Source organism: Maribacter sp. 1_MG-2023, assembly GCF_030547005.1.
In the GTDB taxonomy this organism is placed as follows: domain Bacteria; phylum Bacteroidota; class Bacteroidia; order Flavobacteriales; family Flavobacteriaceae; genus Maribacter.
In genome coordinates this window covers 230686-340306 of the sequence record NZ_JAUOPN010000003.1, presented here as the reverse complement: position 1 = coordinate 340306, position 109621 = coordinate 230686, and the positions used below count along the sequence as shown (strand labels likewise).

Annotated in this window: 103 protein-coding genes and 1 pseudogene (1 of these 104 cut by a window edge); 46 read left to right on the top strand and 58 right to left on the bottom strand. The window is 34.5% G+C overall.

The features are described from left to right. Nucleotides 1-771: 771 nt before the first annotated feature. The 4 genes from Q4500_RS06105 to Q4500_RS06090 form a co-directional block, all read right to left on the bottom strand. Nucleotides 772-2670 carry an amidophosphoribosyltransferase gene (locus tag Q4500_RS06105; RefSeq protein ID WP_303598822.1) on the bottom strand — a complete coding sequence of 633 codons (1899 nt, stop codon included), beginning with the start codon at nucleotides 2668-2670 and terminating at the stop codon, nucleotides 772-774. Between the two features lie 45 nt (nucleotides 2671-2715). Continuing rightward, nucleotides 2716-3642, bottom strand: a complete 927-nt coding sequence (locus Q4500_RS06100; protein WP_303598821.1) for a PfkB family carbohydrate kinase — start codon at nucleotides 3640-3642, stop codon at nucleotides 2716-2718. Nucleotides 3643-3756: 114 nt separating this feature from the next. Further along, entirely contained in the window at nucleotides 3757-4392 is a 636-nt protein-coding gene (locus Q4500_RS06095; RefSeq protein ID WP_303598820.1) for a ribonuclease H family protein, read from the bottom strand. Next, nucleotides 4392-4967, bottom strand: a complete 576-nt coding sequence (locus Q4500_RS06090; RefSeq protein WP_303598819.1) for a phosphoribosylglycinamide formyltransferase — start codon at nucleotides 4965-4967, stop codon at nucleotides 4392-4394. Before Q4500_RS06090 ends, Q4500_RS06095 begins: the two co-directional genes overlap by 1 nt. Nucleotides 4968-5257: 290 nt before the next feature. Here Q4500_RS06090 and Q4500_RS06085 point away from each other — a divergent pair, with 290 nt between their 5' ends. From Q4500_RS06085 to pyk, 5 genes are all read left to right on the top strand, one after another. After that, the gene (locus Q4500_RS06085) at nucleotides 5258-5491 is read left to right on the top strand and encodes an acyl carrier protein (RefSeq protein ID WP_008269813.1); all 234 of its coding nucleotides are present in this window, start codon (nucleotides 5258-5260) and stop codon (nucleotides 5489-5491) included. 106 nt (nucleotides 5492-5597) lie between these two features. After that, entirely contained in the window at nucleotides 5598-6848 is a 1251-nt protein-coding gene (gene fabF, locus Q4500_RS06080; RefSeq protein WP_303598818.1) for a beta-ketoacyl-ACP synthase II, read from the top strand. Between the two features lie 8 nt (nucleotides 6849-6856). After that, a complete protein-coding gene (gene rnc, locus Q4500_RS06075; protein WP_299325901.1) occupies nucleotides 6857-7591 on the top strand; it encodes a ribonuclease III in 735 nt (244 codons plus the stop codon). A 115-nt stretch (nucleotides 7592-7706) separates the two neighbouring features. After that, nucleotides 7707-8171 (top strand): IPExxxVDY family protein, encoded by a 465-nt coding sequence (locus Q4500_RS06070; RefSeq protein ID WP_299799005.1) that lies wholly within the window; start codon nucleotides 7707-7709, stop codon nucleotides 8169-8171. Nucleotides 8172-8173: 2 nt separating this feature from the next. Next, nucleotides 8174-9616, top strand: a complete 1443-nt coding sequence (gene pyk, locus Q4500_RS06065) for a pyruvate kinase (RefSeq protein ID WP_303598817.1) — start codon at nucleotides 8174-8176, stop codon at nucleotides 9614-9616. Between the two features lie 75 nt (nucleotides 9617-9691). Here pyk and Q4500_RS06060 read toward each other — a convergent pair whose 3' ends face one another. The 3 genes from Q4500_RS06060 to dinB all read right to left on the bottom strand — a co-directional run bounded on the left by Q4500_RS06060 (nucleotide 9692) and on the right by dinB (nucleotide 11888). Next, a complete protein-coding gene (locus tag Q4500_RS06060; RefSeq protein ID WP_303598816.1) occupies nucleotides 9692-10216 on the bottom strand; it encodes a PAS domain-containing protein in 525 nt (174 codons plus the stop codon). Nucleotides 10217-10479: 263 nt separating this feature from the next. Continuing rightward, on the bottom strand, nucleotides 10480-10659 hold the full coding sequence (locus Q4500_RS06055) for a hypothetical protein (RefSeq protein WP_368389727.1): 180 nt from the start codon (nucleotides 10657-10659) through the stop codon (nucleotides 10480-10482). Between the two features lie 125 nt (nucleotides 10660-10784). Further along, entirely contained in the window at nucleotides 10785-11888 is a 1104-nt protein-coding gene (dinB, locus tag Q4500_RS06050) for a DNA polymerase IV (protein WP_303598815.1), read from the bottom strand. A gap of 52 nt (nucleotides 11889-11940) precedes the next feature. Here dinB and Q4500_RS06045 point away from each other — a divergent pair, with 52 nt between their 5' ends. Next, entirely contained in the window at nucleotides 11941-12414 is a 474-nt protein-coding gene (locus Q4500_RS06045; RefSeq protein WP_303598814.1) for a CYTH domain-containing protein, read from the top strand. A 189-nt stretch (nucleotides 12415-12603) separates the two neighbouring features. On the opposite strand, the pseudogene Q4500_RS06040 reads toward Q4500_RS06045, so the two are convergent. From Q4500_RS06040 to Q4500_RS05955, 18 genes and pseudogenes are all read right to left on the bottom strand, one after another. Beyond that, nucleotides 12604-12945 (bottom strand): annotated as a pseudogene (locus Q4500_RS06040) (TetR/AcrR family transcriptional regulator); the annotation flags it as partial. A 46-nt stretch (nucleotides 12946-12991) separates the two neighbouring features. Continuing rightward, the gene (locus tag Q4500_RS06035) at nucleotides 12992-14395 is read right to left on the bottom strand and encodes a TolC family protein (protein ID WP_303598813.1); all 1404 of its coding nucleotides are present in this window, start codon (nucleotides 14393-14395) and stop codon (nucleotides 12992-12994) included. A gap of 16 nt (nucleotides 14396-14411) precedes the next feature. Continuing rightward, on the bottom strand, nucleotides 14412-17549 hold the full coding sequence (locus Q4500_RS06030; RefSeq protein WP_303598812.1) for an efflux RND transporter permease subunit: 3138 nt from the start codon (nucleotides 17547-17549) through the stop codon (nucleotides 14412-14414). Between the two features lie 37 nt (nucleotides 17550-17586). Then, nucleotides 17587-18672: an efflux RND transporter periplasmic adaptor subunit gene (locus Q4500_RS06025; RefSeq protein ID WP_303598811.1), complete on the bottom strand. Its 1086-nt coding sequence runs from the start codon at nucleotides 18670-18672 to the stop codon at nucleotides 17587-17589. A gap of 102 nt (nucleotides 18673-18774) precedes the next feature. Further along, nucleotides 18775-19254 (bottom strand): GbsR/MarR family transcriptional regulator, encoded by a 480-nt coding sequence (locus Q4500_RS06020; RefSeq protein ID WP_303598810.1) that lies wholly within the window; start codon nucleotides 19252-19254, stop codon nucleotides 18775-18777. A gap of 244 nt (nucleotides 19255-19498) precedes the next feature. Then, the gene (locus Q4500_RS06015) at nucleotides 19499-19894 is read right to left on the bottom strand and encodes a hypothetical protein (protein ID WP_303598809.1); all 396 of its coding nucleotides are present in this window, start codon (nucleotides 19892-19894) and stop codon (nucleotides 19499-19501) included. A gap of 9 nt (nucleotides 19895-19903) precedes the next feature. Further along, the gene (pheS, locus tag Q4500_RS06010; RefSeq protein WP_303598808.1) at nucleotides 19904-20923 is read right to left on the bottom strand and encodes a phenylalanine--tRNA ligase subunit alpha; all 1020 of its coding nucleotides are present in this window, start codon (nucleotides 20921-20923) and stop codon (nucleotides 19904-19906) included. A 286-nt stretch (nucleotides 20924-21209) separates the two neighbouring features. Further along, complete coding sequence (locus tag Q4500_RS06005; RefSeq protein WP_303598807.1) at nucleotides 21210-21839, bottom strand: carbonic anhydrase family protein; 630 nt, start codon at nucleotides 21837-21839, stop codon at nucleotides 21210-21212. A 66-nt stretch (nucleotides 21840-21905) separates the two neighbouring features. Continuing rightward, complete coding sequence (locus Q4500_RS06000; protein ID WP_303598806.1) at nucleotides 21906-23498, bottom strand: SulP family inorganic anion transporter; 1593 nt, start codon at nucleotides 23496-23498, stop codon at nucleotides 21906-21908. A 68-nt stretch (nucleotides 23499-23566) separates the two neighbouring features. Continuing rightward, nucleotides 23567-23860, bottom strand: a complete 294-nt coding sequence (locus Q4500_RS05995; protein ID WP_303598805.1) for a hypothetical protein — start codon at nucleotides 23858-23860, stop codon at nucleotides 23567-23569. 58 nt (nucleotides 23861-23918) lie between these two features. Then, complete coding sequence (locus Q4500_RS05990) at nucleotides 23919-24680, bottom strand: tetratricopeptide repeat protein (protein WP_303598804.1); 762 nt, start codon at nucleotides 24678-24680, stop codon at nucleotides 23919-23921. A 2-nt stretch (nucleotides 24681-24682) separates the two neighbouring features. After that, a complete protein-coding gene (locus tag Q4500_RS05985) occupies nucleotides 24683-26407 on the bottom strand; it encodes a BatD family protein (RefSeq protein WP_303598825.1) in 1725 nt (574 codons plus the stop codon). A 59-nt stretch (nucleotides 26408-26466) separates the two neighbouring features. Next, nucleotides 26467-27324: a tetratricopeptide repeat protein gene (locus Q4500_RS05980; RefSeq protein WP_303598803.1), complete on the bottom strand. Its 858-nt coding sequence runs from the start codon at nucleotides 27322-27324 to the stop codon at nucleotides 26467-26469. Further along, complete coding sequence (locus Q4500_RS05975; RefSeq protein WP_303598802.1) at nucleotides 27317-28363, bottom strand: VWA domain-containing protein; 1047 nt, start codon at nucleotides 28361-28363, stop codon at nucleotides 27317-27319. Before Q4500_RS05975 ends, Q4500_RS05980 begins: the two co-directional genes overlap by 8 nt. Nucleotide 28364: 1 nt before the next feature. After that, nucleotides 28365-29363 carry a VWA domain-containing protein gene (locus Q4500_RS05970; RefSeq protein ID WP_303598801.1) on the bottom strand — a complete coding sequence of 333 codons (999 nt, stop codon included), beginning with the start codon at nucleotides 29361-29363 and terminating at the stop codon, nucleotides 28365-28367. Beyond that, a complete protein-coding gene (locus Q4500_RS05965) occupies nucleotides 29364-31025 on the bottom strand; it encodes a hypothetical protein (protein ID WP_303598800.1) in 1662 nt (553 codons plus the stop codon). A gap of 5 nt (nucleotides 31026-31030) precedes the next feature. Further along, nucleotides 31031-31897, bottom strand: a complete 867-nt coding sequence (locus tag Q4500_RS05960) for a DUF58 domain-containing protein (RefSeq protein ID WP_303598799.1) — start codon at nucleotides 31895-31897, stop codon at nucleotides 31031-31033. Nucleotides 31898-31983: 86 nt separating this feature from the next. Beyond that, nucleotides 31984-32985 (bottom strand): MoxR family ATPase, encoded by a 1002-nt coding sequence (locus Q4500_RS05955; RefSeq protein ID WP_303598798.1) that lies wholly within the window; start codon nucleotides 32983-32985, stop codon nucleotides 31984-31986. A 171-nt stretch (nucleotides 32986-33156) separates the two neighbouring features. Here Q4500_RS05955 and Q4500_RS05950 point away from each other — a divergent pair, with 171 nt between their 5' ends. The 3 genes from Q4500_RS05950 (at nucleotide 33157) to Q4500_RS05940 (ending at nucleotide 36007) form a co-directional block, all read left to right on the top strand. Further along, nucleotides 33157-34020 carry an aldo/keto reductase family oxidoreductase gene (locus tag Q4500_RS05950; protein WP_303598797.1) on the top strand — a complete coding sequence of 288 codons (864 nt, stop codon included), beginning with the start codon at nucleotides 33157-33159 and terminating at the stop codon, nucleotides 34018-34020. Between the two features lie 12 nt (nucleotides 34021-34032). After that, nucleotides 34033-34785 carry an SDR family NAD(P)-dependent oxidoreductase gene (locus Q4500_RS05945; RefSeq protein WP_303598796.1) on the top strand — a complete coding sequence of 251 codons (753 nt, stop codon included), beginning with the start codon at nucleotides 34033-34035 and terminating at the stop codon, nucleotides 34783-34785. Between the two features lie 85 nt (nucleotides 34786-34870). Beyond that, nucleotides 34871-36007 (top strand): ATP-binding protein, encoded by a 1137-nt coding sequence (locus Q4500_RS05940; RefSeq protein ID WP_303598795.1) that lies wholly within the window; start codon nucleotides 34871-34873, stop codon nucleotides 36005-36007. Between the two features lie 9 nt (nucleotides 36008-36016). Here the strand turns inward: Q4500_RS05940 and Q4500_RS05935 are convergent, their stop codons facing one another. From Q4500_RS05935 to Q4500_RS05925, 3 genes are read right to left on the bottom strand one after another with little or no spacing between them, the layout of a single operon-like run. Further along, nucleotides 36017-36364: a hypothetical protein gene (locus tag Q4500_RS05935; RefSeq protein WP_303598794.1), complete on the bottom strand. Its 348-nt coding sequence runs from the start codon at nucleotides 36362-36364 to the stop codon at nucleotides 36017-36019. A gap of 5 nt (nucleotides 36365-36369) precedes the next feature. After that, complete coding sequence (locus tag Q4500_RS05930; RefSeq protein WP_303598793.1) at nucleotides 36370-38310, bottom strand: amylosucrase; 1941 nt, start codon at nucleotides 38308-38310, stop codon at nucleotides 36370-36372. A gap of 1 nt (nucleotide 38311) precedes the next feature. Then, nucleotides 38312-39256 carry a carbohydrate kinase gene (locus Q4500_RS05925; protein ID WP_303598792.1) on the bottom strand — a complete coding sequence of 315 codons (945 nt, stop codon included), beginning with the start codon at nucleotides 39254-39256 and terminating at the stop codon, nucleotides 38312-38314. Nucleotides 39257-39439: 183 nt separating this feature from the next. Here Q4500_RS05925 and Q4500_RS05920 point away from each other — a divergent pair, with 183 nt between their 5' ends. The 4 genes from Q4500_RS05920 (at nucleotide 39440) to Q4500_RS05905 (ending at nucleotide 43505) form a co-directional block, all read left to right on the top strand. Continuing rightward, entirely contained in the window at nucleotides 39440-40576 is a 1137-nt protein-coding gene (locus Q4500_RS05920) for an SPFH domain-containing protein (RefSeq protein WP_303598791.1), read from the top strand. Nucleotides 40577-40628: 52 nt separating this feature from the next. Then, complete coding sequence (locus Q4500_RS05915; protein ID WP_303598790.1) at nucleotides 40629-41711, top strand: DNA helicase PriA; 1083 nt, start codon at nucleotides 40629-40631, stop codon at nucleotides 41709-41711. After that, the gene (locus Q4500_RS05910) at nucleotides 41708-42442 is read left to right on the top strand and encodes a metallophosphoesterase family protein (RefSeq protein WP_303598789.1); all 735 of its coding nucleotides are present in this window, start codon (nucleotides 41708-41710) and stop codon (nucleotides 42440-42442) included. Before Q4500_RS05915 ends, Q4500_RS05910 begins: the two co-directional genes overlap by 4 nt. 64 nt (nucleotides 42443-42506) lie before the next feature. After that, complete coding sequence (locus Q4500_RS05905) at nucleotides 42507-43505, top strand: acyl-ACP desaturase (RefSeq protein WP_299321340.1); 999 nt, start codon at nucleotides 42507-42509, stop codon at nucleotides 43503-43505. A 54-nt stretch (nucleotides 43506-43559) separates the two neighbouring features. Here Q4500_RS05905 and Q4500_RS05900 read toward each other — a convergent pair whose 3' ends face one another. The 8 genes from Q4500_RS05900 to Q4500_RS05865 all read right to left on the bottom strand — a co-directional run bounded on the left by Q4500_RS05900 (nucleotide 43560) and on the right by Q4500_RS05865 (nucleotide 50361). Beyond that, nucleotides 43560-44213: a hypothetical protein gene (locus Q4500_RS05900; protein WP_303598788.1), complete on the bottom strand. Its 654-nt coding sequence runs from the start codon at nucleotides 44211-44213 to the stop codon at nucleotides 43560-43562. 32 nt (nucleotides 44214-44245) lie between these two features. Then, entirely contained in the window at nucleotides 44246-45154 is a 909-nt protein-coding gene (locus Q4500_RS05895; RefSeq protein ID WP_303598787.1) for an OmpA family protein, read from the bottom strand. Between the two features lie 579 nt (nucleotides 45155-45733). Continuing rightward, a complete protein-coding gene (locus Q4500_RS05890) occupies nucleotides 45734-47287 on the bottom strand; it encodes an aldehyde dehydrogenase family protein (protein WP_303598786.1) in 1554 nt (517 codons plus the stop codon). 80 nt (nucleotides 47288-47367) lie between these two features. Then, a complete protein-coding gene (locus Q4500_RS05885; protein WP_303598785.1) occupies nucleotides 47368-47739 on the bottom strand; it encodes a DUF1304 domain-containing protein in 372 nt (123 codons plus the stop codon). After that, nucleotides 47739-48278 (bottom strand): 3-hydroxyanthranilate 3,4-dioxygenase, encoded by a 540-nt coding sequence (locus Q4500_RS05880; protein ID WP_299800344.1) that lies wholly within the window; start codon nucleotides 48276-48278, stop codon nucleotides 47739-47741. Before Q4500_RS05880 ends, Q4500_RS05885 begins: the two co-directional genes overlap by 1 nt. Before the next feature lie 113 nt (nucleotides 48279-48391). Continuing rightward, nucleotides 48392-48898 carry a CAP domain-containing protein gene (locus Q4500_RS05875; RefSeq protein WP_303598784.1) on the bottom strand — a complete coding sequence of 169 codons (507 nt, stop codon included), beginning with the start codon at nucleotides 48896-48898 and terminating at the stop codon, nucleotides 48392-48394. 270 nt (nucleotides 48899-49168) lie between these two features. After that, nucleotides 49169-49648: a CAP domain-containing protein gene (locus Q4500_RS05870; protein WP_299800347.1), complete on the bottom strand. Its 480-nt coding sequence runs from the start codon at nucleotides 49646-49648 to the stop codon at nucleotides 49169-49171. Between the two features lie 188 nt (nucleotides 49649-49836). Then, a complete protein-coding gene (locus Q4500_RS05865; RefSeq protein ID WP_303598783.1) occupies nucleotides 49837-50361 on the bottom strand; it encodes a CvpA family protein in 525 nt (174 codons plus the stop codon). Nucleotides 50362-50443: 82 nt separating this feature from the next. Between Q4500_RS05865 and Q4500_RS05860 the strand changes: the two genes are divergently transcribed. From Q4500_RS05860 to Q4500_RS05845, 4 genes are all read left to right on the top strand, one after another. Beyond that, nucleotides 50444-50800: a hypothetical protein gene (locus tag Q4500_RS05860; RefSeq protein ID WP_303598782.1), complete on the top strand. Its 357-nt coding sequence runs from the start codon at nucleotides 50444-50446 to the stop codon at nucleotides 50798-50800. A gap of 3 nt (nucleotides 50801-50803) precedes the next feature. Further along, nucleotides 50804-50941, top strand: coding sequence for a hypothetical protein (locus Q4500_RS18645; protein WP_368389726.1), 138 nt, complete (start codon nucleotides 50804-50806; stop codon nucleotides 50939-50941). A gap of 249 nt (nucleotides 50942-51190) precedes the next feature. Next, on the top strand, nucleotides 51191-52681 hold the full coding sequence (gene glpK, locus Q4500_RS05850; protein ID WP_303598781.1) for a glycerol kinase GlpK: 1491 nt from the start codon (nucleotides 51191-51193) through the stop codon (nucleotides 52679-52681). Nucleotides 52682-52820: 139 nt separating this feature from the next. Further along, the gene (locus tag Q4500_RS05845) at nucleotides 52821-54488 is read left to right on the top strand and encodes a glycerol-3-phosphate dehydrogenase/oxidase (protein ID WP_303598780.1); all 1668 of its coding nucleotides are present in this window, start codon (nucleotides 52821-52823) and stop codon (nucleotides 54486-54488) included. Here Q4500_RS05845 and Q4500_RS05840 read toward each other — a convergent pair. Then, nucleotides 54485-55486, bottom strand: coding sequence for an NAD(P)H-dependent glycerol-3-phosphate dehydrogenase (locus tag Q4500_RS05840; protein WP_303598779.1), 1002 nt, complete (start codon nucleotides 55484-55486; stop codon nucleotides 54485-54487). The two genes, Q4500_RS05845 and Q4500_RS05840, sit on opposite strands and share 4 nt — an antisense overlap. Nucleotides 55487-55596: 110 nt before the next feature. Here Q4500_RS05840 and Q4500_RS05835 point away from each other — a divergent pair, with 110 nt between their 5' ends. Then, a complete protein-coding gene (locus tag Q4500_RS05835) occupies nucleotides 55597-56511 on the top strand; it encodes a nicotinic acid mononucleotide adenyltransferase (protein WP_303598778.1) in 915 nt (304 codons plus the stop codon). A gap of 49 nt (nucleotides 56512-56560) precedes the next feature. On the opposite strand, the gene Q4500_RS05830 is transcribed toward Q4500_RS05835, so the two are convergent. The 3 genes from Q4500_RS05830 to Q4500_RS05820 form a co-directional block, all read right to left on the bottom strand. Further along, complete coding sequence (locus Q4500_RS05830; protein ID WP_303598777.1) at nucleotides 56561-56710, bottom strand: YetF domain-containing protein; 150 nt, start codon at nucleotides 56708-56710, stop codon at nucleotides 56561-56563. A gap of 29 nt (nucleotides 56711-56739) precedes the next feature. Further along, nucleotides 56740-57087: a DUF421 domain-containing protein gene (locus Q4500_RS05825; protein ID WP_303598776.1), complete on the bottom strand. Its 348-nt coding sequence runs from the start codon at nucleotides 57085-57087 to the stop codon at nucleotides 56740-56742. Nucleotides 57088-57210: 123 nt separating this feature from the next. Then, the gene (locus tag Q4500_RS05820) at nucleotides 57211-58059 is read right to left on the bottom strand and encodes an AraC family transcriptional regulator (protein WP_303598775.1); all 849 of its coding nucleotides are present in this window, start codon (nucleotides 58057-58059) and stop codon (nucleotides 57211-57213) included. A 145-nt stretch (nucleotides 58060-58204) separates the two neighbouring features. Between Q4500_RS05820 and Q4500_RS05815 the strand changes: the two genes are divergently transcribed. After that, a complete protein-coding gene (locus tag Q4500_RS05815) occupies nucleotides 58205-59179 on the top strand; it encodes a phytanoyl-CoA dioxygenase family protein (protein WP_303598774.1) in 975 nt (324 codons plus the stop codon). 82 nt (nucleotides 59180-59261) lie between these two features. Further along, the gene (locus Q4500_RS05810; protein ID WP_303598773.1) at nucleotides 59262-60893 is read left to right on the top strand and encodes a SulP family inorganic anion transporter; all 1632 of its coding nucleotides are present in this window, start codon (nucleotides 59262-59264) and stop codon (nucleotides 60891-60893) included. A gap of 20 nt (nucleotides 60894-60913) precedes the next feature. Here the strand turns inward: Q4500_RS05810 and Q4500_RS05805 are convergent, their stop codons facing one another. Next, the gene (locus Q4500_RS05805; RefSeq protein WP_303598772.1) at nucleotides 60914-61225 is read right to left on the bottom strand and encodes a hypothetical protein; all 312 of its coding nucleotides are present in this window, start codon (nucleotides 61223-61225) and stop codon (nucleotides 60914-60916) included. Between the two features lie 125 nt (nucleotides 61226-61350). Here Q4500_RS05805 and Q4500_RS05800 point away from each other — a divergent pair, with 125 nt between their 5' ends. After that, nucleotides 61351-62454: a lactonase family protein gene (locus Q4500_RS05800; RefSeq protein WP_303598771.1), complete on the top strand. Its 1104-nt coding sequence runs from the start codon at nucleotides 61351-61353 to the stop codon at nucleotides 62452-62454. Here the strand turns inward: Q4500_RS05800 and trxA are convergent. From trxA to Q4500_RS05775, 5 genes are all read right to left on the bottom strand, one after another. After that, nucleotides 62451-62747 carry a thioredoxin gene (gene trxA, locus Q4500_RS05795; RefSeq protein WP_036157315.1) on the bottom strand — a complete coding sequence of 99 codons (297 nt, stop codon included), beginning with the start codon at nucleotides 62745-62747 and terminating at the stop codon, nucleotides 62451-62453. The two genes, Q4500_RS05800 and trxA, sit on opposite strands and share 4 nt — an antisense overlap. Nucleotides 62748-62791: 44 nt before the next feature. After that, entirely contained in the window at nucleotides 62792-63481 is a 690-nt protein-coding gene (locus tag Q4500_RS05790; RefSeq protein ID WP_303598770.1) for a DsbA family oxidoreductase, read from the bottom strand. Nucleotides 63482-63619: 138 nt separating this feature from the next. After that, complete coding sequence (locus Q4500_RS05785; RefSeq protein ID WP_303598769.1) at nucleotides 63620-64099, bottom strand: cytochrome c family protein; 480 nt, start codon at nucleotides 64097-64099, stop codon at nucleotides 63620-63622. A gap of 158 nt (nucleotides 64100-64257) precedes the next feature. Further along, on the bottom strand, nucleotides 64258-65220 hold the full coding sequence (locus Q4500_RS05780) for a YheT family hydrolase (RefSeq protein WP_303598768.1): 963 nt from the start codon (nucleotides 65218-65220) through the stop codon (nucleotides 64258-64260). Nucleotides 65221-65244: 24 nt separating this feature from the next. Next, nucleotides 65245-66219: a nitronate monooxygenase family protein gene (locus tag Q4500_RS05775; RefSeq protein ID WP_299321406.1), complete on the bottom strand. Its 975-nt coding sequence runs from the start codon at nucleotides 66217-66219 to the stop codon at nucleotides 65245-65247. A gap of 122 nt (nucleotides 66220-66341) precedes the next feature. On the opposite strand from Q4500_RS05775, the gene Q4500_RS05770 reads away from it, so the two are divergent. Then, nucleotides 66342-66815, top strand: coding sequence for a thioesterase family protein (locus Q4500_RS05770; RefSeq protein ID WP_303598767.1), 474 nt, complete (start codon nucleotides 66342-66344; stop codon nucleotides 66813-66815). A 106-nt stretch (nucleotides 66816-66921) separates the two neighbouring features. Beyond that, nucleotides 66922-67539 carry a GntR family transcriptional regulator gene (locus Q4500_RS05765; RefSeq protein ID WP_303598766.1) on the top strand — a complete coding sequence of 206 codons (618 nt, stop codon included), beginning with the start codon at nucleotides 66922-66924 and terminating at the stop codon, nucleotides 67537-67539. Here the strand turns inward: Q4500_RS05765 and Q4500_RS05760 are convergent. Together Q4500_RS05760 and Q4500_RS05755 are read right to left on the bottom strand one after the other, a co-directional pair. Continuing rightward, nucleotides 67536-68438 (bottom strand): DMT family transporter, encoded by a 903-nt coding sequence (locus tag Q4500_RS05760; RefSeq protein ID WP_299800369.1) that lies wholly within the window; start codon nucleotides 68436-68438, stop codon nucleotides 67536-67538. The genes Q4500_RS05765 and Q4500_RS05760 overlap by 4 nt on opposite strands. Beyond that, complete coding sequence (locus Q4500_RS05755) at nucleotides 68435-68788, bottom strand: arsenate reductase family protein (protein ID WP_303598765.1); 354 nt, start codon at nucleotides 68786-68788, stop codon at nucleotides 68435-68437. The genes Q4500_RS05760 and Q4500_RS05755 overlap by 4 nt, the downstream gene beginning before the upstream one ends. 133 nt (nucleotides 68789-68921) lie before the next feature. Here Q4500_RS05755 and Q4500_RS05750 point away from each other — a divergent pair, with 133 nt between their 5' ends. Next, on the top strand, nucleotides 68922-69386 hold the full coding sequence (locus tag Q4500_RS05750; protein ID WP_303598764.1) for a DinB family protein: 465 nt from the start codon (nucleotides 68922-68924) through the stop codon (nucleotides 69384-69386). On the opposite strand, the gene Q4500_RS05745 is transcribed toward Q4500_RS05750, so the two are convergent. Further along, nucleotides 69383-70126, bottom strand: a complete 744-nt coding sequence (locus Q4500_RS05745) for a DUF3298 and DUF4163 domain-containing protein (protein WP_303598763.1) — start codon at nucleotides 70124-70126, stop codon at nucleotides 69383-69385. The two genes, Q4500_RS05750 and Q4500_RS05745, sit on opposite strands and share 4 nt — an antisense overlap. An 84-nt stretch (nucleotides 70127-70210) precedes the next feature. On the opposite strand from Q4500_RS05745, the gene Q4500_RS05740 reads away from it, so the two are divergent. The 4 genes from Q4500_RS05740 (at nucleotide 70211) to Q4500_RS05725 (ending at nucleotide 76123) form a co-directional block, all read left to right on the top strand. Beyond that, a complete protein-coding gene (locus tag Q4500_RS05740; protein WP_303598762.1) occupies nucleotides 70211-71365 on the top strand; it encodes a cystathionine gamma-synthase in 1155 nt (384 codons plus the stop codon). Nucleotides 71366-71525: 160 nt separating this feature from the next. Continuing rightward, the gene (gene gdhA / locus Q4500_RS05735) at nucleotides 71526-72869 is read left to right on the top strand and encodes an NADP-specific glutamate dehydrogenase (RefSeq protein WP_303598761.1); all 1344 of its coding nucleotides are present in this window, start codon (nucleotides 71526-71528) and stop codon (nucleotides 72867-72869) included. Nucleotides 72870-72990: 121 nt separating this feature from the next. After that, nucleotides 72991-73719 carry a DNA repair protein RecO gene (gene recO / locus Q4500_RS05730; RefSeq protein ID WP_303598760.1) on the top strand — a complete coding sequence of 243 codons (729 nt, stop codon included), beginning with the start codon at nucleotides 72991-72993 and terminating at the stop codon, nucleotides 73717-73719. Next, a complete protein-coding gene (locus tag Q4500_RS05725; RefSeq protein ID WP_303598759.1) occupies nucleotides 73712-76123 on the top strand; it encodes a TonB-dependent siderophore receptor in 2412 nt (803 codons plus the stop codon). The genes recO and Q4500_RS05725 overlap by 8 nt, the downstream gene beginning before the upstream one ends. 56 nt (nucleotides 76124-76179) lie before the next feature. Here Q4500_RS05725 and Q4500_RS05720 read toward each other — a convergent pair whose 3' ends face one another. Next, nucleotides 76180-76563: a hypothetical protein gene (locus tag Q4500_RS05720; protein WP_303598758.1), complete on the bottom strand. Its 384-nt coding sequence runs from the start codon at nucleotides 76561-76563 to the stop codon at nucleotides 76180-76182. Nucleotides 76564-76750: 187 nt separating this feature from the next. On the opposite strand from Q4500_RS05720, the gene ileS reads away from it, so the two are divergent. From ileS to Q4500_RS05700, 4 genes are all read left to right on the top strand, one after another. Beyond that, nucleotides 76751-80149 (top strand): isoleucine--tRNA ligase, encoded by a 3399-nt coding sequence (gene ileS / locus Q4500_RS05715; RefSeq protein ID WP_303598757.1) that lies wholly within the window; start codon nucleotides 76751-76753, stop codon nucleotides 80147-80149. A gap of 3 nt (nucleotides 80150-80152) precedes the next feature. Next, nucleotides 80153-80536 carry a TraR/DksA C4-type zinc finger protein gene (locus tag Q4500_RS05710; RefSeq protein ID WP_303598756.1) on the top strand — a complete coding sequence of 128 codons (384 nt, stop codon included), beginning with the start codon at nucleotides 80153-80155 and terminating at the stop codon, nucleotides 80534-80536. 102 nt (nucleotides 80537-80638) lie between these two features. Next, nucleotides 80639-81196 (top strand): DUF4097 family beta strand repeat-containing protein, encoded by a 558-nt coding sequence (locus Q4500_RS05705; protein WP_303598755.1) that lies wholly within the window; start codon nucleotides 80639-80641, stop codon nucleotides 81194-81196. A gap of 33 nt (nucleotides 81197-81229) precedes the next feature. Further along, nucleotides 81230-81883: a lipoprotein signal peptidase gene (locus Q4500_RS05700; protein WP_303598754.1), complete on the top strand. Its 654-nt coding sequence runs from the start codon at nucleotides 81230-81232 to the stop codon at nucleotides 81881-81883. Here Q4500_RS05700 and Q4500_RS05695 read toward each other — a convergent pair. Then, nucleotides 81880-82449: a 5-formyltetrahydrofolate cyclo-ligase gene (locus Q4500_RS05695; RefSeq protein WP_303598753.1), complete on the bottom strand. Its 570-nt coding sequence runs from the start codon at nucleotides 82447-82449 to the stop codon at nucleotides 81880-81882. The genes Q4500_RS05700 and Q4500_RS05695 overlap by 4 nt on opposite strands. Before the next feature lie 490 nt (nucleotides 82450-82939). Between Q4500_RS05695 and uvrC the strand changes: the two genes are divergently transcribed. From uvrC to Q4500_RS05655, 8 genes are all read left to right on the top strand, one after another. Next, complete coding sequence (gene uvrC, locus Q4500_RS05690; protein WP_303598752.1) at nucleotides 82940-84733, top strand: excinuclease ABC subunit UvrC; 1794 nt, start codon at nucleotides 82940-82942, stop codon at nucleotides 84731-84733. Further along, entirely contained in the window at nucleotides 84711-87002 is a 2292-nt protein-coding gene (locus Q4500_RS05685; protein WP_303598751.1) for a patatin-like phospholipase family protein, read from the top strand. Before uvrC ends, Q4500_RS05685 begins: the two co-directional genes overlap by 23 nt. A gap of 344 nt (nucleotides 87003-87346) precedes the next feature. Beyond that, nucleotides 87347-88126, top strand: coding sequence for a DUF3108 domain-containing protein (locus Q4500_RS05680; RefSeq protein WP_303598750.1), 780 nt, complete (start codon nucleotides 87347-87349; stop codon nucleotides 88124-88126). 7 nt (nucleotides 88127-88133) lie between these two features. Beyond that, the gene (locus Q4500_RS05675; protein ID WP_303598749.1) at nucleotides 88134-89105 is read left to right on the top strand and encodes a tryptophan 2,3-dioxygenase family protein; all 972 of its coding nucleotides are present in this window, start codon (nucleotides 88134-88136) and stop codon (nucleotides 89103-89105) included. After that, complete coding sequence (locus Q4500_RS05670; protein WP_303598748.1) at nucleotides 89105-90400, top strand: peptidoglycan DD-metalloendopeptidase family protein; 1296 nt, start codon at nucleotides 89105-89107, stop codon at nucleotides 90398-90400. Before Q4500_RS05675 ends, Q4500_RS05670 begins: the two co-directional genes overlap by 1 nt. Next, entirely contained in the window at nucleotides 90387-92024 is a 1638-nt protein-coding gene (pgi, locus tag Q4500_RS05665; protein WP_303598747.1) for a glucose-6-phosphate isomerase, read from the top strand. Before Q4500_RS05670 ends, pgi begins: the two co-directional genes overlap by 14 nt. Nucleotides 92025-92195: 171 nt before the next feature. Next, the gene (locus Q4500_RS05660) at nucleotides 92196-94898 is read left to right on the top strand and encodes a TonB-dependent receptor (RefSeq protein WP_303598746.1); all 2703 of its coding nucleotides are present in this window, start codon (nucleotides 92196-92198) and stop codon (nucleotides 94896-94898) included. 94 nt (nucleotides 94899-94992) lie between these two features. Continuing rightward, entirely contained in the window at nucleotides 94993-95433 is a 441-nt protein-coding gene (locus Q4500_RS05655) for a hypothetical protein (RefSeq protein WP_303598745.1), read from the top strand. 58 nt (nucleotides 95434-95491) lie between these two features. Here the strand turns inward: Q4500_RS05655 and Q4500_RS05650 are convergent, their stop codons facing one another. Continuing rightward, on the bottom strand, nucleotides 95492-96532 hold the full coding sequence (locus Q4500_RS05650) for an endonuclease/exonuclease/phosphatase family protein (protein WP_303598744.1): 1041 nt from the start codon (nucleotides 96530-96532) through the stop codon (nucleotides 95492-95494). 107 nt (nucleotides 96533-96639) lie between these two features. Between Q4500_RS05650 and Q4500_RS05645 the strand changes: the two genes are divergently transcribed. Together Q4500_RS05645 and Q4500_RS05640 are read left to right on the top strand one after the other, a co-directional pair. After that, nucleotides 96640-99381: a TonB-dependent receptor gene (locus Q4500_RS05645; RefSeq protein WP_303598743.1), complete on the top strand. Its 2742-nt coding sequence runs from the start codon at nucleotides 96640-96642 to the stop codon at nucleotides 99379-99381. Between the two features lie 11 nt (nucleotides 99382-99392). Continuing rightward, nucleotides 99393-100757 (top strand): DUF5689 domain-containing protein, encoded by a 1365-nt coding sequence (locus tag Q4500_RS05640; protein ID WP_303598742.1) that lies wholly within the window; start codon nucleotides 99393-99395, stop codon nucleotides 100755-100757. Between the two features lie 2 nt (nucleotides 100758-100759). Here the strand turns inward: Q4500_RS05640 and Q4500_RS05635 are convergent, their stop codons facing one another. The 3 genes from Q4500_RS05635 to Q4500_RS05625 form a co-directional block, all read right to left on the bottom strand. After that, nucleotides 100760-101167, bottom strand: a complete 408-nt coding sequence (locus Q4500_RS05635; RefSeq protein WP_303598741.1) for a response regulator — start codon at nucleotides 101165-101167, stop codon at nucleotides 100760-100762. 168 nt (nucleotides 101168-101335) lie between these two features. Next, on the bottom strand, nucleotides 101336-101743 hold the full coding sequence (locus Q4500_RS05630; RefSeq protein WP_303598740.1) for a response regulator: 408 nt from the start codon (nucleotides 101741-101743) through the stop codon (nucleotides 101336-101338). 12 nt (nucleotides 101744-101755) lie between these two features. Beyond that, nucleotides 101756-103951, bottom strand: coding sequence for a PAS domain S-box protein (locus Q4500_RS05625; RefSeq protein ID WP_303598739.1), 2196 nt, complete (start codon nucleotides 103949-103951; stop codon nucleotides 101756-101758). A 132-nt stretch (nucleotides 103952-104083) separates the two neighbouring features. On the opposite strand from Q4500_RS05625, the gene Q4500_RS05620 reads away from it, so the two are divergent. Both Q4500_RS05620 and Q4500_RS05615 read left to right on the top strand, forming a co-directional pair. After that, entirely contained in the window at nucleotides 104084-104548 is a 465-nt protein-coding gene (locus tag Q4500_RS05620; protein WP_303598738.1) for an ankyrin repeat domain-containing protein, read from the top strand. 4 nt (nucleotides 104549-104552) lie between these two features. After that, nucleotides 104553-105338, top strand: a complete 786-nt coding sequence (locus tag Q4500_RS05615; RefSeq protein ID WP_303598737.1) for an amidohydrolase — start codon at nucleotides 104553-104555, stop codon at nucleotides 105336-105338. A 4-nt stretch (nucleotides 105339-105342) separates the two neighbouring features. On the opposite strand, the gene Q4500_RS05610 is transcribed toward Q4500_RS05615, so the two are convergent. The 3 genes from Q4500_RS05610 to Q4500_RS05600 are packed head-to-tail and all read right to left on the bottom strand — an operon-like array spanning nucleotide 105343 to nucleotide 108394. After that, a complete protein-coding gene (locus Q4500_RS05610) occupies nucleotides 105343-106008 on the bottom strand; it encodes a hypothetical protein (protein WP_303598736.1) in 666 nt (221 codons plus the stop codon). Between the two features lie 16 nt (nucleotides 106009-106024). Then, on the bottom strand, nucleotides 106025-107641 hold the full coding sequence (locus tag Q4500_RS05605) for an Ig-like domain-containing protein (protein WP_303598735.1): 1617 nt from the start codon (nucleotides 107639-107641) through the stop codon (nucleotides 106025-106027). Between the two features lie 45 nt (nucleotides 107642-107686). Continuing rightward, nucleotides 107687-108394: a ComF family protein gene (locus Q4500_RS05600; RefSeq protein WP_303598734.1), complete on the bottom strand. Its 708-nt coding sequence runs from the start codon at nucleotides 108392-108394 to the stop codon at nucleotides 107687-107689. A gap of 40 nt (nucleotides 108395-108434) precedes the next feature. Between Q4500_RS05600 and Q4500_RS05595 the strand changes: the two genes are divergently transcribed. Both Q4500_RS05595 and Q4500_RS05590 read left to right on the top strand, forming a co-directional pair. Beyond that, on the top strand, nucleotides 108435-109334 hold the full coding sequence (locus Q4500_RS05595; RefSeq protein ID WP_303598733.1) for a hypothetical protein: 900 nt from the start codon (nucleotides 108435-108437) through the stop codon (nucleotides 109332-109334). 37 nt (nucleotides 109335-109371) lie between these two features. Beyond that, nucleotides 109372-109621: the 5' end (the start) of a glycine--tRNA ligase gene (locus Q4500_RS05590; RefSeq protein WP_303598732.1), read on the top strand. 1295 nt of this gene lie beyond the right edge of the window; 250 of the gene's 1545 nt are visible here — the first part of the coding sequence; its start codon is at nucleotides 109372-109374; its stop codon lies beyond the right edge, outside the window.

Genomic DNA, 109621 nt, shown 5'->3' with positions numbered 1-109621 from the left:
AAAAGACGGAGCATTGCTCCGTCTTTTCCCCAAATCTTACCATGAACTTAACCTACTTATGCTATGGTTCTGTAAATATATAGGCATACGGGCTTTTATAAAAAGCTATTCGTTGTACGTCACAAACTTAGGTTGTACTACTAGAATTAAAAATTTAGGAAGATTTTGTGGTTATGAAGTTAGAAATGGATGTAAAATAAAAAGACGGAGCATTGCTCCGTCTTTTCCCCAAATCTTACCATGAACTTAACCTACTTATGCTATGGTTCTGTAAATGTATATGCATATGGGCTTTTATAAAAAGCTATTCGTTGTACGTCACAAACTTAAGTTGTAATGCTAGAATTGAAAGTTTAAGAAGATTTTGTGTGGTTGTGAAGTTAGAAATGGCTGTAAAATAAAAAGACGGAGCATTGCTCCGTCTTTTTCCCCAAATCTTACCATGAACTTAACCTACTTATGCTATGGTTCTGTAAATGTAATAGGCTTGTTAATGATTGTAAAAGGTATTGGCTGAAAGTCTCGTAATTACGTTAAAAAGAGCGTTGTGAAGAAACGGATTACAAAGTTGTAGTGTCCGAAATATTAGTACATAAAAAAGGTGGAGAAACCTCCACCTTTTTTGCCCCAAATCTTACCATGAACTTAACCTACTTATGCTATGGTAGCTCTAAAAGTAAAGCTGGTTAAGTCAAATCGACCATTCAGTCGTTAAAATACTTTATTCATCGATGAAATACATAAATAGAGTGCATTTCATCGATATATTATTTAATATGCGCGTTCGTTGTTGCCTTCATAAAAGTTTATAAAAGCCTTATTTACTACTCTATTTCCACCTGGTGTTGGATAGTTACCTGTAAAATACCAATCGCCTAGGTTTTTAGGGCAAGCCTCATGTAGGTTTTCAATGGTTTGGTAAATTATAGAAACTTCAGCGTTTATTCCCTCAGGACTAAGCAGCTCTCCTGTTTTCTTTGAAATTTGTTTCGCTGTAAAAGGAGCATAGAATTCTTTAACGTAATTAATTACGTCGTTATCATGACTATCGACCTGTGTCAAGCACTTTTTGTAAATATCTTCTACGATATGCATAGAGTTATTGTCTTCGTGTAAAGCTAAAGCTGCTTTGAAGGCTATAAAATCTTCTAGTTTTGCCATGTCAATACCATAACAATCTGGGTATCTAATTTGCGGTGCAGAAGACACTACGATAATTTTCTCAGGAGATAATCTATCTAATATTCTAAGAATACTCTTTTTAAGCGTAGTACCTCGAACAATACTATCATCTATAATAACTAGATTATCACCTTTTTTAACTGATCCATAAGAAATGTCATAGACGTGTGCTACAAGATCATCTCTACTGCTATCTTGAGTAATGAATGTTCTAAGTTTCGCATCTTTAATGGCAACTTTCTCTATTCTAGGGCGTACATCTAATATCTCATGTAGTTGTTCACCTGTAATACCTGTGCCTAAAGCTAGTATTTGCTCTTCCTTTTTCTTGTTCAGGTAATTTTGAGCTTCCTTAACCATTCCGTAGAAAGAAGTTTCGGCTGTATTTGGTATGTATGAGAAAACGGTATTTTTAATATCCTCGTTGATAGATTCTAATATTTGAGGGAATACCAACTTACCCAAAGCTTTACGCTCTTGGTAAATTTCTTTATCGCTACCTCTAGAGAAATAGATACGTTCAAAAGAACATGCCTTTCGCTCTTTAGGTTCTAGTATTTGTTTAATATCGCTTGTGCCATTCTTTTTAATAATGATAGCAGCACCTGGATCCAATTCTTTCACCTCTTCGTAAGGTACATTGAATACCGTTTGTATTGCCGGCCTTTCTGATGCTACTACGACAACTTCGTCATCTCTATAGTAGTATGCGGGTCTAATACCGCTTGGGTCTCTTAGTACAAAAGCATCACCATGACCAAGTAAACCGGCCATCGCATAACCACCATCAAAATTTTTGGCAGCCCTTCTTAATATTTTGTACACCTTTAAACGTTCGGCTATAAGTGGGGAAGCTTCTTGTTTGGTGTAACCTTCTTTTTTAATTTGCTTGTATAATTTAGCAACTGCATCATCTAGAAAATGACCTATCTTTTCCATTACGGTTACCGTATCAGCCATTTCTTTTGGGTGTTGCCCTAGCTGAATTAAATTATCGAACAGTTCATGAACATTGGTCATATTGAAGTTACCTGCGACAATAAGGTTACGGTGCATCCAATTGTTTTGTCTTAAAAATGGGTGAACACTTTCAATGCTATTTTTACCAAAAGTACCGTAACGCACATGGCCTAAAAGTAATTCTCCTATATAAGGTATGTGTTTTTTTTGCAAAGCAACATCATCTTCATACTCCGGATGCTCTTTAAGCTCAGAATTAATACGATCGTTAATTTGGGCAAAAATATCTTGTATAGGTTGTTGTTGGCATGAACGAACACGGCTCATATAACGTTCCCCTGCTTCCACATCTAATTTTATACTGGCAAAACCTGCACCATCTTGACCACGATTGTGCTGTTTTTCCATCATTAGATACATCTTATTTACACCATAAAATGCTGTTCCATACTTTTCCTTGTAATACTCTAAGGGTTTTAATAACCGTATTACAGAAATACCACACTCATGCTTAATTGCGTCACTCATTGTTTTTGGTATTAAAAAAGCCCCAAAAAATTTGAGGCTAGGGGATTATTGTAATTCTATATCAAACTGAGTCAGTCTTTTAAACTGATGCAGTCTCTCTCTAATTTCTTTACGATCTAAATCAATCATTCTTTCTGTTCCAAATTTCTCAACACTGAAAGAAGCTAAGTTAGATCCATGAATGATAGCTTTTTTCATATTTTCAAAAGAGCTGTCATTGGTTGCTGCCAGATATCCTGAAAAGCCACCGGCAAATGTATCACCAGCGCCTGTAGGATCAAATACTTCTTCTAAAGGTAATGCCGGTGCAAAGAAGATTTGGTCGTCATTAAATAATAAAGCCCCATGTTCCCCTTTTTTGATAACCACATATTTAGGACCCATGGTAAAAATCTTTTGCGCAGCTTTCACCAAAGAGTATTCACCAGTCAATTGTCTGGCTTCCTCATCGTTAATAGTTAATACATCTATATGTTTAATTACTTCCATTAAATCATTAAGCGCATTGTCCATCCAAAAATTCATGGTGTCCAATATGATTAATTTCGGTCGTTTTTTCATTTGGTTGATGACGCCTAATTGTACAATTGGGTGAAGATTGCCTAGCATTACTACATCGGCATCATTGTAATTTTCAGGCACAACGGGGTTGAAGTGTTCTAAAGTGTTTAGTTCTGTAGCTAACGTATCTCTAGAATTTAAATCGTTATGGTATTTGCCTTTCCAGAAGAACGTCTTGCCGCCTTTTACAATTTCTAATGCAGAAATGTCAATACCTCTATCGGTTAAAAGGTCTAGATATTCTTGTGGTAAATCATCACCAACTATAGATATAATGGCTGAATCAACCTCGAATTGAGATGCTGCTAATCCAATATAGGTAGCTGCGCCGCCCAAAATTTTATCTGTTTTGCCAAAAGGAGTTTCAATGGCGTCAAAAGCGACAGTACCTACTATTAAAAGCTTGCCCATAAAATTGTAAAAATTTAAGCTGCAAATATACGATTTTGAGGGGCTAATTAAAATGGTTTTTCAAATACAAATTGTAATAGTTATCAAAGGCGAATTGTTGATATAAAATGCAAATTATTTCCTACCAAAATCAGCAGGAATTTCTCCCCAAGCCTTCGTTTCCCATTTTACGATAACTGTAGTGTATTTATTTTTCTTTAACCAGTCTTCTGCTCTCGCTATAAGTTCAAAAAGGTTTTTGTTTTTGGCAGATGCTGTTAGTTTAGTATTGCATTTCTTTTTTCGTACCCAACTCATGGCAGTTCTAGAATCTGTATAGATGATACGATCACTATTACGCTCTTTCAAAAATGCTAGTCCGTGAACCAGAGCTAAAAACTCCCCAATATTATTGGTCCCTTGCGGAAAAGGACCTTGTTTAAATAATTTTTTACCCGTTTTAGTATCTACACCTTGGTATTCCATAACTCCGGGATTTCCACTAGAAGCTGCATCAACAGAAATAGAATGATAATTTGGTAAACCTATTTTTACCAGTTCTTCTTTAGATAAGGTAGAAGCTGTTTTTTTCTTTCCTTTGAAATCGGCATAATTACCATTGTAGGCTTTTTTGGCGACATCAAAAGATTCAAAAGATTTGTATTCTGCACCGGCATAGTTTGCAATAGATTTTTTGCATTCCTTCCAAGAATCGAAAATACCTGGCTTTTTGCCTTTCCAAACCACATAGAATTTTCCTTTTTTAGCCATTACTGTTTCGATAAAATTTCGTCAATAACTTTAGGGAAATACTCATATTCTAATTGGTGTACTTTAGATGCAATATCTTCGGCAGTATCGGTAATAGCTATAGATGCTTTTGCTTGTTTAATGATTGCGCCTTCATCGTATTGTGCATTTACATAATGTATGGTAATGCCAGTTTCGGTCTCTTTTTGTTCCTTAACGGCATTATGAACGTTCATGCCATACATGCCTCTGCCACCATACTTTGGTAATAATGCAGGATGAATATTTATGATTTGCTTTGGAAATGCATTCGTAATAGCTTCTGGTATTTTCCATAAAAACCCAGCTAATACTATAAGGTCTGGCTCTAGCGACTGCATCATATTTAAAATAAAGTCACTTTTAGAAAACGCTTGGCGGTTAAAGAACAAAGCGTTTATTTCAAGTCTATTGCACCGTTCTATGACTTTGGCATCGCTTTTGTTAGTTAATACACAGCATATAGTAACATCTTTGCGGAGTTTAAAATAGTTGGCAATGTTTTCAACATTAGATCCAGAACCTGAGGCAAAAAGAATAATTTTTTTGGTTTTCAATACAAATGGTCTTTTAAGAGAGCGAACAATAAAATTAAAGTTCTGCAAATAAAACAAATTTAAAGCTTGTCAGAATTTAGAAAAAAACGATTATCATTTACAGTTCTAATTACCTCACTACTTTTCAATACCTTTTATCAACGTTACCGAAACAAAATATTAATGTGGTAAAATTACAGCACATGTATTTAATTTTATTAAATTACCATACATTTTAACGACAATTAGTGTAATTAAACCAAAGTTTTTTATTTTTGCCTTCAATTTAAATTTTTAAAACAAATATTATTATGTCAGACATTGCATCAAGAGTTAAAGCTATCATCGTTGATAAATTAGGAGTTGATGAAAACGAAGTGGTAACCGAAGCTAGCTTTACTAACGATTTAGGCGCAGATTCATTAGACACGGTAGAGTTGATAATGGAGTTCGAAAAAGAATTTGATATCCAAATTCCAGACGATCAAGCTGAGAATATCGCAACTGTTGGTCAAGCGATCAGCTATATAGAAGAAGCGAAGTAAAGCATGTTTTCTTAAATAGAATTCAAATTATCCATGTGGTAAACACTCCGCATGGATAATTTTTTTTAATTTACGCTTGGTTTAGATTTAAACAAACAAAAGTTAAATGCAGTTAAAGCGAGTTGTAGTTACAGGTTTGGGGGCACTTACCCCAATTGGTAACAATATTGAAGAGTATTGGAATGCCTTGATTAACGGTAAAAGTGGATCGGCACCAATTACTTATTACGATACAGAAAAATTCAAAGTAAAGTTCGCGTGTGAGTTGAAGAACTACAAAACCGAAGATCACTTTGAAAGAAAAGAAGGGCGTAAGCTAGATAGATTTGCACAATATGCACTTGTATCTTCTGACGAAGCTATTCTTGATTCTAAATTGGATTTAGAAAAACTTGATAAATTTCGTGTTGGTGTTATTTGGGGAGCAGGAATCGGAGGATTGGAAACTTTTCAGAACGAAGTCATGAATTTTGCTAATGGTGATGGTACACCAAGATTCAATCCATTCTTTATACCAAAGATGATTGCAGATATTGCACCAGGAAACATTTCTATAAAACATGGTTTTATGGGACCTAACTATACAACAGTTTCAGCATGTGCCTCTTCGGCAAATGCAATGATAGATGCCTTGAACTATATACGTTTAGGTCATTGCGATGTCATCGTAACAGGTGGTAGTGAGGCGGCCGTAACTATTGCAGGTATGGGTGGTTTCGGGGCAATGCACGCATTATCAACAAGAAATGATAGTCCAGAAACGGCTTCAAGACCTTTTGATGCAACTAGAGATGGTTTTGTTTTAGGTGAAGGAGCAGGGGCATTAGTTCTTGAAGAATATGAGCATGCAGTAGCCAGAGGAGCAAAAATTTATGCAGAAGTAGCAGGTGGTGGTATGACAAGTGATGCTTACCATATGACTGCACCACACCCAGATGGGGTAGGAGTAGTTAGAGTAATGCAAAACTGTTTAAAAGATGCAGGCCTATCAATTGAAGATGTAGATGCTATTAATACACATGGTACTTCTACACCTTTAGGTGATGTTGCAGAGCTTAAGGCAATTACCAAAGTATTTGGTGAACATGCAAAAGATATAAATATAAATTCTACCAAGTCTATGACCGGTCACCTATTAGGAGCAGCCGGAGCTATTGAAGCAATTGCATCGATTTTGGCAATGGAACATGGTATAGTGCCACCAACTATTAACCATACTACGGTAGATGAGAATATAGATCCTAGTTTAAACCTTACATTGAACAAAGCTCAAAAACGACATGTAAAAGTTGCTATGAGTAACACATTTGGTTTTGGTGGGCACAATGCATGTGTGGTTTTTAAAAAAATTGATTAATTAGTTTTATGTCATTTCCCACAAACTTATTTAATTCCCATCCAAAAGAGGATGGGGATTTTTTTTTGGGAATAACCAAGATTTTAGGTTTTAAGCCAAAAACATTATCTTTTTATAAAAAGGCCTTTCTACACAGGTCAATGAATATAAAAGATGAAAAGGGTAATGCTATGAATTACGAACGGCTAGAATTCTTAGGTGATTCTATGCTAGGCACTATAATATCTAAGCATCTTTACAGTGAAGTTCCAGAAGGTGACGAAGGTTACCTTACTAAAATGCGATCTAAAATTGTTAGTAGGGAGCATTTAAATGAACTGGGTAAAGATTTGGGTTTAATTAATTATGTAGAAAGTAGAATACCTAAATCGCACTTTGGTCAAAATATACATGGTAATGTATTTGAAGCTTTAGTAGGTGCAATTTACCTTGATCGTGGTTATAAATATTGCGAAAAATTTATTTACAAAAGAGTAGTAGAACCCTATGTTGATATTGAGCAACTAGAAGGTAGGGTCATTAGTTATAAGAGTTTAGTAATCGAATGGTGTCAGAAGAAAAAGAAATCTTTCGATTTTGACGTATATGAAGATACTGGCAATGATCCATTAAAACATTTTGCCGTTAAACTTTCAATTGGCGGTAATGTTGTTGCAAAAGCTAGAGCAACTTCAAAGAAGAAAGCAGAAGAGAGAGCCTCAAAAAGAGCTTTTTTTGCTTTGCAGGATAAGATGGAAAATTAATCATTTCCCAAAATGATAAAAAGCTAACATTTTATTAACTTTTAATGTGTTTTTATCAATTTATCTAACTAGGCTTTATAGCTTAGAAGTTCTATATTTACCGTTTTGTTGAAGTATGGCTACGACTTATAAAATAAATGATGATTTTTATGATGAATCTTTTAGCCTTATAGCTTTACACACTACCTTAGAAGATTTTGCTTTAGCCTACGGATTAAACGAAAGTGTTAAGTCAAAATTTGTAAGAGCAAAAAAGAATTTTATTCTTGCTGAAAATAAATCGTTTCCCATTTTTGAATGGGAAGATGAGTATAATGATATGTATTGGGTGTTAATCGCCAATCATAGTAGTGAAAAAGAGCTCATTGTACGAGACGATTTATTTAAGAACGAAACAACATATAAGACACCTCGGCTCATACCTGAGTATAAGGATGTTGACTATCTATTAAAAATAGAAACTGAAAAGGATTTTGATATAAATTCCTTAATAAAGAACATATTAATGTTGCCTAGGGTTATGGCAGCTTATGAAATAAGTACAGACAAACTAAAATCAAAGAACAATCTAATTTTTTAAATATGCCAACTGTAAAAAAGACGAAAATTGTTGCCACCTTAGGGCCTGCAACTAGTAAGAAAGAGGTACTCAGGAGCATGATTGATGCGGGAGTAGATGTATTCAGAATAAATTTTTCTCATGCCGATTACGATGATGTTAAAGAGCGTGTAAAAATGATACGTGAGTTAAATGATGAAATGGATACGTACACATCTATTTTAGCAGATTTACAAGGACCTAAATTGCGTGTAGGCGTAATGGCCGGTGACGTTGTAGTTAGCCCGGGTGATGAAATAACATTTGTAACTGGTGAGCCTTTTGAAGGTTCTGCAGAACGTGTTTACATGAATTACAAAGAATTTCCTAGAGATGTAAAAGCTGGGGAGCGTATTCTTTTAGATGATGGTAAACTTATGTTCGAAGTAGTAACAACTAATGGAGATGATGAGGTTTTAGCCAAGGTAATACAAGGTGGACCATTGAAATCTAAAAAGGGTGTTAACTTACCGAATACTAATATTTCTTTACCTGCACTTACAAAAAAGGATATTGCAGATGCCGAATTTGCTATTTCTTTAGAGGTAGATTGGATCGCGCTTTCTTTTGTTCGTTTTAGTCAAGATTTAATTGACTTACAGAACATCATCAATAAGCACTCAGATCATAAAATTCCGATTATTGCTAAAATTGAAAAGCCAGAGGCAGTTGAAAATATCGATAAGATTGTTGCTTATTGTGACGGTTTAATGGTTGCTCGTGGAGATTTAGGTGTTGAAGTTCCTGCTCATGAAGTGCCATTAATTCAAAAGCAATTGGTTTTAAAGGCTAAGAAAGCAAGAATACCGGTAATTATTGCTACCCAAATGATGGAGACAATGATTACTAGCCTTACACCAACAAGAGCAGAAGTAAATGATGTAGCAAACTCTGTTATGGATGGTGCTGATGCAGTAATGTTATCTGGTGAAACTTCTGTTGGTAATTACCCAGTACAGGTTATTGAAAAAATGGCAAGTATTTTAGAGAGCGTTGAAGGTTCAGATTTAATACATGTACCGCATGATCCACCACATATTCGTACGAAAAGATTTATTACTAAATCTATTTGCTATCATGCAGCTACAATGGCAAATGATATTAAAGCGAAGGCAATTTCTACATTAACGAATAGTGGGTATACCGCTTTTCAAATTTCTGCATGGAGACCTAGTGCACATATTTTGGTGTTTACATCGAACAAAAGAATACTTACGCAGTTAAATTTATTATGGGGCGTAAAAGCTTTTTACTATGATAAATTTGTGTCTACAGATGATACTATTGATGATGTAAACCGTATAGCTTTCAATAAAGGATATTTGGCAATAGGCGATATGATTATTAGCCTTGCTGCAATGCCTATTAAAGATAAAGGAATGGTAAATACATTAAGAGTTAGTGAAATAGAATCAGGTGATATATAGTCTTATTTAGAATATATAATACAATAAAAAGGGTCGCTAATTAGCGACCCTTTTTTTATGCTTTAACAAGAACAGTTAAGCAACTTCTTTTTCAAAGGCGATAAAATTAACGACATCACCTTTGTTGTCAAAAATAGGTTCTCCTTGTATCCAACACTTATAAGTAGATCCATCTTTTCTATAGTTGACTACAGTGACCTCAAATGGTTTCTTTTCTTTTACAGCATCAGATACGACCTTTAATGTAGACTTAGAGGTCAAATTACCCTGAAACATTTTAGGACTTTTACCTATTATTTCTTCAGGATGGTATTGACTCATATTCCACATGTTTTTGGTAGCAAAAACAATGTTTAATTTGGCGTCAGTTACGACTATAACATTCTTATCTACTTTTAATTTAGTATCGAGAATGTCGGTATCGATATTCCAAGAATTGGTAGTAACCAAACTTAATAAAGTAACAGCATCTTCTTCGGTTTGTTTTATTTCTTCATAATTAGAAGCATAAAAATCCCAAGAGAGAATAGGTAACATAGTAAAGTCTAGACTTTTTCTAAACTTGATTACGGCGTTATCGTAATCTTTTAAATCTATCATACTGTGTAGTTTAGAGTAATAATTAAAATTTCTTTTTCATAGCAATTTGTTATAAAGCTAAAATTTTACTTTTAACAGTTATAATTTTTAGAGAGGATTAGCATAAATGTTTAAGTGTTCGTTGGTTATACTTTAAAATGTGATTAAAAAAGTTGAACACAAAAGAGGTGATTTTTACTAAAAAAACAGCTAAAACAATAAAAAAACCCTAATAGAAATTACTCCTATTAGGGTTAAAAAAATCATTTTTACTTATAACAATACTAGTTCCACCCGCCACCTAAGGTTTGATATACATTTACTCTGGCCATTAATTGGTCTTTTTTTGTTTCAACCAAATCCATTTTAGATTCAAGAGCTTCACGTTGTGTTAGCAATACTTCGATGTATTCAATTCTTGCCGACTGAAATAATCGTGTAGACAAATCAATAGGTTCTGTCAATGCCTTTACTTGGTTTTCTTTAGTGTATAACTTTGCCTCAGGTTTTTCATTTTAGACAATAAAACTATCATAGCCAATAATATTTATGATTATTGGTTTAAAGAGAGAAAATGAACGATGATTAATTAGAAATCGAATTTTAATTGAACTAAAATTGATTTATCGTCAATTTTTTTAACCGTCTTGTCTTCTGTATTTAAATTAGATAAGGAGATTCCTAGAAGTCTAACAGAGTTTTGTAACTCTTCTTGATATAAAAGATCTTTTGCAGTTTCTAAAATTAGATCTTTATCTGATATAAAATAAGGCATAGTTTTACTTCTGGTATTCAAGGTAAAATCACTGTATTTTATTTTTAACGTAATTGTTTTACCGGCTACCTTAGATTTTGTTAATCTTCTTTCTAGTTCTTGGGCAATATGTTCTAGGCGTTCTAGCATAAAAACCTCGCTACTTAGGTTTTCGTTAAAGGTTCTTTCTGCACCAACAGATTTAGGTATGCGGTGAGGTTTAACTTCGTTATTATGTATACCACGTACCACATGATAATAATAAGGACCACTCTTGCCAAAGTTTTCTGCTAAAAATTCTATTGATTTGTTTTTTAAATCGTTTCCGGTAAAAATGCCAAGCTTGTACATTTTTTCGGCAGTAACTTTACCAACACCGTAGAACTTTCTAATATCTAATTCTTCTAAAAAAGGGATGACCTCTTCTGGGTTCACTGTTTTTTGTCCGTTTGGCTTATTGATATCACTTGCAATTTTGGCAATAAATTTATTGATAGAAATACCTGCGGATGCATTCAACCCCGTTTTTTCTAAAATACGTTGCCGAATTTCAGTGGCGAGCATAGTAGCCGATGGGTTTCCTTTTTTATTAATAGTAACATCGAGATAAGCTTCATCAAGAGATAAGGGTTCAACCAGATCAGTGTATTCAAAAAATATAGAACGTATAATTTTCGAAATCTCTTTATACCGTTCAAATCTGGGTTTTACGAAGGTTAACTGCGGACAGTTTTTTTTAGCCATAAATCCGCTCATGGCGCTACGAACACCAAATTTTCTGGCTTCATAATTTGCTGCGGACACTACACCTCTTTTTTCACTACCACCTACTGCCAAAGGTTTTCCCTTTAAGTCAGGATTATCCAGTTCTTCTACAGATGCATAAAACGCATCCATATCAACATGAATAATTTTTCGAAGAGGCATTTCATTGGGCATAAGCAAATTTAAGACTTATCTTAGTTTTTGGATAGTAGTTTTAACCATTCATATGATAGAAATAGAACGTAAATTTTTGGTGAAATCTGACGATTATAAATCTGAAGCAGCATCTAAAACACGTATTGTTCAAGGTTTTTTAAATACCGACCCTAATAGAACGGTGCGAGTTAGAATTAAGGGTGATTTAGGTTTCATAACCGTTAAGGGTAAATCAAATGAAACAGGAACTTCTCGTTTTGAATGGGAAAAAGAAATTTCTGTTGAAGAAGCCGAAAGTCTATTGAAATTATGTGAAAAAGGAATTCTGAACAAAACCAGGTATGAAATTACTATTGGAAATCACGTTTATGAAGTTGATGAATTCTATGATGATAATGAAGGCTTAACCGTTGCTGAAATTGAATTAAACGATGAGAATGAATCTTTTCAAAAACCTGCTTGGTTAGGCATTGAGGTAACCGGAGAGGTTAAATATTATAACTCTCAAATCAGTAAAAATCCTTTTAAGAATTGGAAAGATTAGGTGGTCTTTTAATCCCCTGTAAGGGCACAATAATTAAATGCTCTAATAATTCTTCGTTACTATAGCTGTCGAAAAAATCGCGATTCGGTAGCATTACTTCATTCGTTCGAAGTATAAATAGCTCACAAATTAGTTTAATATTTATTTTTTCTCTTAATAACCCATTGCTTTCAGTAGCTTTTAGTAGGTCTAAAACATAGGTGCAAACAATTGCTTGGGTGAAATCATCGTAAAGATTGAATGCTTTAGGGTAGTATTTTTTAAGTCCGTATAAAAAGTAGGACTTAAGTTTCTCAACTCCTTAAGTCCTGCGCTATAATTATGTGTAATTTCACTAAATGGGTCTGATGTTTGTTCAGACATTTTAAAAAAGCTACTCATGTTTTCATAAATACGCTTAAATAATAAGGTAACACTTTCTTGAACTAGATTATCTTTATTTTCAAACAGTTCGTACAGTGTTTTTTTAGAGATGCCAAGGGTCTCAGCAACATCATCCATTCCGACCCTTTCACATCTATATTTAGAGAAAAGCGCTAACGCTTACTCAGTATATTCGCTTCTTTTTAGCATTAACCTATTGCCATCCGCCACCAAGAGAACGATATAATTCAACCGTTGCTGATAGTTGCGAAAACTTGTTGTCAACTAGGTTTAGCTCTGCATTTAGAGAATTCTCTCTAGCTGTTAAAAGATCTAGATACGTTAAATAACCACTATTCAATAATTCTTCTGAATTATTTTCGGCACGTTTTAATGCTAATACTTGCTTAGAGATAAACTCTTCTTTTTCAACTGCAATATTGTAGTCATGTAAAGCTTCAGATACTTCTCTACCAGCAGTTAAAAGAGCCTTTTTAAAACTCAGTAAAGACTGCTCTTGTTGTACTTGGGCAACCTCGTAAGCCGTTCTGATTTTTCTACCATTGAAAATCGGTTGTGTAAGTCCGCCTACTAAATTTGCAAATATTGAACTGGAATCTAACCAATTGTCAAACTCTAAACTTTGAAATCCACCTTGTGCCGACAAAGTTATAGATGGGTAGAAATTACTTCTCGCAACGTTCGTTAGTTCAAAACTGTTCATTAAACTATATTCTGCTTGCATAATATCTGGTCTATTACGAAGTAAAAGCGCCGGTACCCCAAGCTGCATTTCACTAGCTAAAGATTGTTCATCGAGCGTATTACGAGAATAGGTCTGTGGTTGTTCGCTTAATAAAATACTTAATGTATTTTCTGCTTGGTACATTAAATTTTTAATATCCAATAGTTGGCTCTGAGCGCTATATAATTGAGCTGCAGTTTGGTCAACACCAACTTGGTTTGTTTGCCCTGCTTCTTTTAAGGCAGTAATAGTCTCTAAACTTTTAGAGCGGTTTTCAATCGTCTCTTCAGTAACTAAAATCTGCTTATCTAATGATAGAATTCTATAATAGGTCGTGGCAATTTGGGCTACTAGGCTCGTTTTTACCGCTTTATGCGCAGCTACAGTTTGTAAGTAACTAGCATCACTTGCCCGTTTAGTACTTCTAATTTTTCCCCATATATCTGCTTCCCAAGAAACAGTACCAGAAGTTTCGAATTGGTTATAAGGTTGCGTAAAAAAGCTTCCAAATTGTCCGTTCTCGCTTGTTCTTGCAACTCTTGTTGCACTTGCAGCACCATTAATGGTAGGCAAATAGCCTGCTTTACCCTGCTTAACATAAGACTCGGCAGCTGCAATGCTCTGTAGCGCAATGCGAATGTCAAGGTTATTTTGTAATCCTCTTTGAATATACGTCTTCAAATGAGCATCTGTAAAAAGGTCTTGGTATGAAACCGACGCAAATGATACACTGTCTTGCGGTAAATTATCGGTTCGATACAAATTTTCTGTTTCGACATCTGGTCGCTCGTATGTTTTTGCTATAAAGCAAGATTGCAACAACAATGGCAGTATAGCAACCAGTATAAGTTTATTTGATATTATTTTATTCATGATTTCTTTAGTTCTATTATTCTTCAATAGTTGGTTGTGGAGCACCTGTAAAACGCTCTTGAATAGTCTGGAAAATAACGTACAATGCCGGTATAACGAATACACCGAATATGGTGCCAATTAACATACCACCAACAGCACTCATACCAATAGATCTATTACCAACAGCACCAATACCCGATGATAATGCCAATGGCATTAAACCAAGAATGAATGCGAATGATGTCATTAAAATTGGTCTAAGTCTCGCTTTTGCACCGTCGATAGCAGAGTCGATAATCGACATACCGTGTTTTCTACGTTGCAATGCGAACTCTACAATAAGAATGGCATTTTTCGAAAGCAGACCAATAAGCATAATCAATGCAATCTGAAAATAGATATTGTTTTCAAGTCCGGCAATGCTAACAAAACCAATAGCGCCAGCAATACCTACGGGTAATGAAAGTAGAATTGATAAAGGTAGAATATATGATTCGTACTGCGCACTTAATAAGAAGTATACAAATACCAAACTCAAAATAAAAATAATGATGGTTTGGCTACCTGCGCTATTTTCTTCTTTAGTAAGTCCAGAATATTCATAGGTATAATTATTAGGTAATACCTCTGCAGCTACTTCTTCAATTGCTTTAATCGCATCACCAGTTGAATACCCAGGGTTCATAGCTCCGTTGATTTTTACAGAACTCAATAAGTTAAATCTACTTACCACCTCTGGACCATAAATTTTCTTCAACCCTACAAATTGCGAAACGGCAACCGATTCTCCATTAGCATTGGTTACGAAAATATGGTTCAATGAATTTTCATCGGCTCTATCTTCGGGTTTAGCTTGAATCATTACACGGTATTGCTTACCGAATTTATTGAAATCGGTAGTATAAAGACCACCATAATAACCTTGCATAGCACTAAAAACATCAGTAACAGCTAAGCCTGCCATTTTAGTTTTCTCAACATCTACATCTAATTCATATTGAGGGAAATTGGCGTTAAAGTTAGTAATCGCGTATTGTACCTCTGGTCGTGCATTAATGGCACCTAAGAACTCATTGGTAACTTTACTTACGGTTTGCCAATCATCAGCATCTTTACTCTGTAAGTTCATCTCAAAACCAGTAGAGTTACCAAAACCACGAACACTTGGCGGCGTAAAGAAGAATATTTTAGCATCTTTTAATCCCGCTGTTTTTGCGAACAGGCTTCCTACCACTTCTTGAACAGATTCTCCTTCACCTTCTCTTTCACCCCAATCTTTAAGACGAAGAACAGAGAAACCATATGATCCACCGTTAACACTGTTTAGAATACTGAACCCGGTAATGTTCATTCTAGCTTCTATGATATCCATAGATTCATAAATAGAATCGAGCTTCTTTACAGTTTTTTGTGTTTGTTCTAAAGTAGTACCAGGAGGCATTGTAACATCAGCAAATAATAACCCTTGATCCTCATTCGGTATAAACCCAGTAGGTGTAGATTGAAATAGTAAAACTGCAATAACTGCGAATATGACAAGCGAAACTCCAGTTAGCCATTTTCTTTTGGCTATATATTTTACTGATCCAACATATTTATTAGTTACCGCATCAAAACCAGTATTGAAAGCTGAGAAGAAACGTTTTACAACACCTTTCTTTTTTTCTTCGGATGTATGGTGGGGTTTCAATAAAAGAGCGGCCAAAGCCGGACTCAGTGTCAAAGCGTTTACAGCGGAAATAAGAATGGCAATTGCCAATGTGATACCAAATTGTTGGTAGAACACACCTGATGATCCACTAATAAATGATACAGGAATGAATACTGCCGACATTACCAAGGTAATAGAAATAATTGCACCTGATATTTCTGACATGGCAGATTTCGTAGCCGTTTTAGCATTTGTAGCGCCTTCTTCCATTTTAGCATGCACGGCTTCTACCACCACAATAGCATCATCCACTACAATACCAATAGCGAGTATCATTGCAAATAGCGTTAACATGTTAATAGAATACCCAAATAAAGAGAGGAAGAAGAACGTACCGATAATTGCAACTGGTACTGCAATAGCCGGTATTAATGTTGATCGAAAGTCTTGTAAAAATATGAATACCACTAAGAATACTAATAAAAAGGCCTCGATCAAGGTTTGTATAACATGATCTATAGATGCACTTAAGAAATCTTTAGTGTTATAAGGAATTACATAGTCTAATCCTTTAGGAAAATCGACTTTACTCTCCTCTAAAATTGTTTGAATTTCATCAATAATAGCATTTGCATTTGAACCAGAAGTTTGAAAAACACCAACGGCAGCACCAGGCTTGCCCATACCTTCATTTTTAGTTCCATAATTAAAAGCTCCCAATTCAATTTCGGCAACATCTCTAAGTCTTAAAAATTGTCCATTTTCTTGAGCTTTAATAATAATATTTTCATATTCAGCTTCATTTGAAAGACGACCTTTATATTTTAATACATATTCGTAAACACCATCGGCATTTTCACCAATTTTACCCGTTGCAGCTTCGAGATTTTGTTCTGTAAGCGCAGCTTGAATATCAGATGGCATTAGCTTGTATGCCGCCATTTTTTCTGGATTTATCCAAATACGCATAGAATAATCTTTAGCTCCAAAAACAGTAACGTTACCTACACCTTCAATACGTTGTAATTTTGGAACGATGTTAATTTTAGCATAGTTTTCTACAAACGTTGCATCATACTCATCATTATCAGAAAATAAAGAGAAGAATAATAATGCACTGGTCTGAGATTTTTGAGTAATAACTCCTGTTTGAACAACACTTTGTGGTAATACACTGTTTGCTCTTGCAACCCTGTTTTGCACGTTTACAGTAGCAATATCTGGATCAGTACCTAATTTAAAAAATACGTTTATGGTTGAGGCACCGTCATTACTTGCGTTAGAAGTCATGTACAACATGTCTTCAACACCATTAATTTGCTCTTCTAATGGAATTACAACACTATTTAGAACGGTTTCTGCATTTGCACCTGTATAGGTACTTGTAACTTGCACCGTTGGAGGTGCTATTTCTGGGTATTGTTCTATAGGCAAGGTCGTTAAACCTAAAACACCTAGAATAACTATAATGATCGAAATCACCGTAGAAAGTACGGGACGATCTATAAATCTTTGAAACATTGTTGTTTATTTATATGTTTTAATGAATAACGGATGCTTACTTGGCTGGGTTAATAGCCATTCCGTCTTTTAATTTAGAAACTCCTTCAATTACGATAGTAGTTCCGTCTTCAATTCCATTTTCAACTACAAAGCCTTTTTGAGTAGTGGTAATGATATCTAATGGCATTGTAGTAACCGTATTATCAGCTTTTAAAACGTAAATCAGTTTTTTACCTTGAAGATCAATAGTTGCAGTTTGAGGTATTTCATATGCACCACTGTAAATAGTCGGAATTTTAATTTTACCTGTACTACCACTACTTAGTAAATTATTTTTGTTGTCAAAATCAGCTCTTGCCGTTACACTACCGGTAGTACTATTAATAATAGTATTGATCATAGCAATTTTACCAGGTTCAGCGTAATCTTCACCGTTGATCATTATTAAGGTAACCTCTGGGGCTTTCTCTAAGTCTAAAACGTTATTATCATTTTTAGGCAAAGACTCCTTTAATTTTAAAAGCTCTTTCTCGTTCATTGAAAAATAAGCACGAACCTCGCTAATATCAGAAACAGTAGTTAATGGTTTAGCCATTGCAGAACTTACAAGCGCACCAATTTTGAAAGGAATCTCGCCAATATAACCGTCTACAGGGCTAGTAATTCGAGAATAACCAATATTAGAAATAACACTATGGTAATTTGCCTGTGCTTGTACAAGTTGTGCTTTTGCAGTTTCTAATTGTACAGGGCTAATGATATTTTTATCTACTAAAGGCTTCAATTTGTTAACCTCAACTTGTGCTACATTTACAGAAGCTTTTGCAGCGTTAGCATCTTGATTTAAAGTTTGGGTTTCTAATTTAAAAAGTAACTGACCTTTTTTAATTTTTTGACCCTCTTCAACATATACTTCTTGAACAAAACCAGATATTTTTGACCATATCTCTACATTTTGTTTACCTTCAAGAGTAGTTGAGAATTCATTATATATAGTTAAGTCTTGCTTTTCTAATTTAGCGACTTTCAAACTTAGTGGCTGAGGTGCAGCTGGACCTTGGGCTGGTTTTTCTGATGAACCAAAGCACGAGCTTAAAAGAAGCACTGCACTTAATATTCCTATAATTGATAACTTTTTCATTTTAATTGGATGTTTATTTGCATTTAAAAATATAACTGCACCTGTTAAGGTTTTGTTAATTCAGTTTGTTCGGTATAAAACGAACTTAATTTATAAATTTTTTTAAATCAGCTTTCTTAGGGCTTCTATCGTTTCTTTATTAGTAGCTTCGTTTTGGTCAAGACAATTTAAATACGCTTCCATTTTTGCTTTATTAGAAATGTATTTTTCATTGTTGTACTGCTGATCATACTCCGCAACTTTTTGAATCATTTTAGATTCATTAGCAGCTTTCTTAATAGCCTGCTCTAATTTTTTAATGAAGAAAGTGCTCTTGTCAGATATTTTAAAATACCTTCTTCTATCGCCAGATTTAGTAAAATAGGTTATTATACCTAATTGTAATAGTAAATTGAGCGATGTAGAAATAGAGCTTTTACTTGCCCCTCTTTTCATTTGACAATCGTCGAATGTAAGACCTACTTCTTCAGTTACTACAAGGTTTCCAAATATTCTTGCAGCCAATGGAGGTAGATTATATTCAGCTTCAAAATGTACACCTAGCTCTTCTATTAATCTTTGTTTATGTTCTTCTTTTTCCATGATTCGAAATTTGAAGGGACAAAGGTATAGTTAGTTCGGTCACAAACAAACTAAAAGAACTTAAATTTTGTTAAAGCTTGTTAAACTTTTGTTGCAGTCACAAAGATATATGATAACTATCTGAAAATTAATTAAATAAAAAATATTTTTAACTGTTTGGGTATTTAAAAAACGTTGTGTTCTCTGAGGTGGAAAAGAGTTTGTTAGGTAACTTAAAATAATTGTTATGGTAGAGAGAAGTGATTTATGAGGCAAAAATGCCCTCTTTTTCAATTAGTGAAATAGTAATGAGGCTTGCTTCAGTGACTGAATTTTTCTCGAATACAAATCGTTTCTCGAATAATTTGTTATCTGCGTAGAAGGTAACATAAAACTCGTTGTTCAATGTTAAGACATTTTCTTGTACAACTTCAATTTTTTTAAATGATTTGGCTTCTACCGCACCAATATTATGTCTCATTATTGAAGTTTTACGGTCACCTTCATAACCTTTTGAAACTACCATTGTCATTTCAATAGCAGTTTCACGATCATTTAAGATATAAGCATTCCAGTCTTTATTTAAGAATTCTTCGTTCCATTCACGAATAATGGCGACGTGTACATCTTTTACAACAGGTATTTCAATATCTTTTTTCACAAGGTGATATTATAGGGCGCTTCTAAATTGCTCTAAAAAGCGTAAATCGTTTTCACTCAATAAACGTATATCAGTTATTTGATGAAGAAGCATAGCTATACGATCAATACCAACTCCAAAAGCGAAACCTGAATAAACCTCAGGATCTAGTCCGCAATTTGTTAGCACATTTGGGTCTACCATACCGCAACCACCAATTTCTAACCAGCCAGTACCTTTGGTTATTTTATAGTCAGATTCAGTTTCTAGTCCCCAGTACACATCAACTTCTGCACTAGGCTCTGTGAATGGAAAGTAAGAAGGTCTTAGCCTAATTTTAGATTTTCCGAAGAGCTCGGCCGTAAAGTATTGAAGTGTTTGTTTTAAATCTGCAAAAGAAACATCTTTATCAATATACAAACCTTCTACTTGGTGAAAGAAGCAATGAGAACGTGCTGAAATAGCTTCGTTTCTATATACTCTACCCGGAGATATTGTACGAATAGGAGGTTGGTGGTTTTCCATATAACGCACTTGAACCGATGAGGTGTGTGTACGTAAAAGGATATCTGGATCGGTTTGAACAAAGAAAGTATCTTGCATATCTCTTGCAGGATGGTATTCTGGTAAGTTCAACGCCGTAAAATTGTGCCAATCATCTTCTATCTCTGGACCTTCAGAAACATTGAAACCAATTCTAGAGAAAATATCGATGATTTTATTCTTAACTATTGAAATAGGATGACGTGCACCTAATTCTATAGTATTGCCAGGTCTCGATAAATCACCATATACCTGTTCGTCTGTTTGGTTATTTTCAAAAACCTCTTTTAAAGTTTCTACTTTTTCTGTAGCAGCTTTTTTAAGCTCGTTTATAGTTTGCCCGAACTCTTTTTTCTGGTCGTTTGGTACATTTTTAAACTCCGCAAAGAAGTCATTAAGAAGCCCTTTTTTACCTAAGTATTTAATTCGAAAAGTTTCAACGGCTTCCATATTGTCAGCTGTGAACGATGTTACTGCAGAAATTTCTTCTTTTATCTTATCAATCATGAATGTTGATTAAAGCAGCAAATTTAAAACTTTTAAAACAGGAATGGTATGTTTTTGTTGCTTTTGATGGGTGAGTGTTCGAAAAATTTGCTATTTATATTTAAGCGAAAAAGAAAATTCTTTCAACTTTTAACTAGAGAATTATTTGTGTGGTATATATTAGAGAGATTCACTAGAAGACTGGGATTAATAGGTTTTGCAGTTTGCAAAGTCTAATATATTAAAAAGAAGAAAACTGATGTAGATACATCAGTTTTCTTTAACATTAAGGTTGTAATGAATCGGTTTAACTGTAAAATTCAACAGCACCCGATGTGATGTCATACATGGCTCCAACTATCATGAGTTCTGCGTTTTCTTCCATTTCGGCTAAAACCGGACTCTGTTTTCTGATATTATCTATAGTCATTTCCACATTTTTAGTAGAAACCTTATCCACAAAATCTAAATTTTTAGAATTTCTTAAACTCTCATCTGTAGGTTCTTTGACAGCATCAACAGCTGGTTCAATTTTGTTGATCAAGGCGGTTAAATTACCCAATCTGGCATGGTCACAGGCACCTTTAATGGCACCACAACTTGTATGGCCCAAAACTACTATTAATTTGGTGCCGGCTAGTTTACAGCCAAATTCCATACTACCTAATATATCTTCATTTACAAAATTACCAGCTATTCTAACGCTAAATATATCTCCTAATCCCTGATCAAAAACCAGTTCGGCAGAAACTCTAGAATCTATACAACTTAATATGGTAGCAAAAGGGAATTGGCCTTCGCTAGTATCGTTTACCTGTTCTAAAAGGTTACGGTTCGCTTTTAAGTTACTCTGAAATCTCTGATTTCCTTCTTTCAAGAAATCTAAAGATTTCTTAGGGGTCATCGTTGCTTGAGTTTCTTTAGTATGTGCTTTCATGTTATTTCTTATTAAGTTATGTTTTAATTAATACTCTAAGATCAGTATTAAGTTTTTAATATTTTTTTAGCTTAAGCTTAGATCCGATTTTGGTCTTTGCTCAAAGAACTGAATATAACTTGGCGGGTTTTCTACCACACCACGCTTAGAAATTAGCTTAATGTCAATATTTCTTTCTTTGGCCTTTAGGCTGAAATCTTCTAATATCTCTATAATATCATAATCTAGGAACCTTGTCTTTAATACATCTAGCTCTAAGTAAGTGTTATCAGGAAGACTGTCCAATTCTTTTAAAATAGCACCTTTGTTAAAGAAAGTAACCTCTTCTGCCAAGGTCATTTTAATTTTATGCTTACCATCACTATTATCCTCAATATGAAGAAAGTGAGAGTTTTGGTAACTTTTTAGTAAAATAACAACGATACCAACTGCAAGACCTAAACTAATACCTACCAATAAATCTGTGAAAACAATACCTATTACGGTTACAAAGAAAGGTATTGATTGTTTCCATCCCAATTTGTACATTTTAAGGAATAGAGATGGTTTTGCTAATTTAAATCCAACAATAAATAAAATTGCAGCTAAAACTGATAATGGGATCATATTTAACAATGTAGGAATCAAGACTACAGAAATTAATAGTAAGAAACCATGAATTATAGCAGATAATTTGGTTCTACCACCAGATTGTATGTTGGCTGAGCTACGAACGATTACTTGAGTTATTGGTAGACCACCAATAAGACCAGATACGATGTTACCGGCACCTTGTGCAAGTAATTCTCTGTTGGTCGGAGTCACATTTTTATGCGGATCTAATTTGTCGGTTGCTTCTACACAAAGCAAGGTCTCTAAACTGGCTACCAGTGCTATGGTAAAGGCAGTGATCCAAACTTGCGGATTAGTTATGGCGCTAAAATTAGGAAAGCGAAACTGACCTATAAAAGATGAAAAATCTTCTGGTACCGGAACACTTACCAAGTGATCTTTTGAGATACCTAAGACTTCATTGTCTTGGGTAAAAACATAAAACAAGATACCAATGGCAACAGCTACTAACGGACCTTGTATAATTTGAAATACTTTGCCTTTCTTAGAAAGTACTTTGTCCCAAAGTAAAAGGATTGCAAGACCAATAATGGCAATTAAGGTAGCACCTGGGCTAATATTATTAATAGTATTAAGAATCTCAGAAAACGTATTTTCTCCATCTACTTGAAAAAATGCCCAATCACCTTCTGGATCAGGATCATAACCAAAAAAGTGAGGAATCTGTTTTAGAATGATAATGATACCAATACCGGTAAGCATTCCTTTAATTACAGAAGAAGGAAAATAATAACCAATTACACCGGCCTTTAAAATCCCGAATACCATTTGGATAATACCACCTAGTACAACAGCCACTAAGAAATTTTCATAACCGCCTAGAGTACCAATTGCTGTTAGTACAATTGCAGCGAGACCTGCAGCAGGACCACTAACTCCGATTTTAGAGCCACTAAGGGCACCCACTAAAACACCACCGATAATACCGGCAATTACTCCTGAAAATAATGGTGCACCACTAGCTAAAGCAATACCTAGACATAATGGTAGTGCAACGAAAAATACAACGATACTCGCAGGAATATCATTTTTGATATGTTTGAACATGAAATAATATAATTGTGCCCTCGAATTAGTTCAGGACAGATTAGTTAATTGATAAAATACGAAAATGACTAACTAAATTGGTCGGGAGGTGGAGATAATACCTCTAATGATAGGTCTTGGTAACCTTCAATATTAAAATTGCTATTAATTGAATTTTCAAAAATGGCAACTATTGAAAAATCCAAAGAATTTTCTTTAACGAACTTTTCTTCACCCATAGATTTTTTACCAGACTCTTGTTCTTCTTCGTTAAGATTGGTAATTACAATTGGGTTTTCAACATCGCATAGCGTTATAATGCTCGGTGCAGTAACTGCAAAAAGCCATAATAACAATAAAGTAAAGCGTGCGAAAAAAGTCATATACTAAAAATCAATCGTAAAGATAGTGTTGAAATGGTTAAATACTGTTAACAATTTTCTAAAAATCCTTTAACAGTTTAAGTTCGTTGTTTTGAATCCACCCTGTTTTACCATCTGATAACTTAATTTTATTCCAATCATTTAATTGGTCTAAAACATTTACTTTGGTGCCTGCATGAATCAAAAATACTTCTGCACTGGTGTTATTAGGCTCAGATTTTACAATGCTTTCTTCGGCGAATATTATTGCAGGTTGATTTTCATCAAAATCATTTCGTTGAATAAATGCGAAAAGAACAGAAATTAAACATAAGAACAGCGCAAGTAAACTAGCAATAAATGTAAATCGTTTTCTAGTGCTGTAACTTGAGTTGTAAAAGTAGATATATAAAAGAACAAAAAGTAACATGAAGCCTATGGCTACATATGCCCATTGGTCAAATGTTAGTTTGCCTGTTATGTTGTTATACAATTTTGATAATCCTGTTTCGGGCATGGTATCAATAGCATCTATGGTCATATTCTGAGCATAGCTTAAATTTGTTTTTATCTCTGAATCGTTTGGTGATAGCAGTAAAGCTTTCTCATAAAAATAGATGCTCTCAGCAATTTTATTAAGCTTGTAATACGAATTACCTAGGTTATAGTATACCGCAGCAGAATGCTTGCCATTACTTAGAATATCGTCATAATAAGTTACCGCCTGGTCATACTCACCGGCATTATATGCTTCGGTAGCCTGCTCAAATAATTTGTTGTTCTGAGCGGTGCAAAATAGAACCGAGAAAAGGCTAATAAGAGTAGCTAGCTTTTTGAACATACTTATAATTGTTTATCCATTATAGAAATTACATCGCTTGCCTTATCATAATCGGCTTGCATTTGTACGTTTGAGAATGGGCTATATCTTGCCGCTTCGCAATTTTTAAGAAGCGCTATAAAACTATCTACAGCAGTGTTGTCTATTTGCTTCTCTGTAAGTAGCTCGGTAATTTTATCTTTACTGAATTCTGAAGTTTCAATTTTCAGTTTGGCCTTTAAGTAATTATGTAGCGCTCGTTCAAGGGCGACATAAAAAGATTCTTTATTACCTAGTTGTTTTCTTGCGTCAGATAAATACTTACGTGCAAGTTTATTTGCTTTTCTAATTTTATTACCTACAATATCACCAGCGACAGCATCTCTTTTCTTTCTAAAGAAAATGGCTAAAGGAATTAGTAATAGCGGACTCAATAACCACACGTAAAAAGAGGTGGAATCAAAAAAGTATGAAGCCGATTTGCTTGTTAGATTTGGTGTAAGTTTCAAGAAATTGAATTCATTTCCGCTGCTAATAACAGATTGTTTGTTGCTATTGGTATTTGCATCAGAATTAGACGAAGCGCTTAACGGACCTTCTAAAACGTTAATGACTATTTCATCAGATGTAAGTGTTTTATATTTTCCGGTGGAAGGATTAAAATAACTAAAGCTTAAAGGTGAAATAGGATATTTACCTCTAAAAGAAGGCACAATGGTGTATTGGTTGCTAACCTTACCCTGCATACCTGCCAAAGTTGTTCTAACACCCTCTGTAAACTCAGGCTCATAAACTTCTAGCGCACTTGGTAATTCAGGTTCTGGAAGTTTAAATAATTTTAAATTTCCCTTACCACTAACTTCTACCGTTGCTTGCAAAGATTCTGAAGCATTTAAACTCGTTTTGCTTGTTGTGACCGCAAAATCAAAATCACCTACAGCGCCATTAAAATCAGCAGGTTGATTATCAATTGGCAATGCTTTTACATTAATTGTTCTACTACCTGCAGATACGGTTTTGTTGGTTTGAGCATACATTCGTTGACCAAAGAAATCCCGTCTTGCAGTAGGTACATCTACGGTTACCTCAAGAGATAAAGGTTCGATGTTTAATTTTCCAGCTTTTTGCGGATAAAGAACAACACGTTTTAAGATTACATAACGATATGGTTTGCCTTTATAAGTGCCATTTTGCGCACTAAGCATATTTACCTTAATATCTTGACTCCAAAAATTATTATAAGTAGGGTTGTCTAAAGGTTGATAATTCGACACCCTAATATCTGGACTAACATACAACTTGTAAATAACAGTAATGGCTTCGTTTAAATACGGGTTGGTTTTTGAAATCTCGGCAACCAAATGTAAATTTTCATCTGCTATATCATCCGCCGTCATTTGATCACTAGGCTTATCTACAGCTGCAGTTACTTCTACATTTTGCGCCAATGATTTATAGGTTTCGCCACCAATTACAATGGATGCTTGTTTAATGGTGAATTTTCCTCTTGCAGTAGGGGATAGTGTATATGAATAGGATTTCGAGTAACTTCTAACCCCATTAATCCATGAAGAACTAATAGATTGAGAAGGTCCCATAACTACTTTGAATCCGTTGAAATCTGGAGGGCTAAAATTATCGCCATCACGGTTCATAATAAAATCTACGCGTAGTCTTTCGTTTAAACCAAGCTTTGGTTTGCTTAGTTTCATCTCAAAAGTAACGGCATTGTTATCTTGGCCCATCATCAAAATTGATGATAGAAAAACGGTTAATACTAACCCAAGTTTAGCTATGGACTTAAAGTCTACCAATCTTTTTCGGTTTTAATTTTAGCACCTTTTACTTTTTTAGCATCGATTTTATCTTGCACCTTTTTTTCTGCATTTTGCATGGCTCTCAATAAATTCTCAACCTGTTGCTTAGAAAGTTGATTAGGTCTAGGTTGTTGTTGTTCTTGTTCGTTCTCGCCTTCACCTTGTTCAGGTTTCTTCTTTTGATCAGATTTGTTGTCCCCTTCACCATCCTTATTATCGTCTTTCTTCTCTTCGTCTTTATCGCCTTCGTCGCCCTTGTCACCGTCCTCGCCTTCATCTTTCTTATCCTCGTTGTCGCCTTCGTCTTTTTTATCTTGGTCTTTGTTCTCGTCTTGATCTTTATCCTTGTCCTTGTCGTCTTGGTCTTGCTTATTTTCGTCTTGTTCTTTTTTCAAAAGCTCTTTTGCCAAGGCTAAATTATAACGGGTTTCTTCATCTGTAGGATCTTTGCGTAAGGCCTCTTTATAAGCTTCTACCGCTTTAGCATAATCTTTACGCTTCATAAAAACATTACCCATATTGTGGTAAGCTTTATGTTTGTCCGCTTTAGATGTAGATGCTTCGCCTGCTTCTTTAAATCTGCCAAAGGCTTCATTATAGGTTTGATTTTCGTAATAGGCGTTACCTAAATTATATGGGGCTGCGCTATTATCTGAACTTTTTGAAATTGCCTTTCTGTAATCTACTTCTGCAGCAATAAAGTCATCTTCTGATAATGCCTTGTTAGCATCCCAAGTAAGATTGGTAGATGATTGCAAAGACTTTTGTTTTTCTTTCTCATCAACCTCTTGCGCAAAAGATGAAAAGCAAACAAAAAGTAGTATTAAAACTGTATTTATTTTATTCATTTCTTTTCTCATTGAACAAATTGAGTTTCTTTAACCAGCTTGTCTTGCGGTCCAAGATAAATATATCTAAAAAGAGAAGCAACAATGCCCCGCCAATAAACCATTGAAACTGATCTTTATATTCTGCGAATTGTTTGGCTTCAAATTCCTTTTTATCCATTTTCAACAATTCTTCTTTAATAAATTCTACGGCTTCATCAGTGTTAGAACCATCTATATATTGCCCGTCACCTTCATTAGCAATATCTACTAAAACACTCTCGTTTAAACGAGTGATTACGGTTTCTCCTTGACTATCCTTTTTTAAGCTTTCTAATATTCCGTTTCTTTTAATCGGTATCGGAGCACCCTTTTCTTTACCAACACCAATGGTGTAAATAATAATACCTTCATCAACGGCATCTTCTACAGCATCTAATGTAGAACCTTCAGAATGATCTTCACCGTCAGAGATAATGAATAATACACGGTTGGTCTGTTCTGCATCATCGTAATAGGTAGTAGCTAATTCAATTGCTTGGTCAATAGCCGTACCTTGAGATGTTAGCATATCTGTATTCATGCCCTGTAAGAACATTTTTGCAGCGCCATAATCTGTTGTAATCGGTAGCTGTGGGTATGCTTTTCCTGCGTAGGCTATAATGCCAATACGGTCACTTGCAAGTTGATTTATTATTTCAGAAACCAATCTTTTTGCCTTCTCCAATCTGTTTGGGGCAATGTCTTCTGCAAGCATACTTTTACTTACATCAACAGCAAAAACAATATCTACACCTTCTCTTTTAACGGTCTCTAGTTTTGTGCCTATTTTAGGATTTACCAGCCCTGTGATCATTAATGCCAATGCTAGAATAAAAACGACCAATTTTAGACCTCCTTTATTATAAGAACGATTTGGTGTTAGCCTTTTTAAAAGTTCGGTGTCCGCAAATTTCTTTTGCGTTCTCTTTTTCCATACCAATAATAATAGGAACAACACCACTATCACCGGAATGATGATGAGTAAATAAAAATATATTTTTTCGTCGTACTGTACCATATTATACAAAGCTTCTAAAAAGCGTGTTTCTTAAAATCCATTCTAATAAAAGCAAACCTCCAGCCAATAAAACCCAAAGTCTAAATTTCTCTTCGTAACGGTAATATTTAAATTCCTCTACCTCCGTTTTTTCTAGTTTGTTAATTTCATCATAGATTTCTTCTAGAGATTCGTTGTCAGTGGCTCTAAAATATCTTCCGCCTGTAGTATTTGCGATATCTTTCAGCAATTCTTCGTCTATTTCTACTTGTCGCATGCCAAATCTAAAAGAGCCATCGGCATTATAAGAAATAGGTGTAAGGGCATTGCCGTTAGTACCTAAGCCTATAGTGTATGTTTTAATACCAAATTCGAGTGCAAGTTCAGATGCGGTTTGTGGCTCTATAAAACCAGTGTTGTTAACGCCATCGGTCAACAAGATGATTATTTTACTTTTCGCCTTACTATCTTTTAAACGGTTAACAGAAGTTGCTAGTCCCATACCAATTGCCGTACCATCATCTAATTGACCATATGAAATTTCTGAAAGAGCATTTAGTACAATGGCTTTATCTGTAGTAATAGGTGTTTTAGTATACCCTTCACCAGCGTAAGCAACAAGACCAATACGGTCATTGGGTCTTTGCTTGATGAAATCTGCGGCAACTTCTTTCAGTGCCGATAGTCTGTTGGGTTTTAAATCTCTTGCCAGCATACTAGAAGAAACATCAATGGCCATTACAATATCAATCCCCTTTGTGGTTTTGGTTCGTGTAGATATATCTTCTGTCTGAGGTCTTGCCAATGCTACAATTATGGCGCCTAATGCCAATACACGTAGAATGAACAAGCCTGGCTTTAGTTTTGGTAAAATACTACTGTAGGTAAAACCTTTTGCGCTAGAAATTCGCAAAGATGCGGTTTGCTCTTTTTGTTTAAATATATACCACACAATTGCTAATGGCAGTAATAAAAACAGCCAAAAGAAATCAGGATTTGCAAATGATATATTCTCGAACATTTATAATTCTGTTTTTACTTCAACCGATGCTAAAATTCGGTCTACTATTTCTTGTGCGTATGTATCATCTTTTAACCAAGTAAGAATTACATACTGTTGAAAACCTTTTCCTCCAAAAAGGAGCACGGTATATTCGCCTTCCATTAATTCTTCGGATCCTGGCGCTAAAAATTTACCGCTTCCAAAAACTTTTACCCCTTTAACACCACTTATGGTGCTAAACTCTTCTTGTTTGGTAATGATGTTCTTTGCGCCCTGACTTTCAAAATTCGATAAAATCTGTTCAATGGTTTTATCAAACTCTGGCTCCACATCTTTCTGTGCTAGCGTTACAGATGTTGTTGCAACATTAAAAAGACCGATCGGACTAGAATATTGAAATGCTTGTATATCTTCAATGACAGCTTTAGCTTCTGCTGGCAATTTTATTTTTTGACGTACCAGAACTTGCGGAGTCTCTATTTGAATAGGAGGAAAGCCATAACTACTACGTACCCATTCGCCTTCTAAAAGTTCTTTTGTAGGGTGCCCTAAGACGGTATCTTTTAAATAACCAAATCCGAATTTTACGCCGGCAATGGTAATACCTATTAGAATTAAGGCTACGGCAGATATTATTGCAATTTTTATTTTCTTCTTTTTCGCTTTGCGCTCTAATTCTTCTTGGTATTCGGCTTGTTCCAGCAACTCTTCTTCTGTTGGTTCTGGTAAAGCTTCGTGTGTTTTTTCTACAATCTGCTCAACTAGCTTTCTATCTTGTTCTGCAACCGATGTAGAAGGCTTGTTCTTGGCAAATTTTACTAAATCTGCAGTTTGTAATATTTGTGAAAACTGTTTGATGGTTTCATCATCTAATTCTAATTCTCCTGCAGCTTTTAAAAGTTCTAATTTCTCAATCAATTGACCTGTGGTACTTTCTAGAGCTGTAACATTTGCGTCTTCTTCTAAATAAGAACGTACAATGGTGGTCAATTCAGAATAGTATTCTTTATACTCGTCTTGTATTAAATACTTAGAATTTTCTAAACGTTTAAGTTCTAATAAAGCTCTGTCGTATGGTGGTAAAAGTGCTACTTTTTCTTCTTCGGTAAGTGGCTTTTTACGAAATACGAACCAGTAAAGAAGTGCACCTAAAATTAATAATATCAGTAAGCCAATCAGCAAATACTTCCAAAAAGCTAGATTGCTTTTTTCTACATTGATAAGTGGTTTGATGTCGTACATTTTCTGATTTAATGTATCTACTGGTATAGTAGCTACATTGATCAGTGTAGAATCGGTCATATAACCAGTTCCATTAATATCTATACGTTGCGATGGTAATTTGTAGGCGCCAGAATCGAATTGGGTAAGGGCATATATTTTTTGAAGTGTAAGTCTGTCTTTTTTTCTTGTGGTATCTGTCGCAAATGCCTCTACGGTTTCTAAAGGAGAAAATGTTTGCCCTTCAGGGAAAATAACAAAATCGGTAGAATCTATATCGACGGTAACCGTCCATTGAACCTGTTCTCCAATTTTAATAAAAGTGGTATCGACCTTTGTTGTAATATTTGGTCGTTCTTGAGCAGATAGTTCAACGAAGAATAGTAGAAATACCAATAAAGGTGAAATTCGTTTTATGAACGAAACACCGCTTTCAATTGTTCTATTAGTAGTAATCATTCGTATCAACCTCTTCGTTTAAAATAGCCCAATAATTTTTTTACATAACTTTCATCGACCCTGCAATCTAAAACTCCGCAACCAGCTTTGGTAAACGATTCTTTAAAATAAGCAACACGTTCTCTGTTATATGTAGCATAAGCGTTACGTACTTTTTTAGATTTGGTATTCACCAATTGTAATTTACCGGTCTCGGTATCTTCAATTTGGACCATACCTATATTCGGGATGGTTTCTTCGCGTTCATCGTAAACGCGAATACCTGTTACATCGTGCTTGTTACCTGTAATCTTTAAAGTCTTTTCATATCCTTCATCAATAAAATCTGAAAGAACAAAAACGATAGCTTTCTTTTTCATGATACTGCTCAAGAATTTTAATGCCTGTGCAATATCTGTTTTGTTACTTTTAGGCTTAAACTCTATCAATTCTCTAATAATGCGTAAAACGTGTGTTTTTCCCTTTTTTGGAGGAATAAAAAGTTCTATTTGATCAGAGAACAATATGACACCGACCTTGTCATTATTTTGTAGTGCACTAAAAGCTAATGTTGCTGATATTTCGGTAACGATTTCATTTTTAAATTGATTGGTAGTACCGAATAATTCAGATCCGCTAATATCTACCATAAGCATCATGGTCAATTCTCGTTCCTCTTCAAAAACCTTTATGTAAGGTTCGTTGTAACGGGCGGTAACGTTCCAATCAATATTTCTTACATCATCACCAAATTGATACTGTCGTACTTCACTAAAAGTCATACCACGACCTTTAAAGGTAGAGTGGTATTCCCCACCAAACATATGGTCAGAAAGACGTCTCGTCTTTATTTCAATTTTTCGTACTTTTTTGAGTAGCTCTTTGGTATCCATTTTTTAAGTAAACAGTTTACAGTCTCCGTTAGCAGTGTGTCATATTCGGTATCAAATAATTTCATTTACCGAATATCACAAGCAGATCAAGGTACTTCTATCTCGTTTACAATCTTGTTGATGATATCAACAGAGGTAATATTTTCAGCTTCTGCCTCGTAAGTGATTCCTATTCTATGTCTTAAAACATCATGTACAATAGCTCGTACATCTTCAGGAACAACATAACCTCTTCTTTTAATGAAAGCATAACATTTAGCAGCAGTACCTAAGTTGATACTTCCCCTTGGTGATGCACCAAAACTGATTAAAGGTTTTAAGCTTTCTAAATTATATTTTTCAGGATATCTAGTGGCGAAAACAATATCAAGAATGTATTTCTCGATCTTTTCATCCATATATACTTCACGTACTGCTTTCTGTGCACTAAGTATTTGTTCTATGGATACAACAGCATTTACGGTCTCATAATTACCCAATAAATTCTGACGCATAATTAACTGCTCTTCATTAATTTTCGGATAATCAATAACAGTTTTCAACATAAAACGGTCAATTTGCGCTTCAGGTAACGGGTACGTACCTTCTTGCTCAACCGGGTTTTGAGTTGCCATTACTAAGAAGGGCTTGTCAAGAATAAAAGTCTCGTCACCAATGGTCACTTGCTTCTCTTGCATAGCTTCTAATAAAGCAGATTGAACTTTAGCAGGTGCACGGTTAATCTCATCTGCAAGAACGAAATTTGCGAAAATCGGACCTTTCTTAATAGAAAAGTCGTTCAGTTTCATATTGTAGATCATCGTACCTACAACATCTGCCGGAAGCAAATCTGGTGTAAACTGTATTCTACTAAAACTACCTTTAACAGCTTTTGAAAGTGTGTTAATTGCCAAGGTTTTTGCTAAACCGGGTACACCTTCTAGCAATATATGACCTTGCCCTAAAAGTCCGATTAATAATCGCTCGACCATATATTTTTGGCCAACGATTACCTTATTCATTTCAAGCATCAGTAAATCGATAAAAGCGCTTTCTTTTGCTATTTTCTCATTAACAGCACTAATGTCAATTGAAGTATTTTCTTCCATTTAAAACTATATATTATTGATTGTTAAGGCTTCTAATTTTAACAGTTCTGCAAATTGAAAATTTATTCACTCAGTCCCTGTTAATGATAGGTTAAAAAAATGGAAAACACCATATTTTTATGAAGGTTTTAAGGGATTTCTTTTTAATTTCATTAATCAAATAATAATACGTTGAAATATTCTAGAATAATTGCAGGTACGATGACTTGGGGCAAATGGGGCAAACAGCATTCTACCACCGAGATGATTTCACTAATGAATCATTGTTTAGAAAATAACATTACCACTTTTGATCATGCCGATATTTATGGTGATTATACCAATGAAGAGGATTTTGGTAAAGCATTTAAAAAAAGTGCTATCAAAAGAGAAGATGTTCAACTCATAAGTAAATGTGGTATTCAGTTCGATGTAAAACAACGTTCGAATAGGGTCAAGCACTACGATTATGATAAAGACTATATTGTCTCATCGGTAGAGCGGTCTCTGAAAATGCTACAGACAGATTATTTAGATATGCTGTTATTGCATAGACCTAGCCCTTTAATGAATCCTTCAGAAATTGCAGAAGCTATAGATAAATTGAAGAATGATGGAAAAATCAGGCAATTTGGAGTGTCAAATTTTACGCCATCTCAAATTCAACTTATAGAAAAGGAAATTCAAGTTGAGGCGAATCAAGTTGAGTTTTCATTATCATCTAACACGGTAATGAACGATGGTACTTTAGATGATTGTATTACGTTTGATAGACTTGCAATGAGCTGGAGTCCACTTGGTAATTATTTTAGAGAAGAGTCAAAGGCGAATGCAAGAATTAAAAAAGTATTGGCAGATTTCACTAAAAAATATGATGCAACAGAAGATCAGCTTTTATTGGCTTGGATTTTAAAACATCCTTCTAATGTTCACCCGGTGGTAGGTACTGCGACACCAAGACGTTTAAAAGTTGCAATGGATGCAGTTTCAATTGATATGGATGTACAAGATTGGTTTATCTTGCTAGAAGCTAACGAAGGGCATGAAGTTGCATAATTAAAAAATATAATGACGAAAACAGCATTTATTACAGGAGCTACAAGTGGTATTGGAAAATCAACAGCGATTCAATTTGCCTTAAACGGAATTAATTTGGTCTTATGCGGTCGACGTCAAGATCGGCTAGATGCGCTAAAAGAAGAATTGGGTAAAGAAGTTCAGGTACATACTTTAAATTTTGATATTCGTAATAAGGAAGCTGTTCAAGAAGCGGTTGATTCGGTACCAAAAGAATTTTCTCAAATAGATATTTTAATCAATAATGCAGGTAACGCCCATGGAATGGATACCATACAAGATGGTAATATTGATGATTGGGATGCTATGTTAGATATTAATGTGAAGGGATTATTATATGTTTCTAAAGCGATAATTCCGCAAATGGTGGTTCGAAAATCTGGTCATATTATAAATATTGGTTCTACGGCCGGTAAAGAAGTTTACCCAAAAGGCAATGTGTATTGCGCAAGTAAACATGCTGTCGATGCTATCAACCAAGGAATGCGAATAGATCTTAACGGCACGGGAGTGCGTGTTGGTGCAGTAAACCCAGGGCTGGTAGAAACCGAGTTCAGTAATGTTCGTTTTAAGGGCGATGACGATAGAGCTGAGAATGTGTATAAAGGATTTCAACCCTTAAAACCGGAAGATATAGCGGACATCATTCATTTTGTAGTTACAAGACCGTATCATGTAAATATTGCGGATTTGGTAGTAATGCCAACAGCACAAGCTTCTTCAACCATTGTGGATAAAAATTGATATTATGAAAAGATTTTAGAATAAAATCTTTAAAGCCAAAAGCCAAAAGCCAAAAGCCAAAAGCCAAAAGCCAAAATTATAACTTATGATTAATAAACGCCTTTTGGTAAAAAACTTGCTCGCTCATAACGACGAGAATAGTTTTTACGATAAAAAGCGGTTTATTTCAATTGGAGAAAAAGAAGGTAAGGGGAAATTTTTAAAGCATGTTTGTGCATTGGCAAATAGCAATCCTGCGAATAATTCTTTCATTGTTGTTGGAGTTGAAGATGAGGATAATAAGATTGTTGGAGTTGACTTCTTTGATGATAGTAAGATCCAGAATTTGGTGAATGCTTATTTAGATAATCCCCCGTTAATATCTTACGAGAATATTCCATTTCCGCATTTGCCAGAAGGTAAAGTGGTGGGTTTAGTGACTATAAAATCTATTGGTAAAATTTGTTCACTTAGAAAAAACATCTGGAAGTATTATGGTGGTTCTGTATTTTTTAGAGAGGGTAGTATAAGCCTTCCCAAAGTATTTGATATTGAATTAAAAGATAGCAACTCTGAGGCTGTCGCCACAATTGAACAGCATGCGAAAAATAATATAGAGCTTACTTTAGATGGTGTCATAGATTTTTTAAATCATCGACATAAAGATTTAGAAAGTGACTATAAGGTTTTTAAAGAGCAATTTGTTGTATGCTGGGCAGGCAATAAAAAAGTAGTGAATGGAGAAACATATTTCTATCGGGTCGATATTGAATTAATAAACGAACAGGTAAAATTATTCTACTCTAATTTAGATGAGGTTACTATTACATATAACAATGATTCTTTTACTACCATTGAATACGTGCAGCTTGGGTTAGCAGCTAAGCAAAAATACTATCCTTTAGAAAAGGTGGTCATAAATTTCAGTGAAAACGGCACTTACCAAATTACGAGCGACTTACTTTTTGATCCCCCAATACATGATAAAGAAGAACTAGTAAGAATTTATAAAAGCAATAATGCTTTGGTAGCAAAGGCAAAGAAAAATACCGAATTGAGTATTGCCGAAGTGAAGCAGTTGAAATACTTAGCAGATTCTTACTTGATATGTTTTCTTAACGGGTTCGAAGAAGCTAAAGAGCGAATGGAAAATGCTAGGAAAATTTTAAAGCCAAAATACCCAAGAATAAATGCTTCGCTTAAAGAAGCACTTCGTGTTCTTAGAAAAGTGAAGTATAGTTAGATTTAAGTTTTATGCATTTAAAATAGCTTCGTTTAGCAATTGTTTTGCTTTGTGGGCTTTATCAATATCATCATTAGAAAGCCATATTTTTATACTAGAATCTTCAAGGTCTATTTTTAAGTGTGCTTTGTTTTTGTAATTACTTCCTGATGCACTACCAATAAAAATATCTACTATAAAACTTAAAACGGTAATGTACCAATCCGTTTTTCTTTCAATGACATCGACATTTAGAAGTTTGTCGAACAAATAAAATCCATTATTGCTACTATCTTTCGAATCAATTATCTCAAACTTTTCTTCATTGAAAATAATTGAAGCCTTGGGTTTATTTCTTATTTCAATTGTTGAATTCATTTTATTCAAATATTCTTAATCCAAAGTTGTTCGTAAGGCTTTAGGGGAAGTTCGTTATGAATAAGTTCAAAGGTCTTACCGGTAAGCAGATTAATAGAATTTTTACCAGTATGAATTCCTATTGAAAGTAACCAAGCTACGTTCAAGGTTTCGGTAACCTCGTTAAAGTTCGACAATACCCAAACACTATTGCCTTCGTGAATACGCTCATAAACGAATACATGTTCGTTAGGACAACCGTAGATTTTTAAATCGTTAGCATCTGCGAAAACATTATGTTCTTTACGTAAACGAATCATGTTTTTTAAGCCGTTGAAAATGATAGTTGCAGGACTATCTTTTTCTGTTTTCAATTTAGCAACAACATCCCAATTTTGCATAGGTCTATTTACCCATCTATTGTCATTGACATGGTCTTCATTTTGCTCGTAAGAATAGTCGTTTAACGTGCCAATTTCATCCCCGGCATAAATCATAGGTATACCGCCAAAGGTCAAAATAATACCGTGCATCATTAAGATTTTAGTGATGGCATAGTCGATAATATTTTTGTTGTTCTGCACCAAGGCAGTTTCTAAACCTAGTAATGATGCAGCGCTTCCGGTAATTCTGCCATCACCATTTTTAGGATTGTACATGAACATTAGCCCTTTTGCAGGTGACCATTCTAGTTTGCCACAGTAATAATTTAATATAAACTGTTTGTGAGCTGTTGGGTCAAAGCCCACGGCACGAACAAAATCATCGTCATAACCAAGTCCGATATCATCGTGGCAACGAATGTAGTTGATCCAAGTGGCGTCATTGGGTTTATTCGGAATCTCGGTAACACTCTTCACCATTAAATTGGCTTTTTTAGTGGCAATCGAATTCCATAATAAAGCCATTAAAGAGGCGTTGTATGCCACTTCGCACTCGTTACCTTCGGTGGTGTCTTCACCAAAATACTTTATAATATTTCTAGGAGCCACAATAGCTTCCGCCAACAGAATAACACCTGGTGCAATTACTTGCAGGCACATTCTAAAAAGTGAAATAAGTGTATGCGCCTCAGGAAGATTTTGTGATGATGTTCCTAATTTTTTCCATAGAAAAGCAAGAGCATCAAAACGTATAACATCTACGCCCAAGTTTGCCAAAGACATTAAATTGCCGAGCATTTCAATAAATACTTTTGGGTTTCTATAATTTAAATCCCATTGGTAATTGTTAAAGCAGGTCATTACCCACTTCTCCATTTCTTTATTATAGGTAAAATTTCCTGGTGCAGATTGCGGAAATATTTCTGGCAGCGTCTTTTCAAACTCATCTGGTATGTGACGGTCAGAATAGGTGTAATAGTAATTTTGATGGTGCTGGCTACCTTCTTTCGCTTTCTTCGCCCATATAAACTCATCTGAGGTATGGTTGACAACGAAATCTAGCATTAAGAACATGTTGTTCTCTCGTGCTTTTTTGGTGAACGTAGTAAAATCTTTTTTTGTTCCGTATTTAGGATCAATTTCATGATAGCTGTTTACAGCATAGCCACCATCGTTTTCGCCATCAGGCCTTGTAGTTATCGGCATTAGGTGAAGAAAATTGATGCCTAGATCTTCAAAATAAGGTAGCTTTTCTTTGAGTCCGTTAATATCTTGATTGAAACGATCAACATACAATTGCATACCTACCATTTGTTCACTTTGGTACCAGTTTCCTGAATTTAAACGTACAATATCTTGTTTTTGAAGTTCTGTTGGGCGGTCGTTAAAAAGTGTTTCTAAAGTATCTAAAACAGTATAGAAATATACTTTATGTTCTGATTCTTGGTATAATGAAAAAAACTGATTTTTAATTAGCGAAAGATTGGTCGCTAATCGTTGGTCGAATAAGGAAGCTAAAGATAGTGCACCTTTTTTCTTTTGACCTTTTACGGTCATTAACCTATGTAATTCAGCTTGGTTCATTTTAAGAATCTAATTGTTGTATTGTAGGTAGTGATTCAATAGCGCCAAAATTTTCAGTGGTGATGGCGCCAGCTTTATTAGCTCTAGACACCATATTACTAAGAAGATATTCGTCGGCTAATAAATTTTCAAACTTCGTATGTTCTGCAATTTGCTGTAAAAGACAACCTATAAATGCATCACCAGCACCAGTGGTGTCTTTTGGTGTTACTTTTATACTAGGTATTGTTTTGCTGAAATTTGATGTGCTTAACAAGGTGCCTTCGCTGCCAAGGGTAACAACTATTATTTGCGTTCCCATTTCATGAAACACTTTACAGGCATCCTCAAGATTATCTTTGCCAGATAGTAATTGAGCCTCTTCTAGGCTAAACTTACACAGATGAGATTTTTCAATAAAAGCATGGCACTTGCGTATAAAAACATCTTCTTTATTTTTCCAAAGATCAATTCTAAAATTTGGATCAAAACTGATAAATGCATTTTTTGTTAGTCCGTCAAATAAATACCTACTGTAGGTCTCTTCTAATGAACCACCTAAAAATGCTGTAGCAGCACCAAAGTGTAAAATATTATTTTCAAAACTAGATTTTAGCGATGAGTTATAGGTAAGTTCTTTATCTGCGCCACGATTAAAAACGAAATCTCGTTCCCCGTCTTTGTCAATAGATACAAAGGCTAGGGTGGTAAACGTATTACTTTTTTGTGCTAAAGAGATATCAACTTTCTCATTTTTAAGAATGTTTAATAGAAAAGATCCGAAAGGATCATCACCAACACAGCCAACAAAAAAACTATCGCCACCAAGCTTGCTAATTGCACAAGCAACATTTGCAGGTGCACCACCTGCTTTTTTTGAGAACTCTTTAGCTTTTGTTATATCTTTACCTTGATTTTCGGCAACGAAATCAATCAACAATTCTCCAATACAGAATACCTTTTTCATAAATTTAAAAAGAAAATTAGGAAGTCTAAGTTAATTAGAAAAAGCAGCTACTTCCTAAATAATCTTAAGTAAATGTCAAATTATAGCAGTTTATAGAAGTTTTTTTGAATTAATATGTTTCTGGTTTTGGGTCTGTTAATGAAATGCATATCTTGAATATCATATTTAAAACACATTTTGACCATGAGCATATTTGATGAAATAAAGAAAAAACTGAGCCACGAGTTTATAGATATAATTGAATGGCTAGATAATACGAACGATACTATAGTTCATCGTTTTGAGCGTTACCAAAATGAAATAAAAAACAATGCACAGTTAATTGTACGCGAAGGACAAACTGCAGTTTTTATAAATGAAGGTCAATTAGCAGATGTTTTCAAACCAGGTACGTATACGTTAAATACGCAAAACTTACCCATATTAACCACGTTAAAAGGGTGGAAATATGGATTTGATAGTCCGTTTAAAGCGGAGGTTTATTTTGTAAACACACGCCTTTTTACAGATGAAAAGTGGGGAACCAAAAATCCGTTCATGTTAAGCGATGACCGTTTCGGTTTGGTAGAAATACGTGCTTTTGGTACGTATAGTTTTAGGATCAATGATCCAGGTAAATTTATAGTAGATGTGGTGGGTACAGATGGTAATTTCACTAACTATGAGATTAACGAACATTTAAAAAGCTTAATAGTAACCCGTTTTACAGATACCGTAGGTGAAGCTAATTTGCCTATAGAATTATATGCAGCAAATACTAGCGAACTTTCTGAAACATGCCAAGATGTAATGCAGCCGGAGTTTAATAGAGTAGGTATTGAGTTAGAGAAATTCTACATCGAAAATGTATCGATGCCAGAAGAGCTTAAAAAAGAAATTTTTGAATACAGCCGCTTAGATAAATTGGATATGGGCAAATTGGCACAATTCAAAGCAGCGAAAGCAATGGAACTAGCAGCTAAAAATGAAGGTGGTACCGCTGGTGCCGGTATGGGCATGGGTATGGGCTTTGTATTAGCACAACAAATGGGTGGTTTAATGGGTCAGCCGGCAACACAACCTTTTGGTGGGCAAGCTGCACAGCAGCCACAGGCACCACCGCCAATGCCAACACAGGTAACATATTTCTATGCCGTAAACGGACACCAGTTAGGACCGGTAGCTATTGATAAATTAAAAGAGTTGTTCGCTAGCAGAACCATTAATAGAGATTCATTGATTTGGAAACAAGGAATGGCAAGCTGGACTGCATTGAAAGAGATAGAAGAACTAAAATCTTTCTTGGGCGGTAATACGCCGCCACCATTACCAACGGCATAATCTTAAGCAATACATATACTAACATACCTTTCTAAGACAAGGGATACTTTCTATGGACGATATTCAACAATCGGAGTATAAAAAAGCATGTGCAAATTGTGGTGCCGAGCTAAAATTTAAGCCAGGTTCACATCAATTAACATGTGAGTACTGTGGCTATGAAGAATTTATTGAGCAATCTAAAACGAGCTTTGAAGAATTAGAATTAGAGCATTACTTAAAGATTGTAGGTGAAAATGCCTATACCGAAACTATAGAGCTTTTACATTGTAAAAATTGTGGTGCCAACCAACATGTAGAAGAAAACTACAAATCGCTTAATTGTGTGTATTGTAGCGAACCTTTAATAAGAGAAGATATTGAAAAGGAAGGATGGATCTTACCAGGTGCTTTAGTTCCTTTTCAATTAGATAGCAATAAAGCCCAAGCCATATTTAAGGCGTGGGTAGATAAAATTTGGTTTGCGCCAGACAATTTAAAGAAGGCAGCACTAGATCCAGAAGGTTTGCATGGGTTGTATATTCCGTATTGGACGTTTGATGCTAACCTATTTGCTTCTTATCAAGGGCAAAGAGGAGATTATTATTATGAAACTCAAAGTTACAATAGTAATAAAGCAAGAAAAACAAGGCGGGTTAGAAAAACAAAATGGACGTATGCTTCAGGTAAAATAGATGGTTTTGTAGATGATATTCTAATAAGTGCTTCTGAAAAGAAACGCAAAGAGATTCCGGCAAAAGTCGCCTTTTGGAATTTAAAAGATTTAGTGGCTTTTAATTCGAAATATCTATCTGGTTTTGTAACCGAAAAATATACGGTTTCATTAAAAGAAGGGCATCACAAATCATTTCAAGAAGCTAAGAATATTGCCTATAATTGGATAAAACGCGATATTGGTGGTGATACTCAAAGAGTGGCAAATGCCGATATTAAATTATCTGATGAAAAGTTCAAACATATTTTACTTCCCATTTACTTAAGTTCATATAGGTATGATGGTAAAGAGTTTAATTTTTATATAAATGGGCAAACAGGGGTATTAAGTGGAAATAGACCATATTCATTTTGGAAAATTTTCTTTTTAGTGATATTTATCCTTGTCATAATAGCCATAATTGCGATTTTTGCTAAATGAGTACAAAAAGAGCACTGGTTGTAGGTGACATTCATTCAGGATTACAAGCTTTAAAGCAAGTACTTGAAAAAGCAGCTATAACGGAAGATGATACTATAATTTTTTTAGGAGATTACATTGATGGATGGAGCGAGGCTGTTGAAACTATAAATTTTCTTTTAGAATTAAAAGAAACCTATAATTGTATATACCTACGCGGTAATCATGATGAGCTTTGTTATGAGTGGTTAACCGATAAGGCAGACAATCCAACATGGTTTCTACATGGTGGTGAGGCAACATCTAATTCGTATGGTAAGGCTTCTAAAGAAACGAAAGATAGGCACATCAAGTTTTATGAAAGCTTAGAAAATTATTATCTAGATTCAGAAAACAGATTGTTTTTACATGCGGGTTTTACGAACCTAAAAGGTATAGAGCATGAATATTTTAAAAAAACGTTCTATTGGGATCGCACCCTTTGGGAATTGGCACTTTCGTTAAATACAGATTTAGATAAAGATCATATTCATTATCCGAAGCGATTAAAAAACTATTCTGAAATTTATATAGGGCACACACCCGTTACTCGTATTGGTAAAACGACACCACAGAAAGCAGCTAATGTTTGGAATATTGATACAGGTGCAGCCTTTAAAGGACCGTTAACTGTATTTAATGCAGATACAAAAGAATATTGGCAAAGTGATCCAGTGTACACCTTTTATCCCAATGAAATGGGCAGAAACTAAGAAAACCGTTAACTTTACTGAAAAATAGATTGTTTTATTAACGATCTTTGAAAAAAAATAAACTATGTCTACTAAAAATATAAGATTAGAAGTGATGCAGGCCTTAGAGCCTAAGGTAGAAAGTTTCATGGATTCTTTCCTTATAAAACCAGAGGATATATGGCAACCAACAGATTTTTTACCAGATTCTCAAAAGGATACATTCTTGCAAGAGGTGAAAGAAATTCGTGAAGAGTCTAAAGATTTAGGATATGATTTTTGGGTAACCATGGTGGCAGATACCATTACCGAAGAGGCATTACCAACTTATGAATCGTGGTTAATGGATGTTGTTGGTGTTGACCAACACGGTGACCATAAAACAAACGGTTGGGCAAAATGGGTTCGCGCTTGGACGGCTGAAGAAAATAGACACGGTGATGTGTTGAATAAATATCTTTATTTATCTGGAAGGGTAAATATGAAAGAAATTGAGATTACTACTCAACATTTAATTTCTGATGGGTTTGATATTGGTACTGATCGTGATCCATATAAAAACTTTGTATATACCTCTTTTCAAGAATTAGCTACCAATATTTCGCATAAGCGTGTTGGGCAAATGGCGAAGAAAAAAGGAAATGCCTTATTGGGTAAAATGTGTACTATTATTGCTGGTGATGAAATGAGACACCATTTAGCATATAGAGAATTTGTAAAGACTATAATGGGTGAAGATCCATCGGGTATGATGATTGCCTTTGCAGATATGATGAAGAAGAAAATTGTAATGCCAGCACACTTTTTACGTGAGTCTGGTGGTACAATAGGATCGGCATTTGAGAACTTCTCTAACTGTGCGCAACGTTTAGGTGTGTATACTGCACAAGATTATGTTGATATTCTAAGTAAGCTTAATGCGTATTGGGAATTAGAAACTGTTCGTTCTTTAAATGAAGAAGCAGAAAAGGCACGTGACTATTTAATTAAGTTGCCTTCAAGGTTAGAAAGAATTGCAGAGCGCATGAAATTTCCGCAAGATCAATATCACTTTAAGTGGGTTGAGGCAAACGGAGCATTATAAAATAAAAAATCCCGATCAGTAATGATCGGGATTTTTTTTGCTTTAAACGGTATGTTATAGTTTACCGTGTTTGTGTTCATCTTGCCACTTTACAAGTTCTGTCCACTTACCTTCGTAACACATTTTAGCTTGTAATGGCCAAGAAGCAGGATCGTGAATTTTATATCTTGTTCCACCAGTATCCAATATTTTCTGACATGCTTCTAAGCTAGCCTCAGAAAGTTCTTTCCATGTTTTAATACCATGGTCTTTGAACATGCCTTCAATTTTTGGACCAATACCTTCTACAAGTTTTAAGTCATCTTGCTTAATGGTTTTTCCAAAAGCAGCTTTTGCAGCTGAGCCATCAAAGGCTAGAGCACTACTTGTAGCGGCGCCAGCAGCAAAAGAGGCGGCAGATGCACCTAAATTAGTACTTGGTGCGCTAGGGGCAACCGGAGCAGGTGTTACTACTTTGCTTGCTGCAATTACTCTTTGGTTACACGCATCTAAATCAGCTTTTAGTTTGCTGTTGCTTGCTTTTAGATTGTTTAAATCTGACAATTCGCCTTTTAACTTTGTATTACTAGCGGTAAGACTATTGATTTCAGCAGAGTTGTCTATTACCTTGGCAGAACGGCTACCAAGTAGATAACCTAAAATACCGCAGATAAGACCTACTAATAATGGAATTATCCAGCACCAAATGTTCATATTTTCAAAATTCATGATTTTACTTATTTATAGGATTAGTGTATGTTTTATTTTAATGTAATAACTGTTCGTCTATTTTTTACTCTGCCTTCTTCAGTGGCATTAGTAGCAATTGGTTGCGTTTGTCCTTTAGACGTAGCAATTATTTTATCTGCAGCTATTCCGTTTTGCATTAAGTAATTTTTAGCGAATTCTGCTCTGTCTTGCCCTAGTCTCATATTTGTACTTGCTTGTCCAGTGGCATCTGTATGACCAACTACGCTTGTCTTAGCATCAGAAACTTTATCTAAATATCTAGAAATATCAGCAATTTTTTGTCTTTGTTCAGCATCTAGATTTATTGATGCCTCTGCAGTGTCGAAATATAGGATTAATGGGTTAGCATTAATTTTTTCATATAATGCTTTAAGGTCATCTTCTGCATCAACAGATTTTTCTTCAAGACCAAATGAAGCAGCTCCCCAGTAGGTACCATCTTTTGGAATCATTTCATCCATAAGTTTACCTTGGGTATTAATTTGAGCAGTTGAAAATCCTTTAGAAGCTAAGTCATTTTTAATTGAATTTGCTCTTGCAAGTCCTAAATTAGGAAACGCAGTATTGTTCTCTTCTTCGCTTGTGTAATATCCTGTTACTTTTATAACATTACTTCCATTTGATTCTAAATGACTTTGCAGACCAGAAACTCCTTGTGTCAATTCAGCACTTAAAGGCATTAAAATGTCGTGAGACGAAATGTTAAAGTTATAATTGTCATTTGTGTTATAGGCAAATCCGTTTCCATCTATAGCGAAGGGGTAAGATGTAGCCGAGGGCGCTTTAATGATTTCCTTTTGTGTAGTGGGCTCTGTACTTGTAACCGCCGCACCGCATTCGCTGCAATAGGTTATAAATAAGTAAGTACCGACTACAATGGTAATCAACATCAATAATAAATACTTGATTGTTCTTGTCATTGTACGTAATGTTTAGTGTTTAGCGCACAATTTATTAAAAAAATCTTAAAAATGTTAAAAGATTCGCACCTAATTACCTTACAATCAACATTATCTTAATATTAGATATGTTAAAATACATACCAACTATACAATAATAGGGTGAAACGATAAAAAAACTGTATGGTGCAACAACTATTATTTGCATTTTTACGTAAGTATTGAAACGGTATATATCTCCCCACAAAGTTTGGGCATTGAATATATAATTTCAAGTTTTGAGTTAGTTGGTTAAAAAATCCTGTCCTCTTGTAGTCGATAGGATTTTTTTATGTCTATAATTGAAGGAAGAAAAAAACCAACTATACAATATTTGTGTAAAGCTGTACAGAATTAGTTTACAAGAGTAAAATAATTTACTAGTTTAATAAAGAGGTATTTACACTATAAAATGAAGAAAAAAATAAAAGGTATTATAAATTTCCTTTGCATGTTTATTGTTCTAGGCGTACAAACTTTGCTTCATGGTAGCTGGTCAAATGAACCAACCAATTAAAAAGCAACCTAGTTATTAAATATACAAAGGAATTTATGTTTTTGTTATAGATCAAACTTTATGCCCTGAGCCAAAGGAAGCTCAGTTGTATAATTAATAGTATTGGTTTGTCTTCTCATGTACACTTTCCAAGCATCAGAACCGCTTTCGCGACCACCGCCAGTTTCTTTCTCACCACCGAAGGCTCCACCTATTTCAGCACCAGAAGTACCGATGTTTACATTGGCAATACCACAATCGCTACCCCAAGCAGAAAGAAAATGTTCCGCTTCACGAAGATTGTTGGTCATAATAGCAGATGAAAGTCCTTGTACTACACCATTTTGAATAGCAATGGCATTTTCAACATCACCAGAATATTTTAATAGATAAAGAACAGGCGCAAATGTTTCGTGTTGAACAATTTTGAAGTCGTTTTTAGCTTCTGCGATTGCAGGCTTAACGTAGCAACCACTTTCAAAGCCATCACCGTCTAACACACCACCTTCAACTATTAATTTTCCACCTTCTTTAACCACTTTTTCTAGAGCCGTTTTATATTGAGCAACCGCATCGGTATCAATTAATGGACCTACGTGATTGTTTTCATCTAGAGGGTTACCAATTCTTAATTGTTGATATGCAGCTACAACAGCTTCTTTTACTTTATCATACATTGATTCGTGAATGATCAATCTTCTAGTAGAAGTACAACGTTGACCCGCTGTACCTACAGCACCGAATACGGCACCGATAACAGTCATTTTTAAGTCGGCATCTGGTGTAACTATGATAGCATTGTTACCACCAAGTTCAAGCAAGGATTTTCCAAGTCTGGCTGCAACTGCTTGAGCTACTATTTTTCCCATTCTAATTGATCCCGTAGCAGACACTAACGGTACTCTATTATCTTGTGTCATTAATTCACCGATCTTATAATCACCGTTGATCAAACAAGAAATACCTTCAGGTAAGTTATTCGCTTTCATAACTGCAGCAGCTATATTTTGACAGGCTATACCACATAAAGGAGTTTTTTCTGATGGTTTCCAAACACAAACATCACCACAGATCCAAGCAAGAGCAGTATTCCATGCCCAAACGGCTACTGGGAAATTAAAAGCAGAAATAATACCAACCACACCTAATGAATGATATTGCTCGTACATTCTATGTCCAGGTCTTTCTGAATGCATAGTTAAACCGTGTAGCTGACGAGAAAGACCAACTGCGAAATCACAGATATCTATCATTTCTTGAACTTCACCTAATCCTTCTTGGTAGCTTTTTCCCATTTCATAAGAAACAAGTTTGCCTAAGGGTTCTTTAAGCTCTCTTAATTTTTCGCCGAATTGTCTAACAATTTCACCACGTAGCGGTGCAGGTTTTGTTCTCCACTCTTTAAAAGTTGTCGTAGCAGTAGACATTACTATTTCGTAATCTTCTTTTGTCGTTGTTTTGACCTTTGCAATTAGTGAACCATCTACTGGTGAGTATGATGAAATAATATCGCCTGAAGAAAAATTGTTAGATCCAGTTGAAGTACCCTCGTTAACATCTTTAATTCCTAATGCTTTTAGAGCATCGTGTATTCCGAAATCTGCTGCTATTTTTGACATTTTATAACTTTTTACGTAATTAATGTTAGATATATTACAAAAATACAAAGAATTTAATCTTTAAGTACATCTAATTTATTCTAAGAAAATTTTAATATCGACCAAAATATAATTCCGATGAAAGCAGGAATACTTTGAACAATAAATATTTTTTTACTTACGGTTAGTGCACCATAAACACCAGCAATAGCAACGCAACCTAAAAAGAAGAGTGCAACATTTGCAGACCATTGTATGTTGGTTATGAAGAAAGACCAAATTAGCCCAGCAGCTAAAAAGCCATTGTATAACCCTTGGTTTGCCGCCATAGACTTTGTGGGTTCAAATAAATCTTTCGGAAAATTTCTAAATACTTTTCTACCGGTCGTCGTCCATGCGAACATTTCAAACCAGAGAATATAAATATGAATGAGGGCTACGAGAGCCGTAATAATTTTTGCTGTTATTATCATTATTCTTTAGCTATAAAACGTTCATCAACTGGCATTACAGTACCGCAATTATTACAAGTCCTTAATTCTTCTGAGCTATAAAAATGCTTAAAATGAGCTAAGAAATCTTTTTCTATATCATGAAGGGTAAAATAGGTTTCATATAGTTTGTGATTGCAATTATCACAGAACCATAATAAGCCGTCATCAACGTTCATTTCTGCTCGTTTACGTTCTATAACTAAACCAATAGAACCTTCTTTACGTACTGGAGAATGTGGTACTTTGGCTGGGTGCAAATACATATCTCCAGGACCCAATTGCATGGTTCGTTTTTTACCGTCTTCTTGAATGTGAACTTCTATATGACCTTCAAGTTGATAAAATAACTCTTCAGTTTCATTATAGTGGTAGTCTTTTCTGGCGTTAGGTCCAGCAACGATCATAACAATATAATCGCCCGCATCTTTATACAGATTTTTATTTCCGACGGGGGGTTTAAGTGAAGCTCTGTTTTCTTCTATCCATTTGTTAAGATTAAATGGTGCTTGTATACTCATTTCTGTGATTTTTAGTGAAAGTTAAAGAAACGATCATTTCTCACCTAAAAGGTAAGCATAAAAAAAGCCTTTGAGTTACAAAGGCTTTCATAAAAAATAAGTTATCACTTAAGTTATTTCACAAATATTTGAGTAAAATAAAAATCTCCATTACTGCTTTGAATGATGCTGATTGCCGAGTAATTGTACTCACCTTCTATATTTTTCTTATGTCCTGGATTTTTCAACCAAGCTGCAAAAGCATCTTCTATGGTTTCATAGTTGCGAGCAACATTTTCAGAAACAAAATCAGCATCTAATCGTTCAGAAATATATTCAGCACGTTTACTGAAATTATCATGACTTGTACTTTTTTTAGAAATCATATAATTCGTATGAAGGCTCGCATAGTAATAGGTAGCGTTTTCAAATACCAATTCATTTAAACCTAAATCTGTTCTATAGTTATTTATTAGCTCAAAAAGTTCAGCTTCAATTGTATTGTGGTTTTTAGAAGAGGCTAAAGTGTATTTTGTTAGCGTATATTCAGAATTTTCTTCGAATTCTGTAGAGTTTTGGGTTTTTGAGCAAGAGGATAAAAGGACTAAAATTAAAGCGGAAAAGATGAAGGTGGATTTCATATAGGGAAACTATTTTTTTAGTGAGTGCCAAAAATAACCCCGTTGATTATAGTTAGAAGTAAAACATCTATAGAGGGGATGAAATATTCGTTAAGAGACGAATAATTAACATATTAAGTGTTATAATGAAAAATCATATTATTTTTCATCGTGATTAAATGCACTTTAAATGATTTTTCTCACTTTATCTAAATAGGTAATCTTGCAGACCGATACTTGCTAAGATAAACTAAGGTAGCCTCTTCTTTTACCTTATAATATAAGATACGTTTACTGCTTGTAAAAAAGTTGGGTAAAGTAATAGTTGCCTAGATCATCTTTCTTTACACTTATACCTGTGTGTGTAAAATCGCCTTCCATCGTTTTTTTATGGCTGCTGCTAATATACCATCCTTCAAAAGCCTCTAAAGCAGATTGATAATCTTTAGCAACATTTTCTGCAACCATTTCAACGCTTATCTCAGAATCGATCTTAGATGCTCTGGAGCTAAAATTATCGTGGCTAATGCTACCTTTAGATATCATGTAGTCAGTATGGAGGTTAGCATATTTATATGCTACATCGCTAAAAGCTAATGTGTTGGTATTTAAACTTAACCTGTGTGCATTAACAATATCTAGTAGGTCCTGCTCTATAGTTAAAACATTTTCAGCTTCAAGTACCGGCGTATCATCTATAGAGTCGCTAGTGCAGGAACCAAGAAAAAGTAATAGAAAGACAGGGACCGCGTAAAGCAATCTCATTTTCATATAAGTGTCTTTAAATTGTGTAGCCTCTCGGCGTAGCGCAGTAGGTAAAAAAGTTAAGAGTGTTCTAAGCTCTCGTAATCGATTTGGGTTATCGATGTAGTAATATTATTGAAAAATTAAACGCAGGGCAGTAACAAAAATGCATATTCGTTAAAGTGTACAAAAAGTTAGATTACCGGACTAACTGATTATATGATCACAGGTTCTTCAGAAGATTCATTTTGAAGCTCTTCATTTTGTAAGACTGTATCAAAAATTAGTGCACCTATATCTTTAATAGGTTGATAAAGAATTGATTCTTGCTTAGTCTCGTCATCTAATAAATTAAATGTACTGTCCATTCTATCAATAAATATAAAAGCGGCACCTAATAAAATAGCAACTTTTAAAGCACCAAAAATTCCCCCTGCAATTTTATTTAAAGCGCCAAGCATTGCGAAGTTGGCAACTTTAGTCAGTAGTTTTCCAATTAAATTTACAATGATGATGATAAGTATCAATGTTATAATAAAGGCAATGATACTCATGTTGCGTTCATCCCAATTCAAATGCTCAGATAAATAGTTGCCTGTGATATACGAAAAATGGATTGCTCCGAAAATACCTGCAACAAGTGCGACAATAGATGCTATTTCCATGAATAGTCCGTTTTTATATCCTTTCCATAGACCCCATATTAAGGGTAATCCAAGTAAAATATCTAAAAGTCCCATTCGTAAAGTGTTTTAACAAATATAGAACTTTGATTTGTACCTTTGCAAGGTCTATATCATAGATAAGGTTGAAGGAAATTATATGGCTAGGGATACACAATTAAAAGAACGATGGGATTATTTGGTAGAAAAGCTTTCAGGAAAGTTTTCTGATGGCGATCCTCTAGAATTAGATGCCATAATTTATTTGGTAGGAGTTCAAGAATTAGGGCAGTACCATAGAAAATATAAAAAGGATGATAAGTTAGACTTAATGCATATTGCTATTTGTCGTCTTTTAGAACCTTACGGATTTTATGAATTCAGTTTTTTCGATGAAGATGGCTGGCCTCATTATAATGTTATGGAAGAATTGCCATCTCTAAAAGCCGGAGAGCAAACGGTTCTTATGAAAGAAGCAATTGTTACCTATTTTGTAGAAAAAGAGTTTATTCAATAAACTATGAAGAAGCCATATTACGCTGTTATTTTTACTTCTACCAGAATTGCTGGTGATGATGGCTATGGCGAAATGGCAGATTTCATGGAGCAGTTGGCAAAAAAACAATCTGGCTATATTGGTATTGAAAGTGCCAAATAAGAAATAGGAATTACTGTAAGTTACTGGGAGAGCCTAAATGCAATTCACGATTGGAAACAACAGGCAAACCATTTACTGGCTCAAAAAAAAGGTATAGCAGATTGGTATGATTCTTATACGGTTCGCATTTGTTTGGTAGAACGAGAATATAATTTTAACAGAAACACATAATTCTTCACATCGCTTCGAAATTCGCTGCTTTGCATTAATTTTTATTTCCGCTATATTTAGAGAAATAACTTAAAGCACATGTCAAGGCAATTTATAATATCATTAGATCAGGGTACAACGAGCTCTAGGGCTTTATTAGTAGACCATGATGGTACTATTCAAGGAATGGTACAAAAAGAATTCAAACAGATTTTTCCTAAATCAGGTTGGGTAGAGCATGATCCGAAAGAAATATTAGCTTCTCAGATGGCTGTTTTCAAAGAGCTTCTTGAAAAGGAAAAAGTGAAACCTATAGAAATTGTAGGTATAGGCATTACCAACCAAAGAGAAACCACCGTAGTTTGGGATAAAAATACAGGGGAGCCTGTTTATAACGCTATTGTGTGGCAAGACAAACGTACGGCAGATATTTGTGAGCATTTGAAAAAAATCGGACTCACAGAGCATGTAAAGACAACTACAGGCTTGGTCATTGATTCTTATTTTTCGGGTACTAAAGTAAAATGGATTCTCGATAATGTTGAAGGAGCCAAGAAGAAAGCTCAAGCTGGTGATTTATTAATGGGCACCATTGATACTTGGTTAGTTTGGAACATGACGAAAGATCACAACCACGTAACCGATTATACCAATGCATCGCGTACCATGATTTACGATATTGTAAATCTAAAGTGGGACGATAAAATGTTGAAGGCTTTAGATATACCTAAAACAATGTTGCCAGAAGTAAAACCATCTGCAGCGAATTTTGGAGAATATGAGATTGACGGAGTAAAAATTCCTATAGCAGGAATTGCTGGTGATCAGCAAGCAGCACTTTTTGGTCAGGCTTGTTTTAAGAAAGGGTCTGCAAAAAATACCTATGGTACAGGTTGTTTTATGTTAATGAATACCGGTGAAAAACCACAGTTTTCTAAGAACGGACTATTAACCACTATCGCATACGGTATAGATGGTAAGGTCAATTACGCGCTTGAGGGCAGTATTTTTATTGCTGGTGCGGCAATACAATGGTTAAGAGATGGTTTAGAACTTATTAAAGATGCTAAAGAAACAGAAGACTTGGCAAATTCGATAGAAGGTGAGAATCCTGTTTATGTGGTGCCGGCTTTTGCAGGTCTTGGTGCACCGTATTGGGATATGTATGCAAGAGGAGCCGTTTTCGGTTTAACTAGAGATACAGGCAAAGCCCATTTGGCAAAGGCAACACTAGAAGCACTTGCATATCAAACAAAAGATATTTTAAAGGCTATGGAAGATGATTCGGGCATTCAGCTAAAGAATTTACGGGTTGATGGTGGTGCGTGTGCAAACAATCATTTAATGCAGTTTCAGGCAGATATTTTAGATTCTGAAGTACACCGACCAGAAATTATAGAATCTACTGCTATGGGTGCTGCTTTCTTAGCAGGTATTCAAGTAGGTTTTTGGCAGCAATCTGATATTGATCAAAGCCGACCAATAGACCGAATTTTTAAACCAACTTTTGACCGTGTTAAAAGAAAACGTCTGTACAAAAAATGGCAAAAGGCAGTTGAAAGATCAAAAGGTTGGGAAGAAGAGGAATAGCCTAGTAATCAATTTTACAATTTATTAATTTTATAGAGCATAGAATAGCATATAACTAGCTATATCTTTGTTTAGGGATGTTAGGTTTTACTTAAGTTACGACCAAGATATCCGCTTAAAAATTAAAATACATCTACTGATGAAAAATATAAAATTTACCAATTTAGAACGCCAAAAAACGATAGATAGCTTAGAATCGGAGGATTTTGATTTAGTGGTAATCGGCGGTGGAATTACCGGTGGAGGTATCGCCTTAGATGCTGCATCACGCGGATTAAAAGTAGCCTTGTTAGAAAAAGGAGATTTTGCTTCTGGTACAAGTAGTAAATCGACCAAATTGATACATGGCGGACTCCGATATTTAAAGCAGTTCGATTTTTGGTTGGTGAAAGAAGTAGGATCCGAGCGTGCAATCGTACATAAATTGGCTCCGCATTTAGTACTGCCAGAAAAGATGTTGTTACCGTTAATAGAAAATGGTTCTTACGGTAAATGGTTAACATCTATTGGGCTTAAAGTATATGATATTCTAGCTCAGGTTACAGGAGATGATAAGCGAAAAATGCTAGAAAAAAAGGAAGCCTTGAAATTGGAGCCTTTATTGCCGAAAAAGATTTTGAACGGTGCCGGTTATTATGCAGAATATAGAACCGATGATGCCCGTTTAACCATTGAAAATATAAAAAGTAGTCTTTTATTTGGTGCACAAGCATTGAATTATGCTAAGGTAAATGAGTTTGTATATGATGATGAGAAAATTGCAGGTGTTAAGGCGATAGATACAGTTACAGGCAAAGAATTTACAATCAAATCTAAATATGTAATTAGCGCCGCTGGCCCGTGGGTAGATGAATTAAGAAGTCTTAACAATTCTAAAAAAGGAAAGCAACTTCATTTGACCAAAGGGGTGCATTTGGTTTTTCCGTACGAAAAATTACCAGTGAAACAATCTTGCTATTTTGATATACCAGATGGCAGAATGATGTTTGCTATACCGAGGGGTAAAATAACCTATGTAGGTACAACAGATACCAACTTTAATGATAATAAAGATAATGTAAGAACAGATCTTGCCGATGCCATTTATTTGATTTCTGCAGTAAATAATATGTTTCCTGATATTAATCTAGAGTTAGAAGATATTGTTTCTTCTTGGGCGGGTTTAAGACCTTTAATACATGAAGAAGGTAAGTCTGCGTCAGAATTATCAAGAAAAGATGAGATTTTTGTGTCAGATACGGGCTTAATAAGTATTGCAGGTGGTAAGCTAACAGGTTACCGTAAAATGGCAGAAAGAGTGGTGGATCGTATCGCCAAGAAAATGGAAGAGGAATATGATACCGAACTTAAAGAATGTTACACAGAGAAAATATTTCTGTGCGGTAATGTAGAATTCAAGAAATTTAAACATGTTAAAAAATATATTGATCAGGTATATGACCAAATCAAAGAAGAAGGTTTTACAAAACACGATGCTTGGTTTTTAGTAACTAACTATGGTAAACAGACAGAAACTATTCTTGAAAATTATAAGGGTATTGTAGAAGATGATAAATACGTACGTTTAGCTAAAGCCGAATTAGCTTTTGGTATCGATTATGAAATGGTGCAAACTCCTATGGATTTCTTCATTAGAAGAACTGGTAGGTTATATTTCGACATAGAAAGTATTAGAACCTTAATGGGGCCGCTAATGGCGGATTTTCAAAGCAAGTTTAAGGTAGGTGATGCCAAAATTGAAGAATGGACAACAACCTTGAACGCAGAATTAAAAGATCATTCAGATTTTTCATTAGAAAGGCGTTAATCTAATTGATTAGTTAAATCAAGAAAAACCTTTTTAGGATTCTTATTTTCATAGAGAACTTTATAAACAGCGTCAATAATTGGAGTTTTGACCTTTTTTGTAAAGTTCTCTTTTATATTATAAGCACTTTTTGCAGCATAATATCCTTCTGCGATCATACTCATTTCCATCTGTGCACTTTTTACAGTGTATCCTTTACCAATCATATTTCCAAACATTCTGTTTCGGCTAAAAATTGAGTATCCTGTTACTAATAAATCACCTAAATAGGCAGATTTATTAATATTGCGGTCTAATTTATGAATACGCTTGGTGTACCGTTTCATTTCACGTATGGCATTACTCATTAATACACTCTGAAAATTATCACCATAACCCAATCCGTGGGCAATACCCGCTGCAATAGCATAGATGTTCTTGAGCATAGCGGCATATTCGGTACCTATGATGTCTTTACTAATGCTGGTTTTAATATAATTACTGGCAAGATTATCGGCAACCAATTCTGCCTTTTCAGTATCTGCGCAAGCAATGGTTAAGTATGAAAGACGCTCCATAGCTACTTCTTCAGCATGGCAAGGACCGGTAATAACACCAATATTTTCAAAAGGAATTTCATACGTATTATGAAAATGCTCGCCTACTATCAATCCAGATTCTGGAACAATACCCTTAATTGCAGAGAAAATAATTTTATCCTTCAACGATATCTTTAGTTTTTCTAACTCACCAACTAAAAAAGCAGAAGGTATTGCAAAAATTAAAACATCGGCATAGTTGACAGCTTCGTTAATATCGTTTGTCAATACTAATTGTTCAGTCTTAAACTCTACCGAAGTCAGGTAGTTTGGGTTGTGCTTTTGAGTTTTAATATGCTCAATAGCATCGGTATTACGCATATACCAACCAATTTTTTCTTGGTTATTGGTCAGCATTTTCACAATAGCCGTAGCCCAACTTCCACCACCTAAAACCGCAAATTTCGCATTCTCGTTCATGTTGCAAATTTACCAATTATTTGTATGATCATCATATGATTAGAATCAGTCCCTTAAAAATTTTGGCATGGAGATTGTTTCTACATAGACAACCTATTAAATGAGATCTTATGAAAACACTAAAACTACTTACGGGATATTTCCTATTAGCAACTTTAATGGTTTCGTGTTATACAGAAGTAATTATTGAAGATGATTTTATAGAAGAGTCGGCATTCAATACCGATCAAGTTTTACAAAGCTATGATTTATGGTATATAGATATTAATGCGACGCGTGGTAATGGTGAAGTGCCTTTTTTACAAAGGGCATTTACGGTTTCTTTTGATCGCGGAGTGCTTTATGCGAATAATAACATTGTTGGTATCGGTAAAACGGGTGGTGGTTATGGTATTGATGTAGGTGCCTACGGCACGCTTAGAGGTACGGTAGATATTGACCACGATATTGATGGATCTTGGTTTCTAGAAGTTTTTGCGGTAAACAATAATACAATAGAGTTGTATGATGCAAGTTCAGATACCTCGTATTATTTGAAAGGATATCAAATTATTAATTTTGATTATGACACTGTATTTTATGATAACATCAACTATTTCATACAAGAATATGATGCTTGGGAGAAAATTTATACCAGTGAAGCTGGAGCGTTAAATGACTTTGATAATGAGAATTACATACAGTTTTTACCAAACTTTTTTAGGTCTTCTTTAGATGCGCCGAATACAAATGTTTCTAATTTACAATGGGATTTTGAAGGTGATTACCAGGTGTATGACGTACAAGGTGATAATTCATTAAAAACATTGACTTTAGATTATGACTTTATGGGCGATGATTACTTTGAGTTATATGTCATTAACGACAGCACTATAGAGTTATATCACCCAGATAGCGGTACAACATATGAGTTTAGAGGTAGAGGATATCAAGAGTATTTGAAATCTGCCAAAGGTTCAGAAAGCAAGAAAAGAACAAAATCTTCTAACCCTACAATGAATGTAGAACGAAAGAAGGCAAAATAGTTTTTAAGTTGATTGTCTCAAAAATGCCCTATTTGTAGTAGGGCATTTTTTATATGGTAGATTTAACGTCTTCTACAATAACAGCATCAATATCGATAGGCTTATCTGAATGAAGAACCGATATATCTCCAGTAGTTTCAAAAATAACAGCTTTTACTTGCGACAATTGCAAAACATTTGCCTCTCTAAGTTTTGCCATTAGGTCTGCTTTGCTTACCAATACTTTGTTTAAATTTTCTTTAAAATGCCACGATTTTTCATTAGAAGAATTGGGCTATTGGTCATTACTTTTTGTGCTGCATCAGACGATGATAACAGCTTAGCGAATAAAGCTTGTAGACCCGCAAGTAATGCTATAGAAACTATAGCGGGCATTAAGCTTGAAACAGGTTTGTTGACCGCATCGGCTAAGATGGATCCCATGGCAATAGTAACTGCAAAATCAAAACTGGTCATTTTAGCGAATGTTCTTTTACCTGTTACACGTGTAATGAACATCATGTATAAATAGATAAAAGCCGCAGCTAGGCAAATTTGCAAAACGGTTTTTAGTGAAAGCGGGTCAAAAAATTCCATAGTTAAGTTTTAGAAGATATAACTGGTCCATATAAAAAATGGCTTTAGGTTAAAATGTACTCTTCTAAAAATAACAGTATCTCATTTTAAATGTTTCCTCTATTGCTTAGAGTTCTAGTTCATTTAATCACGCTGCAATCTCTTTTTAAATGCTGATGGATTTTCCCCTGTTACTTTCTTAAAGGTCCTGTTGAAGTAGGAGAGGCTTTCAAATCCGCATTCAAAACATGTTTCGCTTACATTCTTGCCAGTAAGCAATAAACGTTTAGATTGACTGATACGATATTGATTTAAAAACTCTATAAAAGTACTACCTGTAGCTTTTTTAAAGTAGCGACAAAAAGCAGGCTTGGTTAAATTACAGAATTTAGCGACCTCATCAACCGATATTTTACCTTGGTAGCGTTCATCAATTAAAGCATAAATATCACGAATTCTACTTTGCTCTTTTTTACTATATTTATTCTTATAAGGTTTCTTGTGTAGCAATTCAAACTCATTACTTTGAGAAAGCATTTTAAGAATATTCATGATTGCCATAAAATATTCAAAAGGTTTTAAAGTGTGGAGTTCCTTTAATAAGCTGCCCACCACTTTTTTAGTTTCCCCGTGAAAAGCAATTCCGTATCGAGAAAGATCTAATAGTCTATTTAAATTTTTCAATTCAGGTATAGGATCTACAAAATCACTCTTAAAAGAAGGCTTAATATGCAAGACTTCTTCACGGTACGTTGTTTTTACACCATAGTCAAAGTTTAAATGCGGTATGTTAGAACCTATCAGTACAAGGTCATTTTCTTCATACTCAGAAATATGGTCACCTACATGTCTGGTTCCATTTGCACCTTCAATATATACCAGCTCATATTCTGGATGAAAATGCCAGTAGAAAAGGTGACTCAGTTTGGGGTCATGTAAAAGTCTGAACGGACTTTTAGATTCAGGGTCTATGGTTTCTAATTCAATCTTCATGAGCTAAATGTAACAAAATTACATATAATTTGAGTTATACGCGCCTTAAAAATCAATATCGTTCAAATTATGGTCAATATTACGGTAGTTTAAGTTCCTTGCGCTCAGTAATTTTATATCACTCAACAACTTAAATTCATATACGATGCAGCAAATAAACAATAAGGTTGAACAAGGTAATAAAGCGCATAAGGAAATACCTGGAAATCCGTCTACGGCAACAAGCAGTAAGCAAAAATTGAATGATCGATCTTACGGTAAACCACTTCGTATACTCAGCGAGGAAGATTGGAAATTCTGGATGGAAAATGGATATATCGTAATAAAGAATGCAGTACCCTTGGAGCAAGCAAAAGCTACGGCAGATTTTCTTTGGATGTTTGATGAAAAGAGTCCTACAGATTCTTCAACATGGTATGCACCACCAAGAGCAGAGATGCAAATGAAAGAGTTGACTGGTACAGGTATGGTTGAGGTTTACAACCATCAACATTTATGGAACAATAGACAAACGCAAAGAGTATATGATGCTTTTGTAGATGTTTGGGGAACAGAAAAACTTTGGGTGACAATAGATAGGGCAAATTTAAATTTCCCGTTACCACAAGGAGTTGATAAGAAAGGATTCATTCATTGGGATTATGACCCGGAAACAAAACCACAAAATGTACAAGGAGTATTGGCATTAGCTGACCAAGATGACGAAAATATGGGAGGTTTTCAATGTATACCTTGGTTATACCGTAATTACGATTCTTGGAAACTGACACAGCCAGAAGATAGAGATCGCTTTCAGCCTTCGTTAGATGGTTTGGAAGATAAAATAGTAAAAGTGAAAATGAAGGCAGGTGATCTGTTAATTTTCAATAGTACGGAACCTCATGGTATAAGACCCAATAAATCAAAAAATAAAGTTCGTATAGCGCAGTATATTTCAATGATGCCAGCAGAGCCGGAAAATGAAGAAATTCGTCATTGGAGAGTCAATTCTTGGAAGAACAAAATAGCCCCAGAAGGGTATGCATTTCCGGGTGATCCACGTAAATGGGAGCAAACCAAATATGATACTGCTAAATTATCACCTTTAGGAGAGAAATTATTAGGCCTAAAAGCCTGGTAGAGAGATAATATAGTAATAATCTGCTTGTTAGTGGCTAGGCCAATAAATATGACTTATTTTTGCGCCCTTAAATTCATCGGGCATGCAGAAGTACCTTAATATTTTCGATTTCAATCAGAAAGTAGATTATAAAAATGAAATTTTAGCAGGATTAACCGTTGCAATGACAATGATTCCAGAATCATTGATGTTTGCTATTCTTGCAGGGTTTTCACCATTAGTAGGTTTGTATGGTGCTTTTATCATGGGGTTGGTTACAGCAATTTTTGGTGGAAGACCTGGGTTAATTTCTGGTGGAGCAGGGGCAACAGTAGTTGTATTAATGGCATTAATGAATTCTCATGGTTTAGAATATGTTTTTGCAGCAGTGGCTTTAGCAGGTGTTTTTCAATTGATTGTTGGTTTTTTAAAGCTTGGTAAATTTATTCGCTTAGTGCCTCAGCCTGTAATGTTTGGGTTTGTAAACGGTTTGGCTATAATTATTTTTATGGCACAAATGGATCAGTTTAAAATAGGTGTAGGCGATGCTGCAGTTTGGTTAACAGGTTCCACATTATATACAATGGTAGGTTTGGTACTGTTTACCATTGCAATAATTGTTTTTGTTCCCAAACTTACTAAAGCAGTTCCGGCTTCATTAATAGGAATCATTGTAGTATTTCTAGTAGTATATTTTCTAAAAATAGAAACGAAACAAGTAGTAGATATCATTAATCAAGATACGTTGCCAGGTGAAGAGTTGAAGTCGCTTAGTGGGTCGTTACCTTCTTTTCATATACCAACTATTCCCTTTACATTAGAAGCCTTTAAAATTATTTTGCCTTACGGTTTGATAATGGCTGCGGTTGGTCTTACTGAGGGCTTACTTACCTTGAATTTGGTAGATGAGATTACCAATACAAAAGGTAACAGTAACAGAGAGTGTTTGGCACAAGGTGGCGCAAATATATTGAACGGTTTCTTTGGTGGTATGGGTGGTTGCCCAATGATAGCACAGACTTTGGTAAACCTGTCAGCAGGTTCAAGGGCAAGATTATCTGGTATCATTGCTGCCTTAACCATATTGCTGATCATATTGTTTGGTGCACCGGTAATAGAACTGGTGCCTATTGCGGCATTGGTAGGTGTTATGGTAATGGTTTCCGTAGGTACATTTGAGTGGGCAAGTTTCAAGGCTTTAAGAAGAATGCCAAGGTCAGATATTTTTGTAATGATATTGGTTACTTTAATTACTGTAGTACTTCATAATTTGGCATTAGCGGTATTGATAGGGGTAATTATATCGGCATTGGTATTTGCGTGGGAAAGTGCCAAGAGAATTAGAGCAAGAAAATATGTAGATGAGAACGGGGTAAAGCATTATGAAATATATGGTCCTTTATTCTTTGGTTCAACTACGCTTTTTAATGAAAAATTTGATGTGCAAGGTGATCCAAGCGAAGTAATTATCGACTTCAAAGAGAGTCGTGTTTCAGATATGAGCGGTATAGAGGCTTTAAACAAGATTACAGAACGATATGCCCAAGTGGGTAAAAAAGTTCATTTACGTCACTTGAGTAATGACTGTATACGTTTATTGGCAGCTGCAGATGATATTATAGATGTAAATGTTATGGAGGATCCTACATACAAGGTCATGGTAAACAAGCCTCTTTCTAAGTCAAAAGATGATGATCCAGAAACTAAAAATCCTTTTAAGTTGTGGGGTTTATAAGAGCTTGTATTTAATAGTTATTATGACGCATACTTATAGATAGCATAAAAGGCTCCTAAGACCATAGCTATAGAAATAATATAGATCCCTATTTCTTTTAGGCTGTCTTTTTTGGCTTGTGCTCTTATTTTATCACGCACTACTTTACGCTCAAAATCGGTGAGTTCTTTAAAGTGTAATTTGGTTTCTTGAGAGTAGTCTAAATAATCTTTGCGCAAATCTCTAAAGCCTCTACTTTTTTTAAGTAATGCTCTATTTGCCTTTATTACTTTCATTGGTTGTCCGCCGTATCCCATCGTCATTTCTTTCTTATATGTAGCAAAAAAGACCATTTTGTTACATGAAATTCAATTATTCTTAGTTTTTGAATAATTCTTTTATACATTTAATGATCTTAATACAAGTTTTATTTTTCTCTTTTTAAAAAGAGATTTTTTTAGATTAGAGCATTAGAAATATGAAGAATAAAGTCAGTTTGCTTATCGCAATTATAGGATTGATTATTTTTAACAGTTGTAAGGTGGAAGAGTCTATAAACGAAGAAGTTCTTTTCGTAGGAACGTATACGGATAATGGTAGCGAGGGTATTTATAGATACAATTTAAACTTAGGTACTGGTGAATTGACAAACCAAACTTTAGTTGCTAAGATTAAAAACCCATCTTACATATCATTTTCTCCAGATAGAAATTCTTTATATGCCGTAAGCGAAGTAGATGATTATAAAAAGGACGATGGGTCAATTACCACATTCAGAGTAAAGGATACTTCTCTTGTATATGTAGAAGAACAATCTACACATGGTGCTAACCCATGTTTTGTAGGTGTTAGTAATGATGGCAATCTAGTGGCAGCAGCAAACTATTCTGGTGGTAATGTTGCAGTGTATAATGCGTTGGAAAATGGAAATCTAAAACCTTCTCCACAAATTATAGATCATAAAGTTTTGGATTCTACTAGGAAAGCTCATGCACATATGGCATCGTTTTTAAACGGAGAATTAATGGTGTCTGATTTAGGTCTTGACCGAATAAAAAAGTACACAGCGTCCAAGAATAACTTTGTTCCAAGCGATCAGAAAGAGTTAGTGGTTGCTGAAGGTGCAGGACCAAGACATTTTGCTGCTTCTAATGATGCAGAATTTCTTTATATAATCAATGAATTAAACTCTACCATAACAATGTTTCAGAAAGAGGAGGGCAAGTATTATGGTAAGCAAACGTATGATACTTTAGCATCAGATTTTGAAGGTGAGAGTTTTTGTGCTGATCTTCATTTATCACCAGACGGTAAATTTCTATATGGAACAAATAGAGGGGAGAATACAGTAGTAATATTTAAGGTAGATGAAACTACCGGAAAATTAGAATTGGTAGGTAGAGAGTCTGTAAAAGGCGATTGGCCAAGAAACTTTAGTATAGACCCTACTGGTAAATATGTACTGGTAGCAAATCAACGTAGCAACAATATTGTTGTTTTTAATAGAGATGCAGAAAATGGCACTCTAAGTTTTGTAAGCCAAGTTGATTTGCCTAGTCCAGTATGTTTAAAATTCTATTAATTAGAATTTATAATTTGTAATAAGTCATTTTTTGGCACTACCCCAGATTGTCTCCAAACCTGCTTTCCATCTTTAAAAAGAATCATAGTAGGCACACCTCTAACTTGGTATTGAGATGCCAATGTTTGATTTTTATCTACGTCGATTTTTACGACTTTAATAGCGTCTCCTAAATCGGTTTTTACGTCTTTTAGAATAGGAGCTAGCGTTTTACAAGGTCCACACCAGTCAGCAAAAAAATCTACTAAAACCGGAGTGTCCCCTTTAATGATATCAGAAAATGATGCTTTCATATCTTTTGATTTATAATTAATAATAATTTTTAGCTAGTATTAAATTAGCAAATTCCTGTAGAAGGATCACAACTATCACCCGTAGCAATTATTTTTAAAGGCGCTACTTGTTGAAAAGCTTCTAAAAATGCTGCTGGTGGTTGAGCACCGCTAATTCCAAATTTATCATTGATAATAAAGAAAGGCACACTGTTAACACCGCGTTGTTGGTAATGAGCAATCTCTTGTTTTACAGAATATGCAATTGCATCTTCATTTAAAATTTCTTGTGTTTTTTCTGGCGACCAGTCATATTCAGCCATAATAGTACTTAGAACATCAACATCGTTTAAATGAAGATTTTCATCAAAGTATGCTTTCATAAAACGCTCTTTAAGAGCGTTTTTAAAACCCTCTTCACCTGCCACATGTAAAAGTTGATGTAACGGTAGTGTATTTACCGCCAACCATTCCTTTCCAAAGTTAAAGTTGATACCTTCTTCTTTTCCGCTTTCTTCTAAACGTTTCGTCATTTCCAAAGGTCCGTCTACACTGCCAAATTTATTGGTAAGGTAAGTATCCCTGTCTAGTCCTTCCTTTGGTATATTTGGATCTAATTGAAATGGGTGCCACTCAATTTCAATCTCGGCGCCATCCCATTCTTTTATTGCTTTTTCTAATCTTTTCTTACCAACATAACACCATGGGCAAGCAACATCAGAAACTATATCTATTTTTATTTTATCGTTTTGCATATATCAATCATTTAATACTTAATTGGTCGTAAAAAGTACAGAAAACATACTTTTTAAAGTGATCACGAGTATTTGTTATAAAAAGAAAACCCTTTCATATTTATGAAAGGGTTTTCAGTATTAGATTGGCGTTTAACTTTATAGTGTACGTAAATATTCTGCTAAGTTGCGAGCATCCTCTTCCTTTAAATTCTGATTAAGCATAATTGCATTGTTGTATTCTTTCAATAATGCTTTTGCAATAGGATCTTCTTTCAACATTTTATCAGGATTGATAATCATGTTCATTACCCATTCTGGACTTCTACGTTCGTAAACACCTTTCAATGCCGGTCCGATCATACGTTGCTCTGCCATGTGGCAAGCCGTACAAATGGCTTGAAATTTTTCTTTACCTACAGCGGCCATTTCTTCGTTTACTGCCTCGTCAAAAGTAACACTGGTTATTGGACCAACACCTTTGTTATCTAAATCAACAGGAACGCCTTCACTTGCCGTTTCTTTTTTAACTTCTTTTTTGGTTCTGTTCATTTCAAAACCATCTTTTTTCTCTTCCTTCTTCTCACCACAACTAATGATCATTGTGCTAAGAGCTAATAAAGTGAATAATTTGCGCATACGTTACTATCTTTTAAGTGTTGTCTGTAAATTGAGCAACTAATATATGAATTTTTGCGGGTTGAAGTATGTTTTAATACGTATGGAGTTAAGTTTTTAACTAATAACTTTAAGTAAGTAACAATTTGTGCAAGCGATTTTATATTTGTGCGCTAACCTTAGTTTATATTATCTAAGAATTCTAATGTACGCTGCTCCGCGTAGGTTAAGTTATTGGTACCGTAGAAACCAACATGACCACCATATTTAGGCATTTCAAGGAAAAGATTACTGTGGTGTTTGGCAATTTCTATAGGATAACACTCGGACCCTAAAAAAGAATCGTTTAGTGCGTTAATTATTAGAGTAGGTACTTTGATCTTGTCTAAGAACTGAAGACTGCTGCTTTTGGCATAGTAGTCCATTGCATCTTTAAAACCGTGTGCTCTACTGGTGTAAAAATTATCAAAATCTTTAAGGGTTTTAATGTTTTCGATATCTGTAACGGAAATAAGTTCAGGAAATAATTCTTGCTTTAGCTTAAGTTTTTTTATGAGGTTTCCCTTGAACCGTTTAGCATAAATTGCATTCTTAAACTGAAGTAACTGGTGCAGTGAATCTGCTAATTGGCAAGGCACCGAAATGGCAACTGCTCCTTTAATTTCATTAGCCCTTTCTCTTTTCTCACCTAAATATTTTAAAAGTAGGTTACCACCAAGGCTAAAACCATGAAGGTAAATACTTTGGTATTCATCTAAATTTAGAACATGTTCAATAACCGCTTGTAAATCTTCGGTTGCTCCAGAGTGGTAAGACCTAAATAGTTTGTTGGCGGTACCGCTGCATCCTCTTAAATTAATGGCGCAAACGTCATAGCCAGATTGTGTTAAAACTTTAGCACTACCTTTTATATATGCTCTCTTGGAACTTCCTTCTAGACCATGGATTATGATAACCAATTTTTGGGAAGTAGATGAAGCATAGCTCCAGTCCGTGTCTAAAAAATCAGAATCTGGCAGAGTGATACGAATGCGTATTTGCTCTACATCGGATACTTTTCTAACTAAACCGGAATATATGGTAGATAGGTGTCCGTTCTTAAAAAACAATGGCGGATCATATGTAGAGTCAATTAACGGCATCTATTTGTAAAAGCTAAAATTTGTTTACTTAGGGTATGTTTCTAGAACTTTTATTTGTTCTTCGATAGCCTCTTTAAATTCTGTCTTTAAATGTGATACCAATTCGGCAACAGGAATGGAATCGTCAATGAGTGCAGAACCTTGACCTGCAGACCAAATGGTTTTCCAAGCTTTGGCTTCAGTATTCATTTCTTTTCCAAAATCAATTTTTACATCTTTTTTAAGGTCTTCTTCTGTGATACCCGCAGCTTTTAAACTAGCACCTAAAAAATTGGCGTGTACACCAGAAATTGAAGCAGTATACACCACATCGCTAGCACCTGCATCAATAATCATTTGTCGATATTCAGGAGTAGCTTTGCTTTCATTTGTATTTATGAATCTGGTACCCATATAAGCTAAATCAGCACCCATTTGTAGGGCAGATGCAATGTCTCTACCCGTACTAATACAACCGGAAAGAAGAATAGTTTTATGGTAGAATTTCTTTATTTCAGCAACTAAAGGCATTGGGTTAATTGTGCCTGCATGACCACCTGCACCTGCAGCAACAAGAATCAATCCGTCTACACCGGCTTCGGCTGCTTTCTCTGCATGACGTTTTTTAATAATATCGTGAAAAACCAATCCACCATAACTGTGAATAGCATCTACTACTTGAGAGACAGCACCTAAAGAAGTGATGATCAAAGGTACTTTGTGCTTTACACATAACTTTACATCTGCTTCTAATCTTGGGTTTGTTGCGTGTACAATTAAATTTACGCCAAACGGGGCAGGTTTTTTACCCGTCTCTTCTTCAAAGGTCTTTAGGGCAGATTTTATTTCAATAAGCCATTCTTCAAAACCTTCACTAGTGCGTTGGTTCAATGCCGGGAACGTACCAACAATGCCATTTTTACAACATTCAATAACCAATTGTGGTCCAGAAATTAAAAACATTGGGGCTGCAACTGCGGGCAATGATAACTCTTTAATGAAAGGGGGTTTATTTGACATAGTGCTGTAAATTTTGAAAGTGATTTAAAAATAACTATAAAAAACGATGTTTTTTAGTTCTTACATTTCAAAACTATGCTATTTTTATAAGGTATTATGCATGCATAGTAAAAATTATAAAAATGTTTACAAAGGACTTTGAAGTACGGTGGAGTGATATAGATGCAAATCGTCATTTAGCGAATTCGGCATATGTTAATCTTATGAGCCATACTCGAATGGCTTTTTTGATGGAGCAGGGCTTTGATCAAAAGACTATGGTTACCTATAAAATAGGTCCAGTAGCATTTTATGAGCATATGTATTATTTTAAAGAAGCCTTTCTTGGTAATCAGGTTAAAGTTTCTTTAGAGATTATGGGACTAAGTGAAGATGGTAAATTTTTTGAGTTCCACCATAATTTTTACAATGACAAAGGAGAAAACATAGCGCGTTGCGAAATGATGGGTGCTTGGATCAGTTTAGAGTCAAGAAAGTTGATGGGATTGACAGAAAAATTGATGAATAAATTCCGTGATTTAGAAAAAGGAGAAGGATTTAGAGTGCTGACAAAAGAACATACTAGAGAATTTTTGAAAATTCCTATAAATTTATAGGAATCGTAGTGTTAAAAACTTTATTTTTAAATGATTCAATTAATTACAGTTGTATTCCCCCTTAGACTGTTGAGTAATCAATAACCGATAATAATATATTTGCTTAATGGTTAGCCTACCAGAAGAAATATTTCAAGAAACATACGGTAAAGTTAAAAAGTTGATTGTAACCAAAAAGTTGGTACCTGGGCAACTTATTACTGAGCATAGGTTATCACACACTTTACGAATTAACGACGACACTGTACCTGTAGTTTTACAGCAGTTAAAACAAGAGAGTTTATTGGTCGGTAATTTAGATAATGGACTTTCTGTACGAGAATTGTGTGAGCAAGAAACTGTAGAAATGTTCGATTGTAGAATAGCTTTAGAAACTATGGCGGTTAAATTATTTACACGTAATGCACCGCAATCTAAAATTGACGATTTAAGAAGTCTTTTGGTGCCATTTGAAAGTGGACCAAAAAACGGATATGTGTTTTATAAAATTGATCGATATTTTCACGAGTATATTGTCAAAAACTGTGGTAATAGAACATTGTACCAAATGTACAAGTCTGCCAAAATATTGTCTTTTATGGATCTTGTGGGGCTGAACAGATCTTTGAATGTAATCTTACAAGAACATCTTGATTTAGTGTCTGCCATGCATCACCGGGATGAAAAAAAGGCTATCGAGGTGGTGTCGCTGAATTTAGAAAATGCAAAAAAATCTCATATTTAATTTTGTTGTAGTTTTCTCTTTGGTCTTTTGCTAGAAAGATAAACCCCAACTAAAACAAAACAAGCAGCAATGATTTTCACTGTAGTGATAGTGTCTTGACCTGTAAAAACGGCATATGTAATGCCCACTAGTGGTTGTACGTATACAAAAGCACTTAGGGTAGAAGCTTTTAATTGGGTTAACGCAAAAATATTAAACAGGTAGGTGCAGAATGTTGTTCCAAGAATTACAAAACCAATACCAAAATAGGCTTCTAAAGGTAAAGTGTTCCAAGAAATTTCCATGAATTCTTCGTATCCAAGGGGTAAGCATATAAGAACACCTAAAGAGAACAGCCATTTCATAAATGTAAATGGATGATATTTGCTAATTAGAATTTTTACCAATACTAGGTAGGATCCGTAGAAAATTGAGTTTAAAAAAATCAAGAAATTGCCTAGAGGTATATTCGGTGCGTCTTGTCTTACTTCGGTACCGAACAAGATTAAGCCTAGTGCACCAAGTAATCCGATAGTGATTCCTATTATTTTTCTTCCAGATATTTTTTCTTTTAAAATTACAGCCGATAGAATTAGTACTACAATTGGCGTGGTGGTGATTAATACGGCACTATTTATTGGTGTAGATAGTGATAGTCCTTTGAAAAATACCATCATATTTAAGCCCATACCTAATAGGGCACAAATCAACATGCGTAAATAATCTTTAGGGTCAATACGTTCTTTTGGTCCAAAAGGTGAAATCAACCAAAATAGGATAGCTGCACCGAGAACCCTTAAAATAATAAATCCGAAAGGTTGCACATAATGTGGCATGATACCTTTGGCGATAGTGTGGTTAACTCCATAAATGGTAGTTGCCCCAATAGCAGCGAGTATGGCTAGTAGTCTTTTGCTCACGGATGAATTGCCGTTTTAGCGGCTTCTACCACTTTCTTACTATTTCCAATAAAAATTTGGTCATCAACAATAATTACAGGTCGTTTTAAGAAGGTGTATTGTTCTAATATCAACGCTTTAATATCTTCTTCAGAAAGGTTTTGTTCTTTAAGATTTCGCTCTCGGTACAAAACAGCTCTTTTGCTGAATAAATCTTCATAGCTCTTAGAAAGACTATGCATTTGTTCTAGCTGAGATGGCGTTATAGGAGCTGTTTTAATGTCGTGTAGTTCAAAATCTGAAAGTGGTTGTAGTTCTTTAATAATACGTTGACAAGTAGAACAGGTGCTTAAATGGTATATTTTTTTCATGATTTTGAAAGTTTAGGATGATGCTTTTTATCCTTCCGAAAGAAAAAACACTTTTATGTGATGAAGGTTTTAGAAATACAAAGAAACTTAAATATCATTAATTGTGCTATTTTTACAAAGCATAAAATGTGAAATGATGACTGAGAATTTATTTGGTATTATGTTCCAAAATCGTAGAAATCTACATACGATATTAACAGAGACTCCTAAAGAAAAACTACTTCAAATACCTGAAGGATTCAATAACAATGTTTATTGGAATATAGCCCATACGGTAGCAACGCAACAACTTCTTATCTACAAGTTAAGTGGTTTACAAATGCGTATACCAAATGAACTGGTGGCAAAGTTCGCAAAAGGTACAGTGCCAGATGGTACAGCAACCGAAGAAGAGATGATGATGGTAGCAGATTTTTTAATTTCTACGGCAGAATGGCTTATTGAAGATTACGATACGGCACTTTTTCAAACATTTAACGAGTATACTACAAGTGCGCGAGTTACGCTCAAAAATGTTGATGATGCAATAGTGTTTAATTTGTTACACGAAGGGTTGCACCTTGGGCAAATCTCCCTGTTGCTAAAACAACTGGCTTAAGGTTGTTGTTGCGGGTACCTTAAAAAAGAGTTTGCTTGTGTATAAGGTATGGTTAGCGTAATTGGACCATCTGCAAAAGAAGCTATTTCATAAGGTTCGTAGAAAAGTAGGAGTCCGGTTTCGGTATACCCTAAATTATCGGGCAAATAGAAATTCTCAGTTTCGAACATGAAACCGGTATTATTTATAGAACCTTCTGCGGGTATATTTTCTTGCTCTCTAAAAAGCGTCTCGGCATAGGTTTTGAATTCATCAAGGTTATTGAATAAATCTTCTTGGTACAATTCTACACCATTAAGTTTGTTAAAATTTAAAAATCTGTTAGTACCGTAGCCGTGTGCTCCACCGGTATAAATATATGATTCTAGTTTAATAGTAATTATATCTTTGTTTTCGAAGGTTATGGTGCCTTCGATTGTAGCTTCCCATGGCATAGATTCTTCAGGAAATTTTCCATTTAGTTCTTCATAATCAAACACAAAAGCTTCTTTTGCCTCTTCTAGATTTTGTGCGTTGCTCTCCTCATCAAAATTTAGTAAAGCAATAATCTCACCTTCTAAGGCAGCATTGATTGTCTTGCTTAGTTTTGTTTTGCCAGTTGCCTCAGGTATTTCGATACGAACGAAGGTGCAATTCTCGCAAGAATCAGTAGCGATGGTCAACGGTTCAAAAGAAAGGGTATCCTTATTACAGGCAATAAATAAAAAGCAAAGGAGTAGGCAGGTAAGCTTAGATTTCATGGAGAGATTAGATTTAATGCAAAAATACAGCTTCATTGTATTCCCCGAAAGATAACAATACATTTGTGTTATAAATACTTGAATATGACCTCTAAAAATCTAAAGTTCAATACGAAAACCATACATGGTGGTCAGCAACCAGATGAAGCATATGGTGCTGTTATGCCACCTATATATCAAACATCAACATATGCCCAAACTACACCTGGTGGTCATAAAGGTTATCAATATTCTAGAAGTGCCAACCCTACACGAACTGCTTTAGAAAATTCTTTGGCAAGTATAGAGGGTGGTGAATTTGGTTTAGCCTTTGGTAGTGGTATTGCAGCGATTGACGCGGTCATTAAATTGTTAGCCCCTGGTGATGAAGTAATTTCAACAGATGACCTTTATGGAGGGACTTATAGAATATTCAAAAAGATATTTGAAAAGTTTGGTATAGTCTTCCATTTTGTAGGTATGCAAGGCACGGATGCTGTACGTGATAAAATCAATTCTAAAACAAAGTTGATTTGGGTAGAAACACCTACCAACCCAATGATGAATATTATAGATATAAAAGCAGTAGCTGCCTTAACTAAAGATACAGATATAATGTTAGCAGTAGATAATACCTTTGCTACGCCTTATTTGCAATTACCGTTAGAACTGGGAGCAGATATTGTAATGCACTCAGCGACCAAATATCTTGGTGGTCATAGCGATACGGTTGTTGGAGCATTAGTGGTCAAAGACAAAGAATTAGCCGATAAACTTTATTTTATACAAAATGCCAGTGGTGCCGTTTGCGGACCTATGGATAGTTTCTTGGTCTTGAGAGGAATAAAAACACTGCATTTACGTATGCAACGCCATTGTGAAAATGGTAGAGCGATTGCAGAATACCTTAAAAGCAATCCTAAAATAGAAAAAGTCTACTGGCCAGGTTTCGAAGACCATCCTAATTATTATATCGCAAAAGAACAGATGAAAGATTTTGGTGGTATGATCTCTTTTGTGCCCAAAGGTGGTAGTTATGACGATGCAATTAAGATTGTAGAAAGGTTACAGGTTTTTACATTGGCAGAGTCTTTAGGTGGCGTAGAAAGTCTGGCAGGTCATCCTGCAAGTATGACCCATGCAAGTATTCCAAAAGAAGAACGACTTAGAAGCGGAGTGGTTGATTCGTTAATTAGATTAAGTGTTGGTATTGAAGATATTGATGATTTAATAGCAGATTTAGAACAAGCGATAGAATAAATGACCAAATGTTAAATTAAATGTAGCAAGAATAGGTAGTTTGTTGTCAAAACAACAATTTTTATCGATTTTTAAAAAAATAAGCTATCAAATTACACAAATAGCATAATTTTGACGTTATACTTTGAAATCAATAATTTAAATAAGTTTAAAAGGCTTTATGGAGAATAAAATAAAAGCATTTATGGATGAGGTTATTGCCAGAAATGGTCACGAACCAGAATTCATACAAGCGGTGCAAGAAGTTGCAGAAACGGTTATACCATATATTGCAAATCAAGACATATATAATGGTAAGAACATTCTTTTAAGAATGGTAGAACCAGAACGTTTAATTTCATTTAGGGTAGCGTGGGTTGATGATGCAGGTGAAATTCATGTAAACCGTGGGTATAGAATACAAATGAACTCGGCAATAGGTCCATACAAAGGAGGATTGCGTTTTCACCCAACCGTAAATGCGAGTATCTTAAAATTCTTAGCTTTTGAGCAAGTATTTAAGAACAGTCTTACAACATTGCCAATGGGTGGTGGTAAAGGTGGTTCTGATTTTGATCCAAAAGGAAAATCTGATGATGAGGTAATGCGTTTTTGCCATGCCTTCATGTTAGAACTAAATAGACATATTGGTCCAAATACAGATGTACCTGCTGGTGATATTGGTGTTGGTGCACGTGAAATTGGGTTCCTTTTTGGCATGTACAAAAAGATACGTAATGAGTTTACCGGTGTTTTAACTGGTAAAGGTCTTTCTTGGGGTGGTTCTAAAATTAGACCAGAAGCTACAGGTTACGGTACTGTGTATTTTGCACAAAGTATGCTAAAAACAAAAAACGAAACTTTTGAAGGCAAAACAGTTGTAATTTCTGGGTCAGGAAATGTTGCTCAGTATGCAGCTGAAAAAGCAATTTTATTAGGGGCTAAAGTGGTAACACTTTCAGATTCTAGCGGATATATCTATGACAAAGATGGCATCAATGATGAGAAGCTTGCTTTTGTAATGGATCTTAAGAATAACAGAAGAGGACGTATTTCTGAGTATGCAGATAAATATGCTTCTGCTGAATTTCATAAAGGAAAAACACCTTGGGAAGTAAAATGTGATATTGCATTACCATGTGCTACCCAAAATGAGTTGGATCAAGATGATGCTAAAAAGCTATTGAAAAATGGATGTATGTGTGTTGCAGAAGGTGCTAATATGCCTTGTGATACAGATGCTGTTCATGAATTCAATAACGCAAAAATATTGTTTGCGCCAGGTAAAGCTTCAAATGCAGGTGGTGTTGCAACGTCAGGTCTAGAAATGTCTCAGAATTCATTAAGAATTAGCTGGACACGTGAAGAGGTTGATGAGCGTTTAAAAGATATTATGGAAGACATTCACGATTCTTGTATAGAATACGGTAAAGAAGAAGATGGTTTCTGTAACTATGTAAAAGGAGCCAACATTGCTGGTTTCGTTAAGGTAGCCGATGCCATGTTAGCACAGGGTGTTATCTAGAACTTAAGTTTACCATAACAAACATATAATACGAGACTCTATTTTTAGGGTCTCGCATTTTTTTATGCAAGGTTGTCAACAAGCTTCAATCAACTATCTTTGTTGAAATAGATGTTCTAATATGCAGGTGACCACAAAGGCTATAATATTTTCTGCACTTAAATATGGCGATACAAGTCTTATTGTCAAGGCCTTTACAGCATCAGATGGTATAAAATCATATTTATTACGAGGGGTGTTATCTTCAAAGAAAGGAAAATTAAAAACTGCCTATTTTCAGCCTTTAACACAGTTAGAAATTGTTGCCAATCATAAAAATAAGGGCACATTAGAGACCCTTAAAGAAGCAAAGGTTTTTTATCACTATCAAACTTTATATGCAGACATGGCTAAAAATGCAATGACCTTATTTTTAGCAGAGCTATTAGGTAATAGCATACGGGAAGAAGAGAAAAATGAAGATTTGTTCCAGTTTTTAGAAGCATCGTTACAATGGCTAGATATGCATAAAGAAGTGGCTAATTTTCATCTCTATTTTATGTTGTCATTGACACGCTTTTTAGGTTTTTATCCAGATGTATATCAGATAGATAAGCCCTATTTCGATTTGTTAGAAGGGGAGTTTGCTGCCGTTGAATCATTGAACCCAATGTTAAGAGGTGAGAATATTTATTATTTCAAGACCTTATTGGGCACAAATTTTGATGCAATGCATACCGTGAAGATGAAAAAAAATAATCGCCAAGAATTACTGAAATCTTTAATCCTTTATTTTGAATTGCATTTACAAGGTTTTAGAAAACCAAAGTCGCTTGCCGTTTTAAATGATGTTTTTAATACGTATGTATAAGTATCTATTTATAGCACTTTTTTTATGTTGTTATTTTGGCAATGCTCAAGAAATTATCGTGCTAGATGCCGATAGTGGTGAGGAGGTTTCCAATGTTGCCGTATACAACAAAGATAAATCTAAGATTGCACTATCGAACTTCGATGGGGTTTTTGATGCTTCTGTATTTACAAGTAAAGAACGCATTACACTAAAGCATATTGGTTATCAAGAATTTAAAACCACTAAGCTGCAATTACAAAGACAAGGTAATAGCGCCTACTTGATTATGAAGGCTCAGCAATTAGATGAAGTGGTAATGTCCGTTTCTAAATGGGAGCAACAAAAAAGAGATATACCCAATAGAATAGTTTCTTTAGATGCAAGGTCAATTGCTTTTTCTGCACCACAAACGGCGGCAGATTTACTTCAAAATAGCGGTAAAGTATTCGTGCAAAAAAGCCAAATGGGTGGTGGTAGTCCAATGATTCGTGGGTTTGCTACTAATAGATTACTACTATCTGTTGATGGGGTAAGAATGAACAACGCCATATTTAGAGGTGGTAATGTGCAAAATGTAATATCTGTTGATCCCTTCACAATTAAGAATACAGAGGTTATTTTCGGTCCGGGTTCGGTTATATATGGTAGTGATGCAATAGGCGGGGTTATGAACTTTTACACTAAAAAACCCATGTTATCGCAGAATGATAGCCTTTTGGTACACGGTAATGCCAATTATAGATTTGCATCGGCGAATATGGAGAATACCGTACATGCAGATATTAACCTAGGTAAAAAAACATGGTCTTCACTTACAAGTATGACGTATAATAATTTTCAAGATTTAAGAATGGGTTCTCATGGACCAGATTCTTATTTAAGAAATACATACGTGCAAACTGTAAATGGTATTGATGAATTGGCAGAAAATGATTCACCAAAAAAACAAGTACCAACAGGATATGATCAAATAAATTTCATGCAAAAATTTCTGTTTAAACCCAATACAAAATGGGATTTGAACTTAGGTGCCTATTATACTGAAACATCTAATTATTCTAGATATGACCGTCTAATTAGGCCAACAAGTGACGGTTTGGGGTTGCGTTCTGCAGAATGGTACTACGGTCCACAGAAGTGGTTTATGGGGAATGCGCAAGTACAGAAAAAAGGAAATGGAAAAGTATATGATGGTTTAAAACTAGGCTTGGCATATCAGCATTTTGAAGAAAGTAGAATTAATAGAGATTTTCAAGATGAGATAAGAAATACAACCAAAGAAAAAGTAGATGCGGTAAACTTTAATATTGATTTGGAGAATAAGAAGATTGGCGATTTCAGACTGTATTATGGTACTGAGTATATATATAATAAAGTAAGGTCAGATGGTTTTGATTTAAATATTAATACTGACGAAAAAACCGATGCTGCATCACGCTACCCAGATGGTTCAACTTGGCAAAGCTTGGCTGGGTATGTAAATGGCGAATACAAAGCAAAACCTAATTTTACGATCATGTCTGGTTTGCGATATAGCCATGTATGGGTTGACGCTGTATTCGATGATACTTTTTATGATTTTCCGTTTGAGACTGCAGATTTAAGTACAGGGGCATTAACTGGTAGTTTAGGTTTCAGTTGGTTCCCTAGAGCCAATCTACAGGTTACTTTAAATGGATCAACAGGTTTTAGAGCTCCTAATATAGATGATGTCGGTAAGATTTTTGATTCTGAACCAGGGTCGGTGGTCGTGCCAAATCCTGATTTAGAGCCTGAGTATGCTTATAATGCTGAAATAGGCGTACAGCGAAATATAAACGATAAGATTATATTAAAGGGTGCAGCATATTACACGTATTTAGTAGACGCTTTGGTACGTAGAGATTTTAGTTACAATGGGGTTTCTGAAATTGAATATGGTGGCGAGTTAAGTAACGTACAGGCAATTCAAAATGCAGCTAAAGCCTATGTTTATGGTTTTGAGTTTGGGTTAGAGGCATATTTGACCGAGCAATGGTCATTATCATCTAACTTAACGTTTACAGAAGGTGTGGAAGAGGAAGATGATGGTTCTGAAACTCCCGCACGTCATGCAGCACCAACCTTTGGGGACTTTCATATCGTATGGAAAAATCAAAGACTACGAACAGATTTGTTCTTGAATTATAATGGAGAAATAGCGTATGATGATCTTGCAGTTTCAGAACAGTCTAAAGAGTACATTTATGCTACAGATGAAAATGGAAATCCGTTTGCGCCATCTTGGTACACTTTAAATTTTCGTTCTCAATATGATGTAACCAATAGATTTAAGGTAACCGCTAGTATAGAGAATTTAACTGATCAACGGTATAGAACATATTCTTCTGGTTTAGTTGCGCCAGGGTTAAATATTATTCTTGGTATAGGCTATCATTTTTAAACAAAAAAAGACCCGGTATTAGCGGGTCTTTTTAATTTATAAAAAAAAGGATATTGTTAGTGTTTAATCGCCTTTTTTGCATCTTCAGCTTTTTGAGCTGCTTTGTCAGCTGCATCATTAGCTGCATCTTTTACGTCATTACCTGCTTCTTTAGCAGCATCCATACCGTCTTGACCTGCTTTCTTAGCGGCATCCATAGTATCTTCACCAGCTTTCTTAGCAGCGTCTATACCTTCTTGACCAGCTTCTTTTACTGAATCAGCAGCATCACCAGCAGCATCCATTGCACCTTCGCCAGCTTCTTTTAAATCGTCACCAGCATTTTCTAATGCAGCTCCTGCTTCTTCAGTTGCAGCTTTAGCTTTATCAGCTGCATCTCTACAAGAAACAGATAAACTAAGTGCTAAAATTGCTAATGATCCTAAAATTACTTTTTTCATTTGTGTAAACTTAAATGGTTAATTGTTCGTGGTAATATACGTAGAAATTTAACTTTTGGATGTTTTTGATCTAAATAAATCCATTAATACATGGTTTATAGGTATTTCAGTACACTCAATACACTCCTCTTTGATCAAAATTTTATAATTTTGCAGCCTTTTAAACCCAGTACTATAAGCATTTTGTATGAAGTTCACAGAATATCAAGGATTGAATTTACCAAAGGTCGCAGAAGAAATACTTGACTACTGGTCAAAGAATGCCATTTTTGAAAAAAGTATATCTACTCGAGAGGGTAAAGATAGTTATGTATTCTATGAAGGTCCACCATCGGCAAACGGTATGCCAGGTATTCATCATGTAATGGCTAGAACCATTAAAGATATCTTCCCAAGATATAAAACCATGAAAGGTTTTCAAGTAAAACGTAAAGCTGGTTGGGATACTCATGGTCTTCCTATTGAATTAGGTGTTGAGAAAGAACTGGGTATTACTAAAGAAGATATAGGAGTTAAAATTTCTGTAGAAGAATATAATGCTGCTTGTAAAAAAGCGGTAATGAGATATACCGATGTTTGGAATTCGATGACCGAACAAGTTGGGTATTGGGTAGATATGGAAGATCCGTACATTACCTATAAGTCCAAATACATGGAAACTGTTTGGTGGTTATTAAAACAGATATATTCAAAAGATTTAATATATAAGGGTTATACCATACAGCCATATTCACCAAAGGCAGGAACTGGGTTAAGTTCTCATGAGCTAAATCAACCAGGTACCTACCAGGATGTGACGGATACTACGGTAACTGCTCAGTTTAAAGCTGTCGAAGAAACATTACCAGATTTCTTACAGAACGAAGGCACAGTTTACTTTTTAGCTTGGACGACTACCCCTTGGACATTACCTTCGAATACAGCATTGACTGTAGGTTCTAAAATTGATTATGTATTAGTTGAATCTTACAATCAATACACTTTTGAGCCTATGAATGTTGTACTTGCCAAGAACTTGGTAGGCAAACAATTCTCTGGTAAGTTCAAAGAAGTATCAGAGAAGGCTGAGTTATTAGAATACAAGTCTGGTGACAAAAAAATTCCTTTTTATGTTGTAAAAGAGTTTAAGGGAAAAGATTTGTTGGGTGTTCGTTATGAGCAGTTAATGGATTATGTGCTTCCTTATGAAAATGCAGAAAATGCTTTCAGAATAATTGCTGGTGATTTTGTAACTACCGAAGATGGTACAGGTATCGTCCATACCGCACCTACTTTTGGTGCAGATGATGCTTTTGTGGCTAAGCAGGCAGTTCCAGAAATACCACCAATGTTAGTGTTAGATGAAAATGCAAACTTGGTTCCTTTAGTTGACTTGCAAGGTAGGTTTAGACCAGAGTTAAAAGAATTGGGTGGTAAGTATGTTAAAAACGAATATTATGAAGATGGTGAAGCACCAGAACGTTCTATAGATGTTGAAATTGCCATTAAACTAAAAGAAGAAAATAAAGCCTTTAAGGTAGAAAAGTATGTGCATAGTTACCCAAACTGTTGGCGTACAGATAAACCAATATTATATTACCCATTAGATTCTTGGTTTATTAAAGTGACCGATGTAAAGGATAGAATGTTTGAGTTGAACCAAACTATTAACTGGAAACCAAAAGCAACTGGTGAAGGTAGATTTGGTAATTGGTTGGCGAATGCAAATGACTGGAACCTATCTAGGTCTCGTTATTGGGGTATTCCATTGCCAATTTGGAGAACGGAAGATGGTAAGGAAGAAATAATAATAGGTTCGGTTGCAGAGCTAAAGTCAGAAATGACTAAAGCAGTTGAAGCGGGGGTATTGGAAAAAGATATTTATGCAGATTTCGTAGTCGACGATATGTCTGATGCGAACTACGATAAAATAGATTTACATAAGAACATTGTTGATCAGATTACATTAGTGTCTTCATCAGGCAAACCAATGAAGCGTGAAAGTGATCTAATTGATGTTTGGTTTGATAGTGGTTCTATGCCTTATGCCCAGTGGCATTACCCATTTGAAAACAAAGAATTGATAGATGAAGGAAAGACATTTCCTGCAGATTTTATAGCAGAAGGTGTTGACCAGACACGTGGCTGGTTCTATACCTTGCATGCAATTGCAACTATGGTATTTGATTCAGTTGCGTATAAAAATGTTGTTTCTAACGGTCTCGTTTTAGATAAAGAAGGTAAGAAAATGTCTAAGCGATTAGGTAATGCAGTAGATCCTTTTGAAACCATGAACGAGCATGGTGCAGATGCTACAAGGTGGTATATGATCAGTAATGCCAACCCTTGGGATAACCTAAAGTTCGATACAGAAGGTATCGCTGAGGTAAAGCGCAAGTTCTTTGGCACCTTATATAATACCTATTCCTTTTTTAGCTTGTATGCTAATTTAGATAAGTTTACTTATGCCGAAGCAGATGTGCCTATGGCTGAACGTACAGAGATAGACCGTTGGATTTTATCAGAATTAAATTCATTGATTAAAACTGTAGATACGGCATACGACGAGTATGAGCCAACACGTGCTGCAAGAGCAATATCAGATTTTGTTCAAGAGAATCTAAGTAACTGGTATGTGCGTTTGTGTAGAAGACGTTTCTGGAAAGGGGAATATGCTCAAGATAAAATTGCGGCATACCAAACCTTGTATACATGTTTAGATATTGTTGCAAAATTATCAGCACCAATTGCACCATTTTTTATGGATCAATTGTATTTAGATTTGAATAAAGCTACCGTAAAAGATGGTTTTGAAAGTGTGCATTTGGCAAATTTTCCTGTTGCAGATGAGTCACTTATTGATAAAAGTTTAGAAGTTAAAATGCAGAAAGCGCAAATAATTTCTTCTTTAGTATTATCAATCCGTCAGAAAGAGAAAATAAAAGTGCGTCAGCCATTGCAGAAAATAATGATTCCTGTGTTAGATAATAAAGACAGGGAAGAAATTGAAGCAGTGTCAGAATTAATAAAATCTGAAGTTAACGTTAAGGAAATTCAACTGCTAGATGATGCATCTGGAATATTGGTAAAACGTATTAAGCCTAATTTCAAGACTTTAGGTCCAAAATTTGGTAAAGAAATGAAGCAAATTGCTCAAGTTGTCAATGGTTTTGATCAGAATGACATCCAAAAAATTGAGCAGGATGGCGAATTAACAATCCAATTAGAAAATAAAAGTATTACTTTACAGTTACAAGATGTAGAAATCTCTTCTCAAGATATTGAAGGTTGGATGGTAGCGACCTCTGGTAAATTAACTGTTGCCTTAGATGTGACAATTAATGAAGAGTTGAGAAATGAAGGAATTGCAAGAGAGTTGGTTAACAGAATTCAGAATATTAGAAAAGATTCTGGTTTTGAGGTGACAGATAAAATTGCGATCAAAATATTAAAAGACGGTTTTGTTGAAGTTGCTGTAAAGAATAATGTAGAGTATATTAAGACAGAGACTTTAACGGCTGAGTTAAATTTTGTAGAAAAATTGGACAAAGGCATAGAAATTGCTTTTGACGAGGTGATTACTAAATTGTTTATTGAAAAACATTAAAAGATGGCAGAAGATTTAAAAGTAAGGTATTCTGATAAAGATTTGGCAGAATTCAAAGTATTGATCGAAGAGAAGATAGAAAAGGCAAAAAGCCATTTAGAGCTCTTGAAAAGTGCTTATATGAACGATGGTAATAATGGTACCGATGATACGTCGCCTACTTTCAAAGCATTTGAAGAAGGTTCAGAAACCATGAGTAAAGAGGCAAATACGCAATTGGCTATAAGGCAAGAAAAGTTTATTCGTGACCTTAAGAATGCGATGTTACGTATAGAAAATAAAACCTTTGGTGTGTGTCGTGTTACAGGTAAATTAATTAATAAAGAGCGGTTAAAACTTGTGCCACATGCTACATTAAGTATTGAAGCTAAAAATATGCAGTCATAATTAAAACGCCTTTAGGGGCGTTTTTTAATAGCTATTATTTTGAAAGTTTCCCTATTATATTTCGTGATTTTATTTTCTATTGGGCTCAGTGCGCAAAAGAAAATGTACGAAAATATTTTAGCAAATCATATAAGTTTAATACAGGTAGATGCTACTAACTGCTTTGTTGTAGAAGTGCAAACAGGTGAGTGTAATGAAATTAGTATTGTAGCAGAAATGGAGGGTGAATATAGTCAAGACCTAGATTTAGAAGTCTCAACTAATGGTTCTTCCCTTTTTGTGGAAACAGGCTTTACTCCGAATTTCGAAAATCCTAATGATAAACTAAGTGCTCATAAAGTAATTTCAATTTCATTGAAATTAAGAATTCCTTCTTATAAAAATCTAGAAATCTATGGTACGAATACCAGGGTAGTGTTAGATGGGGAGTATAATGAATTACATGTATCATTATCAGACGGCATATGCGTGTTAAATAATATAGAGGCCGAAGCTGAAATAAAATCTCAAAGTGGTAATATTAAGGTCTATTCTGCAGCAGCTGCAATAAGTGCTACAAGTAAGTACGGGGAGGTTTCTGCTAATCTCATACCAAAAGGAAATTCTACTTTTATACTAGAAACTATTACCGGAAATATAGATCTCATTAAAACCGAATAATATTTATATTTTTGCGCTCATTGATTAAAGCCCATGAACATTAAAAAATCTGTACTGTTTATTCTATTGATATTAATTATTGATCAATGGAGTAAGATTTATATAAAGACCCATTTCGTTTTGGGTGAGTCGGTTGAAGTATTTAACTGGTTTAAAATACTGTTCATTGAAAATGAAGGTGCTGCTTGGGGTGCAAAACTTAGTGATGTTTTGCCTATTTCAGATAACATCGGAAAATTAGTTTTAACGGTATTTCGACTATTTGCCATTTTCGGTATAGGGTATTGGCTTTTTGATGTCATTAAGAAAAAGGCGTCGAATACCTTAATTTGGGCGGTTTCATTAATTTTTGCTGGAGCATTGGGTAATATTTTGGACTCCGTTTTTTATGGGGCTATTTTTAATGAAAGTTATAATGAGGTCGCAACCTTATTTTCTGATGAACCTTATGGTAAGTTATTTTATGGTAAGGTAGTAGATATGTTATATTTTCCAATGGTAGATTCTACTTGGCCTACTTGGATGCCAATAATAGGCGGGCAGAATTTTAGATTTTTTGAACCAGTTTTCAATATTGCCGATACTGCAATAAGTACAGGTGTGGGTATATTATTAGTGTTTAATAAAAGAGCATTTAATAAAGAAGATGAGGCGCCGGTACAAGAAGTAGAAAGTCTACAAGATTAAGACGTTTTAAAAGAATAGGTTTTATTAGGCGTTACGCAATAGTCGAGAGGTATATCTGTAGCGTCAACATCATCGATACTATGTTCAGCTTCAAAGAAAGATAATCCAATTTTTATGACATCTTCTTTGCAATCACTGAGAAATCGGTCATAAAATCCTTTTCCGTATCCTATTCTGTTTCCTAATTCGTCAAACGCTAAAAGCGGAATAAAAACAACATCTAATTTTTTGGGTTCAATAGTAATACCATCTACAGGTTCTGGTATATTTAGGGTATTGGTCGTAAATTTTGTGTTGTCGGTAAGCAGAAAATGTACTAATTGTGTAGAAGATTTAATTTTCGGAACAATGACATTTTTATCTAAACCTAGAAGTATTGAGATAATACCTTCTGTATTTATCTCAGCCTTCTGTTCTATAGGTAAAAATATGTGGAAATACGAATTACTCCATATTGGCAATTGCAAAACTGAATTCGCAATTGCTATACTTTGAGAAGATAATTGAGAGGGTGTTAGGGAACTACGTAATCTTGAATATTTTATGCGTAAATCTTTCTTCAACATTGTGAAGTGATTTTAACATATTGATATTTCAATTTATTCTTTACCTGCAACAGCAAAAAATACCTTAAAAAATAACATTAAAATAAGGTAAGTTCCTAAAGTGATGATATAACTATCCATAATATTTGTATTGTAAATGAACCAATAATTGTTGTTGTTGTGTTAAAAATAGGTAAAATAATTAATACAAGCTCTTTAAACGGCACTTTTTTATCGTTGAAATGCACTTTTTTATAAAAAAATTAACAGTTTCATTCATATAACGTCACATAGAAACAATTAATTGTCTGAAAATCAAAGATTTAAATATATGTATATTTTTTCAAATTATTAATACAATAATATGAGTTGGGTAATATTATTTAGATGAAAAAATATAGGTCTATTAAATATCATATTCATAATTTCTTAAAAAAATATTGTAATTAGAATTTACGTATGTGGTGTAATACCAAATCAGTTTTATAGACTAAATTAGTGGTATCAAATTATGACAGAAATTCCCATAAACATACAGCTAAGTGCGTTACCTACCGGTCCGGGAGTATATCAGTTTTACGATAGTAATGACGGTATATTATATGTAGGTAAGGCAAAGAATTTAAAGAAACGAATATCATCCTATTTCAATAAGAATCACGAGTATGGTAAAACTCGGGTTTTAGTCAAAAAGATTCGGTCCATTAAGCATATTGTAGTGCCGACGGAGTCAGATGCGCTTTTGCTAGAGAATAATTTAATTAAAGAATTAAGACCTCGGTATAATGTATTATTAAAGGATGATAAGTCGTACCCTTGGCTTTGTCTTAAGAATGAACGATTTCCAAGATTTTTTCCAACTAGGAGGGTAATTAAAGATGGTTCTGAATATTTTGGTCCTTACACCAGTATGAAAACGGTACGGGTACTGTTAGATTTAATTAAGAGTGTTTATCCGTTAAGAACCTGTAATTATGACTTATCTGCAGAGAAAATTAATGCTGGAAAATACAAAGTGTGCTTAGAATACCATTTGGGTAATTGTAAGGGACCATGTGAGGGGTATCAATCTATAACGGAGTATGACAGACAAATAGATGATATACGTGAAATTGTAAAAGGTAATTTTAAGTCTTCAATAACTTATTTCAAAAGTCAGATGAAAGCATTGGCAGAAGAAATGAAGTTTGAAGAAGCACAAGAAATTAAGGACAAGATAGATGTTCTGGAGAATTATCAGGTGAAATCAACTATCGTAAACCCTAAAATCAGTAATGTTGATGTATTCAGTATAATATCCGATAATGCTTTTGCGTATGTGAATTTTCTTCAGTTGTCACATGGATCTATAATAAGGTCACATACAATGGAGATTAAGAAGAAGCTTGAAGAGAAAGATGAAGATTTACTAGAATTGGCTATTGTTGAAATTAGAGATCGATTTAAATCGGATTCTAAAGAGCTTTATGTACCTTTTAATATCGCAGTATCGCCAGGTTTAAAAGTAACTGTTCCAAAGTTAGGGGATAAAAAACGGATTCTTGATTTGTCTGAGCGTAATGCTAAATTCTTTAGACAAGAACGTTTTAATCAAATTAAGATTATTGACCCTGATCGCCATACGAATAGGATAATGGCGCAAATGAAAAAAGATATTCGTTTATCTGCTGAGCCTAGGCATATAGAATGTTTTGATAACAGTAATATTCAGGGGAGTAATCCTGTTGCGGCATGTGTGGTGTTTAGGGATGGTAAGCCTTCAAAAAAAGAGTATAGACATTATAATATAAAAACGGTTACCGGTCCAGATGATTTTGCGTCAATGGAAGAAGTTGTGTACCGTAGATATAAAAGATTGCAGGAAGAAATGCAGCCACTACCACAGTTAATTGTTATTGATGGCGGAAAGGGTCAATTATCATCAGCTTTAAAAAGTTTAGACCTTTTAGGGTTGAGAAGTAAAATTGCTATTGTGGGTATTGCAAAACGATTAGAGGAGATTTACTTTCCTGAAGACCCCATACCTTTGTATTTAGATAAGAAATCTGAAAGTCTTAAAATAATTCAATATTTACGAAATGAAGCCCATAGATTCGGGATTACATTTCATAGAAACAAAAGAAGTAAAGGAGCTATTAATTCTGAATTAGAAGGTATAGATGGTGTTGGTGAAAAGACAGCACAACAATTATTGAAGAAATTTAAATCGGTAAAACGCATTAAAGAAGCCTCTGTGGAAAGTCTAACTGAAGAAGTGGGGGCTTCAAAAGCAAAAAAGATATATGAATCTTTTCGTAAAGAATAGTTTAGGTAAAATGCCAATGGTGTTATCGGTGCTTTTATTGTGTGCCGGTTCTTTGGTTGCTCAAAATATAGAGGAAAAGAGAAGGCCGAAAATAGGCTTGGTGTTAAGTGGTGGCGGTGCAAAAGGCATGGCGCATATAGGTGCATTAAAAGTTATTGAAGAGGCAGGTGTAGAAATCGATTATATAGGTGGGTCTAGTATGGGGGCCATTGTGGGTGCGTTGTATGCAGCTGGCTATACTGCTAATGAGTTAGATTCTATCTTTAAAGCAACCAATATTGGGTCATTAATTCAAGATAATCTCCCAAGAAGTGCTAAAACTTTTTATGAAAAAGAAGATTCTGAACGTTATTCATTGACGCTGCCCTTCAAGAATTTCAAAGTTACCATGCCTCCTGCTTTCTCAGGAGGACAAAATATATATAATGAGTTTGTTAGGCTACTATATCATGTAAAAGATATTGATGATTTTAATATGTTGCCAACTCCGTTTGTATGTATAGCGACCGATATTGAAACAGGTAAACAGGTAATTTTAAATGCAGGATATCTGCCAGAAGCTATTTTGGCTAGTGGAACATTACCATCTCTTTTTGAGCCTACGGTCATTAATGATAAAGTGTTGATAGATGGTGGTGTAGTTAATAATTACCCTATAGATGAGGTTAGGGCAATGGGCGCCGATATTATAATTGGAGTAGATGTGCAGCATGACTTATCTGATCGGGAAGCCTTGTTATCTGCAACTGAAATTCTATTACAAATTAACAACTATCGTACTGTTGCAGATATGAAGATTAAGGCTAAGAAGACCGATATTTATATAAAACCAAATATAGAAGAGTACTCTGTAATAGATTTCAATAGGTTAGGTGAAATCGTTAAAACAGGTGAGGCTGCCGCAAAATTAAAAATTGACGAGCTAAAGGAGATTGCTACTGGTTATATAAGGGGCAAAAATTCAATATCCGTAATTGGAGAAGATGAGCAGCTTACTGTGAATCGATTGTTGATAGATGGCGATACAGATCATACTAGAGGTTATGTAAAAGGAAAGCTTAGATTTAATTTGGACGAGCCTATTAACTTTAAAAAGTTACAACAAGGGGTTAGTAATTTATCTGCAACAGGTAATTTCAGAACAATCAAGTATAAATTGCTTGATAATTTAAATGGAGGAGAAGATTTAATCTTGCCCTTAGATGAAACTAGAAACACCTCATTTTTGAGGTTAGGGGCTCATTTTGATGATTTGTATAAAAGTGCGGCACTTATAAACCTTACAAAAAGAAGAATACTGTCAAAAGATGATGTAGCTTCTTTTGATTTTATTTTGGGTGATAATATCAGGTATAATTTTGAATATTACATAGATAAAGGTACGTATTGGAGTTTTGGAATCAATTCTAGATTTAATGAATTTGAGCAAGAAATTAATTTTAATTTAATAGAAGACAATTTTGAAGTAGGCACAGGAACGTCACTTAATAGAATTAATTTAAATGTTTCTGATTTTACAAATCAGTTATACGTACAAACTGTAGTTAAAGAGGAGTTTGCGTTTACCCTTGGTGCAGAGTTTAAACATTTACAATATAGTACTAGAGCATTTGCAGATACGCCTAATAGTACGGCTCCTGGTACTACAGCTAGTAATGGTAGAACCTATTTTGAGAGAAGTAATTTTATTAGTGCTTATGGTGGGCTTAAATTAGATACATACGATGACAAGCATTTTCCGTCAAGAGGTCTATATTTTAATGGTGATATGCATTATTATGTATTGTCGTCAGATTTTAACAATAATTTTAAAGATTTTTCTGTGTCTAAAGCTCGCTTGGGCATGGCAATACCTTTAGTGAATAAGCTCTCTATAAATATAGAAACAGAAGGTGGTTTTAAATTAGGAACTTCTAATGTTACCTCTTTTGATTTTCTTCTTGGGGGTTATGGTACTGATTTTATAAATAATTTTGTTCCGTTTGTTGGGTATGACTTTATTAGTTTACCAGGTAACAGTTTTGTGAAAGCTTATGCTAGGTTAGATTATGAATTTGCCCAAAAGAACCATTTATTGTTCAGTGCAAATTTTGCTAATGTAGACGATGATCTATTTAGAACAGGAGATTGGTTCAAGGCACCAACATATTCGGGTTATGGAATAGGGTATGGTCTAGAGTCATTTTTGGGTCCGGTGAACCTAATGTATTCGTGGACACCAGAAATAGATAAGTCTCAATTTTTTGTAAGTATAGGCTACTGGTTCTAAAGATTATTAGCTTGAAAAGCTTAAAATCAACTTTAGATTCTTAATAGTTTCCCAATTATTAATTAGAAGTGTGAATAACTGTTAAGGTTATCATTAAAGTAAGTTAAACCGTACTGTGGGTAGAATAATGTGCCTTAAATTTACACCAGCTAAGGGGTGGTTCCCTTACAACTTTAAGTAGTGGTTTTTCATAATTTAAAGTTTGGTTGGTTATTTAGGAAAAGCCCAGTTTTTAAGCTGGGCTTTTTTTATACAACAATACTTTGGAATAAATTTTGTTTAAGATATTGTAATGAAAGTGATAGAGAAGTATCTATGACTATTTTTACATTAAAATACGGACTATGAAAAAACTATTTTTATTCGCCCTTATCTTAACATATTTTGGTGTCCAAGGTCAAAGTTCTCAGTCTGCATTTAAGACAGGAGAATGGTTAAAGTTTAGAATGCATTATGGTTTTTTAAACGCAAGTTATGCGACCCTACAGGTAAATTCTGCGACTATAGATGATAAATCTGTATATCATGTAGTTGGTCATGGCGAAACAACTGGTGTAGCTAGTTGGTTTTTTAAGGTAGACGATACCTATGAAAGTTATTTTGATAAGCAAGATGGCAAACCATATAGGTTTGTTCGTAAAATTAATGAAGGCGGTTATAAGAAAGATGTAGAAATAAACTTTGATCATAATACATCTAAAGCAGAACTTAATGATAAGAAAAACAAGAAAAAGCTTAATTTTACATTAGAGAACAATATACAGGATCTAATATCCGCTTTTTATTTTTTAAGGAACAACTATAAAACAGAAGACCTTGAAGTAGGAAAAGCGATTACCCTGAAAATGCTTTATGATGATGATGGTATATTCGATTTTAAACTTAAGTTTTTAGGTGTAGAAGTCGTAAACACAAAATATGGTAAAGTAGAATGCTTGAAATTTAGACCCTTAGTACAATCTGGGCGTGTATTTAAAGAGCAAGAAAGTTTATCATTATGGGTTTCGAACGACGACAATCGAATTCCTATAAGAATTAAAGCAGATTTGGCAGTGGGTGCTATAAAAGCAGATATAGATGGGTATAATGGTCTTAAACATCAGTTTAAAATTATAATGGATTAGACCCTAAATGGAAGATAAAGAGAAAATCAAATCCCAAATCTCTAAACTTGAAGAAAAATACAAAGATTCAGGGCAAGATCTAAGCTCTTATTTAGATGGTTTATTGCACCAACGTTATCTTACTTATTGGGATTATATTCACCTAGATACCTTATTAAGTCTACAAGTTCCAAGAACACATTTTCCCGATGAAGAGATTTTCATCATGTATCATCAAATTACCGAACTCTATTTTAAATTGATTTTGCACGAACAAAAACAATTGGTAGATGATAAAAGTAACAACTTAGATTTTTTCATAGAAAAGGTTAGAAGAGTTAATAGTTATTACAAAGTGCTTATATCGTCATTTAGTGTAATGATAAAGGGTATGGAGCGCGAACAGTTTTTGCAATACCGTATGGCTCTGCTGCCAGCAAGTGGTTTTCAATCTGCTCAGTTTAGAATGATTGAACTATATGCTACACCTTTAGAAAATTTAGTACATGTTTCTGAAAGAGCTCAATTTTCTTCAGAATCTACAATAGAGGAATTGTACGAGCATATCTATTGGAAAAAAGGAGCTACAGATTTAACTACGGGAGAGAAAACCTTAACCTTAAAACAGTTTGAGTATCGGTATACGCCTAGGCTTATAAGAATAGCAAAACAGGTAGAGAACGCAACAATATATCATAAATACTTAAGTTTACCCAAAGAGCAGAGAGAAGATAAAACTTTGGTAGATTCTTTGAAGACATTAGACGTGAACGCCAATATAAATTGGCAATTAATGCATATGGGTTCTGCTCATAGGTATTTAAGAAAAGAGAGTGGTGACATAGAGGCTACCGGAGGTACAAATTGGAAAGAATATCTGCCGCCTAGTTTTCAGAAAATCGTCTTTTTTCCAGAATTATACACTGAACTAGAATTAAATAATTGGGGTAAGCAATGGGTAGACCATATGTTGAATCCAGATAAATCAAGAGTAGAATAATGCAGAAGTATTGGGGAATATTATTGGCATTGACTGTTATTGCATCATGCAAAGACGCCGATAATCAGAAAAATGACGTGGCTCAAAATGTTAAGGTCGTTGAAGTGCCAAAAGTGAATGAGAGATTTGGTTTTAATTTAGATGAATTCAATGTTAAGTTAGATACTATCAAATATGGCGATAGTTTTGGCGAATTAATGCAGAAGAATAAAGTCGACTACCCAAAGGTGTTAGCTATTTCAGAGAACTTCAAAGATAGTTTTGACGTTCGTAAAATTCGTGTAGGTAAGCCATACACTATTTTGCAATCTAAAGATACCACTGCGCAAGCTCAGGTGTTTATTTATGAGAACGATCCAATTAATTATACGGTTGTAGATTTACGCGATAGTGTAAATGTATATAAGGATAAGAACAAGGTTAAATTTGTTCAACGAGAAGTTTCGGGTGTAATTGAATCTAGTTTGTCAGAAGCTATATTAGAACAGGGCGTAGATTATAACGTTACGCATAACCTAGCTAATGTGTATGCATGGACAATTGATTTCTCTAGACTACAAAAGAACGATAAGTTTAAGATTATCTATAATGAGAAATTTATAAATGATACGGTATATGCAGGTGCAGAACCTATTGAAGCAGCTTATTTTGAGCATAATGACAAACCTATATATGCCTTCGCTTATGAAAATGATTCTCTAAGAAGTCTGATTGATTACTTTGATGAGAATGCAAATAATTTAAGAAGAACTTTTTTAAGAATGCCTGTTGAGTATGGTAGATTATCTTCTAGGTACAATCTTAAAAGAAGAATAAAATACTACGGTTATAAATTACGACCACATAAAGGAACGGATTATGCGGCACCTATAGGTACGCCAATTATGGCTACAGCAGATGGTACTGTTGTAGAGTCTACAAGAAGAGGTGGTAATGGTAAATATGTTAAAATCAGACATAATGGTACGTATTCAACACAGTATCTACACATGAAAGCCCAAAAGGTAAAGAAGGGTGAGTTTGTGCGTCAAGGAGATGTAATTGGATGGATTGGTATGACTGGTAATACAGGTGGACCACATGTGTGCTATCGCTTTTGGAAAAATGGAAAACAAGTGGATCCATTGCAAGAAGAACTTCCGCAGGCAGAACCTTTACATGACACATTAAAAGAAGAATATTTCGCGTATATCGCAACGTATAAAGAACAGTTAGATTGTATAATCTATCCTAAAGTTTTAATAGAAGACGAAGAGGATTTACTAACACTTAATCAAGAAAATGGCACTAAATAAAATAAACCCACAGCAAACTGATATTTGGAAGAAATTAACGGCTCATTACAAAGAAACTAAAGGTACGCACCTAAGAAGTTTGTTTTCTTCGGATGCAAAAAGAGCTGAAAAATTCACATTACAGTGGAATGATTTTCTTTTTGATTATTCAAAGAACAGAATCTCAGAAGATACAATGAGCATGTTACTTAAATTGGCTGATGAGGTAAATTTAAAAGGAGCTATAAAAGATTATTTTGGTGGAGATCTAATTAACGAAACAGAAGGCAGAGCTGTTTTACATACAGCGCTTCGTGCTAAAAAGGATGATGTTGTTTTGGTTGATGGTGAAAATGTAATGCCAGAGATATATGAGGTAAAAGAACATATTAAAGCATTTACCAACTCTGTAATCAATGGCGAATTAAAAGGATATACTGGTAAAGCATTTACCGATGTAGTAAATATAGGTATTGGTGGATCTGATCTAGGTCCGGCGATGGTAACCGAAGCTTTAAAATTTTATAAGAACCAATTGTCTATACATTTCGTTAGTAATGTAGATGGTGATCATGTTCATGAAATCTTAAAAACATTAGATCCAGAGACAACGTTGTTCGTTGTAGTTTCTAAAACTTTTACAACACAAGAAACATTAAGTAACGCGACTACTATTAAGAAGTGGTTTTTGAATCACGGTACGCAAGAAGATATTGCAAAGCACTTTGCTGCGGTATCAACTAATAGCGAAAAAATTGCTGAATTCGGTATAGACGCTGCGAATGTATTCCCAATGTGGGACTGGGTAGGTGGTAGGTTCTCTTTGTGGAGTGCTGTTGGATTAACAATTGCCTTAGCGGTTGGTTATGATAACTTTGATGCAATGTTACAAGGTGCCAATGAAACCGATGTACATTTTAAGGAAACTGAATTCTCAGAGAACATTCCGGTTGTTATGGCACTAATAAGTGTTTGGTATAATAACTTTTATGGTGCAGAGACAGAGGCAATAATTCCTTATGCACAATATTTAAGTAGATTTTCAGCCTACTTACAGCAAGGTATCATGGAAAGTAATGGAAAAAGTGTAGATAGAGCCGGCAATAAAGTTGGCTACGAAACAGGAACTATTATTTGGGGAGAGCCGGGTACAAATTCTCAGCATGCATTTTTTCAGTTAATACACCAGGGTACTAAATTAATACCTACAGATTTCATAGGTTTTAAACATTCTTTACATGGAGATAAAGATCATCATGATAAGTTGATGGCAAATTATTTTGCCCAGACAGAGGCTTTAATGAATGGTAAAACCAAAGAAGAAGTAGTTGCTGAATTAAAGACTAAAGATTTATCAGAAGCAGAAATCAATAAGTTAGCTCCGTTCAAGGTATTTACAGGTAACAAACCTACTAATACTATTTTAATGGAAAAGTTGACTCCAAAAAGTTTAGGCTCTTTAATTGCTTTATATGAGCATAAGATTTTTGTTCAAGGAGTGATTTGGAACATATTTAGTTATGATCAATGGGGTGTAGAGTTAGGGAAACAGCTTGCTGGTACTATTCTTAATGATATTAACAATTCAGATATTTCTGATCACGATAGCTCTACATTAAGACTTTTGCAATATTTTAAGAAATAATTTCTAATACCATAAACTTCCTATTAAATGGGTAACTATTTCATTTTCACTTAAATCGTGTTTGGTTTTTAGGTATTTTTGTCTTGCTGATTTAACGTTCTCTTAACGTTGGGGGTTTAAAAATAAATGACTTTTGCAGCAAGTTAAAAAACTAACAAATACTCGAAGAAAATGAAAAAAATGTACTTTGCATTAGCGGCATTTTTAATGACCGTAACTGCTTTTTCACAAGGACCAATTACTGGTACTGTATTAGATGGCGATACCAACACTCCGTTGCCAGGTGCTACAGTAATGGTAAAAGGGACAACAAATGGGACATCAACTGATTTTGATGGTAATTTTACAATTAACACAAGTTCTGCATCTGGAACTTTAGTATTTTCTTACATTGGTTTTAATTCAAAGCAAATTGCTTTTACTGCTTCAGGTAGTATTGGTTCTATTGTTTTAGAGCCTAATGCTGAAGAATTAGAAGGTGTTGTTGTAACTGGAATTTTAGATATAGCAAAAGATAGAGAAACTCCGGTTGCTGTTTCAACTATTAGAGCTGCTGAAATACAAGAAAAATTAGGTTCTCAAGAATTGCCTGAGATACTTAAATCTACTCCTTCTATATATGCTACCAAAACAGGTGGTGGTTTTGGTGATGGTAGAGTTAATGTAAGGGGTTTCGATTCTAGAAACACAGCTGTAATGGTAAACGGTATACCTGTTAACGATATGGAAAATGGAGCTGTATACTGGAGTAATTGGTCTGGTTTAGGTGATGTTACTACTGCTATGCAAGTTCAAAGAGGTTTAGGTTCTTCTAAGTTAGCAATATCTTCTGTTGGTGGTACAATTAACGTTATTACAAAGTCTACTGAAAAAGAAGAAGGTGGTGCGGTAACATTAGGTGGTGGTAATGACGGCTACTTAAAGACTACTGTTGCTTACAATACCGGAAAATCTGATAAAGGTTTTGCTGCATCTATCTTATTAGGTAGAACTGCTGGTGATGGTTACATTCAAGGAACGAAATTTGAAGGTTACAACTATTTTATTGGTTTGGGTTACGAGCCTAATGAAAAGCATAATTTTCAATTCGTATTAACAGGTGCTCCGCAAGTTCACAACCAGAGAACATCAAGTTTCTTTAATGTGGCAACTTTAGCTGATCACTTGGAATATGGCGCTAAATACAACTACAACGGTGGTACTTTAAACGGTGAAGAATTTGGTTGGAGAAGAAACTTCTACCATAAGCCTATTACATCTTTAACTTGGGAATGGAAAGCATCTGAAAAGTCTACATTGTCTACATCTGCCTATGCTTCTTTTGGTCGTGGTGGTGGTACTGGTGATATTGGTGTAGGACCTAGTTTTGGTTTTGCTAGTTCTAGTAGATATAGAATTCCTGAAACGGGGCAGGTTGATTATGATTTAATTTCTCGTTTTAACGGTGGTGAAGCGGTTACTTTTTATGATGGTAACGATTACCAATTATCTCCAAATGGTGATGGTGAATATATTACAACAAGTTTCGGCGATGGTTTAGCTAGAAGAGCTTCTATCAACTCACACAATTGGTTTGGTGTTATTGCTAACTTGAATACTCAAATTAACGAAAAGTGGAATTACGATGTAGGTTTAGATTTAAGAAGCTACAAAGGTATACACTATAGAAGAATGGATAATTTATTAGGTGCTGATGGTTATTTTGATGATGACGACATCAACAACCCTAACCATGTTATACGTGCCGAAGATACTATTGATTCTGATTTTAGTTCAATATTAAATGTATTTAAGAGTATAGATGATGAAGAGAAAATTGATTACTACAATGATGGTCTAGTAAGATGGACAGGTGCATTCGGTCAGGTAGAATATACTGATGGTATAGTATCTGGTTTTCTTCAAGGTGGTATTTCTAATCAAGGTTTTAAAAGAATAGATTACTTTAACTACTTGGATTCTGATCCAGAACAAGAGTCTGATTGGGAGAATATTTTAGGTGGTAACATTAAGGGTGGTGCTAACTTCAACTTGAACGAAGCTAACAACGTGTTCTTTAATGCAGGTTACTACTCTAAACAACCACTTTTTGATGCGGTTTATTTAAACTTTAGTAATGACTTAAATCCAGATTTAACTAATGAAAAAATTCTAGGTTTAGAAATGGGTTACGGTCTTAACTTAGGTGATTTTAGAGCTAAAGTAAACCTATACAGAACATCTTGGAAAGATAGATTTGTAAGAGTAGGAATTGAAACTCCAGAAGGTGATGAAGGTACTGCTAACATTAATGGTGTAGAGCAAATTCACCAAGGTATCGAGATCGAAGCAGACTACCGAGCTTCTGATGTTATACAGTTTAGAGGTATGCTTTCTTTAGGTGACTGGGAATATGCTGGTAATGCATTTGGTCAAGCCTTAGATGATGACAGAAATGTTATTGACCCAGATGTTACTTTATTCTTAGATGGTGTAAAAGTAGGAGATGCTGCTCAGTTCACAACGAATTTAGAAATGATCATTAGACCTTTAGAAGATCTTAAAATTAGCGCAAATCTTTACAATGCATCAAGATTATATGCATTCTTAAATGCTGAAGATTTTGATTCTGCGGATAACCAAGGTTCCCTACGTTTGCCAAGTTATACTCTTTTTGACTTAGGTGCTTATTACACTTTTGGTTTTGGAGGAAGCAACAAACTAAGTATTGCTGCTAATGTTAATAACCTTTTTGATACAGAGTATATTGCTGAATCTTTGACAAACACTTTTGCAGATGGTAATGGATCTACTTATGAAGGAATTTCTACTGATAATAAAGTATTCTTTGGATTTGGAAGAACTTTTAACGTAAGTGCTCGTTACAGTTTTTAAGAATTCAATTACTATAAATATTAAACCCTGACCATACGGTCAGGGTTTTTTTATGCCTAAAATTCAGTACATTTAAAACTTAAATAATAGAACTATGTACGAAACTATTCAAATGCTACATTCATACTTGGCTTATATAGCATTGGCTGTATTGATCTTAGCAGTTATTAATGCTATTTCAGGCCTTGTAGGTAAGCGAATCTTTAATATGGGAAAAGACCTTAGACTAAGTCTTTTTGCGCTTATTTTGTGCCATATTCAATTATTGGTAGGTCTAATATTATATTTTGTTTCACCAAGTGGATTAAGCGCAATACAAGAGTTCGGCATGGGTGGTTTAACTTCTGCCGCACGTTTATTGGCAGTAGAGCATCCTTTCATTAATATACTGGCAATTGCATCAATAACCATAGGTTGGTCAAGACATAAGAAGTTTGTTGACGGAGCTAAAAAATTTAAAAGCATTGCTATTTTCTACAGTATTGGGTTACTGCTTATTCTAAGTAGAATTCCTTGGGGACAATGGTTTAACTAAGATTAGAATGTTTAAAAAGATGAAAAAGAATCTAATACATTAGTATTAGGTTCTTTTTTTATGGGTTAGCTTTTTTAACGAGGTGCAGGTATACAGGAAAGTGGTCGCTATACCCACCAATATAACTTCCGCCTGCATAAGTCCGTAACGGGTAACCTTTATATTTTCCTTTTGGGTCCATTAAATATTCTGGAGAAAATATGCCAACCTTCCAGTAACTGTAACTTTCTCTTTTATTATCTAAAAGGCTTGATGTCATATAAAGTTGGTCGAACAAATTCCATTTGTCACGGTAGGCTAAAGAACCTCTTCCTTTTTTATAAAGTTTTTCCATAGGTCCGTAAAGGCTTAAAGAGTCCAGATTCTTATTGTTTTTTTCAACCTGTAGTATTTTTTTAAAACTGGGATCTATTGGGTCATCGTTAAAATCTCCCATGCTTATAATCTTGGCATTTACATACTGCCTTTGAACAGAATCTATAATGCGTTTATTTAGTTTGGCTGCTTTTAATCTAAAAGGTCTACTTCTAGCCTCTCCACCACTTCTAGAGGGCCAATGGTTTACCATAAAGTATATCTTTTCATTATCTAATAATCCTTCTACAATAAGTTGATCTCTGGTGTAATCTCTTTTTCCTTCAAGGTTAAAAAGTAACAATCTGTGGCTATTGAAATTAACAGGTACAAAGGCACTTTTTTTATACAGAAGTGCGACGTCTATACCGCGTTCATCAGGAGATTCGTAATGTACAATTCCGTAATTGAACTTCGTTAAGTTCTTATGATGTACCAAATCTTCAAGTACACCTAAGTTTTCTACTTCGCAAACTCCTACAATATCTGGTGCTGTTTTATTATCTGTAGATCCAATTTCAGAAATCACTTTCGACATATTTTCCAGTTTGTTCAGATAACGTTCTTCTGTCCATTTGTCTTTACCTTCAGGCGTTCTGTCATCATCAAAAATTAAAGTGTCGTTTTTGGTATCGAATAAATTTTCTAGATTATAGAAGGCAACGGTTCTTATTTGATAACTATCAGCTTCTTGGGCACAAGTAAGTAATGCAGAAAAGAAGCATAGCAGAAATAGTAATCGCATTGTGTAGGGTATTTAGTCTTAATTATTAGCAAGTATACGGAAATTTCGTGTTAATTATTTCTTAATTGGTATCTTATTGGCTTATTAGCAAGGTTTTAAGATATACAATGATTAAGCATACCCTTTTTTTATTACTATTTTTTAAAATCAGTGCCCTTCATACTCAAAGTACCACTACAATTACGGCGGTAATAAAAGAAAGGATTGAAAGTGAAGTAATTGCCAATGCAGAAATAATCTTAGAAGGGGAATCAACGCCGATTAGGACTAATGAATTAGGAGAATTTAAATTGATTACTTCCAGCAAAGGCGAATTTATACTTCAAATTTCTACTCCCGATTTTGATATCAAAAGAATCCCCGTATTTCTTGATGACAATACTATAGAATTAGGTGTCATTTTTTTGGAAAGAGATATGACCGTAGAAAAATCTATAAACCTCATTAATATTACTGATGATGAGTTATTAGATGATGAGATAAATTCTAATGCACTCGCTTTATTACAATCAACGAGAGATATTTTTCTAAATAGGGCGGCTTTTGATTTTGGTCAGGCATTTTTTAGGGTAAGAGGATATGATTCTCAATATGGCGAAGTACATCTAAACGGATTACCAATGAACAAAATGTATGATGGCAGGCCACAGTGGAATAATTGGGGCGGGTTGAACGACGTAATAAGAAATCAACAATATGCGAATGGTTTAGAAGCATCAGATTTTACATTTGGCGGAATTTTAGGGAACACAAATATAGATTTGCGACCATCTGGCCTAAGACCAGGTACGCGATTGTCTTCTTCAGTATCCAATAGAACATATAGCGGCAGACTGATGGCAACCTATAACTCTGGCGTTAAAAATGAGAAATATGCCTATATTATTTCAGCTTCTCGACGTTGGGCAAAAGAAGGGTATATGGAAGGTACGTTGTATGATTCGTACTCAGTTTATGGTTCATTCGAATATCTATTAAATGAAAAGAATACAATTTCAGCCACTGCAATTGTAGCATCAAATAGAAGAGGGCGATCTTCTGCTATCACAGAAGAAGTACAAGAAATTCAAGGAAACAGATATAACCCATATGTCGGTGTACAAAACGGAAAAATTAGAAATTCTAGAGAGCGGCATATTCGCGAACCATTGTTCTTATTCAACTATCATCATGAATCTAAAAGTTTGCAAATTAATGCTGGTTTGGGCTATCAAACCGGTGTGTATAAGAGAAGTCGTTTAGGGTATTATAATGCTCCGAATCCTGATCCTACATACTACCGTTATTTACCGAGTTTTTATTTGAACTCACCCATAGGTGCCAACTATGAAAGTGCTATACAGGCAGAAGAAGGCTTTATCGAAAACCCTCAGTTAGATTGGGATAATGTTTATAAAGCGAATACCAGTATTAGTCAAAACGGAGAAGCGGCTTATGTGCTTTATGATGATACCACAAAAGATAATCAGCTTACTGCGAGGGCTAATGCCAATATAGATATTGATAGCCATTTAAAACTCGATTTAGGGGTAACGCACAGGCAGTTATATTCTAAAAACTATGCGCAAATAAATGATTTATTAGGGGCTGCGTATCATCGCGATATCGATACATTTTCAGAAACTTTAAATTATGTTTCATCTGAAGTAAATAAAGGTAATGGTGCGGTTTTTAATTACAATTATGATTTAAAAGGAAGTAATACGGATGTCTATACTCAGATAAATGCGCATTATAATAAAGTAAATGCGTTTATGTCTGGTAAGTATGCTCTAGTTAACTATCAAAGAGAAGGTTTGTTTAAGAATGAACGTTTTATAGATAATTCGTTCGGGGAGAGTGAGAAGGTAATATTTTCAAATTGGTCATTAAAATCAGGCGCATCTTATACAATAACGGGTAGGCATTGGGTTTCTGTAAATGCCGCGATGATAAATAGAGCTCCTGTTTTACAGAATATATTTATAAATCCGAGAGAGAATAATGCGATAGTGCCCAATTTGCAAAGCGAAACTATTACCAGTGTCGATGCTACTTACTTTCTTCGAATGCCAAAATTAACAGGTAGGTTTACAGGGTTTTATACCCGTTTTCAAAATACAACTGATGTAAATTTCTTCTTCGTTGATTCGGGTGTGGGTTCAGATTTCGTGCAAGAAGTACTCACTGATTTAGACAAATTACATTTAGGTTTTGAACTTGGTTTGGAATACCAAGTATCTAGTGCCGTTAAATTATCATTAGTTGGCTCTGTGGCAAAACATGAGTATGCGAGTAACCCATTTGTGACTATTAATTTTGATACAGCAGGCGCGGCCGAAGATTTAATAGATATTTCTGGTTCTAAATTTTTGGGGCAATCGGCAGTTAAAGATTATAAGCTGGCGCAAGGCCCGCAGAAAGCAATTGCGGTAGGTATAGAATATAGAGATCCAAAATATTGGTGGGTAAGTACTTCGGCAAATTACTTGGGTAATAATTATGCAAATATTTCTACGATAACCAGAACCCAGAGTTTTTTAATTGATCCAGAAACCCAACTAAGATTCCCTGATGCAACAGATGAAAATGTCCAAAAATTATTAAAGCAAAAACCATTAGATAATTTCTATTTATTGAATATGGTTGGCGGTAAGTCGTGGCTTAAAAAAGGCAAGTATATAAGTGTTTTTGCAAGTATCAATAATGTTTTTGATACCACTTTTAGAACTGGTGGTTATGAGCAAAGTAGAAATGGTAACTATGGCCAACTTAAACAAGATAATTTAAGTGGTAATCCGTCTTTTGCGCCTAAGTATTGGTATGGTTTTGGTAGAACCTATTTTTTGAATTTCGCCTTTAGTTTTTAAATACAAATAGTATGAAGATAGAACGTAACATATTTTATTGGATGATAATCATCGGTATTATACTGTCATCATGTGTAAAAGATAAGGAATTTGATGCTCCAGATTTAGAGTGTTCTGATGCTGACTTTACGTTTATAAGTATATCTGAATTAAAGAATATGTATAATGGCGAAACTATTCAAATTCAAGAGGATTTGGTAATTAATGGTTATGTAATCTCTTCGGACAAAGAAGGTAATTTTTTCAATATCATACATTTTCAAGATGAGCCAAGTAATCCGTCAGATGGAATGCAAATTGAATTAGAATTAAGAGATGCTCATTTGTTCTTTGACGTAGGTCAGCAAATTATCATTAAACTAAAGGGGTTGTATTTAGGTAAATCTAATGATACATATAAAATTGGTGGTGTATTTACCTCTTTTGGGAATCGTAGTGTTGGTAGGTTGCCTAAAAATGTTGTTTTTGACCATGTTTTGGTTTCTTGTGAACCAAATGATGGCATAGAGCCTACTTTAGCTGTTATTTCAGGATTAAACGATGCTATGTTAAATACTCTTGTAGTAATAAACAGCGTGGAAATTAAGCAAGAAGAACTAGGGAAGACTTTTGCTGTTAAAGAAGAGGAAACATTACGTACCCTTGTGGATTGTATGGATAATGAATTGGTTATGGTAAACAGTGGTTATGCAGATTTTCAATCAGAAAGCTTACCAGACAAAATGGGAAATGCCACAGGGTTGTTGACTAAAGATAATAATCAATTTCAGCTAATTATCCGTGGCGTAAATGACCTCGAATTTGAACAAGAACGGTGTGAAGATTTTATAGATGAATTTACTTCACCGTCAATTTTTATATCTGAGATTGCCGACCCAGATAATAACGCAGGGGCAAGGTTTGTAGAGCTTTATAACGCATCAGAAGAAAGTTTATCTTTAAAAGGGTGGAGTTTGGAACGTTTCACTAATGATAACACTGCAATTAGTTCAAGCATAGATTTGTCTGAATATGAAATACCTGGCAGAGGTTTCTTAATAATTTCTCCCAATTCAGAAGAGTTTAAAAATGTATATGGCTTTGATGCTGATATTGCAGTAGGCACAAATTCCCCGGCAGATTCTAATGGCGACGATACTATTGTACTAGTAGACCCTTTCGGTAACATTATAGATATTTTTGGTGTTATTGGAGAAGATGGTAGTAATACAAATCACGAATTTGAAGATGGTGCTGCTGTACGTAAATTAGGTGTAGTTTCTGGAAATCCAGTTTTTACAGCAAGCGAATGGACTATTTACAATGATACGGGCGATGCGGGTACAATAAATCAGCCTCAAAATGCTCCGTTAGATTTTAGCCCAGGTATGAGATAACTTTATGCTATTTCTTTAGAATCGATTATTTTTTTAACGGCACTTTCGGTCAAAGGTTTAACAATATAATCTTTAACCAATTTGTAGTCTTTAGCCTTTTCCATGTATTTAGGGCTAATAAAAGAACTGGTAATATAAATTTTAATATGCCCTATTTTATCTTCGGGTAGTGCTTCAAATTCTTCTAAAAATGACCAACCATCTCTATTTGGCATGTTTAGGTCTAAAAAAATAACGTCGGGTAATTTTATGTTTTCTACCAACAAACCAATTAAACCATCAAGAGCTTCTTGACCACCAGAATAATAAAGAATATTATCACTAAAGTTATGTTGCTTTAAAATACGCTTACTACTAACCGAAAAAAATTCGTCATCATCAATAATACAACAACTAGAAAATATACTCATTTTTAATTATTTCAAAAGTAAATCTTATACAGATTTAAGTTGGAGAAGAACAACCCATTACACTTCACGAAGTTATTAAAATGACTAGATAACTTTAATATAAATAAAAACAAGTTGCCCCCATTTTTATTAACAATAGTGTTTTTGTCTTTAACTGAAATGTGTCATTTAATTTTCAGTAATTGTTCCTAATATTTTGGCAAGATCATCTGGTGTTATGGGTTTTAAAATATAAGTATCTACTTGTTCGTAGTTTTTAACCCGTTCTAAGTCTCTTGGGTCAACTGAAGAACTAATGATGTAAATTATAATTTTTTTTGATCTTTTACTTTTACAGTTTTTAAATTCATCTAAAAATTCCCAACCATTTAGTATGGGCATATTCAGGTCTAAAAAAATAACATCAGGTAAAGGTTCTCTGGCCATGCACAATTTTTTAAGGCCGTCAAGAGCTTCTTGTCCATTGCTATACACCAATATAGAAGTTGCAAAATCTACTTCTGTTATTATTCTTTTGGTACCATATACAAATATAGGGTCGTCATCTATTATACAGCAAGTTTGAACTTTATTCATAATCAATTTTATTTAGCTCTTTTTAAGTTTGATGAAAATGGTCGTGCCTTCGTCGACTTTACTTTCGATACTAATACTACCGCTCATTGATTCGACTTGATTTTTGGTAATGAACAACCCAATGCCTTTGGCATCTTTATGCTTATGAAAAGTTTTATACATGCCGAAAATGGTGTTGCCATGTCGATTTAAGTCTATTCCTTGTCCATTATCCGTAAATGAAATTAGAATATCTTCTCCTTTAATTATAGATTTTATTTCTATAACAGGTGTACGTTGTTTTGATCGATATTTAAGGGCGTTTGTAAGTACATTTAAGAAAATACTCTCTAAATATGCTGGTACTGCATGTACAAAATGAGATTTTTCAATATCAATTATAAGATTAGTATTTTGTTCTTCTAATAAGCCATTGATACTTTTAGTAATTTGGTTTACGGTATTAAGTATACTAATACTTTGTAATTTTTCAAGAGCTCCGGTTTTAACCTGAACAACATCGTTTAAATGCGCTATAGTCTCAGATAAACTTTCGGTAGCGCTTGTAATCATTCGATTTATATTCTTTCGCTCATCTTCATCTTCTTCTTTATTCAAAAATGTGGTAAGCATAGTCATATTGGTAGAATGCGAACGAAGGTTATGCGAAACGATATGGGCGAAATTAGTTAAACTTTCATTTTGGCTTTTGGTAACATCTACCAATGCTTCTAATTTGTTTTGTGCTTCAATTCTATCGGTAATGTCTAAAAATTGAGTGATAACATGACTGACTTTACCATTCAAATCTTTCACAGGCGATGATCCAATGATAGCATGAACTATATTTCCGTTTTTATTAAAATATCTTTTCTGAAATTGTAAATGCTCTGTGCCGTCATTAACTACTTTCTTTTTATAAGAATTACTGCCTGGTAGATCATCTGGGTGAGTAATATCCATCGAGGTCATTTTTAATAACTCTTCCTCAGAATATCCTAAACTATGCGATAAGCTTTTGTTTACTTTTAACCATTTAAGTTCTGGACTTACCAGTGCCATACCAATTGCAGAGTGTTCAAAAGTTTCAGCAAATAACTTAGTACTTTCGGCTAATTCAATTTCGGTACTACGAAGTTCTGTAATATCCCAATTGGCACCTGTCATTTTAATGGACCTACCATTTATATCTTTTATAGTTTTCGAAATACCTTTAATAAATCTAGTAGATCCATTCTGAAGATTTATTCTATATTCTTCGTCAAAATCTTTCAAACCCTTTATGGCATCATTGGTAGCGGCTAATATTCTTTCTTTATCGTTTTGATCTATGGTAGATACCCAAGTATCAAAAGCTCTTGAAAATTGATTTTCATCAATATCAAAAATTCGGTACATTTCGTTATCCCATTCTAAATCGTTTTCAACGAGATCATAATGCCATGTTCCAATTTGTGCAGTTTGGGTCGTAATTTTTAGTCTTTCTGAGATTTCTTCATGAGCTAATTCAATTTTCTTTTTCTCATCTATATCTTGAAAAGTGCCAACAAGTCTAACAGCTTTTCCGTTTAAAATTTCAACTTCACCTTTGGCGCGAACCCAAACTTCATTTTTTTTGGCAGTGACAATAATTAGTTCTGTGTCAAAAGGTTTTCCTTCTGCAATTGCCGTACTAACTAAATAAGAAATTTTGTCTCTGTGAATTCCTTCCTTATAAAAATTTATTCCTTCTTCTAAGTTTGGAATAAAATCAGCCCTAACTTCGTGAATGTCTTTAGTAGTTTTTGTCCAGTTAACGGTGTTGTTAATTAAATCAAGTTCCCAGCATCCTATTCTGGCAACTTCTTCAGCTTTATGTAAAAGCTCTAGTTCTTTCTGTACGGCAGTAATATCATCTAAAAATATAATGGCTCCGTCGAAACCATGATCTTCAATACTAGAAGGTATAATTTTCCATTTTAGCCATTGTAGCTTGCCATTTGGTAACGTAAATTTTTGTCCTAGATTTATATGCTCTTTTCCTTTTACTCCATCATTTACAGCAACTTTAAAAAGGCTAGGTGTTTCAATTGTATGCTCAAATAAATTTTTGTCGATGATATCGATTTCACTTAAACTAAATTTTTCTTGCCACTGGTTAGAGTAACTAATAAAGTTTAACTTAGTATCCACGATAGCAATTGCATTGGGGGACTCTTTTAAAAGAAAGTCAACGGCTAATGTTTTCAAAAGTTCTAGATTTTAATTTAAAGGTACATATTATCTTTAAGGTAGGAAAAAATTATGAAATAGTAAGAAAATACATCTTTATTTAATTACTTTCATAATGTCGTGAGTAAGAATAATATATAATACAAAACTATGAACGAGGTTTTTTTTAAAGAGATAAGAGAAGGTAGTTTTAATGAGGTTAAAGCCATGTTAGCGAAGAACCCAATACTCGTCAATAGTAAAGATGTTAGAGGTTCAACACCTTTAATTTTAGCTACGTATTATGATGAAATGGAGATTGCAACGCTACTATTGGACAAAGGTGCAAAAATCGATGCTGTAGATGCATCTGGTAACACAGCCTTAATGGGTGTTTGCTTCAAAGGCTTTACCGACCTTGCAAAATTATTGATAGATAAGAAGGCGCATCTTAATGAGCGTAATGCAATGGGGGCAACTTGTTTAATTTATGCTGCACAATTTAATCGCTTAGAAATTGCAAAATTATTAATAGCGAATGGTGCAGATAAAACGGTTAAAGATAATAGGGGCAATAGTGCCTTGGATCATGCTAAAACTCAAGGTTTAAGCGCTTTTATTGATTTGTTGGAGTAGTAGTATGAAAGAGAAGCAAAGCAGTCATTTAAAAATAACAATAATACAATCTACTTTACATTGGGAGGATCCACATGCCAATAGAGAAATGTTCGGCGCCAAAATCGATCAAATCGATGAATCTGTTGATTTAATAATTTTACCTGAAATGTTTACTACTGGCTTTACAATGTCACCTGCTAATATTGAAATAGAAGAAGGTTTAACAACCCTAAATTGGATGAAGAAAATGGCTGCCAAAAAGAATAGTGCAGTAGTTGGGAGTGTCGCTTTTCATGATAATGACAATTATTACAATAGACTCTTCTTTGTAAGACCAAATGGCGAATATGAAAAGTATGATAAGCGACATACATTTACATTAGCCGGTGAACATGAAAAATATACAGCAGGTACAGAAAGAATAGTAATAGACTGCAAAGGTTTTGCTATCTGCCCTTTAGTATGTTATGATCTTCGTTTTCCGGTATGGAGCAGAAACACAGAAAATTTTGATGTTTTATTATATGCAGCAAATTGGCCTACCCCAAGAATTAATGCATGGGATGCACTTTTGAAAGCAAGAGCCATCGAGAATATGGTGTATTGTGTTGGGGTAAATCGTATAGGAGAAGACGAAGTAGGGCATCAGTACCCAGGACATTCTAGCGTATACGACCCGCTCGGAGAATTAATTGTACTTTCTGAGAAAGAAGAAACAATTATTATTGAATTAGTAAAAGATGAAATCGATTTAGTGCGAAATAAGCTTCGCTTTTTAAATGATCGCGATGATTTTATTATTAGTTAATACATTATCCTGAATTTGCCAGTTTAAATAGTTTTATGATATCTTCTTCTTTCTTTAAAGAAAGACGTTCGGTTTTCGCAGATTTTATTATTTGCGAATCTATGGTTTCATTAATATCTTTTTTGGAAATTGGAAAATCATTTATATTCCCATTTTTTTCGTAATATAATTTTGAGGTAATAACCACCCGGTCTGTACTTTCGATGTTTAATAATCTAGCATCAGAAGGAGCCTTGTTAATTTTAACATCATAAACTTTATATAGTTTGTTCTTACCTTCTACTAAGATTTCACCAAAAATATTTTTCTTTTTTCCTTCTAATAATATAGGGACAAATTTCTTTTCATTTAGAGTAACATTTAGTCCTGGTACAGGCAAAAGAGAGCTTGAGTTATTATCTTTAAATATTTCTATTTCACTGTGATAGGTATTAAATTTAGCTAATACCGTAGTTTTTTTTAAATCTTCATCGATAATTATGGCTTGTTCCCAATTATCGTTTAAGTATATACTTCCTTCTATTTTATTTCCCGATTGATTAGAAACTCTTAAAAAAGGAGAATCAATATTACCTATTTGAAATGTGCCAGATTCATCGTTAATATGATTTATCTGTCCGAATATTAAATTGGCAAATAAAAATGTTACTATTAAAATTACAGATTTCATTTTTTTTTTTGAGATTTTAATCTATCAAATTAAACGTCTCTATTTTTTCCCAATTAGCACGTAATTCTATTAACGTAGGGTAATAGCTAATTTTTTCAGGTTGTCTATGTTCTAAGAAACTACCTGTATCCCATTTTCCATTGCCGTTCATGTCGAATATGACTCTTGCTTGATATTTACCAGGATTTAAATTGTTAAAGACATATGCCTGTGGTTCGGTAGCATAAATTTCTCTTTGTAAGTCTCCTTTTTCGTTGGTAAGTTGAACAATTATCGGGTAAACGATTGTACTGCCATTTAAATTTAAAGTTAAGTTGCCATAATCTGCAATGCTCTTTGTTCGAAAAGAATAAGCGACCGAATCATTAGATGTTTCGAAAAAGTCGGTTACCGCACCAGGTATAAGTTCCATTCTATAGCTTTGGTCAGGATCGATCTTAAAATTAAAGTTCAATAAATTTTCTACAGTATCGAACTTTAATTGATAAGCAATTTCTACAGAATCCTTATCCATCAATTTAATCTTAGTGCTATCGAAACTAACTAATGGAGTGTTGCTTAGAAGGTTTATAGGTTTATCCATCTCAATATTTCCATTTTGACTCATTGAAATCTTTAAGGAGTCAAACTCAACTTTTCTGTTTTTGACTTTAAAGGTGTCTTTTACTTTTAAAGATTCATTGGTGATAACGAAAAGAAGCGAGTCCATTTCATAAGGTGTGAACCAAAAGTTTAACGTGTCTTTTTCTCTTTCTTTAGTGATCTTAGTTTTAACGGTATCGGGTATTTCGGTAATTGTTTCAATTTTGATGTCGTCACCCTCGCCATAATAGCCAAAACTTATTCTATTGCTCGCTTCCATACTAGGCACGGCTACACCATAATCTTGAATTTCTTTGAATAGATTTAGCAAATAAATAGAATCTGTAGGTAAGTTTATAGTATCGCGTACGAAACCTATTTTATCGGTTTTTTGATCAAACAAATTATTGCCTGCGGCATCTTTAATTCCAAATAAAGCATATTTGCCTTCTTTTAAATTGTTAAGTTTAAATATAACTGCACTATCTAAAGTATTGGTAATATAATTTGGCGGTCTCTTATAAACGGTAGAATCTGTATAACTAGTGTCAATTTTATAAAGCATTACGCTAACAAAATCATCGGCTTTTTTGTTGAACGCATCCTTAACTACGCCTGTTAATGCTAAAGAATCAATATAATCGCCAGTAGAGAAAACATAGGTAAAAAAGGATTTCGGATTTTCTTCGTTATTATCGACAATACCTTGACCGAAATTAAAAGTATAGGTTGTATTTGGCTCGAGTGTATCTTTAATAGTAATTTCTACGTATTTATTGGCATTGCCAATAGGTGAAAGTACAGGGGCATTTTTTAGAGGAGGAGAAATTATAAGCTGCTTTTGAATATCTTTTAACTTCACTAATTCGTCAAAATACAATCTAATTTTTTGCCCCGTAAAGTTGGTTGTTAAATTTGGTGGCTCTGCTCTTGTTAATTCTGGTGGAGTAATATCTTTTGGTCCACCGGTAGGTGTGCCCCTTTGTGCGCATTGATATGACATCAATACGATGATAAAAACAAATATAAAACCTAAAATTTTTCTGCCCATTAGTGTAATTATCGATCGCAAAGAAACAACATATTTTATAGAAATCTAATTCTTTGGAACAACCGCCATACTTGATATGTAAATTTCAACACCTTCAATATCTTTGAAGGTGTTAGCGCAAATTTCCATAGTCGCTCCGGTCGTTATAACATCGTCAACCAATAGTATTGTTTTGTTTACGAGTTTTTCTCCATTTTTGATTTCATACAACGAACGGTTATCGTACCATCTGCTTAATCTGTTTTTCTTGGTTTGTGTTTTGGTATTGGCAGTTTTTATCAAAATATCATCCGTATAATTTGCATTGATGTGCAGTGCAATTTGCTTCGCAAAAAGTGCTACTTGGTTATAACCTCTCTTTTTAAGTTTTTTTCTATGTAAAGGAATGGGAATTACAAAGTCGATTTTTGGTAAATGACCTTGTTGCTTCAAAACTTGACCATGCCAATCGCCTAAAAATTCTCCTATCCTTTCTTGGTTCTTATATTTTAAGAAGTGAATAAGGTTTTTTACGATTCCAATTTCGGTAAAGAATAAGAATGAATTTGCTTTTTTTATGTTAATTCGACCATAAAAAATACGGTCAACTGCATTTTCATCGTTAAAGGAGTACTCGGTAAGTGGTAATTGGTGTCGGCAAGATGTACAGAGAAGAGCCTCTCCTCTATATAATCGTGCATTACATCCAAAACATGATATGGGTAAGAGTATGTTCGTAATATCCTTTAGTATATTTGAAATTCTGTTTTTCATCAAATTTTACAGATTAAACAACCTACAGCCCACTTTTTAAATGGACAGTCAAGATAATAAATTCAATTATAAAATAATACTAGCGGCATTTGTTGCGGTTATTATGGCAATATTAATTGCATTCTACTACAGTTATGCGCAATCAAACGATCAAATAGACTTTTTAGAACAAGAGAAAGAAATTCTTGTAAAAGATCTTACGATAATGAAAGCCGATGTGGCTCGCTTGTCTGCAAAAAGTGAAATGAATGATATTGAATTGAAAGATTCTAGATATAAGGTACAAGAGCTTTTAGATTCTGTAGGGCGATTAAATTTTACGGTTCAAAAATTAAGAGAATTCAAAACGGAATTACGTAGGTTAGAGTCTAAGAACGATAGCTTACTTTTAAAGAACAATTTCTTACGTTATAACAACATGTTACTTACCGACAAGTATGATGAGTCTCGTAAGCAAATTGAAAATCTAAGAGCAAATAGTAATTCTTTAGCAGAAGCAGAAGCCTTGCAAAGAAGAAAAATATTAGAGCTTAATCAGAAATTAAAAACGAAGAGCTATTTAAAGATGGTAGGCTCTGAGGGTAGTGGTTTTAGATTAGTTAGAAATACAAAGCCGATAAAAACAAATAAGGCTTCAATTATTAAAAAATTAAGGGGTTGTGTTACAATATTGGCAGATAAAAGTGAGGCTGATAACCAGAAAGTGATTTATCTGCAATTTTTAGATCCAAACAAACAAATTGTTGAAGATAATGCCAATACCATTACTGTAAACGGTAATGTATATAGTAAAAGAGTTGAATTTATTTTTACAGGGTTAGAACAACAAATATGTGAGGCTATTACGATTCCTGAAGGTTCTTTGATGGAAGGTAATTACACCTTAAACGTGTTTGAAGACGAGCGTTTAATTACTTCTTCTGAATTTGAATTGAAATAATTATTTTTTTTTTGGGCTATTGTTCTATTTTTGCCACATGGCAAAGCAAGAAGATGATTTTAAGCGTGTAATTTCTCACGCAAAGGAATACGGGTATGTATTTCAATCCAGTGAAATTTATGATGGTTTAAGTGCTATTTATGATTACGGTCAAAATGGTGTAGAACTTAAAAAGAATATACGTGACTATTGGTGGAAGGCCATGGTTCAGCTCAATGATAATATCGTTGGGTTAGATGCTGCAATTTTTATGCATCCGCTAACGTGGAAAGCTTCTGGGCATATAG

What these genes read in the sequence shown, in the direction of transcription:
- Q4500_RS06105 (WP_303598822.1), bottom strand. Translation starts at nt 2,670, where the DNA reads ATGAGTGACGCAATTAAGCATGAGTGTGGTATTTCTGTAATACGGTTA.
- Q4500_RS06100 (WP_303598821.1), bottom strand. Translation starts at nt 3,642, where the DNA reads ATGGGCAAGCTTTTAATAGTAGGTACTGTCGCTTTTGACGCCATTGAA.
- Q4500_RS06095 (WP_303598820.1), bottom strand. Translation starts at nt 4,392, where the DNA reads ATGGCTAAAAAAGGAAAATTCTATGTGGTTTGGAAAGGCAAAAAGCCA.
- Q4500_RS06085 (WP_008269813.1), top strand. Translation starts at nt 5,258, where the DNA reads ATGTCAGACATTGCATCAAGAGTTAAAGCTATCATCGTTGATAAATTA.
- fabF (WP_303598818.1), top strand. Translation starts at nt 5,598, where the DNA reads ATGCAGTTAAAGCGAGTTGTAGTTACAGGTTTGGGGGCACTTACCCCA.
- rnc (WP_299325901.1), top strand. Translation starts at nt 6,857, where the DNA reads ATGTCATTTCCCACAAACTTATTTAATTCCCATCCAAAAGAGGATGGG.
- Q4500_RS06070 (WP_299799005.1), top strand. Translation starts at nt 7,707, where the DNA reads ATGGCTACGACTTATAAAATAAATGATGATTTTTATGATGAATCTTTT.
- pyk (WP_303598817.1), top strand. Translation starts at nt 8,174, where the DNA reads ATGCCAACTGTAAAAAAGACGAAAATTGTTGCCACCTTAGGGCCTGCA.
- Q4500_RS06060 (WP_303598816.1), bottom strand. Translation starts at nt 10,216, where the DNA reads ATGATAGATTTAAAAGATTACGATAACGCCGTAATCAAGTTTAGAAAA.
- dinB (WP_303598815.1), bottom strand. Translation starts at nt 11,888, where the DNA reads ATGCCCAATGAAATGCCTCTTCGAAAAATTATTCATGTTGATATGGAT.
- Q4500_RS06045 (WP_303598814.1), top strand. Translation starts at nt 11,941, where the DNA reads ATGATAGAAATAGAACGTAAATTTTTGGTGAAATCTGACGATTATAAA.
- Q4500_RS06035 (WP_303598813.1), bottom strand. Translation starts at nt 14,395, where the DNA reads ATGAATAAAATAATATCAAATAAACTTATACTGGTTGCTATACTGCCA.
- Q4500_RS06030 (WP_303598812.1), bottom strand. Translation starts at nt 17,549, where the DNA reads ATGTTTCAAAGATTTATAGATCGTCCCGTACTTTCTACGGTGATTTCG.
- Q4500_RS06025 (WP_303598811.1), bottom strand. Translation starts at nt 18,672, where the DNA reads ATGAAAAAGTTATCAATTATAGGAATATTAAGTGCAGTGCTTCTTTTA.
- Q4500_RS06020 (WP_303598810.1), bottom strand. Translation starts at nt 19,254, where the DNA reads ATGGAAAAAGAAGAACATAAACAAAGATTAATAGAAGAGCTAGGTGTA.
- pheS (WP_303598808.1), bottom strand. Translation starts at nt 20,923, where the DNA reads ATGATTGATAAGATAAAAGAAGAAATTTCTGCAGTAACATCGTTCACA.
- Q4500_RS06005 (WP_303598807.1), bottom strand. Translation starts at nt 21,839, where the DNA reads ATGAAAGCACATACTAAAGAAACTCAAGCAACGATGACCCCTAAGAAA.
- Q4500_RS06000 (WP_303598806.1), bottom strand. Translation starts at nt 23,498, where the DNA reads ATGTTCAAACATATCAAAAATGATATTCCTGCGAGTATCGTTGTATTT.
- Q4500_RS05995 (WP_303598805.1), bottom strand. Translation starts at nt 23,860, where the DNA reads ATGACTTTTTTCGCACGCTTTACTTTATTGTTATTATGGCTTTTTGCA.
- Q4500_RS05990 (WP_303598804.1), bottom strand. Translation starts at nt 24,680, where the DNA reads ATGTTCAAAAAGCTAGCTACTCTTATTAGCCTTTTCTCGGTTCTATTT.
- Q4500_RS05985 (WP_303598825.1), bottom strand. Translation starts at nt 26,407, where the DNA reads ATGATGGGCCAAGATAACAATGCCGTTACTTTTGAGATGAAACTAAGC.
- Q4500_RS05980 (WP_303598803.1), bottom strand. Translation starts at nt 27,324, where the DNA reads ATGAATAAAATAAATACAGTTTTAATACTACTTTTTGTTTGCTTTTCA.
- Q4500_RS05975 (WP_303598802.1), bottom strand. Translation starts at nt 28,363, where the DNA reads ATGGTACAGTACGACGAAAAAATATATTTTTATTTACTCATCATCATT.
- Q4500_RS05970 (WP_303598801.1), bottom strand. Translation starts at nt 29,363, where the DNA reads ATGTTCGAGAATATATCATTTGCAAATCCTGATTTCTTTTGGCTGTTT.
- Q4500_RS05965 (WP_303598800.1), bottom strand. Translation starts at nt 31,025, where the DNA reads ATGATTACTACTAATAGAACAATTGAAAGCGGTGTTTCGTTCATAAAA.
- Q4500_RS05960 (WP_303598799.1), bottom strand. Translation starts at nt 31,897, where the DNA reads ATGGATACCAAAGAGCTACTCAAAAAAGTACGAAAAATTGAAATAAAG.
- Q4500_RS05955 (WP_303598798.1), bottom strand. Translation starts at nt 32,985, where the DNA reads ATGGAAGAAAATACTTCAATTGACATTAGTGCTGTTAATGAGAAAATA.
- Q4500_RS05945 (WP_303598796.1), top strand. Translation starts at nt 34,033, where the DNA reads ATGACGAAAACAGCATTTATTACAGGAGCTACAAGTGGTATTGGAAAA.
- Q4500_RS05940 (WP_303598795.1), top strand. Translation starts at nt 34,871, where the DNA reads ATGATTAATAAACGCCTTTTGGTAAAAAACTTGCTCGCTCATAACGAC.
- Q4500_RS05935 (WP_303598794.1), bottom strand. Translation starts at nt 36,364, where the DNA reads ATGAATTCAACAATTGAAATAAGAAATAAACCCAAGGCTTCAATTATT.
- Q4500_RS05930 (WP_303598793.1), bottom strand. Translation starts at nt 38,310, where the DNA reads ATGAACCAAGCTGAATTACATAGGTTAATGACCGTAAAAGGTCAAAAG.
- Q4500_RS05925 (WP_303598792.1), bottom strand. Translation starts at nt 39,256, where the DNA reads ATGAAAAAGGTATTCTGTATTGGAGAATTGTTGATTGATTTCGTTGCC.
- Q4500_RS05920 (WP_303598791.1), top strand. Translation starts at nt 39,440, where the DNA reads ATGAGCATATTTGATGAAATAAAGAAAAAACTGAGCCACGAGTTTATA.
- Q4500_RS05915 (WP_303598790.1), top strand. Translation starts at nt 40,629, where the DNA reads ATGGACGATATTCAACAATCGGAGTATAAAAAAGCATGTGCAAATTGT.
- Q4500_RS05910 (WP_303598789.1), top strand. Translation starts at nt 41,708, where the DNA reads ATGAGTACAAAAAGAGCACTGGTTGTAGGTGACATTCATTCAGGATTA.
- Q4500_RS05905 (WP_299321340.1), top strand. Translation starts at nt 42,507, where the DNA reads ATGTCTACTAAAAATATAAGATTAGAAGTGATGCAGGCCTTAGAGCCT.
- Q4500_RS05900 (WP_303598788.1), bottom strand. Translation starts at nt 44,213, where the DNA reads ATGAATTTTGAAAATATGAACATTTGGTGCTGGATAATTCCATTATTA.
- Q4500_RS05895 (WP_303598787.1), bottom strand. Translation starts at nt 45,154, where the DNA reads ATGACAAGAACAATCAAGTATTTATTATTGATGTTGATTACCATTGTA.
- Q4500_RS05890 (WP_303598786.1), bottom strand. Translation starts at nt 47,287, where the DNA reads ATGTCAAAAATAGCAGCAGATTTCGGAATACACGATGCTCTAAAAGCA.
- Q4500_RS05885 (WP_303598785.1), bottom strand. Translation starts at nt 47,739, where the DNA reads ATGATAATAACAGCAAAAATTATTACGGCTCTCGTAGCCCTCATTCAT.
- Q4500_RS05880 (WP_299800344.1), bottom strand. Translation starts at nt 48,278, where the DNA reads ATGAGTATACAAGCACCATTTAATCTTAACAAATGGATAGAAGAAAAC.
- Q4500_RS05875 (WP_303598784.1), bottom strand. Translation starts at nt 48,898, where the DNA reads ATGAAATCCACCTTCATCTTTTCCGCTTTAATTTTAGTCCTTTTATCC.
- Q4500_RS05870 (WP_299800347.1), bottom strand. Translation starts at nt 49,648, where the DNA reads ATGAAAATGAGATTGCTTTACGCGGTCCCTGTCTTTCTATTACTTTTT.
- Q4500_RS05865 (WP_303598783.1), bottom strand. Translation starts at nt 50,361, where the DNA reads ATGGGACTTTTAGATATTTTACTTGGATTACCCTTAATATGGGGTCTA.
- Q4500_RS05860 (WP_303598782.1), top strand. Translation starts at nt 50,444, where the DNA reads ATGGCTAGGGATACACAATTAAAAGAACGATGGGATTATTTGGTAGAA.
- Q4500_RS18645 (WP_368389726.1), top strand. Translation starts at nt 50,804, where the DNA reads ATGAAGAAGCCATATTACGCTGTTATTTTTACTTCTACCAGAATTGCT.
- glpK (WP_303598781.1), top strand. Translation starts at nt 51,191, where the DNA reads ATGTCAAGGCAATTTATAATATCATTAGATCAGGGTACAACGAGCTCT.
- Q4500_RS05845 (WP_303598780.1), top strand. Translation starts at nt 52,821, where the DNA reads ATGAAAAATATAAAATTTACCAATTTAGAACGCCAAAAAACGATAGAT.
- Q4500_RS05840 (WP_303598779.1), bottom strand. Translation starts at nt 55,486, where the DNA reads ATGAACGAGAATGCGAAATTTGCGGTTTTAGGTGGTGGAAGTTGGGCT.
- Q4500_RS05835 (WP_303598778.1), top strand. Translation starts at nt 55,597, where the DNA reads ATGAAAACACTAAAACTACTTACGGGATATTTCCTATTAGCAACTTTA.
- Q4500_RS05830 (WP_303598777.1), bottom strand. Translation starts at nt 56,710, where the DNA reads ATGGCAAAACTTAGAGAGGCAAATGTTTTGCAATTGTCGCAAGTAAAA.
- Q4500_RS05825 (WP_303598776.1), bottom strand. Translation starts at nt 57,087, where the DNA reads ATGGAATTTTTTGACCCGCTTTCACTAAAAACCGTTTTGCAAATTTGC.
- Q4500_RS05820 (WP_303598775.1), bottom strand. Translation starts at nt 58,059, where the DNA reads ATGAAGATTGAATTAGAAACCATAGACCCTGAATCTAAAAGTCCGTTC.
- Q4500_RS05815 (WP_303598774.1), top strand. Translation starts at nt 58,205, where the DNA reads ATGCAGCAAATAAACAATAAGGTTGAACAAGGTAATAAAGCGCATAAG.
- Q4500_RS05810 (WP_303598773.1), top strand. Translation starts at nt 59,262, where the DNA reads ATGCAGAAGTACCTTAATATTTTCGATTTCAATCAGAAAGTAGATTAT.
- Q4500_RS05805 (WP_303598772.1), bottom strand. Translation starts at nt 61,225, where the DNA reads ATGGTCTTTTTTGCTACATATAAGAAAGAAATGACGATGGGATACGGC.
- Q4500_RS05800 (WP_303598771.1), top strand. Translation starts at nt 61,351, where the DNA reads ATGAAGAATAAAGTCAGTTTGCTTATCGCAATTATAGGATTGATTATT.
- trxA (WP_036157315.1), bottom strand. Translation starts at nt 62,747, where the DNA reads ATGAAAGCATCATTTTCTGATATCATTAAAGGGGACACTCCGGTTTTA.
- Q4500_RS05790 (WP_303598770.1), bottom strand. Translation starts at nt 63,481, where the DNA reads ATGCAAAACGATAAAATAAAAATAGATATAGTTTCTGATGTTGCTTGC.
- Q4500_RS05785 (WP_303598769.1), bottom strand. Translation starts at nt 64,099, where the DNA reads ATGCGCAAATTATTCACTTTATTAGCTCTTAGCACAATGATCATTAGT.
- Q4500_RS05780 (WP_303598768.1), bottom strand. Translation starts at nt 65,220, where the DNA reads ATGCCGTTAATTGACTCTACATATGATCCGCCATTGTTTTTTAAGAAC.
- Q4500_RS05775 (WP_299321406.1), bottom strand. Translation starts at nt 66,219, where the DNA reads ATGTCAAATAAACCCCCTTTCATTAAAGAGTTATCATTGCCCGCAGTT.
- Q4500_RS05770 (WP_303598767.1), top strand. Translation starts at nt 66,342, where the DNA reads ATGTTTACAAAGGACTTTGAAGTACGGTGGAGTGATATAGATGCAAAT.
- Q4500_RS05765 (WP_303598766.1), top strand. Translation starts at nt 66,922, where the DNA reads ATGGTTAGCCTACCAGAAGAAATATTTCAAGAAACATACGGTAAAGTT.
- Q4500_RS05755 (WP_303598765.1), bottom strand. Translation starts at nt 68,788, where the DNA reads ATGAAAAAAATATACCATTTAAGCACCTGTTCTACTTGTCAACGTATT.
- Q4500_RS05750 (WP_303598764.1), top strand. Translation starts at nt 68,922, where the DNA reads ATGATGACTGAGAATTTATTTGGTATTATGTTCCAAAATCGTAGAAAT.
- Q4500_RS05745 (WP_303598763.1), bottom strand. Translation starts at nt 70,126, where the DNA reads ATGAAATCTAAGCTTACCTGCCTACTCCTTTGCTTTTTATTTATTGCC.
- Q4500_RS05740 (WP_303598762.1), top strand. Translation starts at nt 70,211, where the DNA reads ATGACCTCTAAAAATCTAAAGTTCAATACGAAAACCATACATGGTGGT.
- gdhA (WP_303598761.1), top strand. Translation starts at nt 71,526, where the DNA reads ATGGAGAATAAAATAAAAGCATTTATGGATGAGGTTATTGCCAGAAAT.
- recO (WP_303598760.1), top strand. Translation starts at nt 72,991, where the DNA reads ATGCAGGTGACCACAAAGGCTATAATATTTTCTGCACTTAAATATGGC.
- Q4500_RS05725 (WP_303598759.1), top strand. Translation starts at nt 73,712, where the DNA reads ATGTATAAGTATCTATTTATAGCACTTTTTTTATGTTGTTATTTTGGC.
- Q4500_RS05720 (WP_303598758.1), bottom strand. Translation starts at nt 76,563, where the DNA reads ATGAAAAAAGTAATTTTAGGATCATTAGCAATTTTAGCACTTAGTTTA.
- ileS (WP_303598757.1), top strand. Translation starts at nt 76,751, where the DNA reads ATGAAGTTCACAGAATATCAAGGATTGAATTTACCAAAGGTCGCAGAA.
- Q4500_RS05710 (WP_303598756.1), top strand. Translation starts at nt 80,153, where the DNA reads ATGGCAGAAGATTTAAAAGTAAGGTATTCTGATAAAGATTTGGCAGAA.
- Q4500_RS05705 (WP_303598755.1), top strand. Translation starts at nt 80,639, where the DNA reads ATGTACGAAAATATTTTAGCAAATCATATAAGTTTAATACAGGTAGAT.
- Q4500_RS05700 (WP_303598754.1), top strand. Translation starts at nt 81,230, where the DNA reads ATGAACATTAAAAAATCTGTACTGTTTATTCTATTGATATTAATTATT.
- Q4500_RS05695 (WP_303598753.1), bottom strand. Translation starts at nt 82,449, where the DNA reads ATGTTGAAGAAAGATTTACGCATAAAATATTCAAGATTACGTAGTTCC.
- uvrC (WP_303598752.1), top strand. Translation starts at nt 82,940, where the DNA reads ATGACAGAAATTCCCATAAACATACAGCTAAGTGCGTTACCTACCGGT.
- Q4500_RS05685 (WP_303598751.1), top strand. Translation starts at nt 84,711, where the DNA reads ATGAATCTTTTCGTAAAGAATAGTTTAGGTAAAATGCCAATGGTGTTA.
- Q4500_RS05680 (WP_303598750.1), top strand. Translation starts at nt 87,347, where the DNA reads ATGAAAAAACTATTTTTATTCGCCCTTATCTTAACATATTTTGGTGTC.
- Q4500_RS05675 (WP_303598749.1), top strand. Translation starts at nt 88,134, where the DNA reads ATGGAAGATAAAGAGAAAATCAAATCCCAAATCTCTAAACTTGAAGAA.
- Q4500_RS05670 (WP_303598748.1), top strand. Translation starts at nt 89,105, where the DNA reads ATGCAGAAGTATTGGGGAATATTATTGGCATTGACTGTTATTGCATCA.
- pgi (WP_303598747.1), top strand. Translation starts at nt 90,387, where the DNA reads ATGGCACTAAATAAAATAAACCCACAGCAAACTGATATTTGGAAGAAA.
- Q4500_RS05660 (WP_303598746.1), top strand. Translation starts at nt 92,196, where the DNA reads ATGAAAAAAATGTACTTTGCATTAGCGGCATTTTTAATGACCGTAACT.
- Q4500_RS05655 (WP_303598745.1), top strand. Translation starts at nt 94,993, where the DNA reads ATGTACGAAACTATTCAAATGCTACATTCATACTTGGCTTATATAGCA.
- Q4500_RS05650 (WP_303598744.1), bottom strand. Translation starts at nt 96,532, where the DNA reads ATGCGATTACTATTTCTGCTATGCTTCTTTTCTGCATTACTTACTTGT.
- Q4500_RS05645 (WP_303598743.1), top strand. Translation starts at nt 96,640, where the DNA reads ATGATTAAGCATACCCTTTTTTTATTACTATTTTTTAAAATCAGTGCC.
- Q4500_RS05640 (WP_303598742.1), top strand. Translation starts at nt 99,393, where the DNA reads ATGAAGATAGAACGTAACATATTTTATTGGATGATAATCATCGGTATT.
- Q4500_RS05635 (WP_303598741.1), bottom strand. Translation starts at nt 101,167, where the DNA reads ATGAGTATATTTTCTAGTTGTTGTATTATTGATGATGACGAATTTTTT.
- Q4500_RS05630 (WP_303598740.1), bottom strand. Translation starts at nt 101,743, where the DNA reads ATGAATAAAGTTCAAACTTGCTGTATAATAGATGACGACCCTATATTT.
- Q4500_RS05620 (WP_303598738.1), top strand. Translation starts at nt 104,084, where the DNA reads ATGAACGAGGTTTTTTTTAAAGAGATAAGAGAAGGTAGTTTTAATGAG.
- Q4500_RS05615 (WP_303598737.1), top strand. Translation starts at nt 104,553, where the DNA reads ATGAAAGAGAAGCAAAGCAGTCATTTAAAAATAACAATAATACAATCT.
- Q4500_RS05610 (WP_303598736.1), bottom strand. Translation starts at nt 106,008, where the DNA reads ATGAAATCTGTAATTTTAATAGTAACATTTTTATTTGCCAATTTAATA.
- Q4500_RS05605 (WP_303598735.1), bottom strand. Translation starts at nt 107,641, where the DNA reads ATGGGCAGAAAAATTTTAGGTTTTATATTTGTTTTTATCATCGTATTG.
- Q4500_RS05600 (WP_303598734.1), bottom strand. Translation starts at nt 108,394, where the DNA reads ATGAAAAACAGAATTTCAAATATACTAAAGGATATTACGAACATACTC.
- Q4500_RS05595 (WP_303598733.1), top strand. Translation starts at nt 108,435, where the DNA reads ATGGACAGTCAAGATAATAAATTCAATTATAAAATAATACTAGCGGCA.